We start from the raw sequence: 115,343 nt of genomic DNA, 5'->3' as shown, positions 1-115,343 counted from the left end.
GGGGTCACCCCGAGCATGGCGATGCGGGCCCAGATCGCCGGGGTTTCGAAGGCCAGCGCGGCCACGATGAGCGCTGTCTTGATCAAGCTTCGCGCGGTCGGTCGTTGCAATTCGCTAGCCCCGGATGCGGCGCGCCCCTTCGCGCCGCCGACTGCCATAACGTCACAATCCGGAGATTCCACGCCGTTTACCTTGTGCTGCTCCACATCGGGTCGCGGGGTTCGATTCTCGCCGCTGCGCCCGATCCCCAAATGAGACAGGTCGCCGCCTGCGCTTGGGAAAATTTACAATATCGCAAGGCATTGCGGGCATTGCGGATTTCAGGATTAGGGGGCCAGTAAGGTTTCATTGATGGACATGCCATCGCGGACCATTTCCGACGACCGGGAAGAGGGCGCGGCCGATGAGGGCTCGCGCGGCTTTTTCGGCAAGTTCGGATCGCGGATGTCGCGTCAGCGGGGCGACGCGTCGCCGCCGGTCAATCTGCACACCCGCGACGCGCTGCTGCTTCTCCAGAATTACGAGGAAAGCGGCCGCGGCTGGTTTTGGGCGACAGATGCCAACGGCCGCATCACCTATATCACTGATACTGTTGCAAAGCTGATGGGGCGGTCGGCGAACGAGCTTGTCGGCACCGCCTTCACCGAGCTGTTTTTGCCGGTCGACAGCCACGGCGAACGCCAGCGCACCTTGCCCTTCCTGATGACCAAGCAGTCGAAGTTCGACGAGTTGCCGCTGCGCAGCGCGTTCGAGGGCGACGACCGCTGGTGGGCGATCTCCGGGTCGCCGCATTTCGACGCGAACGGCAGGCTTGGCGGCTGGCGCGGCAGCGGCACCGATATCACCGCGCATCGCCGTTCGGCCGAGGACGCTTCGCGGCTGGCGATGTATGATTCGCTGACCGGCCTCGCTAACCGCTTCAACATCTCGAAAAAGCTCGACACGACGCTCAGCGCCTTTGCGCAGCAGCAACGCAGCTGCGCGATCATGCTGCTCGACCTCGACCGCTTCAAGCAGGTCAACGATACGCTGGGCCACCCCGCGGGAGATGCATTGTTGAAGCAGGTCGCCGAGCGCCTGCTCAAGATCGTCCGCGACAAGGAAATGGTCAGCCGGCTCGGCGGCGACGAGTTCCAGATCATCCTTCCCGATATCGAGGACCGCGGCCGGCTCGGCGACATGGCCTCCGACATCATCAACAGCCTGTCGCAGCCCTATTCGGTCGAGGGCAGCCGCTGCATCATCGGCGTGTCGGTCGGCGTCGCGATCGCGCCCTTCGACGGGCAGACAAGCGACGACCTGGTCCGCAACGCCGACCTCGCGCTTTACGCTGCCAAGGGCAACGGCCGCGGGCGTTTCAGTTTCTATTCCAGCGACCTGCACCAATCGGCCGAAGACCGCCGCGTGCTGGAGGAGGATCTGCGCGACGCGCTTGCGCGCGGCGAGATGGAGCTGTCGTACCAGCCCGTCGTCAACGCCAAGTCGAACACCGTTACCGGCGTCGAGGCGCTTATCCGCTGGACGCACCCTGACCGCGGCGTGATCTCGCCCGGGCTTTTCATCCCGATCGCCGAAGAAGCCAATCTGATCTGGCCGCTCGGCGAATGGGTGCTGCGCAAGGCGTGCGAGGATGCGGTGCGTTGGCCGGGCGACCTGCGCGTTGCGGTCAATGTCTCGCCGATCCAGTTCGCCAATGCCGATTTGCCCAAGGTCGTGGCCAATGCGCTCGCGACGACGGGATTGCCCGCCGACCGGCTGGAGCTCGAGATTACCGAGAGCGTCTTCCTCGCCGATTCGAAGGAAACGGCGCAGATGTTCAAGGCGTTGAAGGGTCTCGGCGTCCGCCTGGCGCTCGACGATTTCGGCACCGGCTATTCGTCGCTCGGCTATCTGCAATCGGCGCCGTTCGACAAGATCAAGATCGACCAGAGCTTCGTGCGCGGCGCGACCGTGCCCGGATCGCGCAACGGCGCGATCATCGCGGCGATCGTCGCGCTGGCAGAGGCGCTGGAGATGGAAACCACCGCCGAAGGGATCGAATCGCTCGATCAGCTCGACCTGATCCGCAAGCTGAACGTCAGCCATGTGCAGGGCTATGTTTACAGCAAGCCCGTGTCCCAGAACGAGCTGATCGAACATGCCGACGCGGGATCGTGGACGATCAAGCCCGCAGGTCCCGCCAAGCAGCGCAACGACCGCTTCTCGCTGTTTCGCAAGGTTGGCGCGGTGCATGGCAACCATCGCTATTCGGTGGTGATCCGTAACCTCTCGGCCACCGGCGCCTTCATCGAGGGCATATTGGACGTGCCCGTCGGCACCCAGTTCGTGATCGATTTCGGCGAGGGCCAGCTGGTGACCGCCACCGTGCGGCGCTCGATGAACCACCAGCAGGGGGTGCAGTTCGAACAGTCGCTGGTCAGCGACGGCAATGGCGGCCTCTGCACGCGCCACCGCGTCTCGCCCTATCTGATCGCCGCGGCGGCGCAGCAGTCGGGATCGCAGATAGCGCTGCCCGCCTTCACGACGACGAGCGACTGGAAGCCCGCCTGACGCGGGAACCGCCGGCGCGTTGATCCGTTCTCTCCTCCGACCAATCTGACGGAGGCTTTCATGGCAGAAACCAAAATCTTCGCGCGGCTCAAGGCCGACCACGACCGCCACCGCGACCTGCTCGACCGGATCGACCAGACGCAGGGCGACAGCGACGAGCGCCGAAATCTGTTCGAGGCGTTCCGCGTCGAGGTGACCGCGCATGCGGCGTCGGAAGAGATGTCGCTCTATGCGACGATGCTCGCCGATCCCGACCTTCGCGACGAAGCGCAGCACAGCGTCGCCGAGCATAAGGAGATCGAGGATTTCCTGACCGAACTCTACGAAATGGACTTCGCCTCGACCGGCTGGCTGACGCGTTTTCGCACCATGAAGGAGCGCTACCTCCACCATATCGACGAGGAGGAGGAAGAGATGTTCCCGGTCGCCGAAAAGGGGCTTTCGGACGCGAAGAAGCGCGAGCTCGTCAAGATCTTCGAGAAGGAAAAGCCGAAAGAGAAAGCGAAGGCGGCTGAGGAAGAGCCGTCGAGCGAGGAAGAGCGGGCGTAGCGCCGAACCTCGACTTTTGGCGCGCGCACGGCCATAGGCGCGCGCCATGACCGACAGATTCGCTTTTCAGGTCGCCGCGACAGACGGCGACGCGCGCACTGGCGTGATCCGCATGGAGCGCGGCGAAATCCGCACCCCTGCCTTTATGCCCGTCGGCACCGCCGCCACGGTCAAGGCGATGCGGCCCGCGGAAGTGCGCGCGACCGGCGCCGACATCATTCTGGGCAACACCTATCACCTGATGTTGCGCCCCGGCGCCGAACGCATGGCGCGGCTCGGCGGCCTCCACAGCTTCATGGGCTGGGACCGGCCGATCCTGACCGACAGCGGCGGCTATCAGGTGATGAGCCTGTCGGCGCTCACGAAGCAGAGCGAGGAGGGCGTCTCGTTCAAGAGCCATCTTGACGGCTCGCGGCACATGCTGACCCCCGAACGCTCGATGGAAATCCAGCGGCTCCTTGGCAGCGACATCGTGATGGCGTTCGACGAATGCCCGCCGAACGGCGTCGACGCCAAACGCGCGGCGGCGAGCATGGAACGGTCGATGCGCTGGGCGGCGCGCAGCCGCGCGGGCTTCGACGCGGGCGAAGACCATGCGGCGCGGTCAGCGCTGTTCGGTATCCAGCAGGGTTCGCTCGACGAGAGGCTGCGCGCGCGCTCGGCCGAGGCGCTGATCGACCTCGGCTTCGACGGCTACGCGATCGGCGGGCTGGCGGTCGGCGAGGGGCAGGAGGCGATGTTCGGGGTGCTCGACTATGCGCCGGGCCAGCTGCCCGCCGACAAGCCGCGCTATCTGATGGGGGTCGGCAAACCCGACGATCTGGTCGGCGCGGTTGCGCGTGGGGTCGATATGTTCGATTGCGTGCTGCCGACGCGCTCGGGGCGCAACGGGCAGGCCTTTACCTGGGACGGCCCGGTCAACATCCGCAATGCGAAACATGCCGAGGATATGGGGCCCCTCGACGCGTCGTGCGACTGCCCCGTCTGTACGACTTGGTCGCGCGCCTATCTCCATCATTTGGTTCGCGCCGGCGAGATGTTGGGCGCCATGCTGATGACGCAGCATAATCTGCATTTCTATCAGGCGTTGATGCAGCGCATGCGCGAGGCGATCGCCGGGGGCGGTTTCGCGGCGTTCCAGTCGGATTTCGCCGACCGCTACAAAAAATGATCAGCTGAGCTTGTTGAGCAGGTCGAGCATCGACTGCGGGATCGTCTCGTCTACCGCGGACTCATAAGCGCGGCGCAGGGCGCCATTCACGTCCTGCCCCTTCCCGGGAAGTTTCTTTTCCGCGTCCTTTCCGGCTGTTTTCGCAGGCGGCGAGCCGGATTCAGACGTCATATTTTTCGCATCCCTTGGACATGGGGCCTTGTGCTAACCGTGCATAAACCAAAGCGCAATGCGCCTTTTGTTCGTTCGATAGGAAACTATTTTGCGCTTGAATCGTTCCCATTGGGTGAAATTATGTCGGAGAGCGGCAGGATTCTTGCCGTGCTTCGCATTTATCCGCGGGTTCCGACTCGCCTGAGGAGGGTTTTCTATGTCATTGGGTCAGGCGATTGCGCCGCATCTTCCCTATCTTCGTCGTTACGGCCGTGCGATTTCGGGAAGCCAGCACAGCGGTGACGCGCTGGTTGCCCGCCTTCTCGAAACCCTCGTCGCCAATCCCGATGCGGTCGATACCGGCCATGATCTGCGCATCCAGCTCTATCGCATGGTCCATGACAATTTCGGTCTTGTCACGGCTGGGGCCGCGAACGCCGAGGAAACGGTCGCGCCGGAAATCGCGATTGCCGACGCACGGCTGCGCCGCATTCCTTCGCTCGCGCGGCAAGCGCTGCTGCTCACCGCTGTCGAGGGTTTCAGTGCCGAAGACGCCGGCCGCATCATCGGCCGCGACGCGGGCGAGGTCGAGAAACTGATCCACGACGCGACCGACGAGATCGACCGCCAGACGCGCGCGCGCATCCTGATCATCGAGGACGAACCGATCATCGCGATGGATATCGAGATGATCGTCCGCGATCTCGGCCACGATGTCGTCGCGGTCGCGACCACGCATGCCGAGGCCGTCGCCGAGGCGCAGAAGCATCAGCCGGGCCTCGTGCTCGCCGATATCCAGCTCGCCGACAACAGCTCGGGGATCGAGGCGGTCCAGGAAATCCTGTCCGCAGTGAAGCTGCCGGTCATCTTCATTACTGCGTTCCCCGAGCGACTGCTGACCGGCGACCGGCCCGAGCCGGCTTTTCTGTTGACCAAGCCCTATCAGCCCGCGACCCTGCGCGCCGCCATCTCGCAGGTGCTGTTCTTCGACGAAAGCACCGTTCCGGCGTAAGCGTCGCCCCCGCGAAGGGTGACGGGAGTCACGCGCCTCCCGTCACGGCCGCTAGCTGCCTTGCTCTACATCGTTGCGTAAACCGACTGCGGCCCCCCGCCTTCGCGGGGGCGACGGTGCCCAATCGCCTTGCCTCGCATCCCGTAGCGCGCGATAGCCAGCCATAATGACGTTCCACCGCCAGTCCGCGCTCGATCGCCTGACCGCCAACGCGCCGTTCCTCGCGCGGCTCGCCGAAATCCATCCCGATGATGTCGCGCTTTTCCTGCGCGACGGGACCGACGCGGCGCTGGCGGCGGTCGTACCGCCTCCCGTCGATGACGACATCATGCGCGCACTACGCCACTGGCGCGGACGGACCGCACTGCTGCTCGCCCTCGGCGACCTGTCGGGCGAGCATGATGTTGCGACGACGACGCGGCTGCTCACGGCGTTTGCCGATCAGGCGTGCGATGCGGCGCTCACGGCGGCCTTTGCCGAACGCGTGCCCGACGAGGCGCCCCGCGGGCTCGCGGTGATCGCGCTCGGCAAGCTCGGCAGCCATGAGCTCAACTATTCGTCGGACATCGACCCGATCCTGATCTTCGATCCCGAGACGCTGCCGCGCCGTTCGCGCGACGATCCCGACGAGGCGGCGGTGCGGATTGCACGCAGGATGGTCGAGATTCTGTCGGCGCGCACCGGCGACGGGCATGTGCTGCGCGTCGACCTGCGCCTCCGCCCGCATCCCGAGGTGACGCCGATCGTGCTGCCCGCAAGCGCGGCGATCTCCTATTATGAATCCGAAGCGCTCGCTTGGGAGCAGGCGGCGTTCATCCGCTCACGCGCGTCGGCAGGGGACCGCGTGCTTGGCGGAAATTTCCTCGCCGCGATCCAGCCCTTCATCTGGCGCCGCAGCCTCGATTTCCGGCAACTCAAGGAAATCGGCGCGATGAGCGATCGCATCCGCGATCATTTCTCGCAAGGCCAGGCCTTCGGCCCCGGCTATGATCTGAAGCGCGGGCGCGGCGGTATCCGCGAGATCGAGTTTTTCGCGCAGGTTCACCAGCTCATCTATGGCGGCCGCGATCCCTCGCTGCGTCCGCCCGCGACGGTCGATGCGCTCGCCGCGCTCGCCAGGGCGGGACGGATCGATGGCGCGGTCGCCGAGCGACTGACCGGCCATTATGCGACTTTGCGGCGGATCGAGCACCGGCTGCAGATGATCGAGGACCAGCAGACGCACTGCCTGCCGACGCAGCCGGCCGCGCTCGACGCGGTCACGCGGCTCGATGGGCTTGCCGACGGGGCTGCCCTGCTTGCTGCGCTTGAGCCGGTCACCGCCGATGTTGCCGCCTGTTACGACCAGCTCGTCGTCGAGCGTGCGACGACCGCCGGTCTGCCGCGCGATGAGGGCGAGCTGGCGGGCGCGCTGGTCGCGGCGGGTTTCGATCCGCCCGACGCCGCGCTCCGCACGATCGCGGAGTGGCGCAGCGGCCAGCTGCGCGCATTGCGCAGTCCGGCGGCGCTCGACGCGCTCGAAACCGTGCTGCCGGGGCTGATGCAGGCGATCGGTGCCGCGCCCGATCCGCAGGCGACGCTGCTGCGCTTCGACAAGCTGGTGGCGGGTCTGCCAAGCGCGATCAATTTCTTCCACCTGCTCGCGGCGCAGCCCGAGCTCGCGAAGATCGCGACACGCATCCTGTCGCTCGCCCCGACGCTCGCCGACGCGCTCGGCGCGCGGGTCGAGCTGATCGAGGGGCTGATCGACAAGCGTGCGTTCGAGGCGCCCGCGACCAAGGCCGAACTTTTGTCCGAATGGGCGCCGGGATTGTCGGGGCTCGATTACGAGCGCCTGCTCGACCGCGTGCGCGACCGCGTCGGCGAGCGGCGCTTCGCATATGGCGTCCAGCTGATCGCGGGGGCGAGCGACCCGATGACGGTCGCGTGCGGCTATTCCGAACTCGCCGAGGCGGCGTTGCAGGTGCTGGCCGATGCCACCGTAGCGGAATTTGTGGCCGCGCATGGACGGGTTCCCGACAGCGAACTGGTCGTGCTTGCGCTCGGGCGCTTCGGCGGGCGCGCGCTGACCCATGCGTCGGACCTCGACCTCATCTATCTCTTCACCGGCGACCATCTGGCCGAGTCCGATGGCCCGCGTCCGCTTGGCGCGACGACCTATTACAATCGCCTGGCGCAGCGCGTGACCGCGGCGATGTCGGCGCCGACTGCGGCGGGCAAGCTGTACGACGTCGACACGCGTCTCCGGCCGCAGGGTGCGCAGGGCCCGCTCGTGGTCACGCTCGACAGCTTCGAGCGCTATCAGCGCGAGGATGCGTGGACGTGGGAGCATATGGCGCTGCTGCGCGCGCGGCCGGTCTATGGATCGTTGGCGGCCACGACCGGGGTCCACCGGATCATCGACGACCTGCTCGCCGCGCCGCGCGAGCCGGTGAAACTGGCCGCGGACGCCGCAGAAATGCGCGACAAGATCGCCGCGCACAAGCCGCCGCAAGGACCGCTCGACGTCAAGGGCGGACCGGGCGGGCTTGTCGATCTCGAATTCGCGATGCAGGTGACCCAGCTGGCCAGCGGCAAATGCCACGACCCCAATATCGGCTCCGCGCTCGCCTGCCTGCGGGTCGAAGGCCTTGCGCCCGCGGAGATCTGCGATGCCCATGGGTTGCTCGGCCGCATGCTCGTCATGCTGCGCCTGACCGCGCCCGACGGCGAGCCCGCGACGGCGGCGGCGCGCCAGCTTGTCGCGAGCGCCTGCGGCGAACCTGGCTGGCCGCAACTGCTTGCCGCGCATGACGCGGCGCGGCAGGACATCGCCGACTGGTGGGCCGCGATTCGTCCGCCGCAGCAGGAGACCAAGCCATGACCCTTTCCATCGGTGATGCCCTACCCGCGGTGACGCTGCTCGACGCCGACGGCGCCGCGATCGACCTTGCGAGCCTGAAAGGCGCGCCGCTCGTCGTCTATTTCTACCCCAAGGCCGACACGCCGGGTTGCACGGTCGAGGCGCAGGATTTTACGCGGCTGGCGCCCGAATTCGCGGAGCTGAACGCGCAGGTGCTCGCGGTATCGCGCGACGCGCCGGCAAAGCTCTGCAAGTTCCGCGACAAATATGGCCTGACCGTCCGCCTGGCCTCCGATGAGGACGGCACGGTGTGCGAGGCGTTCGGTACTTGGGTCGAAAAGCAGAATTACGGCAAGACCTATATGGGGATCGAACGCTCGACCTTCCTGTTCGGCGCGGATGGCAAGCTTGCCAGGGAATGGCGCAAGGTCCGCGTGAAGGGCCATGCCGAGGCCGTGCTGGAGGCCGCGAAGGCCCTGTAATGCAAACGCTGGGTGAAGCTGCGCGCGCGGTTCTGCTGACGCCGGACCCGCACGACAAGCGCCGTGCGGCGCGGGCGTTGGCGCGGGCATGGCGGCGCGGCAAACTCGCGCATCGCTGTGATGTCGCGATGCCCGACCAGCCCGCCTGGCCGGCCAAGCCTGAGCTGCTGTCGCCAGCCCAGATGCCGCGCCGCCGCAAGGGGGGATCGGAGCGTGGCCGGATCGCGATGCTCCACGCGCTCGCGCATATCGAGTTCGTTGCGATCGACCTCGCGATCGATTTGGTGGGGCGTTTCGGCGGCCAATTTCCGCGCGGCTTCGTCGACGACTGGATCGGCGTCGCGGCCGACGAGGCGATGCATTTCGCATTGCTCGACCGGCGATTGCGCCAGCTCGGCAGCTTTTATGGTGAATTGCCGGCGCACGCCGGCCTGTGGGAGGCCGCGCAAGCGACGAACGACGATGCTTTGGCGCGGCTAGCGATCGTCCCGATGGTTTTGGAAGCGCGCGGGCTCGACGTGACGCCGGCGACGGTCGATCGCTTCCGCGCGGCCGGGGACGAGGCGTCGGCGCAAATTTTATCGCGTATTTACAACGACGAAATCCGCCATGTGACCGCGGGCACAGCCTGGTTTAACCAAAAGTGCGATGAAATGGGATTCAACGCCGTCGAAACGTGGCAAAGCCTCGTAAAATCGCGATTTCGCGGTTCGCTGAAGCCTCCATTCAACGACTCGGCGCGCCATCAAGCCGGTTTAACGCAAGACTTCTACGCTGTTATTGCTTGGTAAGGTTTGGGCGGTCATCACCCTTCGCGGGCAGGGAATTATCCCATCCGAGCAAACATCCGGCACCAGCGGCCCCAAAACGGGCACTGGCGACAAGGACTGCGGGGTCGATACGTGCGATACGCTTCATTGGCGCAAAAGTTTCATTTTGGCCTGATTTTTTGCGCAGCAGCGCTGACCGGCATCACCACGCCGGCGGCCCATGCGGCCAACTCGGCAGGCGATGCGAGCATCGTTGTTCCTGACGAACCCGATGACGACGGCTTCAGCGCCGGCATCGGCAACGCGGGCGAAGACACCGAAGCGCGCGCCATTTTCCAGGCCTGGAAGCGTCTCGACACCGGCCTGACAGCGAATATCGGGGTTTCGGTGCCGTCGCGCCGTCCGATCGAGAAAATGTCGCTTTCGTCGTCCTATGGCATGCGCGTCCACCCGGTCACCGGCAAGCTCGCGCGTCACAATGGCATCGACATCCCGGCGCCGCACGGCACCCCCATTTATGCGACCGCCGACGGCATCGTCGGCCGCGCCCAGCGCCTCGGCGGCTATGGCAATTATGTCGAGGTCGAGCATGGCAATGCCATCCAGACCCGCTACGGTCATATGTCGTCGTACATCGTCGCCCCCGGTCAGCAGGTGAAGAAGGGCGACATTCTCGGTTATGTCGGCTCGACGGGCCGCTCGACCGGCAACCACCTTCATTATGAAGTCCGCATCGACGGCGCACCGGTCAATCCGATGCCCTTCTGCCAGTCGGACACGATGGCGATCGCCGCGCTGAAGGGCGAAAAGCTCGCAATGGGCGGTCCCGAATAAACAGACTTTCCTGGGTCGGAGAGGAGGGGCGCTCTACGGTCTAAGGCCGGGGCGCCCTTTTCTTTTGGGCCGATGCTCCCTATCTTGCCGCAATGGCTACCCAGATTTCCGACATCACGTTGTCTCCCGCCGCCGCGGCGCGCGTCCGCTGGATCGCGGATCGCAAGGGCGAGGCCGATGCGGCGCTGCGCCTCGCGGTCGATGGCGGCGGTTGTTCGGGCTTCACCTATCGCTTCGGGCTTGCCGAAAGCATCGACGCCGACGACATCATCGCGGAGACCGACGGCGTGAAGCTGGTCGTGGATCCGGTCAGCATCGACCTCGTGCGCGGCTGCATCGTCGATTTCGTCGATTCGCTCGGCGGATCGTCGTTCAAGGTCGAAAATCCCAACGCGGCTTCGGGCTGCGGCTGCGGGTCCAGCTTCTCGATCTGACGCCTTTCTAAGCGGCTGTCTTGCTGCCATAGGTGCGGCATGAAAATCGCGACCTTCAACATCAACGGAATCAAGGCGCGCCTGCCGCGCCTCGTCGAATGGCTCGAGGAAACGCAGCCCGATGTCGCCTGCTTGCAGGAGCTGAAGTCGAGCGACGAGACGATGCCGACCAAGGAGATCGAGGCGGCGGGATATGGCTTTCTCTACCATGGGCAAAAGGGCTTCAACGGTGTCGCGATCCTCGCGAAGGACGCACAGCCGATCGAAATCCAGCGCGGGCTCGATGGCGAAGCGGAGGACGAACAGTCGCGCTATCTGGAGGCCGACGTCCATGGCGTCCGCGTGGGATGTATCTATCTGCCCAATGGTAACCCGCAGCCGGGGCCGAAATTCGATTATAAGCTGCGCTGGATGGCGCGGCTTCGCCAGCGCGCGAAGACGCTGCTGGCGTCAGAAATCCCGGCGATCCTCACCGGCGACTATAATGTCATCCCGCACGACGACGATGTCTGGGACCCGCGCGCAATGGCGAACGACGCGCTGATGCAGCCCGAATCGCGCGACGCCTGGTTCCGCCTGCTCGGCGACGGCTGGACCGACGCGGTGCGCAGCCGCCATCCCGCGGGCGGCGTCTGGACCTTCTGGGACTATCAGGCGGGCGGTTGGCAGCGCGACCACGGCTTTCGCATCGACCATCTGCTGCTCAGCCCCGCGATGGCCGACCGGTTGGTCGACGCCGGGGTCGACAAGGATCATCGCGGGCGCGAGAAAGCGAGCGATCATGCGCCGACCTGGGCGGTCTTTGCATGAGCCTGCCGTCCGCCACCCGGTTGGCGGACGAACCGCGATCCTATGGGCGAGGCGTCAGGCCAGCGGCTTGTCGTAGATCTGATAGACGCGGTTCACCGTCGCGTTGATCGCGTCGGCGACCGCATTCATGCCCTGATTGTCGTCGAGCACCCACCCGATATCGCCTTCCTCGACGCCATAATCGCGCACCGCGTCGCGGCGGATATATTCGATCATCATGAAAGCGAGCGTGCTCGCCATACGGCTGTTCTGCAGGCTTTTGACGACGCCCATCAGCGGGACGCGCAGCCGCTTGCTCTTGGGCTTCCGCAGCCACCAGAGCAGCCGCGCCCAGTTGAAGGGAAGCAGCGAGCCGTCCATGTCGATCAGCAGTTGATTGATGTTCGGCAGCACGATCATGAAGGCGACCGGCTGGCCGTCGAGTTCGGCAACGCGGATCAGGTCCTCGAAGACGATGTCCTTCAGCTTCTTGCCGACGAACGCGATCTCGCTGTCGGTCAGCGGGACGAAGCCCCAATTGTCCGACCAGGCGTCGTTGAGGATACCCAGAATCAGCTGAGCCTCGGCATCGAACTTCTTCTTGTCGACCTTGCGGATGCGGATGCGCGGATTCTTTTCCCCCGCAGCGACGATGCGGTTCACCAGCGGCGGAAAGCCGTCGCGGACCTCGACGCCATAGTTGAGGAGCTGCTTGGCGGGCTTGTACCCCTCGGCCTCGACCCAGCCGCGATAGAGCGGGCTGTTGTGGCCAAGCATGATCGTCGGCGGCGTCTCGAACCCCTGGATCAACAGACCGGGTTCGTCCCAGATCGAAATCGACAGCGGGCCGAGCGATCGGTGCATGCCCTGACCGCGGAGCCAATCTTCGGCCGCCACGAACAGCGCGTGTGCGACCTCGGCATCCTCGGCCTCGAGCAGGCCCCAATTGCCGGTTCCCGGACCCATGCCCTGCTCGACGGGCTGTTGGAGAGCCAGGTCGTCGATATGCGCCGAGATACGCCCCACCGTGCGGCCATTGCGGCGCGCGAGGAACAGCTGCGCCCTGCCATGTTCGAACCAGGGATTCTTGCCCGGGGTCAGCAGGTCGAAGGCCTCGCCCTTCAGCGGCGGCACCCATGCCGGATCGCCGCGGTTGAGGCGAAAAGCGAGCTCGACAAACTCGCGCTTGTCGGCCTTGCCCTTGACGGGATGGATGGTGATCGGGCCTTCGTTATGGGCGGTCATACTGGTTTCCGGGCTGATGCTGCCTATATAGGTGCGACGCATTAGGGCATTGCTGCGGCGCTGGCGACCCGCATTCGGCCATTTTGCTGCCATGAAATCATGATGAAGAAGCCCGTATGACGACGATCAATCCCCCTGCCGATCGGATCGCGATGCCCCCCGCGGCGACGGCAAAAAGTCCGAAGTCGGCGATCGCCGACGATATGGCGATGATCCGTGCGGCCTCGGAGCTGACGCGCGATCTCGTCAATCCGAGCGCGCGCATCTATTGGACCGATTTCCTCGCCTCGGCCTTCCTCGGCTATGCCGGCGTCGCAGCCGCGATCCTGGCGCCTTCGACGGGCTGGATGCTCGCCGCGGGCGTCGTCGCGGTGCTCGCCCTCTATCGCGCGGGCAGCTTCATTCACGAAATCACGCATATCCGGAAAAATGCGCTGCCCGGCTTCCGCCTTGTGTGGAATATGCTCATCGGCGTGCCGCTGCTCATCCCCTCCTTCATGTACGAGGGCATTCACAGCCTGCATCACAACCGCACCAAATATGGCACGGTCGAGGACCCCGAATATCTGCCGCTCGCGCTGATGAAGCCATGGACGGTGCCTTTGTTCGTGGTCGCCGCGGCGTTCGCGCCGATCGCGCTGATCTTCCGCTATGCGGTGCTGACCCCGCTGTCGTTCCTGATCCCGCCGCTGCGCAAGCTGGTGATGGAGCGCTATTCGGGGCTGATCATCAACCCGATGTTCCGCCGCAAGGCCCCCGAGGGCGATTTCCGCCGCCAGTGGGCGTGGCAGGAAGGCGGGGCGTGGGCCTGGTCGACTTTGCTCGTCGCTGCGGGCGTGTTCGGCTGGGTTCCGCTGCGCGCGCTGCTGATCTTCGGCGGCATCGCCTCGGCCAGCATCGTGCTCAACCAGATCCGCACGCTCGTCGCGCATCTCTGGGAAAATGACGGCGAAGTGCTGACCGTGACCGCGCAGTTCCTCGACAGCGTCAATGTCCCGCCGCCGGGCGCCCTGCCCGAGCTGTGGGCGCCGGTGGGCCTGCGCTATCACGCGCTGCACCATTTGCTGCCCGGCGTGCCCTATCACGCGCTGCCCGAGGCGCACCGCCGTCTGAAGGATGCGCTGCCCAAGGATTCGCAATATCATGGTGCGAATTACAGCGGCCTGCCGGGTCTGGTGGTGAAACTGGTGCAGGGATCGGCGAAGGGCGCCGCCGCCTGATTATTCCTCGGTCCGGATCAGGATCATCTCGCCGATCAGCGCGAAGAGGATGAACGGCCCCCACGCCGCGAGGAAGGGCGAGTAGGCGCCGAGGTCGCCCATCGCGAGCGCGAAATTGTCGGCGACGAAATAAGCGAAGCCCAGCGCCATGCCGAGAATCGCGCGCACGAACAGCTTGCCCGAGCGCGCGAGGCCGAAGGCTGCGACGGCGCCCAGCAGCGGCATCAGGATCGCCGATAGCGGCCCCGAAATCTTGTGCCACAGCACGCCTTTCAGCGCATCGACCGGCCGCCCCGCCGCCTCGAGGTCGGCGATCGCCGCTTGCAGCTTGGGGAAGGGCAGCTCGTCGCCGTCGACCTGCGCCAGGGTGAACTGGTCGGGTCGCACGCCCTTCATCGCGACGATCGTGCCGAGCGGTTCGAGCGCGCCCGAGCGGCGTACGAAACGCCGCGCATTGGTCAGCTCCCAGCCCCCCGAAATCGCCTTCGCGCTGTCGGCCTTCAGCATCGATGAGAGCACGCCCTGCGTCCGCTCATAGACGGTGACGTCGCGCAGGATGAGCACCGGCCCGCCGGTCTCGACCGTCCCGGCGTTGATCAGGTCATCGCCGGCGCGCACCCATATGTTGGTCCGGACCCCGCTATCGGGCGGCACCTTCGCATATTCGACCTTCTGCCAGGCGCTGAGCGCCGCAGTCGATCGCGTCACGATCCGCTCGTTGAAGGCAAAGCTGATCCCCGCCACCAGGAACGCCGCAAGGAACAGCGGCGCGAGCACTTGGTGCGCCGACATGCCCGAGGCTTTCATCGCGATGACTTCGCTGTTCTGATTGAGCGTCGCGAGCGTCAGGATCGTGCCGAGCAGAACCGAAAAGGGCAGGAAGGTCTCGATGATCTGCGGCAGCCGCATCCCGACATAGCGCCACACGTCATTCTCGTTATTCCCCGCCACCGCCAGGATCTTGCCGCTTTCGCCGAGCAGGTCGAGCGTCTGGAGGACGAGCACCAGCGCGAACAGGATCGAGAAGCTGCGGATCAGGAACAGCCGGCCGACATAGACCGCCATCGTCCGCGACGGGAAAAAGGAGAGTTGCTGCATCAGGCGGCCTTCGGCGGGCGCTGGAAGACGCGCATAAGGCCGCGGATGCGCGCGCCCGCCTTGGCCGCGACGCGCTCGAGCGCGCCGATCGGCTGACCGCCCGGCACATAGGCGACGGTGTAGTACATCCAGACCGCCAGCGCGGCGAAGAGCAGGAATGGCACCCATAGCGCCAACAGGGGATCGATCGTCCCGCGCGCGCCGAGATCCTCGGCATATTGGTTGATCTTGTGCTGGGTCACCAGCATCACGATCGACAGGAAGACGCCGAGCGAGGAGGTCGATCGCTTCGGCGGAATCGCGAGCGCGACCGCGATCAACGGAATCAGGAACATCGACATCACCTCAACGATGCGGAAATGGAAGTTCGCGCGCGATTCCAGCCGTGTTTTCAGCGGTTCGCTGGGGTCCTTGCCGGCGACGAACAGTTCGGGGATCGTCATCTCGCGATCCGCGCCGCCGCGCAAGCGGAAGGCCTCGATCTTCGGCAACGGGATCGGCAGGTCGTGATTGTCGAAGGTCAGGACGCGCGGCACCGGGAATTTGGGCGATTCATGGATGAGAACGCCCTGCGACAGGCGCAGGATGATCGTGTTCGGGTCGTCGGTCGCGAGGAATTGTCCACGCGCCGCGGTCGCCGACACGCGCTGGCCGTCCTTGTTGTCGCCGCGCACGAAGATGCCGCGCAGCGATTTGCCGTCGTTATAGCTTTCCTCGATGCGCAGCGTCATGCGGCTGCCCATCTTGGTGAACTCGCCGACCTTGATCGAGGCGCCGAGCGCGCCCGAACGCAGCTCGAACTGCAGCCCCTCATAGGCATAGCGCGCATAGGGCTGGATGAAGCCGACGATCGCGAGATTGAGCGCCGCGAGCGCGATCGCATAGGCAAAGGGAACCCGCAGCAACCGCCCGAAACCCATGCCGACGCCGCGCAGCACGTCGAGTTCGCTGGAGGTTGCAAGCTTGCGAAAAGCCAGCAAAATCCCCAGCATCAGCCCGATCGGGATGCCCAGCGAGAGATATTCGGGGATGAGGTTGGCCAGCATGCGCCACACGACGCTGACCGGGCCGCCCTCGGTCGCGACGAAATCGAACAGGCGCAGCATTTTTTCGAGCACGAGCAGCATCGCCGAGAGGACGAGGGTGCCAAGCATCGGGAAAAAGACCAGCCGCGCGATGTAGCGGTCGATGGCGGGCAATCTATTCAATCTTTCGTCGCCCCATCACCATGATTTGGCCGCAAATGGTTCCGATATCCGATTCAAGGGCAACAGGGATCCATGTCAGCGGGGTTTGCTGGCGTGGCTATAACCACTTGGAGCTATTGCGTCATGTCGAAATTTCTATCGACGTCGCTCTGCGTGGCTCTGCTGGCCGCATCGGTAGCAGCGAACGCAGAGGGGCAGGTTCTCTCGAACGACCTCTCGAAATGCCGGAGCGGGCCATCCACGCTGGTCCAGATCAGCGGCGTGAAGACGGGCACCGGCAAGATCCGGGTTCAGAGCTATCGCGCCAATGCGTCCGAATGGCTGGCCAAGGGGCGCTGGATCACCCGTATCGAGGTGCCCGCGCGCGCGGGTGCGATGACCGTCTGCGTGCCGCTGCCCGAGGCCGGCAGCTATGGCATCGCGGTGCGTCACGACGTCAACGGCAACGGCAAGACCGACCTCAGGTCGGATGGCGGCGGGATGTCGAACAACCCGAGCATCAACATCTTCAATCTCGGCAAGCCGAGCTATACGAAGACGGCGTTCGCGGTCGGCAATTCGCCGAAGACGATCACCATCACGATGAAATATATGTAAGCGGGGATGGCGAGCGTCGCGCTTCTTTCCAATCCACGCTCGACGGGGAACCGTGCCCTGCTGCCGCGGGTGCGGGAATTTTGCGCGGCGCACCCCGACATCTTTCATTATGAGGTCGAGGACGTCGACCAGATCGGCGAGGCGATCCGCACCATCGCGATGGTGTCCCCTCGCGTCATAGCGATCAACGGCGGCGACGGCACCGTGCAGGCCGCGCTGACCGAGCTGTATTCGGGCGGCCATTTCGGCGGCTCGCCGCCGCCGGTGGCCGTGCTGCCCAACGGCAAGACCAACCTGATCGCGCTCGATCTCGGCGCCGAGGGCGATCCGCTTAAGGCGCTCGAACGGGTCGTCGAGCTGGTCCAGACCGGCGCGCTCGAAGAGCATGTGATCGAGCGTCAGCTGATCTCGCTCGACCGCGACGACCATCCGCCCGTGCTCGGCATGTTCCTCGGCGGCGCCTATCTGGCCGATGTCATGCTCTACTGCCGCAACCGCATCTACCCACTCGGTCTGCCGAACGGCGTGTCGCATGTCCTCGCCGCGATCCTCGGCCTGTTCGCGATCATCTTCGGCCTCGGCGGTGGGCGCCTGCCGCCCAAGCCCGAACCGATGACGGTGTCGCTCGTCCGCCAGGGTGAGTTCAAGGGCAAATTCTCGCTGCTGATCGTGACCACGCTCGAGAAATTGCTGCTCAGCATTCGGACGAGCGAGGCGCACGGGACGAACGGCAATATGAAGCTGCTCGCGACGGAGACCAGCGTCGGCGCGCTGTTCCGTATGCTCGGCGCGACTTGGCGCGGGACGCTGGGGCAGAAGCCGCTGGAAGGTGTGCATTTCCAGCAGGGCGACGAAATCCGCATCGAAGGCAAGCGCTCGAACGTCATTCTCGACGGCGAGATTTTCGAGGCGATGAACGGCAAGCCTATCATCCTGACCTCGACCCAGCCGGTGCCGTTCCTGCGCCTCGCGGCCTAAGGCCATGACCGGCCTGTCCGATCTCGTCCGCGAAGAGGTGTCGACGCCGGTCGATCCGCGCGTCACCGCGATGGCGACGGCAATCGCCACGCAATATCCCGGCAGTGCGCGGGCGGTGCTGTTCTACGGCAGTTGCCTTCGCGAAAGTGAACTCGACGGGCTGATGCTCGATTTCTACCTGATCGTCTCGAACTATGGCGACGCGTTCGCGAAGCGCTGGATGGCCGCTGCGAACCGTTTGATTCCGCCCAATGTCTTTCCGTTCCAGCACGACGGGTTGATCGCCAAATATGCGGTGCTCAGCGAAGCCGACTTCGACCGGCTCAACGGCCCCGAGACGCGCAATGTGTCGGTGTGGGCGCGCTTCGCGCAGCCGTCGCGGCTGGTCTGGGCGGTCGACGACACCGCTGCGGACCGCGCGATTGCCGCGGTGTCGCGCGCCGCGCCGGCCTTGCTCGCCGCCGCGGGGCGGGTCGCGGGCGAAGACATGCTCGACTGGTGGCGCCGCGCCTTTTCGCTCACTTACTCGGTCGAGCTGCGCGCCGAACGCACGACGCGCGCGGGGTCGGTCGTCGACGCCGAACCCGATCGCTACCGCCGTTTCGGCGAGGCCGCCGCCGCCCTCATTCCCGACACCGCGCGAAGCGGCGGCTGGGCGCGTCGGCGCGTCGAGGGCAAGCTCCTCAGCATCGCCCGCCTCGCCAAGGCCAGCCTGACCTACGCCGGCGGCATCGATTATCTGGCGTGGAAGATCAATCGCCACGCGGGCACGAAGATCGAGATCAAGCCGTGGCAGCGCCGCTGGCCGCTCGTCGCGGCGTTGACGCTGGTCCCCCGGCTGATGAAGACGGGCGCCATCCGGTAAACTTTACGGGTCATCGCGGCCACTGCCGGGATGGCGACAGTCCTCAGCTCGCGAGCCGCTGGCCCTCGCCGCGCGCATCGCCGGTGCGCCGGATCGCCTGTTCGAGCGCGGTCAGCGTGAAGGGCTTTCGCAGCACGTCATGGTCGCCGAACGCGGCGACCTCGCTCGCGTCGCCGGCATAGCCGGTGACGAACAGGACCGGCAGCTGGGGCCAGCGGCGCTTCAGCTGCGCGACCATTTCGGGACCGGTCAATTGGGGCATCAGCACGTCGGACAGCACCAGGTCAAAGCCGCGGCCCTCGCTCATCCGCTGCTCGACCAGCGCTTCGGCGTTCAGCGGATTGGCGCAGGCGACGGCCCGGTGCCCCAATTCCTCGACGGCATCGACGGTCGCCGCCAGCACCCGCTGATCGTCCTCGACGACAAGGATGTTCAGCACGTCGGTCGATGCGTCGGCCGGCGCTTCGTCGTCGCCAGCGCTTGCCGGAACGGACGTCTGTTCGGGCGCGGCGACGGGCAGCAACATCGCGACGCTCGTCCCTTCGCCCTCGGTCGAATCGATCTGCACCTCGCCGTCCGACTGGCGGCAGAACGCAAAGACCTGGCTCATGCCGAGGCCGGTTCCCTGGCCCGCGGGCTTGGTGGTGTAGAAGGGGTCGAACACGCGTTCTAGCACTTCGGCCGACATGCCGCAGCCGGTGTCGATCATCTGCACCGCGATCCCCGCCGTATTCTCTTCCTCATCGCGCAGCGTCCGGATCGTCAGCGACCCATGGCCCTCCATCGCGTCGCGCGCGTTGACCGCCAGGTTGAGCAGCGCGTTTTCGAACTGCTGACGGTCGATCCAGCACGACAGGTCTTTGGCATTGAGATCGAGCGTCAGTGCGATGCGGTCGCCGATCGTGCGCTCGATCAGTTCGGCGAAGCCAGTGATGCAATCGTCGATTAGCACCATTTCCGGGCGTGCCGGTTCGGAACGCGCGAAAGCGAGCAGGCGGCGGGTCAGGTCAGCGGCGCGGTTGGCCCCGTCCATCGCGTTGCTGAGGTGGCGCTGCGCCTTCTCGGGCGCGGTTACGACGAGTCGCTGCGCGAGCTCCAGCCCGCCGACGACGACCGCGAGCATATTGTTGAAGTCGTGTGCGATGCCGCCGGTCAGCTGGCCGACTGCCTCCATCTTCTGCGCCTGGCGGAGCTGCGCTTCGGCGGCCTCGCGCTCGATCATCTCGCTGCGCAGCGCGATATTCGCCTTTTCGAGTTCGGCGGTGCGTTCCTCGACGGCGGTTTCGAGCTGCATCGCGCGGTCGGCCTCGTACAGCGTCTCCCGGCGGGCGGCGCGGCGCTCGCTTTCGGCGCGAACGAGCGAGATCGTCGCGGCGATCGCGACCACTGCGGCAGCGGCGCCGAGCAGCGAGAAGAGCAATATCGCCTGGTTGAGACTGGCGCGGTCGGCGGACGCAACGCGATTGCGCTCGGCGAGGATCGTTCGCTCGTTGAGGATCAGCCGTGATAACAGCCGGTCGATGCGTATCAGCGCAGCATCGTGCCCCGCGGCATTATATTTGGAGATGGCGGCGACAGTCTGGCGATAATTGGCGCTGAGCGCCGCGTCGCCGAGCTGGGTGCCGCGCTGGTTGAGTTCGCGGGTCAGCTCGTCGACGAGCTTCGCCTGCTCCGCGTTGTCGCGAACGTTGCGCCGGAGCAGGCTCAGATATTGCTGCGACAACCCCCATTGCTGCTGGAAGACGCGGCCATCCTCTTTCTGGAGGCCCACTGCGAAGCGCCCGAGCGCGGCTTCGGCGCGCGCGAGCGCGGCGTCGAGGCTGCGCGTCTGCGATATGACCTCCAGGCTATGCGCCTGCCAGCCCAGCGAGCGGTCGTAATTGTCGTTGGCGCGGCTGAGCAACAGGACGAGCGCGCCGACGATCCCGGTCAGCGCTGCCCCCAATCCGATCATCAGCCAGAAGCGAACACGCTCCCGCCGACCTTCGGTGTCGTAATCCATATCCCTCTCGAACACGCTCGTCTTGTAACGGACTCACGCCGGTCGGCAAAGCTGCGAAGGCGGTCGGACCTGTCCCACGCTTCCATTCGCCGCGAAAAGGAATCCGCTGGTCGGCGCGCAGGCTCTATTCAGCCGATAATTCCAACGCGCTTGCCTGCACGCTCGAAGCGGCCGAGGATTTCGTCGACCTGCTCGCTCGTGTGCTCGGCGCAGAGCGAACAGCGCAGCAGCGTCATGCCCGCAGGTGTCGCCGGCGGACGCGCTAGGTTCACATATAGGCCCTCTTCCAGCAGCGCTTCCCACATCATCGCCCCGCGTTCGAGGTCGGGCATGATCACCGCGATGATCGCCGACTGCGGCTCTTCGGTGCCGAGCGTGAAGCCGCGCGCGCGGAGGCCGGCGTGCAGCGTCTTGCTGTTCTCCCAAAGATGTGCGCGCTTGTTCGACCCGTGCATCAGCTTGCGGATGCTCGTCGCGGCGGTCGCGACGACGCTGGGGGGCAGCGAGGCGGTGAAGACGTAAGGGCGGCAGACGAGCCGCATGATCTCGAACTTCGGATGGTTGGAGACACAGAAACCGCCGACGGTGCCGACGCTCTTGCTGAACGTGCCGATGATGAAATCGACATCGTCGATGACGCCCTGCGCCTCGGCGACCCCGCGGCCATGTTCGCCGATGAAACCCATCGAATGGGCTTCGTCGACCAGCACCATCGCGCCATTTTCCTTCGAGACGCGGATCATCTCCTTCAGCGGTGCGATGTCGCCAAGCATCGAATAAACGCCCTCGAGCACGACGAGCTTGCCCGCTTCGGGCGGCAGGCGCTTCAGCCGCTTTTCGAGCGCCTCGACATCGTTGTGGCGGAAGGCGACGATTTCGGCGTCGCCCATCTTGCAGCCGTCATAAATCGACGCATGGCTGTCGATGTCGAGGATGACATAGTCGCCCTTGCCCGCGATCGTCGAAATGATCCCGAGATTCGCCTGGTATCCGGTCGAAAACACCATGGCATGGTCCATGGCGTAAAATTCCTTGAGCGCGTCTTCGCACTCCTTGTGCCCCTGATAGGTGCCGTTGAGGACGCGACTGCCGGTGGTGCCGGCGCCGAACCTGTCGAGCGCATCCTTGCCCGCGGCGATGACATCCTCGTCGAAGGTCATGCCCATATAATTATAGGTGCCGAGCAGGATCGTCTCGCGCCCGTTGCAGATCGCGACGGTCGGCGAGAGAACCTTTTCCATCACCAGGCTGAACGGATCGGTCACGCCGGTCGCGAGCAGCGCCTCGCGCTGCTGGATCAGCGGGTCGAATTTGCTGAAAAGATCGGTCATATTCGTTTCTTCCGTGTGCCCCGGCGCAAGCCGGGGTCCAGACAGGTTGTGCAAGGTCTCATGGGCCCCGGCTTGCGCCGGGGAATACAAAGCCCTTAGCCCTGCAGCTTTTCGACCGCGCCGACGAGCTGGCCGACCGTTTCGATCTCGGCCTGCATGTTCATGCTGATGATGATGTCGAACGTGTCCTCGACCTCGGCGACGAAGTCCATCACGGTCAGGCTGTCCCATTCGAGATCGCCGGCGAACGTGGTCGCGTCGGTCAGCTCGACGCCCTTCTTGTTGAACGGTTCGATCAGGCCGAAAATCTGGTCGCGCAGGGCGGTGCTCATGTGGTGCGTCCCATAAAGGAATAAGAATGTCGGCGGTCCTGCCGCGAAGGCCTGCGATTGGCAAGCGAATGCGGCGGGAACAGGGCAGCATCTTGCCGCTCGCGGCACTTCATGGCATCCCTGTGGCGGGTCGCTGGCAGGGTATCGGGCAGGGGCAGCTTGGCATGGACAGCGCAGAATCAACGACATCGGCCGACCGGCCGGCGATTTCCTTTCCGCCGAACGCGGTGCACCTGGTCCGCACCAATCAGCAGATCACGATGCAGCTGTCGCAGATGGCCGACCAGAAGGCGTCGATCCTGATGGGCGCGACCTTCGTCGTCTTCACCCTCGCGATCGGGCAGGCGCGTTCGGGCGGCGGGGCGCTCGCGATGCCGCTCAGCATCCTTGCGACTTTTTCCTTCCTGTCCGCCCTGCTGGCGGTATCCGCCGTGCTGCCGCGCGTCGGCAAGGCGCCGCCCGTCGTGTACCGGGACGGCAAGGACCACAGCAACATCCTGTTTTTCGGGCGCTTCGAGCAGATGGACGAGGATGAGTTTATCGCCGCGGTCAAAACGCGGTTGCGCACCGAAGAAGACCTCTATGAGACGATGCTGCGCGACACCTATCAGAATGGCGTCGTGCTGGCGCGGCGCAAATATCGCTATCTGGCCTATGCCTACCGGCTGTTCGTGGTCGGCTTGACGCTGACCTTCGTGGCGTTCGGCGTCGAGATGGCGCTGCTGTGGGCTTGATTGGCTGATCCTCCCTGTCGCGCAGCGATGGGGAGGCGGCGGCGCGAAGCACTGACAGAGAGGCAAATGGCGCGGCCCCTCCACCACGCGCTGCGCGCGGTCCGCTCCCCATGGCTTCGCCACAGGGAGGACTGGAATGCGGCTGTTGCCTTTCTGCCACCCCTCTTGACAAATGAGCTGGCGCCACCCGACCACCCTTGAACGGTCACAATCGCGCGCCTATCCGGGCCGGCTATGCTTCAGCAGGCCACCCCTCTGACTGCGGATCGTCCGCAGACATTCGGCGCGGAGTTTCGCGCGACGCTGGCGCTTGCGGTGCCGCTGGCGGCGGCGAACCTGTTGCAGATGATGGTCCATGCGATCGACGTGATTTTCGTGGCGCGGCTCGGCGATACCGATCTCGCTGCCTCGTCGCTCGGTGTCTCGATCTTCGGCCTGCTGCTCTGGACCGGCACCGGCCTGGTCAGCGCCGCCGCGCCGCTGGTCGCGGCCGAGCTCGGCCGCCGCAAGCACAGCGTGCGCGAGGTGCGGCGCACGGTGCGCATGGCGCTGTGGTTGAGCGCGCTCGTCTCGCTGCTGTTCATGGGCGTCTGCGCCGCGGGTGGGCCGATCATGCGCGCGACCGGGCAGCCCGAAGAGCTGACCACGCGCGCCGCGAGCTTCCTGCTGATCCTGATGCTCGGCATGTTTCCGATGATCGCCGCGGCGGTGCTGCGCATCTTCGTCTCGGCGCTCGGCCGCCCGGCCATCGCCACCGCGATCACCTTCGGCGCGCTGTTCGTCAACGCGCTCGGCAACTGGGCGCTGGTGTTCGGGCACCTCGGCATGCCCGCGCTCGGGCTGCACGGGTCTGCGATTTCCAGCGTCATTACCTCTACGCTGATCCTGCTCGCCTATGTCGTCGTGATCCAGAGCGACCGGCGTCTTCGCCGCTACCGCCTGTTCGGCAATTGGTGGCGCAGCGAATGGAGCCGCTTTGCCGAGATGCTGCGCATCGGCACTCCGATCAGCCTGACGATTCTGGCCGAGGCGGGGCTGTTCACCGGCGCCGCCTTCCTGATGGGCCGCATCGGCGAGGCGGAGCTGGCCGGGCACACGATCGCGCTCCAGGTCGCGGCGCTCGCCTTCCAGATCCCGTTCGGGGTGGCGCAGGCGGCGACGATCCGCGTCGGGCTCGCCTATGGCGCGAAGGATCATCGCGGGATCGGGCGCGCGGGCCACGCCTCGCTGCTGCTCGGTATCGGGTTCATGGCCTTTACCGCGACGCTGATGTGGCTGTTCCCCAGCTTGGTCCTGTCGATCTATGTCGACGTCGATGCCGCGCGCAACGCCGCGCTGGTCGGTTTCGCGATGCAGTTCCTGGTTGTCGCCGCGGCGTTCCAGCTGTTCGACGGCGCGCAGGCGGTGGCGGCGGGCGTGCTGCGCGGCCTGCAGGACACGCGCATCCCGATGGTCATCGCGGTTTGCGGCTACTGGATCGCCGGCTATGGCACCGCGATCTACCTCGGCTTCTGGACGCCGCTGGCTGGCGTCGGCGTGTGGATCGGGCTTGCGGTGGGGTTGATCGTAGTCGCGGCGCTGCTGCTAACGCGCTGGCAGATGCGGGCGAGGCTGGGGCTACTTCCTTCTGTCGTTGCCAGCTAAATTGATCCGCCAGTTGATTGAGGCGCTCCTGATGTCCAGATTTTCGTACCCCATCTGGCCCACGTACCGCGCCGCCGAAAATTTTCCCTTAATCGCCTTGACGCTGTAGCACCCCCCGCCCATATGCCCGCTTGTTAGCACTCCCGCGTAGCGAGTGCTAAAAGCCTATCATCGCATAATGGAGGGAAATCCATGGCTCAATTCCGACCGCTGCACGACCGCGTGCTCGTCCGCCGTATCGAAGCCGAAGAAAAGACGGCTGGTGGCATCATCATCCCCGACACCGCCAAGGAAAAGCCGCAGGAAGGCGAAGTCGTCGCCGTCGGCACCGGCTCGAAGGCCGAAGATGGCAAGGTGACACCGCTCGACGTGAAGTCGGGCGACCGCATCCTGTTCGGCAAATGGTCGGGCACCGAGGTCAAGGTCGACGGCGAAGAGCTGTTGATCATGAAGGAATCGGACATCCTCGGCGTCATCGCCTGAGCGATTTGATCGAATCTCGAGTGAAGTTGCGCAGTTTTCTGCGCCTTTGAAAGGAACAAGCCCATGGCTGCTAAAGACGTCAAATTTTCGCGCGACGCGCGCGAACGCATCCTCCGCGGTGTCGACACCCTCGCCGACGCGGTGAAGGTCACCCTCGGTCCCAAGGGCCGCAACGTCGTCATCGACAAGAGCTTCGGCGCCCCCCGCATCACCAAGGACGGCGTCACCGTCGCCAAGGAAATCGAACTCAAGGACAAGTTCGAGAACATGGGCGCCCAGATGCTGCGCGAAGTCGCATCGAAGGCGAACGACAAGGCCGGCGACGGCACCACCACCGCGACCGTGCTCGCCCAGGCGATCGTGCGCGAAGGCATGAAGTCGGTTGCCGCCGGCATGAACCCGATGGACCTGAAGCGCGGCATTGACCTTGCTGTGAACAAGGTCGTCGAAACGATCAAGGCCCAGTCGAAGCCGGTTTCGGGCACCTCGGAAATCGCCCAGGTCGGCATCATCTCGGCCAATGGCGACAAGGAAGTCGGCGACAAGATCGCTGAAGCGATGGGAAAGGTTGGCAAGGAAGGCGTGATCACCGTCGAGGAAGCCAAGGGCCTCGATTTCGAGCTCGACGTCGTCGAAGGCATGCAGTTCGACCGCGGCTACCTGAGCCCCTATTTCATCACCAACCCCGAAAAGATGCTCGTCGAGCTGTCGGACCCCTACATCCTGATCTTCGAAAAGAAGCTGTCGAACCTCCAGTCGATGCTGCCGATCCTCGAAGCCGTGGTGCAGTCGGGCCGTCCGCTGCTGATCATCGCCGAGGACATCGAAGGCGAAGCGCTCGCGACCCTCGTCGTGAACCGTCTGCGCGGCGGCCTGAAGGTCGCGGCCGTCAAGGCGCCGGGCTTCGGCGATCGCCGCAAGGCGATGCTGCAGGACATCGCGATCCTGACCAAGGGCGAGCTGATCAGCGAAGACCTGGGCATCAAGCTCGAGTCGGTCACGCTGAACATGCTCGGCCAGGCGAAGCGCGTCACGATCGACAAGGACAACACCACCATCGTCGATGGTGCTGGCGACCATGAGGCGATCAAGGCCCGCGTCGAACAGATCCGGGCGCAGATCGAGACGACCACGTCGGATTACGACAAGGAAAAGCTGCAGGAACGTCTGGCGAAGCTCGCCGGCGGTGTTGCGGTCATCAAGGTCGGCGGCGCTTCGGAAGTCGAAGTGAAGGAACGCAAGGATCGCGTCGACGACGCGCTGCACGCGACCCGCGCTGCGGTCGAGGAAGGCATCGTCCCCGGCGGCGGCACCGCGCTGCTGTACGCGACGAAGGCTCTCGAAGGTCTGACCGGCGTCAACGAAGACCAGACCCGCGGCGTCGACATCATCCGTCGCGCGCTGCAGGCTCCGGTGCGCCAGATCGCCGAAAACGCGGGCTTCGACGGCGGTGTCGTCGCGGGCAAGCTGTTCGACCAGAACGACAGCAACTTCGGCTTCAACGCCTCGACCGACGTCTATGAAGACCTGGTCAAGGCCGGCGTCATCGACCCGACCAAGGTCGTGCGCACCGCGCTGCAGGATGCCGCCTCGGTTGCCGGTCTGCTGATCACCACCGAAGCCGGCATTGCCGAAACGCCCGAAGACAAGCCCGCCATGCCCATGGGCGGCGGCGGCATGGGCGGCATGGGCGGCATGGACTTCTAAGTCCACGACCGTTCGGCGCTCAGCCAATGAGAAACGGGGCCGGGGGAGCAATCCTCCGGCCCTTTTCTTTGCGCCCGATACCTGACGAAAGCGGGAGTAACGAAATAGGGCGGACGAGACATTGCCAGTTCACCTTGGGCGGCATAGCTAGGCGCGATGGTCCTGCTCTTCGCTCTCGCCGCCGCGGCCGATCCCGCACCGATCGAACGCTGCGGCTATCGCATCGTCCAGAGCTACCCGCATGACGCGACCAGCTTCACCCAAGGCCTCTTCTGGGACGACGGGCATCTCTACGAGGCCACCGGCCAGTACGGCCAGTCGCGCATCGCGCGGCTCGACCTCAAGACCGGCCGCGCGCTGATCCAGGCGAAGCTGCCGTCGGACCAGTTCGGCGAGGGCATCACGCGCTGGCAGGACCAGATTATCGGCGTCACCTGGCAGAACGGCATCGGCCATCGCTGGTCGATCAAGGATCTGAAGCCGGTGGGCAGCTTCCGCTATGACGGCGAGGGCTGGGGCGTGACGATGGTCGGCGACAGCCTCGTCCTCAGCGACGGCTCGTCAGAGCTGCGTTTCCTCGACCCCGCGACGATGCGGGAGCAGAAGCGCGTGACCGTCCGTTTCGGCGGCCGCCCGCTCGCGATGCTCAACGAGCTCGAGACGATCGACGGACAGGTCTGGGCCAATATCTGGATGACCGACATGATCGTCCGCATCGATCCCGCGACCGGCGCGATCCGCTCCTATATCGACCTATCCGGCCTCAAGGCCGATGCCGGCGCGAAGGGCAGCGACAGCGTGCTCAACGGCATCGCGTGGGACGCGAAAAAGAAGCGCCTCTTCGTCACCGGCAAATATTGGCCCAAACTTTACGAAATCGCGCTTGCCGACTGCCGCTAGGCTTTCAGCGCCGCCTTCATGCGCGCCGCCGCCGCATCATAGACCCGCGCTTTCAGACCGTCGGTGATCGCTTGCGGCGTACGGTCGGGATGGCCGCCGGCGAAGGGCGGGGCGGGGTCATATTCGATCGCCAGCTGGATCGCCTGCGCGACCGCATCGCCCTTGATTCGCGCGATCAGCGTCAGCGCGAAATCGAGCCCGGACGTGACGCCGCCGCTGGTTACGACATGCCCGTCCTCGACGATCCGCGCCGCCTGATGCGTTGCGCCGACGAGTGGCAGCAAATGCGTGTAACCCCAATGCGTCGTCGCCCGCTTGCCTGCGAGCAATCCGGCGCGGCCGAGGAGGAAGGCGCCGGTGCAGACGCTCGTCACCCATTGCGCGTTTTCCGATTGCCGCGCGATGAAGTCGATCGTCGCGGCATCGCCGAGCGCGTCGGTCACGCCGTGTCCCCCGGGAACGCACAGAATGTCGGCTTGCGGGGCCGAGGCGAAATCATGCGTCGGCAGGATCGAAAAGCCGCTGTCGGTCACGATCGGATCAAGCGTCGCCGCCGCGCCGACGAGCTGCGCGCCCGGCATCCGGCTGAGCGCCTGTGCGGGCGCGGTGAAGTCGAGCTGGGTGATGCCCGGAAAGAGCAGGAAAACGATGGTTGTGGGGGCGTCGGTCATGCGGATGGTCCCTCTTCTGTGGTGGATCACCCAGGCGCGCGGCGGTCATCGGCCCCGCTTCCCGATGGAGCTCCATCTTCTGACGCCAGTCGCGGGACGCGGCCCTTCTAATCCAGGCCAGCGGCGAGGGAAAGCTATTTGGCCGCTTCGCGCTTGGCGGGCGCGTCGTCGGAGGAGGGGGCGGTGCCGTCGCGGCTTTCCAGCATTTCGGCCGCATCGTCGAGCGCTTTCGCCTCGCTGACGGTCACGCCGCCCGGGCCGGGCTCGTTTTCGGTGCGGCTGCATCCTGCGACGAGCAGCGCGAGCACAGCGGCGGGCCAGACATATCGCATCATCCACTCCAACGAAAAGGGCTCCATCCGGCAGGATGGAGCCCCTCGATACCAGCCCGAAGGCGAGCCTGCGACTTACTTCTTGTCGTTGGCTTCGGCCTTCTTGGTTTCTTCGGCGATCTTGTCGCCCGCCTTTTCGGCGGCGTCGCCAGCAGCGTTCACGGTGCCTTCGACGGCGTTGCCAGCCTTGTCGGCGGCGCCTTCGACGGCAGCGCCGGCTTCCTTGGCGGCGTCGGCAGTCGCATCGGCAGCATCGGCAGCGCCAGCGGCGGCGGCATCGCCCGCGGCAGCGGCGTCGTCGGCAACTGCGTCAGCGGCTTCCGACGTTTCCTGCTGAGCCTTGTCCGAGCAGGCGGCGAGGCTGAAGGCGGCCGCGGCCATCGAAGCGATAATGATCTTGCGCATGGGTAGTCCTTTCAAATGCCAATGGCCGCAGGGCCATCGTTGCAGATATTTAGTCCGGGATCAGGGGCTTGGCAATGTCGCCCGTAAGCGCCTGCCGAAAAGGAAGAGGGGCCATCGGCGCGTGCCGACGACCCCTCCAAATCCTTCGGCCAAACAAACGGCCGAAACGAAGCTTACTTCTTGGCTTCTTCGACGGCGGCCTTGGCAGCGTCGGTCGCTTCCTTGGCAGCGCCGGCGGCTTCGGCAGCCTTGTCGCCGGCAGCGGCGGTGTCGCCGGCCTTGGCGGCGTCACCAGCAGCAGCAGCGGCGTCGCCAGCAGTTGCGGCGGCGTCGGCAGCGCCTTCGGCGGCCTGCATCGCGCCGTCAGCAGCGCCTTCGACGGTTTCGGCCGGCGCGTCGGTGGTCGCGGCTTCGTCGGCCTTCTTTTCGCCGCAAGCGGCGAGGCTCATCGAGGCGGCCAGGACGAGCGACAAAGTGATCGATTTCTTCATTGGGATACCCCTCTCGGTTGATGATCGATCGGCACAGGAACAGATCGATCCCGAAGATTGCCAATCGCCCGCAGAATTACTCCTTCGCCAAATCGCGCGCAACGCCCTTTTTGGGCCGGCCCCGCGGTTCGTCGCAATTTTGCCGCGGGGAATGAGGGCCGGAGCGGCCGCGCGCGGGCACTGGTTGACTGCATATAAAGAAATCTTTATATCTTAAATCATGAGCGATCTGATCGATATTTTCCGTGCTTTGGCGGATCCGACGCGCCTGCGCGTCGTGGCGCTGTTGCGGGAGATGGAGCTTGCGATCGGCGAACTGGCGGTCGTGCTCGACCAGAGCCAGCCGCGCGTGTCGCGCCACGTCCGCATTCTGGTCGAGGCTGGGATCGTCGAGCGGCGGCGCGAGGGCAGTTGGGTGTTTCTGCGCCTCACCGAAAGCGGCGCGATCGGCGAGGTGATGGGACAGGCAGGGCAATGGCCCTTCTCGCCCCGCGAAGCCTTGATCATCGCTTATGACGCGCAGCGCCTCGCCGCGGTTCGCGACGAGCGCGCCGCGGCGGCCGAACGCTATTTCGCCGAACATGCCGCCGAATGGGACGCGATCCGCTCGCGGCACGTTGCCGAGAGCGAGGTCGAGGCGGCGATGTTGTCGATGCTGACCGGCCGCGGGCTCGGCCATCTGCTCGATATCGGCACCGGCACCGGCCGGATGGCGGAGATTTTTGCGCCGACGGCGCGCCGTATCACAGCGCTCGACCGCAGCCCCGAGATGCTGCGCATCGCGCGGACGAAGCTGGCCGGGCAGGCGGTGCCGATCGACCTGGTACAGGGCGATTTCCTGGCGCTGCCCGTGGGCGACACGAGCATCGACACGATCGTCATCCATCAGGCGCTGCACTTTGCGCACGAACCCGACCGCGTGATCGCCGAGGCCGGGCGGGTCTTGCGCGGCGGCGGTCAGCTGCTGATCGTCGATTTCGCGCCGCACGAGGATGAGGAACTTCGCACGCTCGCCGCGCACGCCCGCCTCGGCTTTTCGGATGCGCAGATCCGCGGCTGGTTCGCCTCCGCGGGGCTGGATCTTGAAAGCATGCAGACGCTCGAAGGCGGCGATCTGGCGGTCAAGCTGTGGCTCGGCCGCCGCCGCGGCAAAGAAGATCAATCCCCCGCGACCGGCAGCGGGCAAGGCAAAAGGCTTGCAGCATGACGTCCAATCTTAACTCGCTTGCCGAGGCGCGCCGGGCGGCCGCCACGCCGCTGTTCGCCAATCTCGAAGGCGATATCGGCGTCAGCTTCGAGTTCTTCCCGCCGAAGAGCGAGAAGATGGAGGCGCAGCTCTGGGATACGTTCCGCACGCTCGAACCGCTGGGCCCGCGCTTCGTCTCGGTGACTTATGGCGCGGGCGGATCGACCCGCGAGCGCACCCACGCGACAGTCGCGCGGATCGCCGCCGAAAGTGCGGTGCCGCCCGCAGCGCATCTGACGTGCGTCGAAGCCTCGCGCGCCGAGATCGACGAGGTTGCGCGGGCCTATTGGGATGCCGGCGTGCGGCACATCGTCGCGCTGCGTGGCGACGTTCCGGGCGGCGAGCCCTATCGCGCGCACCCGAACGGTTATGCCAATGCGATCGAACTGGTCGCGGGGCTCAAGAAGGTCGCGCCGTTCGACATCTCGGTCGCCGCCTATCCCGAAGTGCATCCCGACGCGAGCGGCGCCGAGGCCGATCTCGACAATCTGAAGCGCAAGCTCGACGCCGGGGCGACGCGGGCGATCACGCAATTCTTCTTCTCGCCCGAGGCCTTTCTGCGCTTCCGCGACTCCGCGGCGGCTGCGGGTATCGATGCGCCGATCATCCCCGGCATCCTGCCAGTGTCGAACGTGTCGCAGACGCGGCGCATGGCCGACATGTGCGGCACCGCGATCCCGGCGTGGATGGTGTCGCTGTTCGAGGGGCTCGACGATCTGCCCGCCGCGCGCCAGCTCGTCGCCGCGACCGTCGCGGCCGAAATGAGCCGGCGGCTCTATGCGGGCGGCGTCCGCGACTTCCATTTCTATACGCTCAACCGGGCGGAGCTCAGCTACGCCATCTGCCATCTGCTTGGCCTGCGCCCGCAGGCCGCGCCCGCGACGGAGAAAGCCGCATGACAGCCCATTCGATTCCGGGTGCACGCGAAGCGCTGCAGGCCGCTGCGAAGGAGCGCATCCTGCTCACCGACGGCGGCTGGGGCACGCAGATCCAGCTCAAGAAACTGACCGAGGCCTGTTATGCGGGGAACCTCGGTCTCGGCCACGACCAGAAGGGCAATAACGACATCCTCGCGCTGACGCGCCCCGATGTCGTGACCGCGATCGGCGAATCCTATCTGGCGGCGGGGTCGGACATCGTCTCGACCAATACCTTCAGCGCGAATCGGATCAGCCAGGCCGATTACGGCGCCGAGGCGCTGGTCGCCGACATCAACATCGAAAGCGCGCGGCTGGGACGCGAGACGGCGGTCAAATATGAAGCGCTCGACGGCCGACGCCGCTTCGTGGCGGGCGCAGTGGGACCGACGAACAAGACGCTGTCGCTGTCGCCCGATGTCAATAATCCGGGCTTTCGCGAGATCGATTTCGACGAGCTCAAGGACGTGTATCTGGAACAGGTCGTTGCGCTCGCCGAGGGCGGCGCGGACTTTATCCTGATCGAGACGATCTTCGATACGTTGAACGCCAAAGCCGGGATCGCGGCCACGCTCGAGGCCGAGGCGAAGGTCGGGCGCGAGCTGCCGCTGATGATCTCGATGACGCTGACCGACCTCTCGGGCCGCAACCTGTCCGGGCACACGGTCGAAGCCTTTTGGTACGCTGTCCGTCATGCGAAGCCGCTGACGATCGGGCTCAACTGCTCGTTCGGCGCGTCGCAGCTGCGCCCGCACGTGAAAGTGCTGTCCGAACTCGCCGATGCGCTGGTCATGGTCTATCCGAACGCGGGCCTGCCCAACGAACTCGGCGAATATGACGAGCTTCCGGAGACGACCGCCGAGCTGGTGCGCGAGTGGGCCGAGCATGGTCAGGTCAACATCCTTGGCGGCTGCTGCGGCTCGACCCCGGCCCATATCGCGGCGATGGCGAGGGCGATCGAGGGATTGCCGGCGCGGCAGATCCCGGAGGTGCCGGTGCAAACGCGGCTCGCGGGGCTGGAGCCCTTCACGATGGCGGCATAGTCCCCCTCCCGCTTGCGGGAGGGGTTAGGGGAGGGCCTGTTCCTCTTCGGCACCGCCCGCTGATTTGACAAGCCCTCCCCCGACCCCTCCCGCAAGCGGGAGGGGAGAAGAAGATCGAGATGACCGAGAATACGCCCGCCTCCTCCCGCTTCGTCAACATCGGCGAGCGTACGAACGTCACGGGCTCCGCGGCGTTCAAGAAGCTGATCCTCGCCGACGATTACACCGCGGCGGTCGAGGTCGCGCGCCAGCAGGTCGAGAACGGCGCGCAGGTGATCGACGTCAATATGGACGAAGGCCTGCTCGACGCCGAATATGCGATGACCACCTTCCTGAAGCTCATCGCCGCCGAGCCCGATATCGCGCGCATCCCGGTGATGATCGACAGCTCGAAATGGAGCGTGATCGAGGCGGGCCTCAAATGCGTTCCCGGCAAGCCGATCGTCAATTCGATCAGCATGAAGGAGGGCGAGGAGCCCTTCCTCGAGCACGCGCGCAAATGCATGGCCTATGGCGCCGCGGTCGTCGTGATGGCGTTCGATGAGGTCGGGCAGGCCGACACCAAGGAGCGCAAGATCGAGATTTGCGAGCGCGCCTACAAGCTGCTCACCGGCATCGGTTTCCCGCCCGAAGACATCATCTTCGACCCCAATGTCTTCGCGGTCGCCACCGGCCTTGAAGAGCATGACAATTATGCCGTCGATTTCATCGAAGCGGTGAAGGAGATCCGCCGCCGCTGCCCGCACGTCCACTTCTCGGGCGGCCTCTCGAACCTCAGCTTCGGTTTCCGCGGCAACGAGACGGTGCGCCGCGCCATGCACAGCGTCTTCCTCTATCATGCGATCCCCGCCGGGCTCGACATGGCGATCGTCAACGCGGGCCAGCTCGACGTCTATGACACGATCGACCCCGAACTCAGGCAGGCGGTCGAAGATGTCGTGCTCAACCGCAAGGTCGAAGGCGAGGCCGAAAGCCCGACCGAACGGCTGATCGCGCTCGCCGAACGCTACAAGGGCAGCAATCCGGCACAAGAAAAGGCGGCTGAGGAATGGCGCGGCTGGGATGTCGCGAAGCGGCTCGAACATGCGCTGGTCAAGGGCATCGACGCCTATGTCGTCGACGATACCGAGGAAATGCGCCTGCTGATGCCGCGCCCGATCGAAGTCATCGAGGGGCCGTTGATGGACGGCATGAACGTCGTCGGCGACCTGTTCGGGTCGGGCAAGATGTTCCTGCCGCAAGTCGTGAAATCGGCGCGCGTGATGAAGAAGGCGGTCGCGCATCTGCTGCCCTTCATCGAGGCGTCGAAGGAACCCGGCGCGAAAGGCAAGGGCAAGGTCGTGATGGCGACCGTCAAGGGCGACGTCCACGATATTGGCAAGAATATCGTCGGCGTCGTGCTCCAGTGCAACGGCTTCGAGATCGTCGACCTTGGCGTGATGGTGCCGTGGAGCAAGATCCTCGAAGCCGCGAACGAGAATGACGCCGACATGATCGGCCTCAGCGGCCTGATCACCCCGTCACTCGACGAGATGGTCACCGTCGCCGAGGAAATGCAGCGCGCCGGCATGACGATGCCGCTGCTGATCGGCGGCGCGACGACGTCGAAGGTTCACACCGCGCTGCGCATCGATCCGGCCTATCAGGGGCCGGTGTTGCATGTGCTCGATGCCAGCCGTGCGGTCGGCGTCGCGACGTCGCTGGTCAGCGACACCGGGCGCGAGGCGTTCGTCGGTGGCTACAAGTCCGAATATGAGAATATTCGCGACGTCCGCGCCGGCAAGGGACAGAGCGTGCTGCTCAGTCTCGAAGAGGCGCGCGCAAACTATTACGACGCCTATCTCAGCGACAAGCCCGCGCCGCCGCTACAGCCGGGGCTGCACCGCTTCGACGACTGGTCGCTCGAAGATTTGCGCGAATGCATCGACTGGACGCCTTTCTTCCGCGCGTGGGAACTCCACGGCACCTATCCCTCGATCCTTGAGGATGAGGTCGTGGGCGAGACGGCGGTGGCGCTGAAGGCCGATGCCGATGCGATGCTCGACCGGCTGATCGCGGAGAAATGGTTGACCGCGCGCGGCGTCTGCGCCTTCTGGCCGTGCGCGCGCGACGGCGACAGCGTGACGATCCACCTCGCCGAAGAGGAGCGGCACGTGACGCTCCCCTTCCTCCGCCAGCAGATCAAGAAGAGCCGCGACCGCGCCAATATGTGCCTCGCCGATTTCATCGATCCGGCGGGCGACTGGATCGGCGGCTTCGCCGTCGGCATCCACGGCATCGATCCGCATTCGGACCGCTTCCGCGCCGACAAGGACGATTATTCGGACATCCTGCTGAAGGCGCTCGCCGACCGCTTTGCCGAAGCCTTTGCCGAGCGGCTGCACCAGCATGTCCGCACGACGCTCTGGGGCTATGCCCCCGGCGAGCAGCTCACCAACGAGGCGCTGATCAAGGAAGAATATCGCGGCATCCGCCCGGCACCGGGCTATCCCGCCTGCCCCGACCACAGTTTGAAGCCGATCCTGTTCGATCTGCTCGCCGCCGAGGAGAACGCCGGGCTGGTGCTGACCGAAAGCTTTGCAATGCTGCCGACCGCGGCGGTCAGCGGCTTCTACTTCGGCCACCCCGAAAGCCAGTATTTCGGCGTCGCACGGATCGGCAGCGATCAGCTGGAAGACTATGCGGCGCGCCGCGGTGTTGATCTCGAAACCGCGACGCGCTGGCTGCGCCCCAATTTGGACTGATACCAAAAGCGCGTCATCCCGGATCAAGTCCGGGTAAGGACGGTTTAATGTCTTGCCGTCGTGCCGTTCGAAAAGGGGACAGGCGCGCGGTTAACCAGCTTCACCAACGACTTGCGGCGCGACAATGGCTATGGGCGCTTCATGCTCATGGCAATCCTCCGCCGGCCGTTGCTGCCGCTGCTCGCCCTTCCGCTGCTTCTCGCGCCGGTGCCGCTGCCGGCGCAGACCGGCGGCGCGCCTTACAGTGTCGATGGTCGCGGCTTCGACCGGCTGCAGGAAGCGGTCGATGCGATCGGCGACGGCGAAGGGACGATCACCGTCGCCTCGGGCTATCACCGCGACTGCGCGGTGCAGACCGCCGGCCGCATCGCCTTCGTCGCCGCCGAGCCCGGCCGCGCGATCTTCGACGGGGTGACCTGCGAGGGCAAGGCGACGCTGGTGCTGCGCGGCAACGGCGCGCGCGTCGACGGCATCGTCTTCCAGAATCTGCGCGTCCCCGACGGCAATGGCGCGGGCATCCGCCTCGAGCGCAGCAACCTCGACATCGCGAACAGCATGTTCCGCAACAGCGAGGAAGGCATATTGACCGGCGACGATGCTGCGGCGACGCTGACCATCGACCGCTCGACCTTCACGCGCCTCGGCCGCTGCGATCGCGGGCTCAGCTGTGCGCACAGCGTCTATACGGGCGCCTACGGCCGCGTGATTGTCACCAACACGCGCTTCGAAAAGGGCAGCGGCGGCCATTATCTGAAGACCCGCGCGCCGCGCGTCGAAATCCGCGACAACAGCTTCGACGATACGCAGGGCAGCGCGACCAACTATCTGATCGACTTGCCCGCGGGCTCGACCGGACGGATCGCGAACAATCTGCTGATCCAGGGCCGCAACAAGGAAAATTACGCGGTGCTGATCGCGGTCGCCGCCGAGGCGCGCGACAATCCGTCGCGCGGGCTGGTCATCGAGGGCAATCGCGCGACCGTTCCGCAGGACACCGGCCGCAAGACGATCTTCGTCGCCGACTGGAGCGGCGAGGCGCTCGCGATCGGCGCCAATGATATCGGTCCGGGGCTGACGCGCTTCGAAAAGATTTCCGACTAGGCCTCGCCGCGCGTCTCGATCAGCGAAGCCGCCAGCGCTTCGGCGGGGGTCTTGCCCCCCCACAGCACGAACTGGAACACGGGGTAGAAGCGCTCGCACTCGTCGATCGCGCTTTCGATCAGCGTTTCGGTGAGGTCGAGCGGCAGCTGTGCATCGCTGCCGAGCAGCATGCCGTGGCGGAACAGGATCGTGCCGCTGTTCGACCACAGCTCGAAATGGCCGAGCCAGAGCTGTTCGTTGATCATCGCCAGCGCCTCGTGCGCGACGCTACGCTTGTCCTCGACGACGCGGATGTCGGGGAAGGCGAGCAGCTGGATCACCCCGTCGTCGGGGCGCCACACCGCACGCAGTTCATAGGTCGTCCAGCTGCCCTGCGCCGTCGCCACGATCTCGTCCTCGCCGACCATCTCGTGTGGCCAGTCGTGCGCGGCGAAATAGGACGCGATCATGTCGATCGGCGCCGCTTCCTGGCCGTCATCGTCGTCGTAGATATCGTCACTCATGCGGGTCGCCCTAGCTGTTCTTGAGCAAAGTAGCGAGTCTGCAGGCCCACACATCATCGTCATCCCGGCGAAAGCCGGGATCTCGCGGTCATATCATAACCAAAGACCGAGACCCCGGCCTTCGCCGGGGTGCCGATTATTTCTTGGGCGCTGCTTTGGGCTTGGCGGCTGGTTTCGCGGCCGCCTTGGGCGCCGCCGCGGCAGGCTTTGCCGCGCCTTCCAGCTTGTCGAGCCGGGCCTTCAGCGCTTCGGCTTCGGCGCGCGCTTTGGCGGCCAACTCCTTCACCGCTTCGAATTCCTCGCGGCTGACGAAGTCCATGCGGCCGACGAATTCCTTCGCGCGTTCGCGCATCGCGGCTTCGGCTTCGCGGCCGGCGCCTGCGACGGTTCCGGCGATGCCGTTGATCATCTTGGCCAGATCGTCGAAAATGCGGTTTTCGCTCTGCATTGATACTTCCTTCGTGGGGATAACCCCTTGCCTCGCGATTATATCTGGGTGCTCGCAGCGGCGGGAACAAGGGTTTCGGCGTCGGGATTGCGCTGGTCGATCTGGAAATTGAGGAAAGCCGCGAAACAGAGCCACGCGATATACGGCAGAAGCAACCAGGCCGCCGCCTTGCGGATCGGCGAGAAGGCAAAGAAGGTGGCGACCGTCACCATCAGGATGAAGATGATCAGGTAGAGCGCGCTCGTCACCTGATGCGCGCCGAAGAACAGCGGCGACCAGGCGAAATTGGCGATCAGCTGGACAAAGAACAGCAGCAGCGCAAAGCCGCGCCCCTTTGCCCCGCGCGCGTGAAGCACCATCGCGAGCGACAGGCCCAGGCAGACATAAAGGATCGTCCACGCCACCCCGAATACCCAGCCCGGCGGGACGATGCCCGGCAGGTCGAGCGCGGCGAACCAGCGGTTGGAATAGCCGCTGTTCGACAGCAGCCCGATCGCGGTGCCGATCAGCACGATCGACGGCACGGTGACCATCGCCCAACGCCAATAGGACATGCGTAACTGACCCGGCGTAGCAATCTCGGTCATGCGGTCGTGGTCCCTGAATCTGTGAACATATCTGCGATTCTTCGGGTAACAGATGTTGCGGCTGGATTTTGCGGCGTCAAGCGCTTCGCCGCGTCGCAGCAATCAGGAATTCGACATTGCCTTCGGGGCCGGTGATCGGGCTTTCGACCAGATCGAGCACTTCCCAGCCTTCGCCGGCCAGCCAGCCGCGGACCTGTTCGCATACACGGGCATGGACCGCGCCGTCGCGGACCACGCCCTTTTTGCCGACTTCGTGCCGCTCGGCCTCGAACTGCGGCTTGATCAGCGCGACCATCCGCGCGCCGTCCCTTGCAAAGGCCATCGGCACCGGCAGCACCTTCGACAGCGCGATGAAACTCGCGTCGCAAACGATCAGGTCGACGGGCTCGGGGATATGGTCGTCGGTCAGTATGCGGGCGCTCGTCTGTTCGTGGACGATCACGCGCGGGTCCTGCCGCAGTTTCCACGCGAGCTGGTTGGTGCCCGAATCCACCGCATAGACGCGCGCCGCGCCGCGGCTGAGCAGCACGTCGGTGAACCCGCCAGTGGATGATCCGACGTCGATCGCGACCGCGCCTGCCACGTCCCAGCCGAGATGCGTCAGCGCATGGTCGAGCTTGATCCCGCCGCGCGACACCCACGGATGGTCGCGGCCCTTGACGCTGACCTCGGCATCGTCGGCGATCTGCTGCCCGGCCTTGTCGATCTTGCGGTCGCCGACGAAGGCGAGCCCGGCGAGAATCAGCGCCTGCGCGCGCGTCCGGCTTTCGGCGAGGCCGCGGTCGACGAGCAGCTGGTCGGCGCGCTGCTTCGCCATCAGCCGCCCGCCTTGTCGATGAGCAGGCTCGGGGTCAGAATTTGCGGCAGGATCTCGGGCGTCGCCGCGCCCGGCGCGTACCACAGATAGAGCGGCACGCTGTTCCGGCCATGTTCGGCGAGGGTGCGCGTGATCACGGGATCGCCGTTGGTCCAGTCGCCGACGAGCGTGACGACGCCCTTGTCCACAAAGACGGTCTGCACCGCGTCGCGGTTGATCGCGCCCGCCTCGTTCGCCTTGCACGACAGGCACCAGTCGGCGGTGAAATAGACGAAGACGGGCTTTCCTGATGCCCGCGCCTTCGCGAGCGCCTCGTTAGAAAAGCTCGATCCTGCGCCCGCGACCTGACGCTGGGCGGTCGCCATTTCACTGACCGCTCCGGCGAGGCTGCCGACGAACAACAGGCCCGATGCGAATAGCAGCCACGACCGGCGGTCGCCGCGCTGCATCGATCCATAATGCCAGAAAAGGACGAGGCCTGCCGCAACCGCGGTGAGCGGCCACAGCAGCGCTTCGCCGCTGCCTAGCTGCCGCCAGAGCAGCCAGCCCAGCGACAGGGTGGTGATGCCCATCGGCACCGCCATCCACCTGCGAAATTTGGCCATCCATGGTCCCGGTTTGGGCAGGCGGTTGCGCAGCGCGGGTACGTAACCGATCGCCAGAAAGGGCAGGGCGATGCCGAACCCGAGCCCGCCGAAGATCGGCAGCGCGGCCCAGGCGGGTAGCACCAGCGTCGCGCCGAGCGCTGCGCCGAGCAGGGGCCCGCTGCACGGCGTTGCGACGAAGGCCGCGAGCGCACCGGTCCAGAAGCCCCCCGCCGCACCGCCCTTTTCGGCGAGCATCTGACCCCCGCCGAAGGACGGCAACTCAAACGCGCCGATCAGGTTGAGGGTGATCGCCATCGCGAGCAGCAGGAGCGCAAGAACGCTGACCGGATGCTGGAGCTGGAAGGCCCAGCCGACTTGCTCGCCCGCCGCGCGCAGCGTCAGCAGCACGCCGCCGAGCAGCAGCGCGGTCATCACGGCCCCTGCGGTGTAGGCAAGCGCTTCGACTTTGGCTTCGCGCGCCTCGCCCCCCGATCGCGCGAGACTCAGCGCTTTCAGGCTCAGGATCGGAAAGACGCAGGGCATCAAATTGAGGATCAGCCCGCCAAGGATCGCGCCGCCGAGGGCGGTCCAGAACAGCCCCATGTCGATGCCGCTGCGCCCGGTTGCGATCGTTTCGCCCGCGACGGGAACCGCGCCGGGTTCGAAATCGACCGTCAGCCCGCGTCCGTCGCCGAGTTTTAGCAGCGCGGCGACCGGCCCTGCGGCCTCGCCCTTCGCCTTCGTCTCGACGATGATCCACTCGCCGTTGCGGCTGAATGTCTGGGCCGCGGGATAGTCGGCCAGGTTTCGCGTCTCGAGGAACAGGTGCGGTGCATCCAGCGCGGTGCTCTCGGGCAGCGGGATGCCGAAGCGCACCATGTCGCCCTTGCGTTCCCACGTCCCCGGCCGGTCGAGCGGCTGCGGCAGCTTCGCGCGCCAGGCGTCGAAACGCTCGCGCTCCGCCGCAGCGATCTTGCCGTCGCCGGCCTTCAGCGCGACCGCGATCACCGCCTTTTCGGGAACGCACACCTTGTCGGTACAGGCGAGCCAGCGCGCGATGCCGGTCAGCGTCAGGTCGGTTCCCAGCGCAACGCCCTTGTCGACCCGGACGTCGGCAAGCAGCGCATAGGGATGCTCGTAGACATGGTTCATCATGCCGAACAGGATCAGCGGATCGGGGACGGGATAGCGGAAGGGTTCGACCGTCACGCCCTCGGGCGCATTCCATTCGACCTCAAGCCCGAAACCGGCGTCGCCGCCGTTCGACCAGTATCCGTGCCAGCCCTTTTCGGGCGCCATGGTGAGCGCGATCGCAGTGCTGCCGCCCGGTGCCGGGACAGACGATTCGGCGACCAGTTTCGCTGCGATGTGCGGCGCCTGAGCGCGCGCGGGCGCCAGCGCCAGCGCGAACAGCGCCAAAAGGGCCAACATCGCGCGCGAAACTGTCATGAAAACCTGTCTAGGCAATTCCTGTATCCGCCCGCCGCCGTTCTCGTCTAACGCTTGCCATATAGGCGGGTTTCGACGAGAGGACAGCCCGCGCTGACGATCCCGTTCGGAGACCCCCCGTGAAGATCAAATATCTGACGACCGCCGCCAAGATCTCTCTCGCCGCCATTCTTTCCGTCACCGCCGCCGGCGCGGTGCTGGCCCAGGGTTCGCCTGCACCCGCCGCGAAGGTTACGGCGACAACCCCTGCGCCCAAGCTGGTGGTCGTCATTTCGGTCGATCAGTTCTCCGCCGATCTCTTCGCCGAATATCGCAGCCATTTCACCGGCGGCCTCGCGCGGCTTGCGTCGGGCATCGTCTTCCCGTCGGGCTATCAATCGCATGGTGCGACCGAGACCTGCCCCGGTCATTCGACGATCCTGACCGGCAACCACCCTGCGAACACAGGCATCATCGCGAACAATTATTTCGACCTCTCGGTCGCGCGCGCAGACAAGCGCATCTATTGCGCCGAGGATGAAACCGTCCCCGGCACCAGCTCGGGCAGCGGCAAATATGCCGCATCCGTGAACCATCTGCTGGTGCCGACGCTCGGCGACCTGATGAAGGCGGCGAACCCGAAGGCGCAAGTGGTCTCGGTCGCGGGCAAGGACCGCGCGGCGATCATGATGGGCGGGCGCCAGGCCGACGAGCTGATGTGGCTCGTTCCCACAGGCCTTACCGGCTATCGCGGCACGACGCTGTCGCCGACCGCGCAGCAGGCCAGCGCGGCGATCGCCGCCGCGATCGCGCAGCCGCGCGCCGCGTCGCCGCTGCCCGCCGACTGCACCCCGCGCGACATCGCGATCCCGATCGGCGACAAGGGAGCGACCGTCGGCACCGGCCGCTTCCAGCGCGACGGCGGCGATTTCCGCCGTTTCATGGCCTCGCCCGAAGCCGATGGCGCGGTCCTCGCGGCGGGCGCGGCGCTGCGGACCGCGCGCAAGCTCGGCGAGGGCGATACGGCCGACCTGCTGATCCTCGGTCTGTCGGCGACCGACTATGTCGGCCACGGCACGGGCACCGAAGGCAGCGAGATGTGCATGCAGATGCTCGCGCTCGACCGCGAGCTTGGCGATTTCTTCACGCGGCTCGATGCCACAGGGATCGACTATGTCGTCGCGCTGACCGCCGACCATGGCGGCCATGACCTGCCGGAGCGCAATCGCCAGAACGCCTGGCCCGCCGCCGAGCGCGTCGACAAGGCGCTCGATCCCGACGCGATGGGCAAGGCGGTCGCCGAAAAGCTCGGCCTGCCGCAGCCCTTGCTCTACAGCGACGGTCCGTTCGGGGACATGTATCTGTCGAAGACGCTGACCCCGGCGCAGCGCAAGACCGCGCTTGCCGAGTTCGTGTCGCGCTTCAAGGCGCACCCGCAGGTCGAGGCGGTGGTGCTCGGCGAAGATCTGGCGAAATATCCGATCTCGAAGCGCGCGCCCGACACCTGGACCCTGATGGACAAGCTCCGCGCCTCGTATAATGCGCAGCGCTCGGGCGATTTCATCGTCGTGCTGAAGCCGCGCGTGACGCCGATCGCCGAATCGGGGCTTGGATATGTTGCGACGCACGGATCGGTCTGGGATTACGACCGCCGCGTGCCGATCCTCTTCTGGCGCCGGGGGCTGACCGGATTCGAGCAACCGAATGCCGTGATGACGGTGGACATTCTGCCGACGCTGGCGTCGGTGATCGGCGTCCCGCTCGACGCGAGCAAGATCGACGGCCGCTGCCTTGACCTGCTCTCGGGTCCCGAGAGCAGCTGCCGCTAAGGAAAAGAAAAGAACGATGACGAAGACTCTGGCGACCTTCACCGGCCGCATGCTGCTGGTCGGTTGCGGCAACATGGCGGGCGCGATGCTCGATCGCTGGTTGGCGGCCGGGCTAGACCCGGCGCTGGTCGCGATCGTCGATCCGTTCGCCAAGCCGCGCGAGGGCATCGCCCATTTCGCGGCGCTTGCCGACTGGCTGGCCGCGGAGCAAGGTGCCGAATGGATCATGCTCGGCATGAAGCCGCAGCAGCTCGGCGAGGTCGCCGACGATCTGACGCCGGTGCTCACCGGCGAGACGCACCTGCTGTCGATCCTCGCGGGCGTGTCGCTCGCCGATCTCGCCCTTCGCTTCCCCGCCGCCAAGGCGCAGGTGCGGATCCTGCCGAACCTCGCCGCCCGCATCGGCGCGGGCGTATCGGCCTTCGCCACCCTGGGGGACGTCGATGCGGCGGCCGTCGCCGGCCTGCTCGACCCGCTGGGCACGGTTGTCGCGCTTGCCGACGATTCGACGATGGACCTGATCACCGCCTTCACCGGCAGCGGCCCCGCCTTCGTCTTTCGCCTGATCGAATCCTACGCCGCCGCGGGCGAGCGCCTCGGCCTCTCGTCCGACGACGCGCTCAAGCTGGCGATTGCGACCTTCGGCGGTTCGACCGCGCTGCTGGCGGACAGCGGCGAAAAGCCCGGCGTGCTCGTGGCGCAGGTCGCGAGCAAGGGCGGCACCACGCAGGCCGGCCTCGACGTGCTAGACGAAGGCGGCCAGCTCGCCGCGCTGCTCACCAACGTGCTGCGCGCCGCACGCGACCGCGGCCGCGAGCTTGCCGATATCGCGCGCGGTGACGGGTAGGTCGGACCTTCGGGTCAGGACCTACTAATTACGCGATCGAGGCGTCGAAATGGCGAAGATATTAGGTTCGGGCGGGCGCAGCGGGTAGCATCGCTACCCGCAAGGCCGCACGGACCTAAGATAGAAGCCATTTCGACGTCCCTGCGGGATTTGGCCAATTTTGTCCATGGCCGCGTCGGCGAGCCTTGGAATATGCCTATATGCCTGCGTCTCGCCTCCTAGCCCTGAACAAAATTGGCTCAAACCTCGATCGCGTAATTAGTAGGTCCTGACCCTAGGTCTCGCTCCCCAGCTTGGCGACGCGCGCCCGTTCGCGCGGCGTCATCAGCGCCTCGCTGACCTGCCAGAACCCCGTCACTGCCTGTTGCCCCGCGTGCGTATAGGCCCGGCTCATCGCGTCGCGAAGATGGGTGAAGATCGCGGCCTCGACCGCGCGGCCGCCGGCGGTCAGGCGCAGCTCCTTCTGCCGCCGGTCGCGGCCGCCGGGGCGCGTCGTCAGATAATCGCGCGCTTCCAGCTCCTTCACCACCCGGCCGAGCGATTGTTTGGTGATGCCCAGCAGCGCGAGCAGGTCCGAAATCGTGATCCCCGGCGCGCGCGCGATGAAGTACAGCGCCCGGTAATGCGCGCGTCCCAATTCGTGCTCGGCCAGTCGCGCATCGATCGCGCGCCACAGCGAACCATGGCCGAAAAACAGATATTCGATGCCGCGGCGGACCTCTTCTTCGCGCAAGAAAAGAGCAGAGGCAGCGGGCACTTGTGAAAGAAAATTTTCATCCGGCATAGTCACTACCGTTGCGCCGCGCGCGCTCCTTTGGCAAGAGGCGCGCTCGTTTCATCGCCGAGTCACAAGGGTTTTCGTCATGCTCGCTCCCGCTTTCGCCCGTCTGCCGCACCCCAATCCGACGGCGGACGAGGTACGCGCGGCGGCGATTGCCGATCCGGTGTTCGGGCGCGTCTTCACCGATCATATGGTGTCGATCCGCTATTCGGAGCCGAAAGGCTGGCACGACGCGCAGGTGATGCCGCGCGGCCCGCTGTCGCTCGATCCCGCGACCGCGGTGCTCCATTATGCGCAGGAGATTTTCGAGGGGCTGAAGGCGTATCGGCTCGACGACGGCTCGATGGCGCTGTTCCGCGTCGAGGCCAATGCCGCGCGCTTCAACGCCAGCGCCCGCCGCATGGCGATGGCCGAGCTGCCCGAGGAGATGTTCATCGGCGCGGTGAAGGCCGCGGTGGAGGCCGACGCGCACTGGTTCCCCCCGGTCGAGGGCGGCGCGCTCTACCTGCGTCCCTTCATGTTCGCGAGCGAAGTCTTCCTGGGCGTCAAGCCGGCGTCGGAATATCGGTTCCTCGTCATCACCTCGCCCGTCGGCAATTATTTCAAGTCGGGCGCGCCGGCGATCTCGCTGTGGGTGTCGGAGGATTACACCCGCGCCGCGCCGGGCGGCACCGGCGCCGCCAAATGCGGCGGCAATTACGCCGCCAGCCTGATCGCGCAGCAGGAGGCGACCGCCAAGGGCCACGACCAGGTCGTCTTCCTCGATGCCGCCGAGCATCGCTGGATCGAGGAACTGGGGGGAATGAACATGTTCTTCGTCTTCGATGACGGCAGCCTTGTCACGCCGCCGCTCGGCGGCACGATCCTGCCCGGTATCACGCGCGACGCGATCATCACGCTGGCGCGCGACGCCGGCCTGACGGTGCGCGAGGAGCCTTATGCGATCGATCAGTGGCAGGCCGATGCCCAGAGCGGCAAGCTCACCGAAAGCTTCGCCTGCGGCACCGCCGCCGTCGTGACGTCGGTCGGCAAGGTGACCCGCAGCGAGGCAAGCTTCACCATCGGCGCGGGCGGCCCCGGCCAGGTCACGGCGATGCTGAAGGACAAGCTCGTGAGCATCCAGCGCGGCCTCGCCGCCGATCCGCACGGCTGGGTCACGCGCCTCTAAGCGCTTCCTTGCAATCATCGCGCGCGCGCTATAGAGCGCCCCTCGCACCGGCCGTTGGGGCGTCGCCAAGCGGTAAGGCAGCGGCTTTTGATGCCGCCATGCGCAGGTTCGAATCCTGCCGCCCCAGCCAGCCGGAGCAACCCGGGCGCGCCCAAGGCGCCGGGATCGTTTCCCCTGAAATTGCGAATGACGAAAATTGCGGTGACAGTTTACTTGAACCCCAATTGATCCGTTGCGGAGCCAACCGCCTTGGCCTTCGGCGACCTGCACCGTCGATACACCGGCTACATCAATGCAGGCATGCGGACGACCGGCCATTTATGGCAGGGACGGTTCAACTCGGTTGCGATGGACGAGGCGCATCTCGTCGCCGCCTTTCGCTATGTCGCGCTCAATCCCGTGCGCGCGCGATTGGCGAAGCGGGCGAGGGATTGGAAATGTCGAGCCCTCTTGCCTTATGCGAAGGGGCCAATGATGGCGTCGTCACCGTCGCTCCGGTATTGAGGCGCGTCGGCGATTTTGGGGCATTTTTGGACGAGGCGTTCGATGAAGCCTTCAGCTATGCCGCGCGCCGAAAGGCGGAAAGCATCGGCCGCCCGGTCGGTTCATCGCAATGGCTGGAAGATATCGAGGCGAAGACGGGTATCGCCCTCAGGCCTAGGTAAGAGGGGGCCCAAGCTAAAAGGACAATTGGGGTGGTTGCAGTCGTTCACTGATTCAGCGATGGTGACGAAAAGGAAGTTGCCATGTTCAATCGCATTGCCGCCAATGACGAGAAAATCACCCTTCAAGATGCCCTTGGCCGTGTCGATCGACGGGCCTTTATGACCGCGGTGAACGAAGCGATGGCCGTAGCGCCAGAGGGCAAGACCGTATCGATCAACGTCAGCGTCGATGACGCCGGTGAAGTGACCCTCAAACCCGGGGAATGAACCAGAAGTTCCAGTCGGCGGAATAGCCGAGCGCCGGAAAATCGACATCACCTTCGATTGGCTGCAATTGGCCGTCGGTCAGCTTGTGAATCTCGTAACCGAGCGACCGCATCCACTCCACAAAGTCCGGTACTGTCGTGCCGAAACGATCGTGCAGATGGTTGATCTCGCAAATGATCGTCGGCTGTCCTTCGCGAATAAGACGCTCCGCGCCTTGCAGGGCGGGCAGTTCCAGCCCCTCGATATCGATCTTGATCCAGTCCGGGGCGGGCAAACCCTTCGCCGCCGCATAATCGTCGATCCGCACAATCGGTACGTCACGGTCGCCTTTGTCGCTGACGTGGTTGCTCGACCGCGCTCCCGTAGTCATCCGCACCGTACCGGCCTTTGAGCCGACCGCTACCGCCTGGACTCCATCGGTGGATAGCCCATTCAGCTTAAGGTTTGCGATCAGATCCTCTGGCTGCGGCTCGAACGAAATAATGCGCGCGGCTGGAAAGCGGCGCATGAGCGTAATCGTATAGACCCCGCCGTGCGCGCCGATATCATAGATTACATCCCCATCACGCACCCGGGCGAATAGTGCTCGCCGTGTCTCATTCTCCGCCTCGGGCACGTAATCGATATTCCCGGTACTGCCGAATTGCCGCGGCGAGTAGGTGAACCAGCTATCCTCGAACAGCGCTGCTGCGCCGTCAGGTCCGACGCGATAGGTGGTCTGCACGTCGAACGCGCGATGCAGCCAGCCCAGAGCGCCGATCAAGCCGGCATTGGCGGTACGGACGAAATATTCTCGAAACCTGCTCATGGGCGCAAGGAATGGCATCGTACTTTTGGCCTGTCATGCGAAAATGAATGCCACCGGGAGCCGTCTCAATTTGGCATCAGAATCGGGACGAGTGCCGCAGGGCTATGTCGCATAACGGCGGTAAGATGGGCGCTCTGAGATTTGCAGTCCTACCTATCTCAATGGCCTTAATAAATAGCGTTGAACGCCGCGACTGAAATTGAAATAGCACCCGCGCATCCATGGCAATTTGAAGACCGGGCGGCATGACAAAGAAATCTCAATTGGCGGGAACGTGCGTCTTTTGCGGCGGCTCTGGGGTCACCAACGAATTGCGGTGACAGTTTGCTTTACCCCCAATTCTGTAGCGCCCTGAAAAACCGCTGTCCTACAAAATCAGCGTGCTTTAGCCTCCTCGCCATGCAGCATTCCGTGCCTTTCTTGCGCCTTCCGCTGGCTCCCCGCGCTCGGTCCTGCGGTCGCGGCACGGCTCTTCACCGCTCGGGCCAGACTTGCGCGTGTGCTTCGCCTAAAGCGACAAAGGAGACATTATCCACACGCACGTCCGTATCTTTTGTCGCGTTAAGGCCTCGCCGCAAAAGCCTCGCCGCGGTGGCTCCGTTGGGCTGAACTTCCCCGAACTTTGCCATTCGGCCGCCAAGCGGCAGGTGACGAGCGTCGATATGTCGACCGTGGAGGGCCGGTACGGCACGCTCGCCTATGACACGTTCCGCAACATCACGACCTGTGGCTATGGCAGCTGCTGCACCGCTCGCCTCGGGCAGCAGCTGGTCGAGCCAGCCGGTGACGCCGACCACGACCACCTAGGCCTGGTACGGCGGGGCGGTGCAGGAACTGGTCACGCGCGATCATGACACCGGCTCGGGCAGCAATCCGATCTACACCACCGACCTGCGGCTGGGCGCGTTCCGCGGCGCTGGACGGCCGGGAACGCTGCATCGACCTTTGGGTAGGTTTGATACCTCTTAATAGCGCGACCCGACCCTTGGGATCGCATGCTAGAAATTCACTCTTGCCGGCGAAACAGGGGAGGGGACAGGTGAGCCAAACAGCAGCAGCGGCGACTTCGGCGGTCCGAAGCTCATCAGCCTCGGTGCTCGCCGTTGCGGCTGCCGATCGTGCATCGCCGGACCCCGCGGCTTCTTCTTCGCCCAGCGCGCCGCAGGCGGCATCTGCGCCGATACCGAAGCCGGCGGTTGGATCTCCCGCGCCGTGGTTCAAGGCCCCCGTGCTTGGCGGCAATCCCGATTACACATTCCATACGGTCGCAGGCCGCGTCACGCTCTTGCTCTTCGCCGGTTCAGCGGAACACTCCGCCGTCCAGGCCGTGCGCGACCTCCTCCTCTCCCAGGCCGAGCTGTTCGACGACCGGAGCTGCTGTCTGTTCATTGTCACGCACGACCCGGCCGACGCTGCCCAGGGACGGCTCGCGACGCGTCTGCCCGGCATCCGTGTCATTCTCGACTATGACCGCGCCATCGGCACGGCCTATGGCGCGTGCCGCGAGGGAACCGATGACTGCGAGCCCTATGTCATGGTGCTCGACCGTCAGCTGCGCGTGGCAGGGCGGTTCCTCCTCCCTCGCGCGGCCGAAAGCCTTGATCTGGCAAGAAAGCTGATTGCCGAGGCGACGGCGGACGACTGGGCGCCTGTTCTATCGGTACCCCGCGTCTTGGACGCCGCGACCTGCAAGCGGCTTATCGCGCTCTATGATGCCGACGGCGGCAGCGACTCCGGCTTCATGCGCGAGGTTGACGGAAAGACGGTCCAACTTTTCGATCATGGTCACAAGCGGCGATCGGACTACACGATCCGCGACCAGACGCTTTGCCGGTCGCTGCGGGCGCGGATCGGGCAATGCGTCCGCCCTGCGATCCAGCGGGCCTTCAATTTCGACGCCACTAGGATGGAGCGCTACATCGTCGCCTGCTACGATGCGTCGGTTGGCGGGCATTTTCGCCCGCATCGCGACAACACCACCAAGGGCACCGCCCATCGGCGCTTCGCAGTGACGATCAATCTCAACGATGATTTCGACGGCGGGGAGCTTCGCTTTCCCGAATTCGGATCCCGCACCTATCGCGCCCCGCTGGGCGGCGCCGTCGTGTTCGGGTGCGGCCTGCTGCACGAGGCAACGCCGGTGACGCGCGGCCGCCGATATGCCTTTCTTCCGTTTCTCTACGATGACGAGGCAGCGAGACAGCGCGAGGCGAACAACCAATATCTTGGCGAAGGGGTGGGCGACTATCGGCGGCGTTGATGTCGCTGGCCGCTCCGCCCGCCTGCGACGTTCGATGGGCCGCTATCGAATGTAAAATATGTTCTCGCCGATGTGAAGCATCTCGAAATCACGCAAGCCCATTGCCCGTTGGAACGGGACGCTGGTGTACTGACCCTGCAGCATCCAATCATGCGGTTCAATGATCACCGCGGCCATGGAGTCGATCCAGTCCGTGTTCGCTGAAAAGAGATCGCGCTCAAACCCCTCGATGTCGATCTTGGCGATAAATGGAACGCCGTTCGGCACCTTTCCCACGGCGTCGTCGATGGTTACGATCGGTATGCCGCTCGTTGCGCGCTCGGTCTGCACTGCCCAGCCGAGCCCCTCCGAAATGAGCGATACAAAACCATTCTCCGATCCGATCGCGGCTTCCAGGACGTAGATGTCGGCGAGGTTTGCGACATTCATGCGGAGCACCTCGGCGTTGCCGGGATCCGGTTCAACCGCTACGACGGCCGCCTTCGGATATTGCTGCTTGAACCATATGGTTGCCGCTCCGATGTTTGCGCCGGCATCGACGACTACGGGAACACCGCCCAGCGCGATTATCTCCTCATAACGACCTTGCATGCGGCGAGAAGCTGCGGTGAGCCAAGAAACGTCATAGTCACGCTTGGCAAATACCTGCCGGACGGCGCTAATGTCGCTGTCACCGGCGCGGACGTAGATCGGTCCCCCGGGCGTTCGTACTTTCACTATGCGATTCTTACGTAGGCGTCCAAAATGCCGGAGCAAAATTGTCGGACCAAAATCGGCGACATCCTGCAAATTGTCCCGGACGCGGTTCAGGATGGCCATGGCTCACTCCATCAAAGAATATGCGCAGCAATCGACAATGTCACAGAAAGTCCCGGACGCCTTTTAGTCAAGAAGATAACATGTTTAGGCTGAAAGCCGTCGGACTGGGATTGCCCAACGTTCTCAACGTCACTCGGAAAAAGACGTCCGAGAAAGCTCGATAAGACTGAAGGATGCCGGTCCGACAGGTAAAGTGGCGCTAATTGTGCAAGGCCCTATGGGTTCGCCAACGGCTTCGACACTCGAATAAACCAGAAATTCCAGTCTGCAGAGTGGCCGAGCGACGGCAGCGTGCGGATTGAGCGGCTTGGCGATCGCCGCGGAGCATCGAGAGTTTCGCCATGGTCAACGGGTGCCGCCCTTAGGGTGAGCAGATGATTGCCGCAGTCAGATCGCCGCTACTCGGCCGCGAGGATGTCGGCGAGCTCTGAGTCTGCGGCACGCTCGACGCTGATCACGCTCGTATTCTGCAGATACTGAAGGCGGCGGATCAGCAGGTCGATCGAATAATGTGGGATCATCACGGCATCGTCGCGGTCGCGGTCGTTCTGCTTCTGCTGCCGTATGACCACGCCGTGCTGCGTCGGATAGGCTGTCACCGCCTGAACCGGGTGCACGACAAGATCCGCTTCCGTCCAGTTGAATTCCATGTTCCGTGCCATGCCGACGTCTCCCGACCGAATCGAACGTCAACAGAAATAGGCTACCGCTTCGCCTCGATCAGTCCCCGGTTGCGGACTCATGACATTTTTTGTCGCCGTATGTTTGGGGGTTCGCCGGTGGGCAAACTGCCCATCAAAGTTCGATCGAAATTTTGACGTTCTGAGCCTTGATGCCTGCGAGCGCGGCAATGCCGAGCTTCGCGGCATAAATCATGATGCGAAGCCGATGGGGGTGAGCGAGGCCGGCAGGGATTTCACCGCTCTCCCAGGCCGAGGGGCCGATCACGTCAAACTCGTCGGGCGAGCTGCCCGTATTTTCCCGACCCGCCACGAGCTCCAGTTCCGATATGCCCAGTGCGGAGGCAAGCGTCTGCAAATTGCTGTTTCGCGGCTGCGTTTTGCCGGATTCCCACGCCCAGATTGTGGGCCTGCTCAAGCCTGCGCGCTCGGCGAGCTCGGAGCGGGTCATCCCTCGCTCCTCACGAAAGCGGCGAAGCCGTTGGGACAGTTGTTCGGCCGAATTGCCGACGGGTTCCGATGATGCGCTCATTCCATGCGGCTCCGCAAAGCAGCCGACGTCTCGCGTGCGGACATATATTTTCTCTGTGGCATCCGCGTCCCCTCAAGCGCGCGTTTCCCTGCCAGACGGCTATGCTTAGCGGCAACTTTTGCCGCCAGTCCCCGATGGGGACACGCGCGGTTGCTGTGCGCTAAAAAGCCGTGCCAAAAGAGATCGCAAAGATCTTCGATCGATCGCCCTGCTGCCGCTTGACGGGTTGCGCCACGCTGAAGCGCAGCTTTCCGGGCGCAAGATTGAACGTCATCCCGATGCCGACCGCGGCGCGCGGGGTGGCCGAGTTGCCGATCAACATTTCCCCCGCGGCAAGCTCGGACTTCCTGGCACCGAAGACCGAACCGGCATCGACGAAGACGCTCGGCACCGCGCCGAAGCGTTGAGTGTCGCCGGTCAGCCGGAACGAGAGTTCTGCTCGCCCGACATAATAGGCCTCGCCGCCGATGGCGGTCGCCTTATCCGGCGAAGCCCCGGCAGGAACGACCTTTGGACCAAGGCCCCGCAGATCGAAGCCGCGCATGCTGTTACCGCCGATATAGAAACGGTCGAACAGGGGAACGTCGCGCCCGTCGTAGCCCGATGCGTACCCTCCCTCGAGGCCGAGCGCCAGGTCGATGTTATCGCCCAGCCGCTGATAAAAGGTTGCCGAGGCCCGGTAGCGGACAAACCGCGTGTCTCCACCGAGACCGGCAACATCTTGCGAGACCCTGAGCTGAAATCCACGCCGAGGATCGACCGTGCTGTCGCGCCGATCGAGGCTCAGGGCGACGCTGAGCACCGAACTGCTGGAACGGCCGATCGCGTTGCAGAACACGCTGCCGTGCACACTGATGTCGCACAGGGCATTCTTGCGGCGGATCAGGAAGTCCTCGTCCGAAAAGCGGTAATTGGCTGCGAAGCGCAGCTTTCGGGTCAGGGGCCGGCCAAGATAAACGTTGAGGCCGCGGGCTGTCTGTACGAAGAGGCCGCTATTGACGTTACGGTCGAAGCCCACCGCCTTCGACCGCGAGTAGAAGAATGCCGGAGCAACCGCGAAGCCGCTCCCCGCAAAATTCCTGTCGGAGGCTCCCATTTCCATGAGCGCCTGCACCTTCGAATAGCGGCCGGACAAGGTCAGGTCGCGCCCCGGCGCGCCGATATTCGTTCTTGCCAGCTTTACCGAAGCGACGGGGCCTTCGATCGAAGAATAGCCGCCTGAAACAGCGAGGCCCCCGCGCGAGAGAGTCTGAAGCTTGAGGATATCTCCTTCCGTCGCTTGCCCGGTTCTTGCCGCCGTATCACCCTCGCCATCGATTTCAACTCCGGCAGTTCCAGGTACGCCGACGGGCGTTACCTCGTAATTGGCGGCCGCATATCTCGGAGCATTATCTTCGATCGCCCCGGGACGCAAAGCGGATTGCAGGCCCAGTTGGGATGGCGATGGTCTTGCATTGCGCTTCGCCGACAACGGCGCGCCGATCTCCAGCCCCGCGATCAGGCTTGGCTCGCCGATCGCTGTCGATGTGCCCTGCTCTTGCGCCACAGACACCTGCGCAAGCCTTGAGGGCGCGTCGAACGATGGCGGCTTCGCAGATTTCTGATGGAGTGCCGATATGCGCGGGGGTTTGGCGACCGCAGCGGGTGCGGGGGGCGGCGGCGCGTCGAGAATTGGAGATATGGCGCCCTCGACCAGCGGCACAGCGACCGCGCCGATCTCTCCCGTAAATCCGTTCGGCATCGTCATGCGCGCGGTTGGATCGGCTTCCGGAAGCGCATCGTCGCCCGGGTCCGATGGACCGGCTATCGGCACCGGTGACGGTCGCGCGCCATCTGTCGGCGCGGCATCCGGGTTCGCCCCGGTCAATGGCATGTCGGCGAGCATGCTTCTGGCGTTATCGGTCCAGGCCTCCCGCTGCTGACCGGAGTGCAGGATGGCGGGCGCGCGCGCTTCCATCGCGGCCGCATCAGTTACGGTCACACCCGCCGCGGCGCCAAGCGCAGTTCCCTGCACGGCGTATTGGATTCCCCGGAATAAGAGACCGTATCCGGACACCCCATTCTCCCAAAATCGCGGCGGATCTTGTTCCCCGCGACGTCCCCTCTCTCCATGCGGTCCGGCGATCAGGATTCCCTGAACGATCGGTTGAAGCTGTCGATCATCGGCTGGAAGAACATGCTGAACAGCGAACTCGAGCCCAGATCGATGAAGACTTCCGCCGGCATCCCGGACATCAGCTTGACCGACGGGTAGCGCTTCAGCTGCTCGGGAGAGATTTCCACGATGACCTTGTAATAAATCTGGTTCGCGTCCTTGTCGTAGATCGCGTCGGGGCTGACCTCGCGGACGGTGCCGAAAAGATTGGGAATAACGCGTGCCTTGTAGGGCGTGAGCTTGACCTCAGCTTGGAGGCCCTCGTGGACCACATCGACATCGGTGGGCTTCAGGCGCGCCGACACCACGATCTTCTCCGATGTAGGGACGATATCTAGAACTGGCTGGCCGGAGCCCAGGACGCCGCCCGGCGTGATCAGCCGGAGGTTCGATACCCGCCCGTCAATCGGCGAGACGATCTGCTGACGGCTGCGAATGTCCCGGCTGACCTTCATCTTCTCGCGCGTCTCTGCGATCTTGAGCTGCACTTCGGGTTGCTGCGCCGCCGCCTCCGCCGCCATCTGGCTGCGCAGCGACGCCATTTGGGCGCGCGACTCTCCGATGGTGTTGCGATATCGATCCAGCGCGTTGGTCAGCTTTCCTTGCTCGCCGGTCACAAAGGCGCGTTGGCGCTGAAGCGCGAGGAGGCGCGATTTGCGCTCAAGTCCCTCGTCGACCAGCATATTGACGCCCATCTCTTCATCCGCGAGCAATTTTCCCTGATCGCTCAGCGACGCGATCTGCGCTTCCGAGCTGCGAATGTCCGCATAGGTCTGGCCGATCCGCTGCGTATAGATTTGGGCTTGCTCCGACAGTCCCCGCTGCCGCGAGGCGAATTCCTCGTTCGAGGTCTGGATGATGTCCCGGATTTCGGGATCGCTTGCCTGGGCCGTAAGCTCGACCGGATAAACCGGCGCGCGAAGGCCCCGCCGCTCGGCATCAAGCCGCGCGTCCTGCGCAAGCAGGCCATAGAAGGTCGATCGAAGCGCGGCGTCCGAGGCGTCGCTTTGGGTGGCATCGAGAAGCACGAGTGGCTGGCCCGCACGTACAAACTGCCCTTCCTTGACCAGGAATTCCCGGACGATGCCGCCTTCCAGATGCTGCACCGTGCGGCGCCCGCCCCCGGCAGCTTCAAGATATCCACTGGCGATGGCCGCGCTGTTGAGCGGCGCCGCCCAGGCCCAGACGCTGAAGGCGAGGATGAAGAGCGCGATTGAGACGAACGCGACGCGGAGCGACCCCTTCACCTTCGGCGCTGCGCCAATGTCGCCGGACGGCGCGGGAAGGGCGAGCTGACCGCCGCGCGACAGATTTACGGGTACGTTCACGCGCCCACTCCTGTTTCCCCGACTAGCGGCGGCTTGGGCCGCGGCGCAGCGGCGTCCTGTGGCGGGATCGCCCGGCGGGAACCGGCCATCTGTTCGATCACGGTTCGTGCATCCCCGAACTTTGCAACCTGCCCGCCCATCAGCAGGAGAATCTTGTCGGAGAGTTCGAGCAGGTTCGAGCGGTGCGACACGATGATCGTCGTCATGTTGAGCGCCTTCAGCTTCTTGATCGTGGCCAGAAGTGCGGCATCGCCCCTGGCATCAAGACTGGCGTTGGGTTCGTCCAGAACCACCAGCGGCGGCAAACGAAACAAGGCGCGCGCCAGGCCGACGCGCTGGCGCTGGCCGCCGGAGAGCTGATGTCCCCCATCGGTCAGCATGCGGTCATAGCCGCCGTCGATCTGAAGAATCATGTCATGGCAGTCGGCGAGCTTTGCCGCTGCGATCACGTCCCCGTCGGTCGCATCGGGCAGGAATCGCGCGATATTCTGCCGGATCGTTCCCGGCAGCAGTTCGACATCCTGCGGAAGATATCCGACATTGGGCCCGAAATCGCTCCGCATCCACTCGAACGTATCGGCGCCGTCCAGGCGGACATGGCCGGCGCTCGGCTTCAGCACACCGACGAGAAGGCGCGACAGGGTGGTCTTGCCCGACGCCGACGGACCGACGATCGCGAGCGAAGTTCCCGCGTCGATCTCGAAGCTGACGTTCCGCAGGATCGCGCCCTTCATGCCCGGCGCGGCGTAGGAGAGGGTCTCGACCGATATCCGGCCGGCGGGTTTGGGATACTCCATCTGCGAGACCCGCGCGGGCGGCAGATCGCAGAAGCTCGAAAGGCGCTCGAGGCTCTCGCGGGCCAGCACAAACTGTTTCCAATAGCTCATGGCCGCCTCGATCGGCGCCAGCAGCCGCGCGATCAGAATCGACCCAGCGATCATCGCGCCCCCGGTCAATTGCTGATCCAGCACGAGGAGGGCGCCGACCCCGAGCAGAATGACCTGCACGAGATTGCGGACGAACTTTATCAATGCGAGGATCCGGCTAGACTGGAACTGCGTAGCATCGACCGCATTGGTCTCTGCGATGTAGTTCTCCCGCCAGTGCGAGATGCTGTTCTTCGCCATGCCCATGGCGTCGATGACTTCGCTGTTTCTTACCAGCGATTCTGCATATTGCATGTTGCTCGACGCCAGCTTCTGGGCGTCCTTGATGGCATCGCGCGTCAGCCGCTCGTTATACCAGGTCAGTCCAAAGAGCGTTGCCGCGCCTGTCGCGGATATCAATCCGAACAAGGGGTGCAGCAAAAAGACGATGAGGAGATAGACGGGCACCCAGAGCATATCGACAACACTGAAGACGGTGGGCGTCGAAATGAAATTCTTGACCTGGGCAAGCTCGCGAAGCGCTTCGAGGCGCGTGTTGGGCGCGATCAGGCGCTGCTCGAGGGACCGCTCCAAAAGGTCGGGCGCAAGTCGCTGCGCAAGCCACGTGCCGATACGGTTCGCGACCTGCTGACGAATCCCGTCGAGAATGCCCGCAAGACCGATCACCATTATGATCGCGAGCGCGAGGAAATAGAGCGTATCCTTGCTCTGGCTCGTCAGCACCCGGTCGAATAGCTGCATCATATAAAGCGACATGGCGAGGGCCGCCATGTTGCTGATCGCCGAGAAGAAGATCAGGCGAAGTACGATGGGACGCTGCAACCGCAGGCTGGCGGTCAGTAAATTGTCGCCCTTTGCGATCCGGCGGCCGCCCTGGCGCGCCTCAGACATCCCGGCGATCTCCAATCGAAGGCGCGTCGCCTTGCCGCAGCGGCAGGACGAGCCCCGAAATAAGGCCGGCCAGCTCCATCTGGCGATGGACGCCAAGCTTTGCGCGGACACGTTTCAGATAAGTGCGGGCCGTCTCTTCTGATAGCCCACAACCTTCTGCGGCATTGCCAAGACTGCTCGATTTCAGGAAGTACCCGAGAAACCGCTGCTCGGAGGGAAGAAGGCCAAGTGCCTCCAGAAGCGAACTTGGCGCATCGACCTTACCCGGCCCCATGACGATCACCATGGCGCATCGCGCCACATCGCCGCCCGCACGCGACTTTGCCGATACGACATAAGCAAGCCGCCAGTCGCCGTCGCGACAGTCGAGGCGGAACACCTCTTCGACCGGGAAATGTGCCGTCGCCGCGCGGCGGATCGCCTCGCGCATTCCCTTGGCCTGCGAACTGTTCGCGGGGACGATGCTGCCGTCGGCCCCGCGGATGAGCCAGCGACGCTCGGCAAGGAGCGCGCTCGCCGCGCTGTTCATGAAGAGCGGCTGTCCGTCGGCCGAAAGCAGGGCCATCGACATCGATACGCGGTCGAACATCGCTTCGAGCATCGCGGAACGACGTGACTGACGGGCAAGCTGCGCTATGCGCGTGGCCGACTCCGCCAGAATGGGCGCGACGAGCTGCAGCGACATGGCGTCGCGTTCGGTGAACCGTCCCTCGTCTTCGCGCCGGAAGAACAGCGCGCGGATCACGTCGCAGCCGTGTTTCATCCGGATCGAGATGCCCCAGTCGAACTGGCCTGACAGGTCGCTGGCCTGCGCCGCCGACGGGGCAAGGTCGGTGCGCGAGAACTGGAAGTGATGCACCGGCTGCTCGCCGCTGCGCGCAAGAACAGCATCGACTAGCGCCAAGAGATTCTCGGTCTCGTTCTTCATACCCCGCACATGATCGAAGCCGATGAGGAAGGCGTGGCGCTGCGCATTTCCTGCCGTGACGGTCAGGATGGCGGAGTTCACTCCGAACTGCGAGAGATAGTCGTGCCAGATCTTTCGCGTCCGTGCCCCGAACTGCGAGTCGGCCGGGTCGTTTGCAGGGGGCAGATGTTCATGGGCATCGTTGATGTCGTCTGCGTAGAAAGATCCGCTGCTTGCCCCGTCATAATGCAATGCCAGTTCGATATCAGACGACATGTGGTCCCCCGTGAAACATTTGGCCCGCTGCAAACTGTTGAGTTTGCAGCAGGAGATGCACTCGCGACCATGATGTCAGCCACGCACGTCCAACTGAGGACGAGCGTCGCGCCCCGACCTTGCTTGCTTTTGTTTTGGTCAGAGTAAGTCTCAGCCAGCTTGTCTGGAAAAGACATCGGCTACCGTGACGGGGGTGGCCGACGGAGGCTATCTATTTCGATTCCGCGGATTGAGTCTATTATCCCCTCGGACATATCCGTTCGGATAGTTTCTTGGCGGCCCGCCCGGCATTACGCTGCGCCCCAACGATAAATGGCTCGGCTCTCATTGATTTGAGCCCTTTTCGAAGAGGGGCAGATGCTTAAACAACGGATCTTGCTGGCAGGTGCCAGCTGCGCGGCCTTCGCCGCTACCGCCTTGATTTACGTGCCTTCTCACGCGCAGGCGGTGGCGCCGTCGTCTAGCATGGCGACCCTCGCGCGTACGGTCGTCGACGACAATCCCGACATCCAGGCGCAGCGCAATCAAGTTCGAGTTGCCCAGGCGCGACTCGAGGGCGCCGAGGCTGGCTATATGCCCACGATCGAGGCGAATGGATCGGTACAGCGCCGCGAGATCGACGTCAGGAACGGTACCCGAAACGATTCTAAATACACATCGGGACACGTCGCGGTCGAGGCGCGTCTCCGCTTTTTCGACGGCAACCGCACGTATAACAGCGTCGAGATTGCAAAGGCCGAGCTTGCTGCGACCGAGGCCGGACTCGACGGCACGGTCTCAGACACGTTGCTCGAACTTCTTACAAGCGCTGCCGACGTGCATCTCAACCGCAAAATCCTGCAATTCTCGCAAATGCAGAGCGACGCAATCGGCGACCAGCTGCGCGCCACGTCACGCAAACTCGAATTTTCGGAAGCGACCCAGACCGACGAGGCGCTTGCCCGGGCTCGGCTCGCGACGTCGCAGGCCTCTGTTCTAGCGGCAACGGAGGAACTGAACGTCAGCGGCTTTCGCTTCCGCACCGTCAGCGGCCAGTCGGGCACAACGGCCCCAGCGCTTCCGGCGTTGGAGGAGCTGCCGTCCTCGCTTGCAGAAGCGCAGCGGATTGCGGCTGAAGAAGCGCCGCGCCTTCGGGCCGCGCGTCTCAACGCCATCGCGGGCAAGGCCGGGGCGCAATTTGCCCTGGGTGCACTGTTGCCGCAGCTCGACGCCGTTGGTGGATATGAGTATCTGACTGGCGGGGTGGCGAACCTGTTCACGGGGAAGCTTCCCGATGACCGCTCCTCGGTTTACGGGGGGCTCGAGCTTCGCGTACCGATATTCCTGCCCAAGGATCATGCCGAGATCCGCCGTGCGCGGGCTCTTCGCGATCAGCGCATTGTCCAGATCGAGGGGGCGGAAAGGACCGTTGCCGAAGAGGTCGCGAGCAACTGGGCTCGCTGGCTCTCCGCGAAAAGCACGATCGTCAACGCCGAGACCGCGGTCGCAGCCACCGAGAAGGCCGTGGCCGGACTGAAGACCGAGGCCGTTGGCGGCAACCGGACGCTGACCGAGGTTCTGGACGCGCAGAATTCGCTTCTGTCGGCGCAAGTGACCTTGGAGCGGGCACGTCGGAACGAGTTCGTTGCGCGCGCCGCCGTTCTCGCCTCGATCGGGCGACTCGATGTCGATGCTATTGCCGAGGGACGTTGCTGCGGGTCCGGCGCCGCGCCGCGGCCTGACGGGTCGCCCCTTGGACGGCCGCCCGCCTCCGCGCTCGGCAACCCGAAGCCGCCGGTTATCGCGTCCGCGGTGCGCAGTGAGGACGCGAAGCGCCCTGCTGCGACCCCGCCGACCAACGCTGCCGACAATGGCCGCGCTCCTGCAGAAGATGCGAGCGTGGAAAACGCGTCGCGCCCTGCCGCCTCTCGCCTCGGGCGGCGGATGGACTGATCGCCTCGAGGGGCACGCAGCACTAGCAAATAATCAGCAGACTTTCGCTTTCGCGCGAGCGCGACAGGAAAGCGTGCGGCCGCCGCGGGCGTGGTCCAGCTGACCCGTTTTGGGCCAATTTCAAAAAAGTTAGTCCATGTCCCCATGCAGGAATATCGGCGCCAGACCCCCAGTCATATTCCCTCTCAAGGCCCCGGATTTTCGAGGGCCGGCGGGTGGGGCTTTGATTCAGAAATTGAAGCAGCATCCTTGCGACCAGAATGAAGAGGATAGCGAAAATGCCGAGTGTAACTCCATCCAACGCGCCGACGGCGGCCAAGAATCCGACCTCGCGAGGTCAGGTTCTCGGAACGAACTCCGTCGACTTCATCGATCTGAATGCGATCGTCTCGACCGCCACGCTGCCGTATAACGCGCGTGGGAACGGCGGGAACGACACGGTCTACGGGAACAACCTCGACAACGATCTCTATGGCGATGCAGGTGACGACGCCGTCATCGGCCGCAGCGGGAACGACCGCGTCGACGGCGGTGCAGGCAATGACACGCTGATCGGCGACCAAGCGACCTTCGCAGTCGTTGGGCCCGGCAACGTAGTCTACACGGGCGTCGACAACGGCGGGGCCGACGGCAACGACACCCTGCTCGGCGGCGCCGGCAACGACACCGCATGGGGCGGCGGCGGAAACGATTATATCCGCGGCGACGCCGGCAACGACACCCTCAACGGCCAATCGGGCGACGACCGCGTCGAAGGCAATGCCGGCGACGACGTCATTAACGGCGGCGACGGACAGGACAATCTGTTCGGCGGTACCGAAACCGACGTCGTGAGCGGCGGCAATGGCGACGACTATATCGAAGGCGGCACAAACGCCAACGGTGTAGACCAGCTCTCGGGTGGCGACGGCAATGACGTAATCTTCGGCGACAACGGGACGGGCCGCAAGGCCGATCCGGATTTCGCCTACAACCAGAGCGGCTACAATCCGGGCAATGGCCATGCCGACAATATCTCGGGCGGCGCCGGCGACGACCAAGTCTTCGGACAAGGCGGCAACGACACCATCGCGGGTGACAGCGGCGATGACCTTCTCTGGGGTGATGACGGCAACGACACCATCACCGGCGGCACAGGCTTCGACCAAGTTGATGGCGGCGAAGGCGACGACAACCTTGCCGGTAACGACGGCGATGACGAACTTGACGGCGATGCCGGCAACGACGTGATTCGCGGCGGCGCTGGCTTCGACTTCGTCCAGGGTGGAGCCGACGACGATGACATTGGCGGCGGCGCCGACGATGACACGTTGAACGGCAACGACGGCAACGACCTCGTCCATGGCGACGGCGGCAACGACGTCATTTGGGGCGAGGGCGGCGACGACGCGCTTTACGGTGACGCCGGCGACGACGTCATTCGCGGCAACGGAGATCCGTTCTTCGATCCGCTCGATCCGTCGAACACCGATGCCGACTTCATCTCGGGTGGTGCCGGCGACGATACGCTCAACGGTGACGAAGGCGACGACGTTATCGAAGGAAATGACGGCGATGACGTGATCGGCGGCGACGCTGGGAACGACAACATCTCGGGCGGCGCCGGCAGCGACAACATCCAGGGCAATGACGGCGCTGACGTCGTGTCCGGCGGTGATGACGATGACCTCATCCAGGGCAATGCCGGGGCCGACAACCTGTCGGGCGATGACGGTGACGACACTATCTATGGTGGTGCCGGAAACGACGTCGTGAATGGCAATGACGGCGACGACACGCTCGCAGGCGATGCCGGCAATGACACCATGAACGGCGGCGATGGCGACGACATCATGTATGGTGACACGTTGTTCGAAAACCTGGGCAACCCGGGCGGCGGCAACGACACCATGAGCGGTGGCGACGGCAACGACTATATGAGCGGTGGCTTCGGCAACGACGTGATGAACGGCGATGACGGCGATGACACCATTCGCGGCGACACCGGCAACGACACCATCGACGGTGGACTTGGCGATGACAATCTCGAAGGCGAGTCGGGCAACGACAGCATCACCGGCGGCGAGGGCGACGACCATATGTCGGGTGGCGCAGGCAAGGATCTGTTCAAGTTCGACAGCACCGACTCGTCGCCGGGCTTCGGCAACGACGTCATCGGTGCGCCGTTCAGCCTCGGCTCGGGCCGCGACTTCAACCTCGCGAACCGCGACACGCTCGTCTTTGACGTCGACTCCGGCTTCGATCCGTCGGCCGACATGTTCGTCATTACGGGCGACTGGGACGGCCAGGGCGATGCGCTCGACGTCTTTGTCTTCACCTCGGCCGGCTCGGTCCTGATCGAGGACTTCTGGGAAGGTGCTTCGGCCCCGATCCAGGCGCTCGCTGCGGCAGGTGCATATGACTCGGTTGCCGCGCTCAACGCGTACAGCCAGGGCAATGCGTCCTACGACGCGATTACCTTCGTCTAAAAAGGGTTGCCCGGGACACACCACCTCCCGGGCACACCTTTGCAAGAGAGAGAGCAGGCCCTTGGCCCTGCTCTCTCTTTTTATGTGTCGAGGCGCCGTCTGCAGGGGAGGGCGCAACAATTGGGCGCCGTCGGACCGGCGCCATAGTGTCCCCATCCGGGAATTGGCCAGTTCTCCGTTCGCGGGCACGCTCCATCTTGAGCTGGTGGGTCGCGGTATAATCAGCTCCCTGCCCTATGCAGAAAGGCAGGCGATGTAGAAGTAGATCTCTCGCTTTGGGCCAGTTTGTACAAATTGTCCGTACAATCCACCCCACTCTTCCTGCGGGGAAGGTTCAAGCTTCAGGTCGGCACCCCCTGCTGACCCACCGTGTCCGCCGCCATAGCCCCCTTGGCGGCGGCCGGTGTCGCTCAGTGTTTATGCTGCCGACGCTTCGATGCGATAAGGTGCGACACGCGATCCCATGACCTTCCTCGATCTCACGTTCGCCCTGTTGGCTCTGACCGCCGCCGCGCCGGGACAAGGGCCGGAGTTCGTATTTCCGGTCGATTGCGAGCAGGGCAAGACCTGTCTCATCCAGAAATATTTCGATCATGACCCTGCCGCCGGACGCAGCGACTTTCGCTGCGGCAAATTGACGACGGATGGACATGACGGGACCGATATCCGGGTCCGTACCATGGCGGACCTGCGGCAGGGCGTTCGCGTCTTCGCCGCCAAAGCCGGCACAGTCGTGCGTATTCGCGATGGCGAACCGGACGTCGGTGTCCGTGCAAGGGCTATCGAGGGAGGTAAGGACGCGGGCAATGCGGTGGTCATCGACCATGGCGGGGGCTGGGAAACGCAATATAGCCATCTTCGCCAAGGCAGCCTCAAGGTTCGGCCCGGTCAGAAGGTGACGGCAGGCGAGCCGATCGCCCTGATCGGTCTTTCCGGAAACAGCGAGTATCCGCATCTCCATTTCACCGTTCGGAGCGGCGGGATGGCTCTTGATCCGTTCCTCCCGCTGGGCGGGGCTCCGAATTGCCGTATTGATCCCATCGCTGCGAACCTTTGGGATCATCGAAGCGCATCCCGCCTCGCCTACGCCCCGGCCGGCGTCATCGCGGCCGGGTTGGCGTCCGTCGTACCCCCTCGCGGCGTGACAGAGCGCGATCCGGCACCAGGCCTCGACGATATTCGCGCCCCCATCATCCTGTGGGCAGACGTGTTCGGCGCGCGTGCTGGGGACCAGCAGGAATTCACCATTGTCGCACCCGGGGGCGGCACTCTTCACCGCCAAGTCGATGTCATCGAGGACGGCGGCCTCAGCTGGTTCGCCTACAGCGGCAAGCGTCCCACCGGCGAGGGGTGGGCAAAAGGACGCTATACGGGTCGGTATCGATTGCTTCGCGGCGATCGCGTTGTTGGAGACATGGAGGTCATCGCTGTCCTGCGATAGAGATCGAAAGGCCGAAAACACCGATATACAGGTCACTCAATCGCAAAATAGCAAGGGTAACTTCGTCTCTCGTTCAATCTTAAGGTGACCTTTACGGAACAGATTCTCATAATGTAACACTCTATAGATAATCAGTTAAATTATTTTCATTAAGTTTACTAATATTTAACCCAAAAGATAATGATTTCATACAAAAGTATAGTGCCAGTCACCGGAAATTGCCATTGCAGAATCACGGGCACAGGACTGTATTTGCCGTAACAGTGAGAGGGCACGGGCACAGGTCGCCAAAGTAGAACCTGGCACAATCACAGCTGCGGATAACCCGGTTCCTGACCGTCATCGGTCCGGGTGAAACGCGCTTGTCGCCTACTTTGTTGGTTTCCCAACAAGGCAAGCGTCTCGCGCTGGTGAGTGCGTGTTCAAGGGGGCTAACTGAGCAATGGAGCTAGGTCGGGATCGGAAGCATTTCGAGGGCGCTGATGCTGCTAATGCCCGGCAAGCAGCGCCAGACGTAGCAGCGGCGACGCCTCTCATGCTCCTTGCGGCACGCGCGCAGCGGATAATCCCTGTCGACGGTGTGATCCAGTTGCCCTCCGGTACCCGCCTCGATGCGATCAGGCTTTCGGGCAACGATCTGCTTGTGACGCTCCCAGACGGTCAGGTGTTGATCATCGTCGATGGCGCGCTCCATATTCCGCAGATCAAGATCGGCACGATCAATATTCCGGCTCCCACCGTCGCCGCTCTGATCGCCGGTCAGGAACCCGAACCAGCCGCGGGGGCGCCGCAAAGCTCGGGGGGCAATTTCGAACAGACGCCCGGCGACATCGGCAATGCCTTCGGCCTTGGCGACCTGCTTCCTTCGACCGACTTTGCATTGGCTGCTGTCGACGACAGCGAACTCATTCCCGACGCCATCGACAACAAGCCGGCGATTCTGATCACTACCCCCGATCAGCCGGCTGGGGCTGCCTCCGCCACGGCCACCGTGGCGGAGGCAGCGCTTCCCGCGCGGGGGACCGAGCCCGCCGGCTCCGACCAAGTCTCCGAAGCAGAGACGATCAGCGGCACCATCGAAATCCGTTCGATAGACGGCCCAAGCACAGTGTCCATCGGCGGGACTGCCGTCACGGTCGTCGGCCAGACGATTGCGACGCCGCTGGGGCTTATCACCGTCACCAGCATTGCGCCGAGTGCGATCGGTTACAGCTATACGCTCACCGACAACACCACCGCTGCTGATGCCAAAGATATTGTGGAGATCATTGTCACCGACCGCGATGGCGATGTGGCGACCGCAACGCTAACGCTCAACATCTCCGATGACACGCCGACAGCGCGCGCCGATATCGACGATGTTTTGCCCGGAACCTACACGCCGCAAACGGGGAATGTGATCTCTGGTGCGGGAACTGCTACAAGCGCCGCCGGAGCGGATACACCGGGCGCCGACGGCGCGCTTGTGACCGGGATCGCCGCGGGCGAGGGGAGTGTCTTCTCGCCGCCCGGCGCGCCGATCGCCGGACAATATGGCCGACTGCTGATCACGGCCGACGGCACATATATCTATCTCCGCAATTCCGGCACGCCGGGCGGCGTGTCGGACGTCTTCACCTATCGGCTGACCGACGGTGACGGAGACACGGCGACCGCGACGCTCACGATCCGGATCGGGGATAGCGCCGTCAGCATTGTCGCGCCCGTTCCGGGCGAGGACGGGACCCGGGTCGAGGAGGCCGGACTTTCGGAACGCGACGACGGCGGGGCGCCTGGCTCGCGGTCTGGCGACAGTTCCGACGTCACGACAGGCGTCATCGCGTTCAAGGCTCCCGACGGTCCGGCGAAGATAACCATCGAGGGCGTCGAAATCACGGATGAGGGACAGACGATCGAGCTCGAGAGGGGTATGCTCTATGTCATCTCGATCAACCCGGATTCGATCGAATATGCCTTCGTGCTCGCGACCAACTCTATCGGGCCGGCGACCCAGCCGATAAATGTGACCGTGACCGACCGCGATGGGGATAGCGCGAGCACGCGCTTCGTCATCGACATAAACGACGATGCACCCGTCGCGACCGCGGACATCGACCGCGTCCCCGCGGGAAGCTTCGCCGCGGCGACGGGCAACGTGATCACCGACGCCGAAAATGACGGAGGCGCCGATCTCACGGGCGCGGACGGCGCAGTGGTGACTCTGGTCACCGGGGCTTCGGGCAGCGGGATCGCAGGCGTTCCGATCGCGGGTCTTTATGGCGTGCTTACGCTGCTGGCCGACGGCAGTTACAGCTATGTCCGCAACGCCGGCTCGGCGGGCGGCGTCAACGACGTTTTCACCTATCAACTCACAGACGGCGATGGCGACACGGCGAGCGCAACGCTAACCATCGCGATCGGCGACGGCGGCGTGACGCTTCGCCTGCCGAACGGCTCGGACGACGGGCGGAGCGTTGCCGAAGCAGGGCTTGCCGTTGGTTCGTACCCGGCGAGCGGCACAGCGACCACGTCGGGCGCGATCAGTTACACCGTCGTCGACGGACTTGGAAAGATCACGATCGGCGGGGTCGAAGTTACCGCCATCGGGCAGCTTATTGCGGGCAATTTCGGAACGCTGACGATTACCGGCATTTCCGCCGGAAGTATCACGTACAGCTATACTCTCACCGATCCGGCAAGCAGCGACGACGCGGCCGAGACTTTCGCCGTGGTGGTAACCGACCTTGATGGCGACCGCGCTATCGGCACCCTCAGTATCGCGATCGTCGATGACGTGCCGACTGCGGTTGACGAAGAGGACTTTCTGGAGACGAGCGGCGCGGGAAGAGCCGACGGAAATGTGCTGACCGGCGCAGGCGGAAGCGATGCCAACGCCAGCGACGGGAGCGCCGATACCGCCGGGGCCGACGGGGCGAGCGTCACCGCCGTGACCTTCGAAGGCGCCAGTGGCGAAGTCGACGGTCTGACAGCGGGCGCCTATGGAACGCTCGAACTGGAGTCGGACGGCCGCTACGTCTATGTCGTCGACCCCGACAATATAGATGTTCAGGGTCTCGACAGCGACGACGTCCTCGTCGAGACATTCACCTATACCATCACCGATGGTGACGGCGATCAGGCCACCGCCACGCTGACCCTAACCATCCGCGGGCGCGATGACGGCGTCGCCATAACCGGCCTTTCGGCTGCCGGCGGCGAACTGACTGTTTCCGAAGCCAATCTGCCCGGCGGTACGGTCGAAGACTTGTCCGCACTCATCCAGAGCGGCAGTTTCGATTTCAGCGCGGTAGATGGCGCTGCATCGATCAAAATCGGCGGCCAGACGCTGTTCGACGGCAGTGACATCGTGCCGGGCCTTACGATTGTCACCAACCTCGGCATCCTGACTATCACCGGCTTCGACGGCGTATATGATTCAAGCGGCGAACTTGTCGCCGGGACGGTGAGCTACAGCTACGAACTCACCGCCAACAGCCTCCTTCACACCGGCGCCGCCAATACCGCGCTCCGCGACAGCTTCGTGGTGACCATTACCGATAGCGACGGTTCGGCGGCAACATCGAGCCTCGACGTCACCATTGTCGACGATGCGCCGATCGCGCATCCAGAACCCTCGATCACGGTCGCCGAAGACGCGCCAGCCATCACCGGAGACCTCCTCGAGAATGACAGTGGCGGGGCCGATGGCGCCGTGGTCACCTCGGTGACGATCGGGAGTGTCACGATCGCAATAGCTGCCGCCGGCACCACGGAATATACCAATTCCGCAGGAACCTACAGTTTCGAGGCGAGCGGCGCGTGGAGCTTCAATCCGGCCGTCCAGACGAGCGTTTTTCCTGTCCACGCCGACTTTACCTATACGATCACCGACGGGGACGGCGATACATCATCCGCCGTCCAGCAAATCCGCGTCGCTGACGGTGCGGGGCCGACGGCAAGCGCGCCCATCACCCTCACCGTAGACGATCAGCATCTCGAGAGCGGCTCGTCGCCCTCATCTCAGCCCGTTTCGGCGAGCGGTACGATCCATTTCGCGCAGGGCTCCGATGCGATCGTTTCGATCGGGTTCGGCGATTTGGCGGGTCTCGATGGAGGCCTCAGCTGGGAACTGGAATCTGAGACCCGCATCATCGGCCTGGATGCCGATCTCAACCCGGTGGTCGTCCTCGAACTCGGCGTGAGCGGAAACGGCGCGACCGTAACCGCGACGCTCGTTCAGAATTACGGATTGCATCCCGACGTGACGCGCGATGATTTGGCCGATCTTGGCTCGATCGCGGTCGTAGCACTTGATGCCGATGGCGACGCAGCTTCGGGCATTGTCCATGTCGCGGTCTCGGACGATGTGCCCCAGATCACCGCCGCCGGATCAGCGGCCGGGCTGCTCACTGTCGACGAAACGAGCCTCGGAACCGACGCCACCGCGGACATCAGGACACTCTTCAATCTTGTGTTGGGTGCCGACCAGGCAGGGGGCCGCATCGATTACCGCTTCGACGTGACCACTGCCTCGGGCCTCACCGATGTCGCGACGGGATCAAAGATCATCCTCCAGGCCAACGGCAATGTCGTCGAAGGCCGACTGCTCGACGTGCCCTCGACGATAGCCTTCCGGCTCACCGTTGCGCCTGATGGAACCGCGACCCTCGACCAGATGCGCGCGATCAAACATGCCGATACGACGAACCCCGATGACAGTGTGTCCCTCGCGTCGACGGTCATTCGTTTGACGGCGACCGTGGTCGATGGCGACGGTGACAGCGCCTCGGCGACGATTTCGATGGGCAATGCCCTCGTATTCCGCGACGACGGCCCGATCATCGACGCGGCGAGCGCAGACACCAACAGCATCCAGCTCACGACCGCCGATGGCAACACCCGCGGCGCTGCGTTCGATACTGCAACCGCAAATTTTGCCGGCGCCTTTTCGATCGCGAGCGCAAGCTTTGGCGCCGACGGCCCCGCCAGCGGTGGGCAGGTCAGCTGGTCTTACTCGCTTGCAATGGCCACGGCGGACGCGACCACCGCCCTGACCAGCAACGGCGTGCCGGTCACGCTCGCTCTCGTCTCCGGAGAGATACTGGGGAGCGCGGGCGGCACGCCAATCTTTTCGATTTCGGTCAATTCCGCCACGGGCATAGTCACGCTCAAGCAGTTCGCCGAGATCGATCATCCCCTTCCGGGCGTCGCCGGCAGTTACGCATCCCAATTTATCGAGCTCGCGACTGGGCTCGTCGAGCTTCGCGGCATGGCGACGATCACGGATCGCGACGGGGACCGGCAATCGGACACCGCGGTCCTCGATCTTGGGGGCAATATCCGCTTCGCCGACGACGGACCCTCGGTATCGGCAGGAGGTACGGCGCCCACTCTCGTGGTGGACGAGAGCGATCTCTCGGCCAATGCAGTGGTCGATCTCTCGGGACTGTTTGCAGTCTCAACGGATTTCGGGGCCGACGGGCCAGGGACCGCCCAATATATGCTCGGCGTCAAGGCGGGGGCGAGCGGACTTGTCGATGCCCGGTCGGGCGAGGCCGTCATCCTCTCGATCGAAGGCGGGGTCGTATATGGCCGAACCGCGTCACATGAGGTATTCCGGATCTCGGTCGCCGGCGGCGGCATCGTCACCTTTGACCAATCGCGCGCCGTCATCCACGCGCCGGATGCCGGCCCCGACCAGACGCTTTTCCTCTCGGGCAGCAATCTGATCACGCTGACGGCGCTCATGACCGACGGCGACGGCGACACCGCCGCGGCGACAGCCGACATCACCGGCCATTTCGCAATCCGCGATGACGCGCCGCTTGCCGTCGATGATGAGGATAATGTGGCGCGCGATGGGCAGAGCTTTGCCGATGGCAATGTGCTGACTGGGATCGGCGGCAGCGATGACAACGGAATGGACGGCGCGGCCGACCGGAGCGGCGCCGATGGTCAACTCAAGGTCGTGGGCGTCGAATTCGCAGGCGCTTCCGGAACGATCGGGACCGCATTCGCCGGCGAATATGGCGAGATCATTATCGAAGCTGACGGGAACTACCGGTATCAACTCGACGCGGGGGATCCGGCGGTAATCGCGCTCGGCGCGGACGAGACTCTCACCGAAACCTTCTTCTATATCGTGAGCGATGCCGACGGCGACACATCGAAAGCGGCCATCCGTATCATCATAACCGGGGCCAATGATTTTCCGATCGCGCGTGCGGACACCAACTGGGTTCTCGACGGAGCGAGTGGCTCCGATCCCAAGGCAATCGGCAACGTCCTCCAGGACATCATCCATAGCAGCGCGCCGATAGGCCTGTTCGCCGATGTCGCCGACAACGACCCTGATCTCGAACCGATCACCGTAACCTCGGCGGGCACTTACGCAGGGATCTATGGAACGCTCGTGATCGCCGCCGACGGCAGTTACACCTACACACTCGACGAGGACCGGGCGGCGGTTAACGCGCTGGACACCGGACAGACCCTTGTCGACAGCTTCGCCTATACCATCAGCGACGGAACGCTCTCGGTTTCCTCGTCGCTATCCATCACCATCTTCGGAACCAACGATGCGCCGATGATCGGAACCACGATCGCCCGCGTCTCCGAAGAGGGACTTGCGGGCGGCAACCCGGATGCCTTGCCGAACCCGACGCTCGATACGACGAATAATGTGGTGGCGGCAGGTGTGCTCACCATTGCCGATGCCGACGCGGGGGAGACGCTGACCGTCGCCCTCGGCAGCCCCGGACCTGTCTTGAACTCCGGCGGCGTGCCCGTGACCTGGGGCGGCGTTGGCACAGGAACGCTGATTGGGTCGGCGGGCGGCGTCGAGGTCATCCGCATCACGATCGCACCGAATGGCGCCTACAACGTCACGCTTTCGAAGCCCGTCGACCATTCGGCGTCGGGGACCGAGGATATCAAGAGCTTCTTCGTCCCCGTCTCGGTGTTCGACGGCAGCGTAACCACCACCAACGTCGGCGCGATCGAGGTCGTCATCGAAGATGACGCGCCGACCGCGGCTGGCGAGACCGGCACCTCTGCGCAGCCCGCACAGGACGTGAACACCCTCTTCATCCTTGATTTCAGCGACAGTATCGACAGCGTCGAACTCGACACGATGATCGGCGCTGTACAAGGCGCACTCACGCAGCTCGACGCCGCCGGCACTGGGGCAATGACGATCCGCTTCGTTATCTTCTCCTCGGGTGCATTCGCATCGCCAACATTCGCAAGCGCCGCCGACGCAAACGCCTATCTTGACGGGCTCAACCCGCTTGCGGGCGGCGAACGGCCCTCGGCCGAGCAAATCGGCCTTAACACCAACTACAGCGGTGCGATTCAGACCGCACTTGCGAACTTTTCGGCGATTCCCGGCGCGAGCAACCAGGTTTTTTTCCTCAGCGATGGGAACCCCAATCAGCAGGTCCAGTTCGCCGGCATTCCGCCCATGGTCGTCAACTCACTGACGCCGGTCGTCGCGAGTGCGTGGAACAGCTTTATCGATGGCAATGGCGTCAACGTCACCGCTATCGGCATCGACAACAACCCCCTTCAGCCGCTCAACATACAGCGTTTACGCGATATCGACGTCAATGATGCGCCCGGAAACAACCCGATTCTGGTGGACGATTTCCAGGACCTGGTATCGACATTGCTGTCGGTGATCGTCCCGTCGGCGGTGACCGGCGACCTGGATGCCAACGACGCCTTCGGCGGCGACGGGGGCCGCATCCTGTCGATCGCCGTGGGCGGGACGACCTATATCTGGGACGGCACGTCGAGCATTGCGGTTTCGACCGGCGGGTCGATCGCAGGATCGACGTTGAACGCCGTCGCAACGCCGATGGGCGGCACCCTTACGCTCAACTTCGCGACCGGCCAATATCTCTACCAGCCGCCGACCCCGATCACCGTCACCGCGACCGAGACTTTTTCCTACGTCCTCACCGATCGTGACGGCGATACCGCCAGCGCCAATCTCTCGATCACGATCACCGCGCTGGCACCACCGATCGTTATCGATCTCGATGGCGACGGCGTCGAGTTTGTTTCGAGCGCGGCCAACGTCGCCTTCGACTATGACGGCGACGGCGTTGCCGAGACAACGGCCTGGGCGGGCCGCGACGACGGCCTTCTCGCTATCGACAAGAATGGCAACGCCAAAATCGACAATGGTTCCGAGCTGGTGTTCGGCAAGCCCGGTGTCAGCGACCTCGAAGGCCTTGCCCGGTCTTACGACAGCAACGGCGACGGCAAGCTCGACGCTGCCGACAAGGATTTCGCAAAGTTCGGCATCTGGCAGGATGCGAACTGTAATGGCGTAACCGATCCGGGCGAGTATCGCTCGCTCGTCGACGCGCAGATCGTGAGCATCTCGCTCGTCTCCGACAACAGGAGCTACACCGCCGCCAATGGCGAGGTTCAGGTGAGGGGCGAAGCCACCTACACACGCGCTGACGGCAGTACCGGAAAACTTGCCGACGCCGCCTTCGCGACCAATTTTGCCGCCGAGCAGCAGCGCACGGCACCGGGATCGACCGGTCTTTCGGCTGCGATGCTCGCCGCCGGCCTCGTCGCCGCGGCGCCCCTTGCGGCGCAGCCTACGACCGCCCCGCTCGTCGATGCCGCGCCGCCGCTGGTTACTGCGATCGCGCCGGAAGCAGCGGGAGGGGCGGCAACGTCCGCGGAGCGGGCTGGCATGGTCCATGAGTTTTGGACGGGCCCTGAGACTGTAAAGATCGGCAAACCGGAAGACGATGCCGTGCACCGCAGCGAAGACCCGCCGCAAAGCGAACTCGCGCTGACGGCCGATATGGCCGAGGGCGCGAGGCCCTATGGCGAGCTGCCGGGCGAAGCCGAAACAGGGGGCTCGCAAGATTCGCTGCACGATGCCGCACCTGTGGACGGCGGAGGGCTCGTCCAGCAGGTCCTGCCCGAGGGCGCCACTCCGGACCCAGCCGCCGCAACGCCAGGCACCCTGGATGCACACGCAGCATCCGATCAGGCGCCAACGGCGAGCATTTCCGATCTTGTGACGGCGGCGCTCGAAGGCCCGTCTGTCGATCTTGGCGCAATGCTTGGCAGTTCGGGTGAGGCAGCACCGCCGCCTGCTGCGATGCTGTCCGACGCGGGCAGCTGGATGGGCGAGAGCAGCGCGCTGCTTGGTCAAACATTCGTGATGGGTACGGCCGAACAGCACGCGGCAGTGCAGCTCGAACAGGCTGCTGCTGCAGGCCAGGCATGAGCGCGGGACGCGCCGGAGGAGATCAAATGGGGGGAAGAATGATGCCGAGAAAGCGTATTGCCATCCTGCTGCTGACAGCCGCCGTGATTGCATTGAACGCGCGGCCCGCGCAGGCGCAGCGTCTGGAACTCAAGTCGGCGGTCGAAACCGCCATGCAGACCAATCCCGAGATCAATCAGGCGGGCGAGAACCGTAGCGCGATCGAGTTCGAACGCGAGCAGGCGCAGCGCCTTTTCTATCCGCGCATCTCGGTCGAAGGCTCGGTTGGCGTACGCCGTCTCGAGAATGCCACCCGCCGCTCGCTCGACATCGCCAACAACGAACTTTTTCCCGCCGAGGCCGCGGTGCGGATGGATTTTACCCTGTTCGATGGCGGCGTAAAGAGGCAGGAAGTGAAGCGCCAGGCAGCGCGCACCGACGGCGCGGCCTTTCGCGTCGAAGAACGGTCCCAATTCATCGCGCTTCAGGTGACGCGCCAGTATCTCGACTATCTTCTCCAGCAGCGCATCGTGGCGGCTTCCGAGGACAATATCGGTTTCCACGACAAGCTCGTCACCGATCTGCGCGAGGGCGTCTCGAAGGGCTCTCTCAGCATCGCCGACCAGCAACAGGCCGAGGAACGCCAGCAGGCGGCGCGCTCACGGCTCACCGAGGCGAACCTCGACCTCCTCAACACCTCCGCATCCTTCCGTACTCTGACGGGTCTTGATCTGGTTGACGGCGGGATGCTTCCTCCCTCGCTCGCCAATGCCATCCCGGGGACGCTCGAAGAAGCACTTGATCGCGCCCGCGAGCGCAACCCGCGCGTGCGCGAGGCGCGGGCCGACCTCGACGCCGCCCATGCGGTCGTCTCGAAGGCGAAGGCGGAGCTCATGCCGACCGTGTCGCTGGAGGGCAGCGCTCGCATCGGCGACGACATCGACGGATTTCGTGGCGAAACCAACGATCTTGAGGCCGGCGTCGTGATGCGCTGGGACGTCTTCAACGGCGGCGCGAAGCGCTCGAAGGTGCAGGAGATGTACCGCCGCGAGCAGGAAGCCCGCTTTCGCGTCGACCAGATGATCCTCGAGGCCGAAGAAGATGTCCGCGTTGCCTGGAACACCTGGGATGCGCAGGGCAAGCTCGTCAAGGAACTCGAAGAGCAGAGCAAGGTCTCTGACGAGTTGCTCCGCTCGTACCAGGCGCAGTTCAACGTCGGGCGCCGCTCGCTCCTCGACGTGCTCGATGCGCAAAACACCCGCTACAACGTCCAGGTCCGCACCGAGACGGCCAAATTCGCGCAGTTCTATGCCGAGTTCAAACTGCTCGCCGCGCTGAACGACCTTCTCTACGCAATGGAAGTGGCGCCGCCCAAGGCCGCGACCGCCGACGCGCGCGAACGCTTCGAGGTCAAGCCGACCCCTGCCGTGAACCCGGAAGCGCTCAGGGACCCAGCATGAATTTTCCTGCCCACATTGGCGGTAGGCGTCGGGTTCCGCAGCCTGCGCCGAGCGTTGACCTACTGGGTGCGGCGCCTGCGCACGGCGATCAACTCCTCGGCGCCGTCGCCCGGATCGCCGAGATGTTCGAGCGGCCCTTTTCGGAACCGCGGATCAAGAAGGGGATCGCGCTCGACGAGAACGGCTTGCTCCCCCTCGATCAGCTTGACCACGCGCTCGAGGCCGTCGGTCTTCGCTGTCAACTGGTGCGCCGTTCGCTCGCGAACTGGAAGGCCGAAGACGTGCCGGCCATCCTTTTCCTTGCCGGCGACCGTCCCATCGTCGTGACAGCGATTGAGGATGATAAATGCGTCGTGCGTCTGCCGGCGGGCAGCAGCGACATCCGACTTGATCGGGCGCATCTTGAGGCGGCCTATTCGGGCAGCGGGGTTATTGTGCGCCACGATCCTGGAAGCGAAGCGGCGCGCGAGCGGCCTTGGGACGCCGCGCCGCGACGTCACTGGTTCTGGAGCGAGGTTCGCAAGGAACGGGACCAATATGCCTGGGTCATGCTCGCCTCGCTGCTAATCAACCTCGTCGCCTTCGCCATGCCGCTCTTCACGATGAATGTTTACGACCGCATCATCCCCAACAAGGCTGCGTCAAGCCTTTGGGTTCTGGCACTCGGCGCGATCTTTGCAATCGCGGTTGAATATTCGCTTCGCCTCGCTCGCACCGGCCTTATTGACGAGGTCGGCCGCAGCATCGATGCGCGCCTTTCCCAGCGTCTCCTCGACAAGGTGCTCAACCTTCCGCTCGCGACCCAGCGCGGCAGTACCGGCGCGCTCGCGCGCCGCGTCACCGAATATGAGCAGGTCCGCGACTTCTTTGCCTCGACGACGATCGTGCTCATCACCGATATCCTGTTCCTCTTCGTGTTCGTCGGCTTGATCGCCGTGATCGGCGGCTGGCTCGCCATCGTTCCCGTGATCGCGGCCGGCGTTATGCTGGTGCTGGGATGGCGTCTCCAACGCCGCATGAGCGAAGCGGTGACCGATGCGCAGGTCGATGCAAGCCTGCTCCAGACGACGCTCATCGAGTCGATCGGCAGCCTCGAGACGGTCAAGGCCTGCCGTGCCGAGGGCCGCATGCTCGGCAAGTGGCGCCGGCTGACGGCGTCCAATGCTTATACGCAGGAAGAAATGCGCCGACTGACGGCGACGGCTGTCAACCTTGCGACCCTGTGTCAGCAGGGTACGAGCGTCGCGTTGATCATGGGCGGCTTCTATCTGTTCAATGCGGGCCTCATTTCCATGGGCGCGATCATTGCGGTCGTAATGCTCGCAAGCCGCTCGCTGGCGCCTGTCGGGCAGCTGGCCTTTTTGATGACACGCGGGCGCCAGGCCTTTGTCACCCTGTACAGCCTCCAGCTGTTGATGGATCAGGAAGACGAACGCGAGATGGGCGCGCAGTCGATCGCGCCCGAAGTGCGCGAAGGTGCGCTGCAACTCGACGACGTTTCCTTCTCTTATCCGGGGACCGATCGGGAATCGCTCGGCGGGCTGAATCTGGTCATTGCGCCGGGCGAGCGGGTCGGCCTCATCGGCCGCGTCGCCTCGGGCAAATCCACGCTCGGACGCCTGCTTTGCGGTCTCTATGAGCCGGGCTCGGGAAGCTACCGCATCGACGGCCTCGAAAGCCGGCAGTTTGATCCGCACGATCTGCGCTCGACACTTCGCTTTGTAGGCCAGGATGCGGAGCTGTTCAGTGGCACCGTGCGCGAGAACCTCCTCGTCGGGCGCGCGGAAGCGAGCGACGCAGAGGTCATCGACGCGGTCAAGCGGTCGGGGGCCGATATCTTCCTCGGCCGCGACGCGACGGGGTTCGACTTTCACATCGGAGAGCGCGGCTCGCGCCTTTCGGGTGGCCAGCGAAGCTTCCTCGTCTTGGCGCGCGCGCTGATGGCGCCCGCTCGTCTCCTTTTTCTCGATGAGCCGACGGGGGCGATGGACAGCCAGACCGAGCAGATCTTTGTCGAGCGGCTCCGCACCGCCATCCCGCCGCAAACGACGCTCGTCGTTGCGACGCATCGCATGGCGGTGTTGGAACTGGTCGATCGTCTCATCGTCATGGACAATGGCCGGATCGTTGCTGACGGCCCGCGCGACGAGATACTTGCCCAGCGGACGCCGGCATGACGGGTGCCACCATCCGCCGTTACGGCCCGCCGCCCCAAACCGACGATCGCCGCACGATCCTGTGGCTCGTCGGCATCGCTATGCTTGTCTCGCTTCTGACTTCCGAAACAATCTGGGGTCAGGTGCTGAGCTTCCTCGGCGCCGAAGAGAATGATTATTCCGAGCAGCAGGGCTCCGCTGCCTTCGTCCCCGACGCCGAAATGAAGAAGCTCATCGAACTCACCGGCGACAATTCGGCGGTCCCGGCCTATGCGCCCGAAAAGGCGGTGGCGCTGAATGAGGCAATCCCATTTGCGCAGGCGCCGATCGTCTCGGCGCGGCCGTTCCATCCCGTCGGTGTGGGGGAGGTGGCGCGCATGACGGCGCTTAAATGCCTGACCCAGGCCGTCTATTATGAAGCGGGGTTCGAGCCGATGGCGGGACGCCGCGCCGTCGCGCAGGTCGTGCTCAACCGCGCCGCGCATCCCGCCTTCCCAAAGTCGGTCTGCGGCGTCGTGTATCAGGGCGTGAACCGCCCGGTCTGCCAGTTCAGCTTTACGTGCGACGGATCGCTCAAACGCGCGCCGAACCCGCGAGCTTGGAAAGAGGCCGAAGACGTCGCCGCGGCGGCGCTTGGTGGCTATGTCGAGCCGTCGGTCGGCTATTCGACCCACTATCACGCCAATTATGTGTCGCCCTACTGGGCGCCCAAGCTGGTGAAGATCACGCAAATCGGCGCGCATATTTTCTATCGCTGGCCGGGCCGCTGGGGCATGCCGGGGGCTTTCTCCGGCCATTACAGCGGAAGGGAAGCGATCCCTGCGATCCTGCCGCGCGGCGCCGTGGTGCAGCCGGGGGTGGGCGGCGAGGGCGGCCTCATCAAGGCCTCGCTGGGGCAAGGCGGCGCTGCCTCGCTGCAGGATCGGCGCGCCGAGAATGACACAGGCGGGCGTATCGATCCCGCGAAGGGGTGGGAGCTTGCCCTGCCGCCCATCGAGGAAACGAGCCGATCGGCGCGGATGATGGCGCAGCAGCAGTCCGGAGAATATGACACCAGCAGTGCAGGAAATGGCATATGATAAGAACGCGCCCTTATGCGGGGACACGCCGGGTCATCCTGACGGCAGGAGTCGGGATATTCGTTTTTACGAGCTGGGCGAGCTTTGCGAAGGTGGAGGAGGTCACGCGCGGGCAGGGACGGGTGATTCCGTCCAGCAAGGCGCAGATCGTCCAGTCCTCCGAACCGGCGACGATCCTCGATATCGTCGTTCGCGCCGGCCAGCCAGTTCGTAAGGGCCAACTCCTCGTTCGCCTCGACGATACCGAATCCTCGTCGGCGATCGGACAGATCGAGGCGGAGAACCGCTCGCTCGCCGCGCGCGCCGCGCGCCTCGGCCGGGAGGGAAGCGGGGTCGCCGGCGCAGACTGCGCGGCCAATGGCGGCAAGACGCTCGCCGAGTGCAATCAGGAAGCCGCGCTGCAATCGGCGCGCGCCGCGACGCAGAGGAGCCGCAAGCTTGCGCTGCAGTCCGCTGTCGAGCAGCGCCGGCGCGACTTCAGCGAAGCGAAGGCGACGATCGCCTCGCTCCGGTCGAGCCTTTCGCTCGCCGACAATCAGGTTGCGATGCTCGAGCCGCTCGCCGCAAAGTCGATTGTCCCACAGACCGAACTGCTGACCGCGAAGCGCGAGGCCACCGAAATCCGGGGCAAGCTCGCCGCCGCCGAGCAGAGCGCGTCCCGCGCGGCCGCCGCGATCAGCGAGGCCGAGGCGCAGCTTTCCGAGGCCGGCAATCAGTTCAGGCAGGAGGCGCTGGATGAGCGCAACCAGTTGATGGCGAAAATGGCGGTCAACTCGGAATCTCTGCGTGGCGCGGCTGGTCGCCGCGAGCGCAGCGAAATCCGCTCGCCTGCGACCGGTATCGTCAATGACGTCCAGGTCACGACCAAGGGCGGCTTCGTTCAGGCTGGGCAAAAGATCATGCAGGTGGTTCCGGTCGGCGACAAGCTGTTGGTCGAGGCACGCGTCGCGCCGCGCGACATCGCCTTCATCAAGGTCGGCGACCGCGCCAATGTGAAGGTCACCGCCTATGATTTTGCGATCTATGGTGGGCTTTCGGGCCGCGTGGCCCAGATCTCGGCCGACAGCATCTATGACGAGGCTAGCAAGGAAGCCTATTTCAACGTGGTCGTCGAGACCGACAAGGCCTTTCTAACCAGCGGACCGCGGCGTCTTCCGATCACGCCCGGAATGATCTGCGATGTCGAAGTGATCACTGGCAAGAAGAGCGTTCTAAGCTATCTCTTCAAACCGTTCCTCCGCGCCCGTTCCGAAGCGTTCACCGAGCGCTGAAGGGGAGGGGCGCGCGCCTCCGCGCTCCAATACCTGAACGGCGAGCCACAGGTCGGCGTGCCTCTTCGAATGGTGGGAATGCGGTCAGGTCAGTCGTTCGGCAGCTTTGCCCATAAGCGCTTTGGCAGGTGAAAGACGGCAGCTCCCGCACAGCGCAAGCGCTCAGCGCATCCTTCCGACCCTCGGCGAGGGAACGGGCATTGCACCCGATCCCTTTTGCGTCAAGCGGCGCGCACGGTCATCGGCGACAGCCGCGAAAGCGCGCGCGCCGGCCGCATCTCCCGCAAGTTGAGCTGCACCGGCTCACCTAAACCATTCTTGACTCCCCATGTCGCAGCCTGGGTGCGGTTCTCAACACCCAGCTTGCGCAGGATCGCCTTCACATGGACTTTGACCGTGGCTTCGCTGATGTTCAGCTGCCGGGCGATCACCTTGTTGGCCATGCCGGCCATGATGCTCTCGAGGATTTCTATCTCTCTGTCGGAGAGGCCGGCAACCGACGCGCTCCGCTTCCAGTCCCCGGCCGATGCCGCAGGGATCCAGTTCGTGAGGTTCGTCACGATCTGCGACGGAAACACCTTTTCGCCCATCGACACGAGGCGGATCGATTCCGCCAGCGGTGCGCACGATATTTCTTTGATGATGACGCCATCCGCGCCGAGCTGAAACGCCTCGACGACCTCTTCAAAACTATATTGGTCTAACAGCAGAGCGATCCGCGCCTGTCTGCGCCTGGCGGAAATCTCACGGCACGCGCTACGACCACTGCCGCTTGCGCCATCGATTACGATGACATGATCGGGCCTGTCGTTCCGAATTTGCCCCTGCGCATCCAAAAGGCCGGATACGTCCGAAACAGACGCTTCGACAACGAAGCTCTCACTCGAAAGTATCTGCCGTAGTCCCTCTCGTGCGATCTCGTTTTTAGCGAGCATCGAAATATATATAACTTGCGACATTAACGCCTCCCCTGAGTTCTCAGTCAAGGCAACCCTTCAAGACTTTGAGGTTCGATCGACGGCGACCTCTCGCCGATCCTCCTTTCTGGCTGTTAAGTGATGTTAAAATCCCACTCTCGAAAACCGATTACAGGAATAAAGGTTATACAAGCAGCTAAGGGAATCCACGCACAATTTTCCGATTACCCCTTAAGAGGTATAGCATGATTCCGCAGCGAAAACCGGCGGTGCCTCCCTTGAACGCGGCCTTTCTCATTAAATCTCTCTGATTCAAGATGTTGTTTGCCTTCTGGTCCGGCAAAAAGGAGAAGACCTGCCTATTCCTTTGGATTCGCTCACTCACCGTGAAATGACGAGAATGTGACAAACCGGTGGCGTGTTAAGGAAACTTGTTAAATCTTGCGTTGCTTTTGGTAGCGATCGGCGCTGAGATGGCCTTTCCGAGTCGCGGCCAAAACGCAACCAATCTGGCTGTTTCTTTACACCATATTTTTGGTCTATCGTTGGGTCCCGAAGGGTGGCCGCGAGATTTGCAATACCTTTCCGCTGATCGCTGCAGGGCCGTGGTCCGTGCCTATTCTTGCAAAACTGGTGCGATCCGCATCCACCTCGGCTCTTCGTTCGACTGGTGTCCCACGAGGACGGCTTAAACCTCCGTCGTTGGAGGCTTTGTCCGACGTCGCTCGCGAAATTGCTGCGATAGAGAGAGTGGGCCGCTCTTCAACGTAGCCGTGTATCCATCGGCGCCCCTCGCTGAAGGAGAGGATCGGCCTCGCGGTGCTCGGCGGCGAAGCATCGTATACCCGGTCGGTCATGTTATCTAGCGCGACCCATGCAGTCCCGGAGCGGACAAGAAGCAGGGCGTGATCAGCGTTCAACGCGAGATCGCGGAGCAGCATCAGCTTCATCCGCTCTCCTTGAACGCCGACAGAACGGAGGAGCTGCAGCTTCAGGATCGCAAAATCTTCGCAGTCGCCGCTTCCGCGCGCGAGCGTTTCTGAAGCGCTCGACCAGCTATCGTTCGTCCCGTCGATGCGGTCGTCGCTACGGTACGCGATGCGGTGATTGACGAACAGATTGATGCGAGCGAGCAACTCGGCTTCGCTTGCGTCGCTCCCGACTTGGGCCTTTTTTAGCACTGCCCGCATGAGGCGGCGTGATGCGGGTCGGCGCACCCTGTCCCAGCTGTCGTCAAAGCTCGTGCGCTCGATGGGGATGGCAGCCGTGCCGAATTCAAGGTCGTTGCCCCTGCCAATTTCCGGTTCGAACCCGCGGCAGCCGAGGCCACCCGCAAATCGATTATCGCCGGCGCGAGGTGCGGTTGCCGGTGCGGCATCGGCAGGACCTGGCTCCAGCCCTTCCTGGATATTGCGCGTCCGTTCGAGCGCCGAAAATGCCGCGGCGGCGGGTCTCGCCGCTATCGCCCTCTCCATGAGGGCGGGCCGCACGGCTTTGCGGCAATCATCCGCCAGAAAGGCAGCCGATTTCCGGTTTGCCACGATGCTTGGGTCGCCCGGTGCTGCATCAGCAGCAAGCGTCGCCGCCGGCGCTGCCAACGCGGCGGCGGCGAGCAACCGGATGAAACCAAGGCGAATTGGCCGTGTCACAAGGAGTGACAATGCCACCAAAAGATTAAGGCTTCCCTTGCCCGCGCCCGGCGACGCCGTATGCAATCGTTCGGTATTCTGCCACAGCCGGAGAGTGATCGGGACCGCTTTTTTGGTCTCGCCGTAGAGCACGCCGTTAGGCGACAATGGCGAGGTCGCCGTATGACGTCGGGCCACTAAGCAAAAGGCCATCCGTCTGAAGCCGGCAAACTTCGGTGCCTTGACGGGGTGCCCGTCGAGGCAATTCAACGGCCCCGGATTTGTTAACACCGGGTGTCAAAAATGATCCGACGCCGCCATCTTGCAGCGGTTGCATTTCCACGTGAATTTCATGGCGATATGATTTGGGTGAGGCCCGCCATCCGCGAGAAAATTTGGGTTGCGAGCATGGAAAGCCTGTGTAACTTAACAAAAACGTCGTCGACAACACAGATTTGCCGGCCATCCTGGAGGCGAACGGATTCTGTGAGTGAGGCATTTGTGGTTTGTTCGGCCGTGCCTATCGCAAGTGCCCGTTTCCCCAAACGCCCCGCGAAAAAATCATCGCAGCAAATCTACAGGTTAAAGGTATGATTCTCGCGGACTTCGACATACTCCGAGTTAACAAGACCAGCGGCGTTGCCTTTCTCGAAGTCGCATCGCGAGCGTGGATCGAAAAGAAGACGCTTCTCATTGCTGATACAGAACCTCTTGGCGCTTCCTCGAAAGCGTCGGCTAGGGTGGAATCTGGTGGAGGCTGGTGGCGCGGCGATTTCAACGAAGATGCTTCGGAGAATATCGCACAGATTAGCGTTACGTCGGGTACCACCGGTATGCCAAAGCTTGTCGCTATTTCTCGGCGGGCGATATCCGATACGGTCGGCAGACTGCAACATCACATGGAGATGGATGCTTCGATTCGCGAATATGTAGCGGTTCCGGTGACTTTTAGCTTTGGTCTTGCTCGCGCCCGAGCGGTCGCAGCATCGGGCGGACAAGTGTATCTTCCGAGCAACGGTTTCCGACCCGACGAAATAGCAAAAATGCTTGAGAGAAACGAAATTAATGCGCTCTCGGCTGTGCCCACGATGCTTCGGAGTGTTTTGGCCAATCCTCAACTGATCGGACGGGCAGGCCGGAAACTGCGGTGGCTAGAAATCGGAAGTCAGTATCTGGCTGCATCAGAAAAACGAAAGATTCGGGAGTTGTTTCCCGAGGCCGTCATCATGCAGCATTACGGGCTGACCGAGGCTTCGCGATCGACCTTTCTGCGAATCGACCTGGCGAACGATGACGAACTCGAGACCGTCGGCCGCCCAGTCGATGATGGTGGCGTTCGAATAGCTCCCGGAGGTGAGATCGAGGTGCGCGGACCGCATCTCGCGAGCGGTCTTATAGAGAATGGCGTCATCAGGCCTTTTGCAGACCCTTGCGGTTGGCTGCGCACGAACGATCTTGGGCAACTGCATGGCGACTGGCTGGAGTATAAGGGTCGCGTCGATGACGTGGCGAACGTGGGTGGCGTCAAGGTTTCGGCCGAAGTGGTCGAAAAGTCGATCAGGGAGCGCGTGCCGGCGGACGTCGAGTTCGCCGTTTGCGTCATCCCGGATAAACTTCGTGGAGAGAAGCTAGCGATAGCGTTTGCGGGACCGGGGCGTGGGGCTTTTCCTAGCGCCATCCGCGAGGTGGCAAGAGCCAACGGCCTGAAGCAGGTTGATATTGTCGAGCATGATGTTGACGCTTTGCCGCGTACCGACACCGGCAAAGTGATAAGATCCCGGCTCGCAGATATAATAGTGGGCCGCCAAATCGGCCAAGCCGCAGATCCCGCTTTCGTGACTTTCGATCGAATGTCGGCAAGGGAGGCCGAAATCGCCACTATTTGGGCTGAGGCGCTGGGTATCGAAGCGGTCGGTCGTCACGATAGTTTCTACGATTTGGGCGGAGACTCGCTATCGGCCATTGGTGTCATCATCAAGGCGGAGCAGCTTGGCCTGCCGCCCTATGCCATACAGGGTATGTTCAGCGGAGAAACCATCGCGGAGATCGCCGCTGCGATCGACCAAGAAGAGCCGCCAGCAACCGCTCGAGACCTTCGGTCGATCCGAGCGGACGCCCTCAATGCCCTTCGCGGCGTTTTTGCTCTTTTGATCATATTGTCTCACTGGGGACCATTTTTCGTCGAGCGCGCCGGAACGGCTGGAGCTCTGGCGTGGTCCTATTTGTCACCGGCGCTCCGGATTGGCACCCCCGGTTTTGCGATGATCTATGGGATGGGCCTTGGCCTGTTCTTCATGGCCCAACTCGGCCAAAACGACGCGCAGGTCAGGCGCCGAATGTGGGGGAATACACAAATCCTCCTTGCAGGCGTCGCTATGATTGGCGCCGCACAGGCTTGGCGCCTGCATATTACTGGGGAGGGGTTTGGCCCGGTCTGGCCGGAGCAGCTGTTTTATCAGGTATTGCTGTTCTATCTCATTATGGTGCCGACGTCGCTTTTTTGGCTTCGGCGGATCGTCATGGCTAACGACCCGTTGTTTGCAAGTCTCGTCCTGGCGATCGGCTCGTACGCGACGTATCTGTTGTGCTCAGCTGTTCTGCCCGAAAATTCATACACCGGTTGGTCAAGTTTGGGCTGGCACATGCTCGTTGCCCCTTACGCTTACCCCCGGCTTCTTGGGGCCACTGCGCTTGGACTTGCTGCGGCAATCTGGCTCCAGCGCGATACGCAGGCCCAAAGTATGATATCAAGGGCAGCGAAAGCGGGGTCAATTCTGGTCGGCCTTGGTTGGGTGATGGTAAGTTCGACGGACGGCGGCTGGCTGGATAACGCCGGCGAATTGGTTGCGATCCCAGCCTTCGCCGGAGCAACGTTGCTGCTCTACGCCGGTGCTTTGCGGATTTCGGCGTTAGGGCGACAAGCTCTCGCGATGCAGGTCGCGGTGGTGTGCGGTATGCTCGCCTTCCCGCTCTTCATCGGTCACGGTTTGGTGGCGCCGATAAAAGATAGTCTCAAGGCTTCGGGGCTCCCGACGGTCGTCGCAATGGCCCTGCCGATCACGGTCTTCCTCGCCGTGGTGCTTTGGTTCGGCCTGAAGCTTTACCGCGCGATGTTCTCAGCCAAGCACCCCATCTGAGCTTTTCGCATTGTGGGCCAACATTGTGATGGTTCGGGCGCAGGGATGACGCCAGGGGTCCCACATTCTTAGCGCCGTCGGGCGCGCGGGCCCTTCGGCCGTTTCGTCGACTTTACCGCCCAAATGGCGCCGACCACGACGAGGCCGATGCCTGTATTCTCCAGGATGTGATTCAGCTTCAGCGCGACAAAGGTCAGCGAGAGCATGGCGTCCATGTGATGAAATGAAGCCGCGCGCGCCACGACGAATGCGGCGGTGAGCACGATACCGATCGTTGCAACGATGACAGGTTTTCCGGATTTTCGGCTCCAGTAAACCAATGCCGCCGTAAGAGCTAAAGAGCTTGCCGCAATGAGCTCGATAAACCACTTCTGATACATCCGCCGATCGCCGTACCAGTCGTTCTGAAACGCGACCTCGCGTCCAATTGCCACGACCAGACCTTGCAAGTCGAGCTGCTTGTTGATGCCGAGCGCAAGCATTGAAAGAGACACGAACAGCCAGAAGTTCGCGTTTCTCCAGTCGACCCGGGTAGCCCAGATCGCCCAGCACAAGGCGGCGAGATAATTGAGGACAGTAAGCCAACCCCAAATCGTCGGGTCACCAATCTGGGGGGACCAGCCATAGATCAAAGCGACGACGGCTCGGGCTTTTGGGTGGCGCGCGCCGTCGCACCTTGGGCAATCCTGAAATTCGCCTGCAATCTGGCAAGTCTCACCGCCGCCTTCCGGCTGCGAAGCTCCGAGGCGATGAGGCCGATGTTTATCAAAAGCAGAGCCTGGATCGCAAAACTGTGAACGGCGAACTCGTAGGAGTTATGCGCCATATTGGCTATGAGGCCGACGGTGCAACCCAGCAGGATTTCGCCTCCAGGATGCTTCCGATCCCGAAATGACAGAAGCAACGCCATCACCATCGGCACAACCAAAATCAGAATGAAGGCGAATTCTCCAAGCCAGCCCGTTTCGGCACGGGCGAGCAAATAGGCATTATGGACGGGAACGGATCGATCCGCCCGCTGCCAGGGAATGCCAGCCCGGTCGGCGTAGCCGTCACGGTTCGATACGAACACGAACTGGTTCGCTCCCACCCCGAAGGGATGATTGTCGGCCATGCTCCTTGCCGACTGTTCGAACTTGACGCGTTCCTCATCCGCCACCAGCAGCGACCCGCCCTGAAACCGGTTATTCAACGTGGCGAGAGCCAATGGCGTCGCGCCCATGAAGGCGACCGCGCCCAACATGACCAGCGTAAACTTGCGAGGAGTTGGCCGCCGCGCGAGCGACAATAGCGCCAACACTGCAATGCTGGCAAACACGATGCCGACGGTCGCGCGGGAACCCGAGAACGCCGTGCTTATCAAAGCGGCTCCAATTCCTGTAACGATGATCTTACTTCGATCGCCGCCGAGGGCGGCAGCCACGAGCGGTAAGACCGCAAGTTCCAGTGCCAACCCAAGGATATTCTGGTGACCGAATGTGCCCGCAGCCTGGGTTGCTCCGCTCAGTTTCTGTGAGATGGAATAGCCGGCCTGATACATAAGCCCGAGCGCGAAGCCGGTCAGGATGGCAGACCTTATGCGCGGCTTGTCTCCTTCGCCGCCCACAGCGGCAAAAACTATCAGCAGCGACGCAAACTGCCACCAGGCAAAAACTGTGGCAAACCAGACGGTGGTCGAAAAAATCGATATCAGAAGCGCCAAACCATATAGGCCGAAAAGACCCCAAAAGGGAAGCTTTCCGTTCATCCGAGGCCGCGTAGCGATGAGGGCGATTGCGATCATCACAAGAAGAGATACGCTAAGACCTCGCGAGGTCCCGTTCCACGACGGCCAACCATATATAAATCCGACGAATGGAAGGTTCGTCAGCATCGGCAACGTGCCGATAGCCACATAGGCCCAAGACCTGCGATGCGGAAAGCGTTTCAGCAGGGCCATGAATATCGGAAAGCTCAAAAGGATCAGGGCGGCAAGAACATACGTCATGGCTCAGTCTTCCCCCCCCCCTTTGGCCCATCGATCGGAGTGGGCTCGTTTGATCGCTAATTGCCAAAATTTCAATCCGCTATGGTTAAGGCGTCGCGTTGGTCCTGTTAGTCGAGATATCGGGTAACCGGCCGAAGGTGGGGAAAATAACCGAGAGCCCTGCGAACCGCGATCGGACCGCAGAGTCCGATAGTGAAGAGAGTAACGATATAGACGGTGAAGGGCAGGTGATAATCCGCCGTGAGGCGCAGAGCCGCCAACTTCGCCACGCCCAGAAAAATCGTATTCAGAAGATATATGGCCATGGAATATCGGCCCAGCGTTAAGAATATCGAGTCACCCTGCCAGAGGCGCTGCCGAAACAAACCGTGGATTGCCGGAATCGAAGCCAAGCCGCAAAGCAGAAGTCCAAGAGGCTTGTCAAAATAATGTATCACTATAAATATAAATATAGCCATGAAAATTAAGTTTAATCTTGAGAAGATTGGTAGAATTATTTTCGCATTGACGGCGCAAAGCGCCCCTACCCCAAAGAATATATAATAACTAGCAATCCGGTTTAGATAGAATTCTTCCGGAAGTTGCGAAAGCCAGCCGACGAATCCTATAAGCAATATGACGGAAATCCGCCTTTTCCCGATTTTCCATACAACTGGCGTTATAATAGTATATATAAAAAGTACGAGTAGATACCAGATGGAGGCGGAGGGGTTGTCTTGCGTGTTCCTGACCACTTTCGACAGCCCTTCGCTCAGAGAGCCAACTGGATCCACGACGCCACCCAGATTGCTTGCTGCATATTTACCAAGAACGACTAGGAAGCCAAAGACTAGGAAGGGGACGAGAAGGCGGTTCGACCGCGAGAGTGCCTGCCTCAGCGGCGCGTTCAGGAATCGGTCGGGGCCGTTTACATAGAAGAAGACAAAGCCGCTGAAATACATGAACAGCGGCATGTGAAAGCTGTATATCGTGGATATCGATATCAGAAACCAGAGGGGGGAACTCCCTAGCGTAGCGCTCGCAAGATGACCCCAGACGACCAGTGCGATTGCAAAACCCTTTGCCCGATCGATATCGAGCAATCGATCTGTCCTGATCTTCGCCTCACCGTAATTGTCTTCAGTGCTGGTCAATGGCTAGCTTTCCCCGGTCGATTTAATGAGCGCTTGCGGCGCGGGCGTCCGACCCCATGCGATTTGTCTCGTCCTGAATTTGGTGCGTCAGATCACTCAGTGCCGCAAGCGCCATCTAACACGCGCGCGACGATGACCGGCACTTCATCGAGATTGAGCTACTCATACCGCTCGGCTGTCCGGTGTGATGAAGCGTCGACTGAAAACAATTGACGTTAACACTGCCGATTCAATTTTGTTACGAAATCGCTGTGATCTGTAGGCCGGGCATGTCCCCAACAGGGATCATTGGCGGTCCCAAAACGGGAATAGTCCTCATTTTCAATGCCTTAAAAATCGTTAAAAATTTGTAATTATGATTCGCCCTTTTATGCCATCTAATCTAAGAATCTCTAATTCCGTAACAAAACAGCGAGTCGCGCGGATTTTGAGGTCGCCTTTTTGGAGGTAGAACGATGCGAAGCTTTTTAAAGATTGTCGCTGCGGCGGTAGCCGCCGTCGCAATTCCGGCAAGCGCCAATGCGGCCATTCTGCTGGGATCTGTGACACCCGGTACCAATCCTTATTCAGGTCCGACCCCGACCTATGATTTCGAAACGGCGACGCCGCAGGCGACAGGGGGCCTGATCACCAACACGTCGGTGTCGGGTGTCAGTGCACAACCGTTCGGAAGTTCGGGGTTTTTCTGGACCGTCGGCCCTAGCGACGGCACTCCAGGAATTTTGGACCTGACCTCGTTCGGAGACATCTTTAACGTCAGCTTTTTGTGGGGTTCGGTCGACGCGTATAATACCATTGAATTTCTCGATGCGGCCAATAATGTTCTGGCGAGCTTCAATGGTTCGAACATCTTCAACCCAGCGAACGGCAATCAGACCGATCCGAATTTGAACCCTCTCGTTAGGTTTAATGTTACGGGTGGCGAAGTTACTTCGTTGGCGCGTCTTCGTCTGAGTTCGACCAGCAACGCTTTCGAGACGGACAATTTCACGATCAATGCCGTTCCGGAGCCGGCGACATGGGCGCTTATGCTCCTCGGCTTTGGCCTTGTTGGTTTCGGGATGCGGCGCCGTCACAAATTTGCGCCGCCGGCATTCGCGTAATCCTCCGGCATTTGCCGTTGGGGAGCAATTGAGGCAGCCGTTCTTTGGCTGCCTTTTTTGTTTTTGTTTGCGGCCCGTGCTTCGGCGTGACCGGGACAGAACAACCACGAGGGGCGCGCTCCCTACGCTTCGCGCTTGCCATTTAGGCGTGATGCGCCGCCCCCGCAGGTCCCGAGCCTTCAAGCGAACCGCCGGCGCAGAAGGCTCGAGCAGTCTAAATCCAGCCACGTTCGTGTCAAAATGAGACAATTGCTGCGTTTCGCCGAATGCTCTGCTTCCGATTGGTTAACTATCGTTTACCTCGATGTAAATTTCCGTTACGCCCGCTAACGAGTCGTTATGCGGTGGGCACACTTGTCGATCGGGACGCGACAAAAAAAAGGGGCCATTGATTATGCGTAGTCTTATTGCTGCAGCTGCAGCTATCGCGTTGCTTCCCGCCACCGCCAATGCCGCCGGCTTCGTCAACGGCAGCTTTGAGTCCGGCATTCCCGCCGGCTCGTTCACCACAGTGGGCGGGGGCAATTCGGCCGCAATCACCGGTTGGACCGTCACCGGCAACAGTGTCGACTATATTGGCAGCTACTGGACCGCGCAGAACCTGTCGCGCAGCATCGATCTGAACGGCAATGGCCAAGGTGGCATCCAGCAGACCTTCGATACCGTTGCCAACACGCTGTACAATGTCAGCTTCTGGTTGGCCGGCAATCCCGATGGAGCCCCGATTACCAAGACGGTTCTCGTCGGGGCGACCGGTGCCGATAGCGCCACTTACAGTTTCAACTTTACCGGATTCAACAAGGCCAACATGGGGTGGACGAACTTCACCTACAGCTTCGTTGCTCAAGGTGCTTCGACGACCTTGTCCTTCGCTTCACAGGATGCGGGCTCCTACGGCGCGGCTCTCGACAATGTTTCCGTGACGGCTGCGGTGCCTGAGCCGGGAACATGGGCGATGGTGATCTTGGGCTTTGCCGTGATCGGTGGCGCGATGCGCCGCCGCCGCGCCCAGCGCTCGGAGGGGCGGCTGGTTCGCGCCTGATTCAGTCGGGATGTGAGCGAACAAGGAAAGGTCGGTTAAGTTCATCCGATCCGGTCTTACACGACGCAACTCGGCGTTCCGGCGCCCAATAGGGAAAGACTAGACCAATGAAACGCTCTCTCATTCTTGCCGCGGCCGCTCTTTCGGCTGTCGGTGCCCCGGCTGCAAGCCACGCCGCAACCGTTGTTACCGTCAATGCGCAGGGAAATAGCTCGTCGGGCGGTTCCGGCGCCGTCACTGGCTTTGTTTTCAATGCGGGAGATGTCTTCTCTACGACGGTTGCGCTAACCGACCTCTGGAGCGCAGGCGCGCTTCCCCGCTGGTCGAATGCGAACGGTTTGATCGGCGATCTATTCGCCACGGGCTCCGATGAATCCGGCGAGCTGGCGGGAACGCAGATCGGCGTCAACTTCGGCACGTGGACGCAGGATGGGTTCACCGCTCCCTATGGCGCTCTCGTGGGCAAGATCGGCAATACTTACAAGTTGCTCGGCACTTCGTTCAACGGCCCGGCGTGGGATACGGGGGCGCTTCAGCTGTTCTACTGGGATAGCAACAGCGGCGACAACCGGAACGCGGTAGATGTCGCGATTGCTGCAGTGCCGGAGCCGGCGACCTGGGCGATGATGATGTTCGGTTTCGCATTGGCCGGGTTCGCGATGCGCCGGCGCGCGTACCGGGATGTGAAAACGACCGTACGGTTCGTCTGAAACTTTCTGAACGCTTTTGAAAAGCCCCCGCCCTCGGGGCGGGGGCTTTTGTTTGCCGCGGTTTTGTGCGTTCGGCCGGCCGTGGCGCAAACGACGCTGACTTTGGCAGGTAATGTCCCGCAAATAACCCGTTAGGGCGATACAAGCCGATATCGGCGAAACGCACGAGTGGCCCGTATTCGGGCGCTGAACGCACCTTTGGCAGCTGTGCCTTTGCGCGGCCGAAAAAGGGGTTTCATTGTCTAGCAGCTCGTCCCTGGCGCTCGCGAGATCGCTCCTATCCGCTATTTTGCTGCAGTCGCTGTCTTCTTCTTCTCCGGCGCAGGTGCGAAGCCCGGCTGATAGCTGATTTCAGCGGCCGCCCGCGCCTGCTTCAACTTTTGCTGCAGCGTGTCGCCCAGTTGCTTGTTCTGGATCGCCTGCACGGCAAAGGGGCGCGCCTCGCTGCCCACGAGGGGCGTCGGCTTTTCACCCGTGATCACGCCCACGGTGACCATGCCATTTTCAGGCACGATGAAAGGCTCGCCAGCGGGAAGCGACTTGATCTGCTGAAGGCGCTGCGCGCCGACCTGAGCGGAGTCCATCTGAGCGGTGGCGCGGACGAATTTGATACCCAGGCTGTTAAGCCGCGCTGCAACGGCGTCCATCGAGTGGTCGTCCTCAAGGGCCTTCAGTTGCGACATGTCCTTGGGAAAGGGAAACTGAATACGATCAAGCGAGTAGAGCTTGCGGTCGGCGAACATCACCGGATTCTCGGCAATATATTTATCAACTTGGGCTTGGTCGGGAACGCGCAGAGCGCGCTGCGACTTCTGTCCCATGATCTGAACCAAAAGCGCGTCCCGCAGCTGACGCTCGCGCAGCAAATATTCCGGACTTTTGTCGAGATCTTCCTCTCGGGCCGTCTGGGCGAGGATACGGCGATCGAGAATGCGCTGGAGTGCTGCCTGCTGGATGGCCTTCTTGTCGACACCTTCGGGGATCGAGACGCTTCCGAGCTCGGCGTTGATTTCCTGCAGCGTGATCTCGTCGCCGTTTACGACGGCGGCGACCTGCCCCGTCGGCTCTTTGTCGCAAGCCGCAAGCGCGAAAAGGGAAAGCGCGATCGCCGCCATAGGTATACGAGACATACTCAAAGTCCTTTTGAATGGCTGGTCCCCAGGAGCAGCTGTTGAAGCTTGATGTTCGAATTCTGAATGAAGTCACGCGTGAAGTTGTCGAGGAGCGACTCCGCCTCTGCACTTCCGATGCCCAGCGTCGAGACACGCATCATCATGCCGTCGGGAATTTCGCCGGCAAGGTTCGCGCGAATGACCGCGAAGCGCTGCTCGCTCCACCGGCGGGGGAATGCATTGCCAAGGCGCGTGAAATATTGAACCTGCTCCAACCGCTCCGGACTGGTGGCGGTGAAAAAGTTTGCGGGGATCACTTGGGTGCCGACCTTCACGTCGACCGGACGTGTTTCGCTGAGATCGAACCCGCCCACCGGGTAGCAGACTTCGGGGCGGTGCACCTGCAGCACGCCGTCCTGCGAGTTGTTGTAGGCGAGCAGCAACATCACCGGCGGTAGATCCGCTGATGAATACACGCGGGTGACGAGATTGTCGTAAAGGCGGTCCCGCATGCTATCTGGCGGCGGAAGAACGATCCCCGCCTGGGAAACGCTGCTCCAACCAGCAAACTTGTCCGGGATCCATTTCTCGAATGTCGCCTCAGGGACAACAGGATTTGCGATCGCCGGCTGGCGCAAAAGCGCGACGCCCGAAGCGCAGGCAAGGACGCCGCCGATCAGCGCGTTGCGCCGTGAAATGCTGACGCTCGTCGGTTTTGTCGATGGATCAGACATTTACACCACCTGCTTTATTTCTCATCGCGCGATCCCAGATCGGCTTGAGCACGATGTCGATCCCAAAGATCGTCAGCAGCGCAATGCCGAACATGACGAGACCAGCAAAATTATGCAGAAATCCTTGCGCGGCTGCTTCGCCAGCATGGTAGGTTAGAAGGATCAGAATGAGTACACGAAAAAAGTTGGCGATGAGCGCAACCGGAATGATGAACAGCACGAGCAGGAGCGCGTAGCGCCACTCTGCTTGATGCCGCATGTAGATGTAGAAGAGCGAGATTGCGGCGAGGGATATGATCGAATTTATCCCCGAGCAGGCGGCGGCGACAAGCAGCTCGTACTGGCCGATATAGATGCGGACGCCTTCGCCTCCTATGGGATAGCCGAAGAGCTGAAGAAAGCCGACGGCTGCATTGGATAGCCACATCTTCATCGGGACGGTCGCGGCGGCCACAAAAGTCTCCGGCGGCGGAAAGATAAACGCGAGGTAGAAGAGCGGAAACCAAAGCGCCTTGATCGCGCGCGCTCCAATAAGGCTATAAAGTACCACCAGCAGAGTCGTATACATCACATACCCCTCGATCTCCACGATCTGGGTTATGCGCGCGAATATGAAAAGGGGGACGATCACCGCGAGCGATGCCCACACGAGCCTTGTATTCGGTCGCTCTGGGAGGTGTCGCGCCTCGTCCCATTGACGATGCAAGAGCCACAAACCGGTCGCAAGAACGATCGGGCCGTGGGCGCCGGCTTCGCCCGACCAGGACTCGCGAATAACAAATATCATCGTCGGGACGATGTAGAGAGCGAGGCCGATCGCCAGGATCACCGTGCCGATTGAAGGCTTCTTACGAACGAAGCGGCCGGACGCCGGCATTTCCGTTCGATCAACCAGCGTGGCCATCAATCCTCCAGCGTCTTCAGACATAAGCCAGCGATAGAGTAAACCCTCGGCGCTGCCAATGCCCGCAAGTGCCTGAAAAGGAAACGTGCCAACGAGGAACAGCGGCGGGGCAAGTCATTTCTGCTGATGTGACTTCGACGGAAGGGAGCCGGCATGTGCCACCGCCTGCTCATCGAACTCAAGATTTGCTCTCCTCCCGATTTGGGAACGCGATCACTCGCCCACGCCATGAGAGCGGCGTGGCAGGCAAGCCCGCGAAAGGCGGTCCCAATTCTGGATTATTATTTGCTTGGAACGCTAATTACGGGGCTATACCGAGGAGAATATGAGGATCTTCGACTATTTCGACCGCATCAGGATCATCAATTTGCCAGCGCGTACCGACCGTCGGCGGGCTATGGATCGTGAATTGATCGGCGCCGGCCTCGCAAGGCATCCGCGCATCGCCTATTTCGATGCAATTCGCCCCGACGATGCAGGATCCTTCACGTCAATCGGCGCTCGAGGTTGCTATGAGAGCCAGAAGATTCTGCTGAAGCAAGCGGCGGACGCTGGTGAGTCAATCTTGATCCTCGAGGATGATTGCTTCTTCTACCCGGGGATTGAGAAGGTCAGTGTGGCTGACGGGTGGGACATCTTCTACGGCGGCTATACCGCGCAAACCCCCGAAGACCTCCAGCGCAGCGATATTCAGGGCTCGCATATGATGGGGTTTACGGCAAATGGCGCTCGACTGGTATCGGGCTATCTCGAGAAGCTTGAGCCGGAAGGCGTCCACCCCCCGATTGACGCCGCCTATGTTTGGTTCCGCCGCGCTTATCCCCACGTACCTACCCTGTTCGCGCTGCCGCAGATGGCGGGACAGCGGCCGTCAAGAAGCGACGTGGCGACATTGGCGTGGTACGACCGGGTGCCGCTCATTCGACAGGGCGCAAATCTCCTGCGCGGGTTGCGGTGAGTGCTTCTCCACCTTGTTCGGAGAATGGCCAACAGAATGATGGCGGTAATTTCGGCACGCCGAAATCGCGGCGTCAGGAGGAGCCGTTCAGCGTCCTGCGCGGTTTAAGGCGTCATGACCGCGCTGCGCATTCAGGCGAGGGCCTGAGGTAGAGAGACGATGATCAAGGCAGACACCCGTGCCTATAGTCCGCGCTACAGGTTCCTCGTCTGGTCCCTCGTGCTCGGCGCTTTCGCGCTGGCGGGAGGAGGCGCATGGTGGGCGTTGACCCATGGGCAGCCGCCCCCACGGCGCACGCCGACGGTCGCAGCAATGGCCCCGCCGCCGATCGAGCCCCAACTCTACAAGCCACTAGCCCCCGACGATGCGCTAGCAGAGAATGCGACACTTCCGTTTTCTACAGCGCCTGTCGAGCGCGCGGCGCCAGTCATTATACCGCTTGGGTCGGCCGACGCCGTCGGCCGCCGGTCTGCGATCGACTGCCTTACCGCCGCGATTTATTATGAAGCAGCGCAGGAGTCCGGTCAGGGAAAGCGCGGCGTGGCCCAGGTCATTTTGAATCGGGCCCGTCATCCGGCCTTCCCAAGTTCAATCTGCGGCGTCGTCTATCAGGGGGCCGAGCGGCGGACCGGATGTCAGTTTACCTTCACCTGCGACGGGAGCCTTGGGCGCCGGCCGTCTCGGGAAGGTTGGAATTCGGCGCGAGCAATAGCCCTCGCCGCCTTGTCAGGCGTCGTCGAACCAAGTGTCGGGATGGCGACGCATTATCATGCCGACTATGTCGTGCCCTATTGGGCGCGGTCGCTCGCCAAGATCACCCAGGTCGGACATCATATTTTCTATCGCTGGCCTGGCGGGTGGGGACGGCGCACCGCGTTCACTCAGTCCATCAGCCAAGAGCAGTTGCTCGCCGACCAGCCGCAGCTCAATCTGGGTGAGCCAATACCCGACCCCGCCGTGATGGTCCCAAGCCAGAATATCGGGCCCATGTCACCCCGTCTGGTCGCCGACGAGACGGCGGGGCGCATGTCCATCGAAACAGCGCTTCCCGCCGCCGGTTCGAAAGCCGTGGTTGCTGCGGACGAGAACCCGGCCAAGCTTGCTGCCGATGAGGCGAGGGGCACCTTGAAGTCGGAGTAGGCTAGCCGCGGGGCGGGCGATTTGGGGTGGGCAAAAGGATCGCGGCCACGGATGTTGCCGGGCTCGGAATAGCGGCAGACGAGAATTTCCTCTGCGCCCAAATTGCTGAGCCCGCAGCCGACTTCCTGTGAACTGGCCCAAATGAGCTGCGTGTAGTGCGAGACGTCCTGCGGGCGACCCGTGCTGCTGTTTGCGGGAAATGTTCCGTTTACGAAGAACTTCTTTTCTTCGATCCACAGATTGACCATCGACTCGGGACGGAACGCGCCGGGGGTGCCGCCCCAGATGTTTTCGCCCTCAAGCGGCTTTCCGGGAACATTCGGCGAATGCTCGAAACGTCCCGTCGCCGACAGATGATCGGCCCAGGCCTGGGCGCCCTCCGCGAGATCGACATTCCACTTAAGTTGCGGAACGCCCGCCAAGACACGCTCTCGGTTATGACTTTCAAGCAACCGATAGTCGAGGTCACCAAGTCGCGACTGCACGCCCGTGAGCAAAAACGCGGACGCGACTACAAAGCTGACCTTGCACGCTGTTTTTCCAGAAACTCGCATGGCAAATCCCCAAGTCTTGGGGCGTGCCTTAGTGCAGCGGTTGCTAAGACCGCGTGAGAAGTTAAGGTTAAGAGGCCTTAACTAATGAATGTTGCGACAAACTGTCGGGCAACAGTGGGGTCGGAATTGAACACGCCGACCTCGTCTCCCGGTTTTGCTACAGCAAAAAGCAGGCGGGCGAACTCGATTGGCAGGCCGACGCAGCCATGCGTTGCATGCCTGCTTGACATCGGACTGCCGTGCAGCGCGACACCCGTCTTGGTGATGAACATCGCGTAGGGCATCGGAGCGTCGTAGGCGCGTGAATGATAATCGCGGTGTTTCGAAAGAATCGGAAATCGGCCGGTCGGGGTGGCCATGCCGTCCGCTCCATATACGACGACCGCTGTGCCGATTTCATGCCCGCCGCGTAGAACCGAGATCATCTGTCGCCGCAGATCGACCCAGACGACGATCTTGCCTGTCGGCACATCTTTGTCATTCCATTCGAATTCACCGTGCCGCAGCGGCTTGTCGGCCTTGAGGAGCGACTTGGTGCCCGCTGGCAGAAGTTGGGCGCGGTGCGCGGCATCGGCTTCGGCAGGTGTCAGATAGTCGCGATCGGGCGAAATGGCAGGCACGATTGCAGTTGAGCGGTCGAGGCTCTTCTCCCGCAACGGACCAGCGGAGCTTTGTATGGCGAGGACGGCGACTGTGATCGAACAGGCAGCGACGGCTGCACTGCAGGCCACCCACTTTCGCATCACGCGACGCTCGGTGCGCTCGACCATTTGCGCCGACGGCGGAGTGACGCGCCGCAAAGGGCGAAACCCACGATCATCATGACCCATGTTCCCGGCTCCGGGACAGCGCCGACCGGGTCCGTCGGGTTGGTGGGGTTGGTTGGGTTAGTGGGATCGACCGGATTTGCGGGATCAGTGGGACCGGTTGGTCCGCCGGGTGTTGCGGACGGAATTACCGTGCTGATCCCGCCGGGGAATCCGCCCCCGGGCACGCCGCCGCCACCCGCTACGTCACCAAAATCGCCGAAATCGCTCGGAAACACGTTTCCAAGCGCAAGCGGGCCTATCGGCACGCCTGTCAACGACTGAACAGCCTCTTCCGGAGGCGTATCGAAAATCTTGCCAAGCGCGCGCTCTTCGGCTTCAGCGGGTTTGGCCCGCGGGGCGGTGGCAAGCAACTTACCACCAGGCTTGCCCTTCGCGCGCTTGATTTTCGTCTTGATGAGATCGGTCTCGCCGCGCTCACCCGGCGATCGGCCGATGAAGCGACTGATCGCTTCCGACGTCTGCGCCATCAGGGATCCGCTATCGCCGTTGAAAGCCGGGAGGGTCACCGACGCCAACACCAGCAGCATCAAGGCTATAACGCCGGCAGCGAAGCGCGACCGCAATTTAAGATATGTTACGAATCCCGACATCCAAGCTGAATATCTTAATTTGGCGGTAAGAGAAACTCTCTTTGTGACGTAGCTGGCGTCCCACTCTGGAATGGTTTTAACCATGTAAATCTGATGTTTGAGTTCGATCAGTTCGCCCTCGGACAGATGTCTCGCACGGTTACGAAAACTTAGGCTACCGCGTTCGACGGGAAAATCCCGAGATTCGAGTGGGTTCTTATCGCTATCCGGACGGACGGCTCCATCTCGGCATTAATGGACAGGGAGGCTCCCGGCGACGGTTGCTGCAAATAACGCAGGAGGCAGCCGGGGCTTCCACCGCGGCGAGATGGGGGCGGGGCGAGAGTAAATCTCAACGCACATGTCATCGCGCAATTGCTCTAACGGTTAAATCCGCTATTGCTCGGAGCGATGCAACTAGCCGCTTTTGCCTCTCGCTACTGGCCGTTCGCAAATGGCTCGGGGCGGATTCTGGACAGGTTCGGTCGCGACATCGACCTTGGTTCCGGCGAACGTCTGGCAAGAACCAGCGACGATTTTGACATCCATGTGCGCGCAGATGATCTGATTGGTCGACACATTCTCCTCTCGGGCAAATTCGACCGTTCGGTCGTTCAAATCCTCCTCGATGCTGCCAGAGCGGGCGATGTCATGGTCGATATCGGCGCCAACGTCGGATATGTCTCGGCATGTTTTTTGAAGCTTGTAGAGCGGTCGAGCGTCGTTTGCGTTGAGCCGCAGCCAGGCATCGTCGAATTGCTTGAGAAAAATATGCAGCCGTTCGGCACGCGGGCGCAAATCCATCGCGTGGCGCTCTCTGACCGGGAAGCAGACCTGCGCTTTCGGATCGACGAGACTAACCGCGGGGCATCGAAAATCTGTGATGATGGTGATCTGCTTGTACCGGCGATCGATGCCGCTCTCTTTTTTGCTAAGCTCGAGCGAGTGGATCTCATCAAGATTGACGTGGAGGGGCACGAAGAGCCGATTTTTCGCGCGATCGGTCCGCAACTCGAGCGACTGAAACCGCGCGCGATCCTGTTCGAGGATCAAGGCACGGGGGCAGGAGGGGTGATCGGCGATCTCCTGAAGGCGCGCGGCTATGCGATTTTCGGGATTGAGAAGCGCCTGACCCGCACTTCGCTAGCGCCCGTCAACTCGCCGGCCGATTGCCGGTTCAACGACTATATCGCGTGCTTGGGAACTTGATCCGATCGAGGCTGGAAGCGGTCGGCCTTGACCCTAACCGGTTCTAAACGCTTCGCCATTATCTCGGCTTTGGGTGTCGCAGGTCCATCGGGCTGCCTTACCACGCGTGCGAGGTAGGCCACCCCTGCGGCGCCAGAATGGAATTGTGAATGAGACTGCTTTTCGCCTTGCCCGGATTTCACCGATATGATCGCGGTGCCGAAGTTGCGCTTCTTTCGGTCGCCGAGGAACTCGCAAGGTTGGGGCATGCTGTTACGGTTGCAGGCTCCGGCCCGGCCCGCCCCGGGGCGTCCTATGCATATAGGCGTGTATCGTCCGTCCGCCGAGAGCGGTTCGAGAAATATCCCTTCTTCCCGCCGCTTCGCAGTGAGACCGCATGGGAAGACATGACGTTTGCGGCGAACCTGCTCCGTGCCTACCGCCCGGCAGATTTTGACGCCGTGATCACCTGTTCCTTTCCCTTTACGCATTGGGCGCTGCGGCGCCCCGCGAACGCATCGCCGCTGCAAATTTTCGTGACTCAGAACGGCGATTGGCCGGCTTATGCCGATAATTCGGAGTACCGCACGTTCTGGTGTGACGGTCTGGTTTGTACGAACCCCGATTACTTCGAGCGAAACTCGGCTCGGTGGTCGTGCACGGTCATCCCGAATGGCGTGGATCTGGGGCGCTTCCACACTGGAGCCGACGAGCGGGAGCGTCTCGGCCTGCCGACGGACAAGCCGATTGTTCTCATGGTTAGCGCGCTCATACCGACAAAGCGCGTCGAGGACGGAATAAAAGCCTTATCTCGCATGGATGGCGCACATCTGGTCGTTGCGGGCGACGGGCCCCTACGCAGTGATGCCGAGGCCATGGCGGCAAATCTGCTCCCTGGGCGATACCGACGGATAAGCCTGCCGGCGACCGAGATGCCCGCGCTCTATCGCTCGGCAGATGCGTTTCTCCATCTCTCTTTGCTTGAATCCTTTGGCAATGTCTTTCTGGAAGCCTGGGCTAGCGGGCTGCCCATCGTCGGCCATGATACCGAGAGGCTGCGGTGGATATTGGCCGACAATTCGGCCTTTCTTTGCGACACCGAAGACGAAGGCGCGCTTGGTCGCTCGCTCACCGGGGCGGTTGCGGCGGGGCGGCAACGAAATGGGGTTGCGCACGGCATAGATCGCTTCGCGTGGCCAAATGTCGCCATGCAGTACCAGCAATTTATCGAAAGCTTGCTGCAAAGCCGTTGATCAGTCGTTCGCACGGTGCAGCCAATTGCCCATCTCGCTGCTTGGCCTGACCGTTTCGCATATGTACAAGGCAGCATAGTGGTGGAGGGGGCTCACAATGCGCGTGTTGAGAAGCATTCGCTCGCTGCTTGGCCGTTGCGGCGCAACCTATTCTAGTGATGGGAAGAAAAGGCTTAATTTTCCCCCTTTGCTGACAATCTCAGCCCCGCTTTTGCGCAATTTGGAGCGGTTTGGAGCGATTTGTTTCGCTCTCGGCACCGATTTGATATTCATCACTCCATATCGGTGGGCACAACGTTGAGGTCCCACATCGCCATTCTGGATGGATGGCGCGCTTTAAGCATCATATTGGTGTTATCAGCGCATTGGTTGCCTGTTGGCTCCCACGCCCTCCAACTGAATGATGCGATAGGCGCTTCGGGCATGGCGTTGTTCTTTTGCCTTTCGGGATTCCTGATCACAAACTTTTTGCACAGCGACAGCAGAGTCGGTGTTTTTATGATCAAACGGGTTGCGCGGATCGTTCCGCTCGCTTGGGCCGCGATGTTGATCTTGATCATCGTAAATCGATCCAGCGGCGCGGAGGCCATCGCGAACCTGCTCTTCATATCGAACTTGCCTCCCGCGACATTGTTGCCGGGCGGCGAGCATTTGTGGAGCCTGTGTGTCGAGATGCAGTTTTATCTGCTCGCGGCGGTCGCAGTGGCGCTCGCCGGGAGCAGAGCGCTATATCTGATTCCCCTAGCGTGCTTCGCAATTACAGCGCTCAGGATTTCCAACGATGAAGTGATCAGCATCGTCACTTGGTACCGTATCGATGAGATTCTCGCCGGGGGGGTGATTGCGCTGGTCTGGATCAACGGTTGGGGCAAGGCCTTGTTAACCCGGCTACCGGCGTGGACGCCAATCTTGTTCCTGATCGCGCTTCCTGTGGTCAGCCTGCCGGCGCTGGGCCCTGCGTCATATTTACGCCCTTATATCGCGATGCTTGCAGTCGGATTGTCCCTCTATCGTTTTCCGGAGAAGGCACGAGAGCTTTGGACGGGGAAGGCCGCGGCTTACGTGGCCGAAATCAGCTACGCCATATACGTGATCCACGGCATGCTGACCGCAACGCCGCTCGGCGGAGCCGGAGAAAGTAAGTTTGTCAAATACGCCCTAAGGCCGCCGCTTTTGTTCGCGACGTTGCTGTTCGCCCACCTCTCGACCCGCTATTATGAGCGTCTTTTCACGCGCCTTGCGGGCCGCTTTATCGCGTCGCGAACATCTTCCTAGCCCAGGACAAGCGGCTTTGCGCCGCGGACGTTGAGTTATGGGTTCCCTAGTGATCGGAAGTAAGCAATGGTTTTACCAAGCCCTTCGCGCAGCGCGATGCCAGGTTCCCAATCAAGCTCTTTCCGCGCGAGCGCGATGTCGGGTTTCCGCTGAGTCGGATCGTCGGAGGGAAGCGGCAGCTGGATGAGCTTCGAACGAGCTCCGGTAAGCTCGATCACCAGTTCCGCGAGTTCGCGAATTGTGAACTCGACAGGATTGCCGAGATTGACCGGACCCGTAAATCCGTCACGCGAGTCCATAAGTCGGAGCAGCGCTTCGACCAGATCGTCGACATAACAGAAGCTGCGCGTCTGTGAGCCGTCGCCATAGATCGTGATATCCTCGCCGCGCAGGGCTTGCATGACGAAATTCGATACCACGCGGCCATCGGCAGGATGCATTCGCGGCCCGTAGGTGTTGAAGATACGGGCGACCTTGATGTCGATGCCGTGCTGACGATTGTAATCGAAAAACAACGTCTCCGCGCAGCGTTTGCCCTCGTCATAGCAGCTGCGAAGCCCGATTGGATTGACATTACCCCAATATGCCTCGGTTTGAGGGTGCTGCGTCGGATCGCCATAGACCTCGCTGGTCGAGGCCTGCAGGATCGGCGCTTTAATCCGCTTCGCGAGACCAAGCATGTTGATGGAGCCGATTACCGAGACCTTAGTCGTCTGAACCGGGTCGTGCTGATAATGGATCGGCGAGGCGGGGCAGGCGAGATTGAAGATCGCGTCGACCTCGACAAACAGCGGGTGACAAATGTCGTGACGAAGGAACTCGAAGCGCGGATGTCCTAGCAGATGCGCGATATTGGCTTTTGCGCCGGTGAACAGATTGTCCACGCAAAGTACTTCGTCGCCTTGCTCGATCAGGCGATCTATGAGGTGCGAGCCTACGAAGCCTGCGCCGCCCGTCACGAGTACTCTGCGAGCCATAGAATATTCGCGCGGCATTGAAATCATTCCCCTATTGACGCGCTCTCTCTAAACAGGCGCCAGGAAATTGCATAGGCCCGAGTGGTGAGGGTCGCACTTTGAGACAAAAGGATGCGCAAAGCTTGCCGTGCGGCGCGTATAAGCTACACGCGGGGCAGCATGCTGGAACTCCTTGCCTGGCTAATCGCGGCTCCATTCGCTTTCGCGCTGTCCTACCTGGCGCTCGAACTGGCCGCGGGTCTTGCGCCCCTCCGATTTTCGCCGGGCGAAGGGCCTGCTGCGGCTTTTGCCATCGTCATTCCCGCACATAATGAAGCGGCGGGCATTGCGGCCACCGTGGCATCTCTACGCGCCACGTCCCCTGCCGCGCGCATATTGGTCGTTGCCGACAATTGCAGCGATGACACGGCAGCCCTTGCGCGTGCGGCGGGTGCTGAAGTTGTGGAGCGTCACGATTGCGAACGTCGCGGCAAAGGCTTCGCACTCGCTTTTGGGCGCGACCATCTTTCGCTCGCTCCGCCCGAGGCTGTTCTCGTCCTCGACGCCGATTGTCGGATCACCGCCGAGGGCGCGGGACGTCTGACGGCGCGGGCCGTCGTTTCGGGCGCGCCGGTTCAGGCCGCGAATCTTCTCGTTGCTCCAGCCAACTCCTCACCACTGGTGGGACTCTCGAACTTTGCGATGCTCATCAAAAATCTGGTGCGGGCGCGGGGCCTGATGAGGATCGGGGGAGGGGCCCTGCTCTTCGGGACGGGCATGGCGTTTCCGTGGATCCTCTTCAGGCGCATCCCGCTCGCGACGTCCAATATGGTAGAAGATCTCGATCTGGGCTTGGAACTTGCACGCGACGGGATCAAGGTGATCCTTGACGATGCGGTGCTGGTGACAAGCCCTGCCGCCGGGCTCAATGCCGGCCGGGGACAACGTAGCCGGTGGGAACACGGGTTTCTCGAGACGGCATCCCGTCAAGCAGGGCCGTTGCTGGCGACCGCGATCAGACGTAGGTCGCGGCATTTGGCGGCGCTTGGCGCCCACCTCTTAATTCCCCCTCTCGCTCTTCTGATTGGCTTGGTCGTTCCGGCGATCGCAGCGGTCGGGCTACTTATATTGCCGACGGGAAGCTATTCGCCCCTGATCGTCCTACTGGCTCCGCTTACGCTCGTGATGCTCTTGCTTTTCGTGGCGTGGGGGCGGGAGGCGCGTGAAATGTTAACGTTGGCCGACCTCATTCGCGCACCACTCTATATTGTCTGGAAGATACCGATTTATCTCGCCTTTTTCAGGCGTCGTCAGACGGAATGGAACCGAACCGAGCGCGATCCGAACTAAGTTTTTTCCAACGGCGCCATATGCCGAATATCCGCGGCCCTTCGACAAGATATCGGCGCCCCAGACGCCGCGGTTCTGAGACGAGCCGGAACAACCACTCCAGCCCTGCACGCTGCAACCACCGCGGTGCACGCTGTTTCGCCCCGGTCAGAAATTCGAGGGACGCCCCGATACACAGTCCGACGCCGCCGGCCCGGCCACCTGCCCCTATCTCGGCGCAGACAATTTCGCTCTGAGGGGCGCCGATCGCGAAGAATACGACGTTGGCGCGCGACGCTTCCACGAAAGCGGCGATTTGTTCGCGCGCCATCTTATCGGTGCGGACGCCCATGGGCGGTACGTGGAAGTGCCAATGGAAGCGGGGGTAGCGCGCCTCGAGTTCCCCGTGCAACTCGATGTCGCCGCCAATCACCGCAACGTCGCAATCCGGAAGATGCTCGGCGAGCAGGGCGCGCGTCAGATCGCTTCCTGGCACAGCGGGAAGATCGATCCCTGACCATGAGGCGAGACGCGAGAGAATGCGGCTGTCGCATATGCACAGCGCCGCTGCCTCATAGGCTTTGTTGAGAGCGGGGTCGCCGATACGCTGGAGCCGGACGATATGATCGACATTCGGCGTGACAACGAACGAGAAGGTCGGCGCCTGCGCAAGCTTGATGATCGACCGTAGAACCTCTGCCGATTCCCACGGGTCAAATTGAAGTCCGAGGAAATCGGTTCTTTCGCCGGCTGTCGGGGTCATCGGGTGACTATACGTCCGAAGAGGCCGTTAGGCGGCGGCTGACCGGGAAGCAGGTCAATTCCATAACTTCTCGCCGCGTCGGCAAGTCCGCGCTGCGCATCGGACGCGCAATTCGACCCGGTGCGCGCGCAGACGCCGGCGTAAATCCTCCATCCGCTCATGAGCGCAGGCGCATCATGGGTTAAGCGCCGAGCGACTGCCACGGCCTCCCGCTTCCGGCCATTGGCTTCGAGCCAAGCGACCGCTGCGCCCGCAATCCTGGAATTCTGGGGGTTGGCGTCTATACCCTGGCGCCACATGCGTTCGGCATTCTCCAAATCGCCCCGCCTCGTATAGCTCGTCGCGGCAAGCTGCCAGGCCCAGGTCTCCGTCGGGCACTGGCTAGCGGCTTCCTGCGCCGACCGCAAAGCACCTTGAAGGTTATTCGCATTCAGCCGCACCTCGGCCCTGACGGTCAGAGCCAGGCAGTGGCTCTTGTCTTCCTCCAGCACCGTGTTGGCGAGCGCCAGCGCCTTGTCCCATCTTTTTTGCTTCAGCGCCAAGCCGGCGTCGAGGGCAACCCGGTCGGCGCCCGTCACGGTCGACATGGCTGTTTGAGCCTGCGCGAGAAATCCCCTCTCAAGATAGTAGGACGCCAGCGCCCGGCGCGCCGTCGTCGATCCCTGCGCCGCGATTTTCCCAAGATCCGCTTGTGACGGACCCTGCGGGCTATACTCCTGCCACAGGTCGAGGATGATCGGAACTTGGCTTCTTGAAAATTTCGGATCAGACAGGAGCGCCGCTGTGATCGCAAGGCCTTCGGCGGCCCGTCCATCCTTGAAGGCAAAATTTGCCTCGTCGATGCGAACCGCGTCATTGTTTGGCGCCAAGCTGCGCAGCTTGGCGAATTCGGCGCGCATCCCATCGGCATCGTTGAGGGCCCGATACAGTTCCAGCCGCGTCATGGCGACGCCGACGGTCGCCGGCCGCACCGACGTGAATTTATCCAGGACCTCAAGCGCGATCCGAGACTGCCCTTTTCTGAAAATGGCGCGAGACTTCAGAATTGCACCGCCTTCGTTGGACGGGTCGAGGGACAGGATCTTGTCTGCATATCCGTTCGCCTCATCAAATCGGCTGCGGACGATCGAATGAAGCCCGCGCGTCAGCAGCGCGCTGGTGTCGTCCGGGGCGAGCGACAGGATTGTTTCCGTCGCATCGAGGGACTCTCGTAGATGGCCCGTCTGCAGCCCCAATTGGGACACCGCCTGCAGTGCTTCCATGTTACTGCGATCGAGCGCCAAAGCGTTGCTGTAGGCGTCATAGGCTTGTGGCACGGCGTCTACCGCAAACTCGATCCGCGCACTCAGAATATGATATTGAGGCTCATCATCCTGCTCGGCGATCGCCTCTTTGATGGCCATTCTCGCTTCGGCGAACCGGCGTTGTTCGAACAGGCTCTGCGCGCGAGTAGCATCCGCCGCCGCCGCCGCTTCGGACCGCGAACAGCCTGCCAACAGGGGCGGCGCCAAAAGCGCGGCCGCGAAGGCAAACCTAACCGCCGACAAGGCAGCGCGGGCCCGAATTTCATGTTTTAGGTTAACAATGTAGCCAAAGACCATGGCGCGTCTTATAATGTTGCATGATCTTATGTCGACCGCTCACTCCGAGCGCTGCAGGGTGGCTATCCGAATGATGAGATTACTGATTACGGTCGGATTGGCCATGACGCTTGCTGCGCCGAGCCTAGCCTCTGCTCAAACCGCGGCCGCTGACGAGCGTTCGGCCGACGCCGCAGAAGCGCCCGTCCCGGCTCCGCCGCTCGTCGCTCCGCCGCCGAGCACCGTTCGCGCCACCGCCTATCGCATCAACGCTGGCGACGAACTGGAAATCTATGTTTGGGGCGAGGAACGCCTGCAGCGGAAGGTAAAAGTCCTTCCCGATGGCACGATTGCTTTTCCGCTCGTCGGAAAGATCGTTGCCCAAGGCTATATGCCGAGCGAGGTCGAGACGCTGATCACGCTCGGTTTGCGCGACCAATATCGGGGGCAGGTGCCGCAAGTCACCGTCTCGGTCGTCCAACCGGCGGGACTTCAGTTTTCGGTTATGGGGCGCGTAAAGTCGCCGGGGACCTTCACGCCCGGTCGTTACATCAACGTGCTCGAGGCGCTGAGCATGGCGGGCGGCCCCAGCGAGTTTGCAAATCTTGACAATGTGGTGATCATTCGCAAGGCGGGTGACGAATTGAGAACGGTGCGCGTGCGCCTTGCTCCGCTGTTCAAAATGGGCGCAGACGCGAACGACATCGCGCGTGCCAATATTCTTCGGATCGAAACAGGTGATACTGTGATCGTTCCTTGAGGCGGTGGGGGAATTTTTCATGAGGAAGTTCGCATCCTCGACGCTCTTGCTGGCTGCTTCCGGCTTTCCAGCGGCGGCCTTTGCACAGGCGCCGCAAGTCACGGTTGATGTCTCCGTCGGAGGCTCGGTTTCCACCAACCCGTTCCTTTATGTCGACAAGGAAACGGCGGGTGCCGCAAATCTCAACGTTCGGCCACTCATCCTGTGGCAGGATGAGGTGGGCCAGACCGCGATCGATGGCGAAATCCGCGTCGCGCAATATACAAACCGCTATGGCAACGATCTTTCGGGGCGGATCGGCGTCTCCAGCAATCGCCAACTCGACGAGAAAACGACCCTCAGCCTTTCGTCCTCGTTTCAGTCGCTGCGATCGGCCCTCCAGGACAATTTCTTTCTGCCCTCTGAGAATCCGCTGACCCCGCCGGATGATCCGATCCCCGTAATCCCTCCGGTCGACACGACGATCGCCGGCATTCGGAGCCGCACCCAATCGGCGAGCGGTTCGGTCGATGTCTCGCACGCGATCGATGAGGTCAGTTCGGTCAACGCCGGCGCTTCGATCACAGGGTCGTTTTTCGACAACGGCGTCGGATTTGATTACCGCAATCTTTCAGCGCAGGTCGGATACGAGCGCAAACTGAACGAGCGTATGTCGCTGACCGCCGCCGTTCAGGCCGGCACGGTAAATTATCTTGGCCGGAATACAGGGGACAGCAGGATCATCAGTCCCCAACTAGGTTTGCGGCAGCAACTCACCTCGCGGCTGACGTTCGTTGCCAGCGCAGGTATTTCTTACGTCATAACCGACATTGGAACAGCGTCTGACGCCAAGCGGACGTCGTTTTCGGGAAGTGTCGGACTTTGCAATCGTGGGCCGGGCCAGAATCTGTGCATCAGCGCAAGCAGAAGCTCCCAGCCGACGGCGCTTGGCGGCGTTTCCTCGGTTACCGCAGTGGCAGCCAACTATGATCTGGTTCTCACCGAGAAGGATCGGATATCCTTTGCCGGTCGGTACGGTAAGACGAACCAGGGCACCAATGTCGTTCTGCCTTTGCAAACTGTGATCAGCGAGGTCGTGGGCGTGAGCGCAACTTACAGCCGCAAGTTGAATGACCGGATGACCTTCACTGTGTCGCCCAGCTACACCAGAATCTTTGGCGATACGCAGCGTTCGAGATCCAACGCTTCGATCATGGCTGGCGTAACGGTTCGCTTCGGAAAGCTCGGCTGATGGATCCGATGGACGTGCTTGAAGAAGGAACGGGCGGCGGGAACTTTCTCGGTCAGCTTCCTTCGATTTTGTGGCAACGCAAATGGTGGATCATCGTCCCGACGGTCGTCGGCGCGATTGCTGCGCTGGCGGCGGCGCTGCTTATTCCCCCGAGCTACCGCTCGAATGCCATCATGCTCGTGGAATCGCCTCAGCTTCCCGAGGATGTCATCGGCATCGACACTCGCAACGACGTGATCGATCGCCGCATCGCCGCGATTCAGCAGCAGGTGACCGCCCGGCCCGACCTCATCGAACTGATCGAGCGCCACGGACTCTATACCAGCGAGCGCAAACGCAAGCCGCTGTCCGAGATTGTCGAGAAAATGCGCAAATCGATCAGTCTCGCGCCGACTGAAGTGGTCGCCCAGACAAACCGCCCCGACCAGCGGACGATCGCATTCGAACTCGCGTTTGAATATTCCCAGCCGGCGCAAACTCAGGCAGTCGCCCAAGACCTTATGGACCGTATCCTGCAGCTCGACGCCCGCGGGAATGCGGAGCAGGCGACGAATACCGTCCAGTTCCTCAGCGATCAGGCCACTGGCCTTGAGCAGCAAATTGGAACACTGCAGGATCAGATCGCGGCCGTGACGTCGCAGAATGGCGGCGTGCTGACCAGCGGCGGAATGATGATCAGCGGCGGCGCCGGCGGTTATGACGTGCAGATCGCAGCACTGCAGCGCGACAATCAGTCCCTGATCCTTCAGCGCAACAACGCCCAGACCAGCGACACGCGCGATCCGATCGTTGTCGGCGCGGAACAGAGGTTGGCGTCGGCGCGAGCAGTCTATGCGGAAACGCATCCTGATGTGATCATCGCCAAGCAGGCCTTGGCGGAGGCCAAACGCCTTGCAAAGGACAACACGCAAAAGCTGCCTCTGGAATCGATCGACGAGCAGATCGCCTTCAACAATTCGCAGATCGCGAGCCTCCGCGCCGCGAAGGCGCAGGAAAACGCTCAGGTCAGCTCGCGCCTTGCGGCTCAGGCACGCGCGCCGCTGGTGCAGCAGCAGTTGGGTGAACTGCAGCAGCGTCTTTCCGCGCTCAACACCCAGTATGAGCAGGTCCAAAAGCAGCTGATGGCGGCGCGCTCGGGCGTAAGGGCTGAAGATGAGCAACTGGCCGAGCGTCTCTCGGTCGTCGAGCCGCCTGTGATCCCCGACAAGCCGAGCTGGCCCAATCGTTTGCTGCTTGCGGCGATCGGCCTCGGCGGAGGCTTAGGCTTGGGTTTCCTGCTTGCGTTCGCGGTTGAACTTCTCCTGCGTCCAATTCGGGATCCGGCGGCACTGAAATCAATCCTCGGCGCCTCGCCACTAGGCATCATCCCGGTGATCGAACTCACTCGCGTCCCCATTCGCGGTTGGCGGAGATTCGTCCCGCTCCGACGATCCTGACGTCCGATTTCTAAGGTACGATAATGGCCGACGCCGACCCGACCACTCTGAATAGCCGCGACACACTGCGTTTGGCAGACTTGCCTGTCTTTACGCCAGAGAAGTCGAGAATCAGCTCGCACAAGCTCGTCGGCTTCGACAGCCGCGATATTCGCGCACGCCCCTTCAATTTGCTGCGCACCAGCTTGGCAAAGAAGACGAAGGAAAAGGGGTTTCGCCTCGTTGGAACCACATCGGCGACGCCAGCCGCCGGGAAGTCTTATCTTTCGCTGAATCTTGCCAGCTCGCTCGCCCGCGTGACCGAACAACCGGTCTTTCTCGTCGACCTCGATATACGGCGCGCCTCGCTTGCTGAGGAAATTGGTTTGGTAACCGAGCAGGGGATCGAGAGCTTTCTCGAGGGCGAGGTCGTGGACTTGACGCAGGTCGGCGTCAGGATCGAGGGCACCCAGCTCGGATTGTTCCCCGCCGTCCGGCGCAAGCGCAACACCGCGGAACTGCTTGCTGGCGAGCGATTTGCAGAAATGATCGAGATATTTCGAAACAGGTGCGAAGCGGCAATTATCCTGTTCGATCTTCCTCCCGCCTTTGCTAACGACGACGCCATGATAAGCCTTGAGCATCTCGATGGGTATCTGCTCGTCGTCGATAGCGGCCGGACCACGCGCAAGCACGTGCAGGATGTTCTCGCTATGCTTCATCCGACACCCTGTATCGGTTCGGTCCTCAATCGCTACGAGGGGGGCTTTGCCGATAGCTACGGCTATGGTTACGGCACCGGCCATTATGGGAAATATTATGAGGCAACGGACGATGCGGCCGACGGCACGGATTAGCGTCACACTGCGGCTCAAATGTCGGCGGCCCACTGCCGCCATTTCATAAGGCTAAGGCGTTGTCGTCCGGAAATCCCCGCATCGCGATCTGCGTAATCGCACGGAACGAAGGGGACACGATCGGCCTTCTGCTTCATCAGCTTGCCGTGCAGACGCTGCTTTCGCGCGGTCATACAGGCGATTTGCTGATCGTGAGCAACGGCTCGAACGACGGTACCGCAGCCATCGCCGAAAGCGCCGCAGCGAAAGCTTTCGAGAATTCAGCCGTTCGGTGGACGATTCACGATACGCCAGAGGGCGGAAAAGCGCGGTCGTGGAACCTCGCGGTTCATGAGCTTCTCGATCCCGCGTGCGATATCGTGATCTTTCTCGACGCCGACATCCAGTTCCGCCACGAGAACGTCCTCAGCGAGCTTGCAGCGCGGCTCCTTGGCGACAGCCAACTGATCGCAGTGTCAGGTTTTCCCGTAAAGGATATCGCCAAGAAAGCGCGGAAGACCGCCATAGACTGGTTTTCCTTGAAAGTTTCCAGTCAGACACCCGCACCTCATGCAATCAACGGATCCCTCTATGCCGCACGAATGCGGGAGTTGCGGAAAATATGGCTGCCCGTGCCGACGCCGGGAGAGGACGGGGTGCTGTCGGCGATGATCCACACAAATGGTTTCACGGAGCCGGCGCGGCTGGAAAGAATAGCGCGCATGCCGGAGCCCACCCATTATTTCGAGGCGCACAGCGTCGCCGGTTTCTTCCGGCACGAGCGCCGGATGACCCTTGGCACCACCATAAACGGATGGATCTTCGAGCATCTCTGGGCGGGGAAACACGAGCGCCACGTCGGCGCGTATATTCAGCAGCTCAACTTAGATGATCCCGAATGGATTGACCGGCTCGTCGCGGCAAACGTCCGCGGCAAGGCGTGGGCCTTGCCCTCGCGAATGCTGACCTGGCGACTGCACAATCTCCGGGGTGTGGGGGTGGGCAGGGCCCTTGCCCGCGCGCCCTTCTCGATCGGCGCAACCTTGCTCAACATCTGGCCCAGCGTCGAGGCGAACCGGCTTTTGAAAAAAAGAGGCGCCGCCAGATACTGGTAGCCACGCGGATCTATCAGGACGCCGCCTCGAACAGGCGCGCCATGCGAGCAGCTGAAACGTCACTCCGAAAGTCTGCTTTCACCCGGTCTCGCCCTGCCTCGCCCATTTGGTGCCAAGAAGCGCGGGCGTCGAGGGCATCGCCAATCCGGTGATCGAGCTGCTGCCAATCTGACGGCGGGAACAGCCAACCGGTCTGCCCATCTTCGACAAGTTCGGGGATGCCGGCAACGCAACTCGCGATTACAGGCCGACCGAGCGCCAGCGCTTCAATCAGGACGACCGGCAATCCCTCCATCAGGCTGGGCAGGATCAGGATGTCCGCATTGGAGATTTCGGCGAGGGTCGCGTCTTCGGGAAGGGGGCCAGTAAATTGGATACGGTCCATCAAGTTCAGCGCAGCTGCCGCGGCGCGAATGGACCGCGACGAAGGTCCTCCACCAACGATGGTCAGCGAGAAATCCTGCCCTTGATCCCGGAGACGCGCCAATGCGGTCAGAAGGCCGTGATAGCCCTTTTCCGGCGAAAGGCGGCCTACGCTGATGAATTTCACCGGGTCGTCGGTTCGCGCTGGCGCCATCTTGTTCCCAGGCAGAATCGAAAGATCGATGCCGCAGCGAACGATGTGCATTTTGCCCCACTGGTCGGCGTCGACGAGACGCATCGCCTGCGCCCGCATGAAATAGGACGCACAGGCGACAAAAGCTGCGCGTTCGATCTTCTCACCCAGAAGCGGGCCCGCCGGATAATCTGTCTCGGAAATGCCATGGAGCGTAACGCTCCACGGTATGCCGGCCAGACCCGCGGCGAGCATGCCCACGGTTGCGCCGCTGTTCGCGAAATGATTGTGAAGGTGGCGGACCCCTTGCCGGTGCAGAAGGCGCGCCAAAAGAACAGCCTCCAGAAAATGAAACTGGGACCAGATCAAAGGTCGGATCCCGCTTACCCGATGCCTAAGCGACAGCCGCCAGCATGAGAGCAACTTTAACGGTTGCCGGAACAGCGCCGACAAAAGCGCCGCCAGATAGTGATGAGCCGGGCGGCCCAGAATATTCTGAGCGCCGTCCATCTGTGAGCCCGGTTGAATGCTGAAGGGCAGGACATCGATACCTAGCGCTCGTAGCGCCGAGACCTCGCGTCGAACGAAGGTGTGCGATGCGGCGTGATAATCGCTGACGAGGTAGGCAATGCTCATGTCCGGATTGTCATACTCGGTGTGCCCCGCTCGGCGTCGCCCGATCGCGGCCTGCCCTTGGCATCGCACGGGGCGCCAACCGCTTGCGTCGTTCTTCAACCATTCACTTGGATCCCTTCGCGAGCCCAGTCGCTGATGCTGCCCGTCAGCCCAACCGCGTAAGCCGCCTCCCGGAATAGCAGGATCAGCAAGAAGAACGACACGGTTAGCATAAGGTCCTGCCGAATGAAGCTAAGGCCAGCTCCTCTTTTGCGCCAAGTCACCACGATGTACCGCGCTGCTTCTGCAACGACAAATGCTCCCATGGCCGCATTCAGGCCGTAGCGGGGAAGAAGGATAGGCAGCCCTGCGAGGATGATGAAAAACTTCACGCAGTTTCCGAACGCGACACCCGATGGCTTCCCGAGCCCCATCATCATTGCGTCAGCCATGGATGCAAGGATGGCGAACCAGGTCCCGACAAGCAGGACAGTCAGAAAGAAGCCGGCGTCATGATAGCGCGCATCGTAAACGAGGTAGATGAACTGATCCGCGAGCGCGACCGCCAGAGCAAGGCCAGTCGCTACCAAGCCCAGCAAAGCAAGACGCATCGGATTGATGGTCGATTGCAATTCCTGGCCGCGCAGGCCGGTCGCGGAAATCTTTGGGAAGATCAGGAAGTTTCCCATCCGCTGGAACAACTCGGTAAACGCGTCGGCGAATGTTCGCGCGATGCCGTATACGCCAAGCAGTGCAAGGGGGATAAGGTCCGCGAGATACAATCGGTCGAAATACATGGCGAGAAAGTACACGAGGGATGAGAGGAACACCCACTTGCCGAAGTGGACAATCGATCGAACCGCCTCCTTTTCCCACCGCAAGTGATGCATGCGCCAGTCGATGAGGAAGAAGCTTGCGACCATCGGGACGAACGCGCCGATCAGAAGCGCTAGGATGAGTGCCCAAATCGAAGGCATCAAAAATGCGAGAAGCAGCTGTACACCGCTTCCGAAGATTGCGGTTGCAAGATCGAAGAGCGCGAGTTTGCGTATTTCAAGCCGTTTTTGAAGCAGGAACCGCGCCGGTGAAGTGAGGCCGGATAGGAAGAAGATGGGCGCGGCGGCCGGAATGAGCACGAGGAGTTCGGGCTCGCCATAGGCATGGGCAATCGGAATGGTCAGCGCCAGTGCAAGCAGCGACAGGAGCGCTCCACGCACAATCTGGACGGTCCAGGCGGTGTTGAAGAAGGCTGGGTCGTTGCCGCGCGGGTTGTTGACGATACTTTGCCCGACGCCGACATCGGTAAGCAGCTCACCTCCGGTTCGGAGAGTGTTGATCAACAGCATGGTGCCCAAAAGCGCCGGGGCAAGGAGCCACGCCAGAACGACGTTTGAAGCAAGTCGAATGATCTGCTGGGCCACATATGTTGCGGTGATCCACCCGACCGCATTGAAATGTCCGAACCAGGCGCTCGGCATGGATAAGCCGCGGCGCATCAGCACGCGGCCAGGAATGCTGACGGACTAATGCGCCACCGCAAGTTCGATTGAAACATATCTGACGAGGTCGCCCTGGATGGTTCGCGCTCAGTAGGCATTCTTGTGAATGACCACCCGCACCGTCTTCAACAGGATCATGATATCGCTCAACAGCGACCAGTTCGACAGATACTCAAGATCGCAACGGACGCGCAAATCCAAATCTTCGACCCGTTCGGTCGCCCCCCGATAGCCGCGGATCTGCGCAAGCCCAGTAATTCCGGGCTTCAAGGCATGCCGAAGCCAATATTGCCTCGAAGCATGCCAGAACAGCTCGTCGCCGGCGGTGGATCCAAGCGCGTGGGGCCGCGGCCCAACCATGCTCATCTCGCCGCGAAGGACGTTGAAAAGCTGAGGAAGCTCGTCGAGGCTGGTCCGCCGTATGAAGCGGCCGACACCCGTGACCCGGGCGTCATCGCGGCCCGCGGATTGTGTGCCTTCGGCATCGCCACTCTCTTGGCGCATAGAACGAAACTTGAAGATCTTGAACTGCCGGTTGCCCTGTCCCACGCGCCATTGGCGAAAAAATACAGGACCCGGCGACTCGAGCTTTATGGCTGCGGCCACAAGAAGAAGCACCGGTGATAGCAGGATGATGCCGGCGCTCGCGGTCAAAAGATCGAGGAGGCGCTTCTGAAGCCGGTTGATCAGATCGAGGGGGCCGCGCGACAGCACGATTGTGTCCCGCTGATCATACCGCCCGAGCGCCACGGCTCCGTGCAGCAGGTCGCGGTCGAGCAATATCTCACCGCCGACATCATGGCCCCGCAAGAAGACAGACCATGAGGAGCGATGCTCGAAGCGTGACGCAATGACGACGCGGTCAAAGGGCGCGATCAGCCGGGACAAAGCATCAATCAGGTCGGGCCGGTCGAGGTCGGGCCAAAGTCCAAGGGCTTCGACATCGACGACGACCGCCGGGCCCTCGGGTTCCGCCTCAAGGCCGTCGAGGAGAAGCACCGTTGCGACAACGGAGTCCCCCAGCATCGCCTTGACGAGGAGTGTCAAACGGCGTTCAAAAGGGACCCCCGATCGGCGTCGAAGAGGGACCCCCTTTTCGGATAATATGATGCTGGTTTGTTGAAGATGGCCTTGCGCTGC

At 62.8% G+C, this 115,343-nt stretch carries 96 protein-coding genes, 1 tRNA gene, 1 pseudogene and 1 riboswitch (1 of these 99 running past the window's edge); of the genes and pseudogenes, 55 read left to right on the top strand and 43 right to left on the bottom strand.

Features of this window, described 5'->3' with window-relative positions:
- On the bottom strand, nucleotides 1–86 hold the 5' portion of the coding sequence (locus ATE67_RS16090) for a sulfatase-like hydrolase/transferase (protein ID WP_197411972.1). Its footprint begins 1,579 nt before the window's first position; 86 of the gene's 1,665 nt are visible here — the first part of the coding sequence; its start codon is at nucleotides 84–86; its stop codon lies beyond the left edge, outside the window.
- Nucleotides 87–357: 271 nt separating this feature from the next.
- On the opposite strand from ATE67_RS16090, the gene ATE67_RS16085 reads away from it, so the two are divergent.
- Genes ATE67_RS16085 through tgt form a run of 3 tightly spaced genes read left to right on the top strand, consistent with a single transcriptional unit; the run spans nucleotide 358 to nucleotide 4,270 of the window.
- Nucleotides 358–2,550, top strand: a complete 2,193-nt coding sequence (locus ATE67_RS16085; RefSeq protein WP_231728196.1) for an EAL domain-containing protein — start codon at nucleotides 358–360, stop codon at nucleotides 2,548–2,550.
- A 60-nt stretch (nucleotides 2,551–2,610) separates the two neighbouring features.
- A complete protein-coding gene (locus ATE67_RS16080; RefSeq protein ID WP_058817686.1) occupies nucleotides 2,611–3,099 on the top strand; it encodes a hemerythrin domain-containing protein in 489 nt (162 codons plus the stop codon).
- A 46-nt stretch (nucleotides 3,100–3,145) separates the two neighbouring features.
- A complete protein-coding gene (tgt, locus tag ATE67_RS16075; RefSeq protein ID WP_058817685.1) occupies nucleotides 3,146–4,270 on the top strand; it encodes a tRNA guanosine(34) transglycosylase Tgt in 1,125 nt (374 codons plus the stop codon).
- Here tgt and ATE67_RS21475 read toward each other — a convergent pair whose 3' ends face one another.
- On the bottom strand, nucleotides 4,271–4,441 hold the full coding sequence (locus ATE67_RS21475; RefSeq protein WP_156417068.1) for a NepR family anti-sigma factor: 171 nt from the start codon (nucleotides 4,439–4,441) through the stop codon (nucleotides 4,271–4,273).
- Between the two features lie 199 nt (nucleotides 4,442–4,640).
- Here ATE67_RS21475 and ATE67_RS16070 point away from each other — a divergent pair, with 199 nt between their 5' ends.
- The 7 genes from ATE67_RS16070 (at nucleotide 4,641) to xth (ending at nucleotide 11,607) form a co-directional block, all read left to right on the top strand.
- A complete protein-coding gene (locus ATE67_RS16070) occupies nucleotides 4,641–5,435 on the top strand; it encodes a response regulator (RefSeq protein ID WP_058817684.1) in 795 nt (264 codons plus the stop codon).
- A gap of 166 nt (nucleotides 5,436–5,601) precedes the next feature.
- Nucleotides 5,602–8,298: a bifunctional [glutamine synthetase] adenylyltransferase/[glutamine synthetase]-adenylyl-L-tyrosine phosphorylase gene (locus ATE67_RS16065; protein ID WP_058817683.1), complete on the top strand. Its 2,697-nt coding sequence runs from the start codon at nucleotides 5,602–5,604 to the stop codon at nucleotides 8,296–8,298.
- A complete protein-coding gene (gene bcp, locus ATE67_RS16060; RefSeq protein ID WP_058817682.1) occupies nucleotides 8,295–8,759 on the top strand; it encodes a thioredoxin-dependent thiol peroxidase in 465 nt (154 codons plus the stop codon). Before ATE67_RS16065 ends, bcp begins: the two co-directional genes overlap by 4 nt.
- Complete coding sequence (locus tag ATE67_RS16055; protein WP_058817681.1) at nucleotides 8,759–9,550, top strand: ferritin-like domain-containing protein; 792 nt, start codon at nucleotides 8,759–8,761, stop codon at nucleotides 9,548–9,550. Before bcp ends, ATE67_RS16055 begins: the two co-directional genes overlap by 1 nt.
- 126 nt (nucleotides 9,551–9,676) lie before the next feature.
- Entirely contained in the window at nucleotides 9,677–10,363 is a 687-nt protein-coding gene (locus ATE67_RS16050; RefSeq protein ID WP_231728195.1) for a M23 family metallopeptidase, read from the top strand.
- Nucleotides 10,364–10,455: 92 nt separating this feature from the next.
- Complete coding sequence (gene erpA / locus ATE67_RS16045) at nucleotides 10,456–10,797, top strand: iron-sulfur cluster insertion protein ErpA (protein ID WP_058817680.1); 342 nt, start codon at nucleotides 10,456–10,458, stop codon at nucleotides 10,795–10,797.
- A 39-nt stretch (nucleotides 10,798–10,836) separates the two neighbouring features.
- On the top strand, nucleotides 10,837–11,607 hold the full coding sequence (gene xth / locus ATE67_RS16040; protein WP_058817679.1) for an exodeoxyribonuclease III: 771 nt from the start codon (nucleotides 10,837–10,839) through the stop codon (nucleotides 11,605–11,607).
- Between the two features lie 54 nt (nucleotides 11,608–11,661).
- On the opposite strand, the gene ATE67_RS16035 is transcribed toward xth, so the two are convergent.
- Nucleotides 11,662–12,831: a hypothetical protein gene (locus ATE67_RS16035; RefSeq protein ID WP_058817678.1), complete on the bottom strand. Its 1,170-nt coding sequence runs from the start codon at nucleotides 12,829–12,831 to the stop codon at nucleotides 11,662–11,664.
- 116 nt (nucleotides 12,832–12,947) lie between these two features.
- Here ATE67_RS16035 and ATE67_RS16030 point away from each other — a divergent pair, with 116 nt between their 5' ends.
- A complete protein-coding gene (locus ATE67_RS16030) occupies nucleotides 12,948–14,051 on the top strand; it encodes a fatty acid desaturase family protein (protein ID WP_058817677.1) in 1,104 nt (367 codons plus the stop codon).
- On the opposite strand, the gene lptG is transcribed toward ATE67_RS16030, so the two are convergent.
- Both lptG and lptF read right to left on the bottom strand, forming a co-directional pair.
- Nucleotides 14,052–15,149 (bottom strand): LPS export ABC transporter permease LptG, encoded by a 1,098-nt coding sequence (lptG, locus tag ATE67_RS16025; protein WP_058817676.1) that lies wholly within the window; start codon nucleotides 15,147–15,149, stop codon nucleotides 14,052–14,054.
- Complete coding sequence (gene lptF, locus ATE67_RS16020) at nucleotides 15,149–16,357, bottom strand: LPS export ABC transporter permease LptF (RefSeq protein WP_082660438.1); 1,209 nt, start codon at nucleotides 16,355–16,357, stop codon at nucleotides 15,149–15,151. The genes lptG and lptF overlap by 1 nt, the downstream gene beginning before the upstream one ends.
- A gap of 123 nt (nucleotides 16,358–16,480) precedes the next feature.
- Here lptF and ATE67_RS16015 point away from each other — a divergent pair, with 123 nt between their 5' ends.
- The 3 genes from ATE67_RS16015 to ATE67_RS16005 are packed head-to-tail and all read left to right on the top strand — an operon-like array spanning nucleotide 16,481 to nucleotide 18,797.
- Nucleotides 16,481–16,954, top strand: a complete 474-nt coding sequence (locus tag ATE67_RS16015) for a DUF2141 domain-containing protein (RefSeq protein WP_058817675.1) — start codon at nucleotides 16,481–16,483, stop codon at nucleotides 16,952–16,954.
- Between the two features lie 6 nt (nucleotides 16,955–16,960).
- Nucleotides 16,961–17,932, top strand: coding sequence for a diacylglycerol/lipid kinase family protein (locus ATE67_RS16010; protein ID WP_058817674.1), 972 nt, complete (start codon nucleotides 16,961–16,963; stop codon nucleotides 17,930–17,932).
- A 4-nt stretch (nucleotides 17,933–17,936) separates the two neighbouring features.
- Complete coding sequence (locus ATE67_RS16005; protein ID WP_058817673.1) at nucleotides 17,937–18,797, top strand: hypothetical protein; 861 nt, start codon at nucleotides 17,937–17,939, stop codon at nucleotides 18,795–18,797.
- A 43-nt stretch (nucleotides 18,798–18,840) separates the two neighbouring features.
- On the opposite strand, the gene ATE67_RS16000 is transcribed toward ATE67_RS16005, so the two are convergent.
- The 3 genes from ATE67_RS16000 to ATE67_RS15990 form a co-directional block, all read right to left on the bottom strand.
- Nucleotides 18,841–20,814, bottom strand: a complete 1,974-nt coding sequence (locus ATE67_RS16000; RefSeq protein ID WP_058817672.1) for an ATP-binding protein — start codon at nucleotides 20,812–20,814, stop codon at nucleotides 18,841–18,843.
- A gap of 113 nt (nucleotides 20,815–20,927) precedes the next feature.
- On the bottom strand, nucleotides 20,928–22,130 hold the full coding sequence (gene spt, locus ATE67_RS15995; protein ID WP_058817671.1) for a serine palmitoyltransferase: 1,203 nt from the start codon (nucleotides 22,128–22,130) through the stop codon (nucleotides 20,928–20,930).
- Nucleotides 22,131–22,225: 95 nt separating this feature from the next.
- Nucleotides 22,226–22,462 (bottom strand): acyl carrier protein, encoded by a 237-nt coding sequence (locus ATE67_RS15990; protein ID WP_058817670.1) that lies wholly within the window; start codon nucleotides 22,460–22,462, stop codon nucleotides 22,226–22,228.
- A 164-nt stretch (nucleotides 22,463–22,626) separates the two neighbouring features.
- Between ATE67_RS15990 and ATE67_RS15985 the strand changes: the two genes are divergently transcribed.
- The 5 genes from ATE67_RS15985 to ATE67_RS15965 all read left to right on the top strand — a co-directional run bounded on the left by ATE67_RS15985 (nucleotide 22,627) and on the right by ATE67_RS15965 (nucleotide 27,930).
- Nucleotides 22,627–23,196: a Pycsar system effector family protein gene (locus ATE67_RS15985; RefSeq protein ID WP_058817778.1), complete on the top strand. Its 570-nt coding sequence runs from the start codon at nucleotides 22,627–22,629 to the stop codon at nucleotides 23,194–23,196.
- A gap of 234 nt (nucleotides 23,197–23,430) precedes the next feature.
- Nucleotides 23,431–24,840, top strand: a complete 1,410-nt coding sequence (locus ATE67_RS15980) for an MATE family efflux transporter (protein WP_058817669.1) — start codon at nucleotides 23,431–23,433, stop codon at nucleotides 24,838–24,840.
- A 192-nt stretch (nucleotides 24,841–25,032) separates the two neighbouring features.
- Nucleotides 25,033–25,323, top strand: a complete 291-nt coding sequence (gene groES / locus ATE67_RS15975; protein WP_058817668.1) for a co-chaperone GroES — start codon at nucleotides 25,033–25,035, stop codon at nucleotides 25,321–25,323.
- A 63-nt stretch (nucleotides 25,324–25,386) separates the two neighbouring features.
- A complete protein-coding gene (gene groL, locus ATE67_RS15970) occupies nucleotides 25,387–27,030 on the top strand; it encodes a chaperonin GroEL (protein ID WP_058817667.1) in 1,644 nt (547 codons plus the stop codon).
- 156 nt (nucleotides 27,031–27,186) lie between these two features.
- Complete coding sequence (locus ATE67_RS15965; RefSeq protein WP_058817666.1) at nucleotides 27,187–27,930, top strand: glutaminyl-peptide cyclotransferase; 744 nt, start codon at nucleotides 27,187–27,189, stop codon at nucleotides 27,928–27,930.
- Here ATE67_RS15965 and ATE67_RS15960 read toward each other — a convergent pair.
- The 4 genes from ATE67_RS15960 to ATE67_RS15945 form a co-directional block, all read right to left on the bottom strand.
- Nucleotides 27,927–28,601 (bottom strand): DJ-1/PfpI family protein, encoded by a 675-nt coding sequence (locus tag ATE67_RS15960; RefSeq protein ID WP_058817665.1) that lies wholly within the window; start codon nucleotides 28,599–28,601, stop codon nucleotides 27,927–27,929. The two genes, ATE67_RS15965 and ATE67_RS15960, sit on opposite strands and share 4 nt — an antisense overlap.
- A 21-nt stretch (nucleotides 28,602–28,622) precedes the next feature.
- Nucleotides 28,623–28,704: riboswitch (ZMP/ZTP riboswitch) on the bottom strand.
- Nucleotides 28,705–28,735: 31 nt separating this feature from the next.
- The gene (locus ATE67_RS15955; protein ID WP_058817664.1) at nucleotides 28,736–28,936 is read right to left on the bottom strand and encodes a hypothetical protein; all 201 of its coding nucleotides are present in this window, start codon (nucleotides 28,934–28,936) and stop codon (nucleotides 28,736–28,738) included.
- 72 nt (nucleotides 28,937–29,008) lie between these two features.
- Complete coding sequence (locus tag ATE67_RS15950; protein WP_058817663.1) at nucleotides 29,009–29,338, bottom strand: hypothetical protein; 330 nt, start codon at nucleotides 29,336–29,338, stop codon at nucleotides 29,009–29,011.
- Nucleotides 29,339–29,511: 173 nt separating this feature from the next.
- On the bottom strand, nucleotides 29,512–29,829 hold the full coding sequence (locus ATE67_RS15945; protein WP_058817661.1) for a hypothetical protein: 318 nt from the start codon (nucleotides 29,827–29,829) through the stop codon (nucleotides 29,512–29,514).
- A 220-nt stretch (nucleotides 29,830–30,049) separates the two neighbouring features.
- Here ATE67_RS15945 and ATE67_RS15940 point away from each other — a divergent pair, with 220 nt between their 5' ends.
- The 5 genes from ATE67_RS15940 to ATE67_RS15920 all read left to right on the top strand — a co-directional run bounded on the left by ATE67_RS15940 (nucleotide 30,050) and on the right by ATE67_RS15920 (nucleotide 36,880).
- Entirely contained in the window at nucleotides 30,050–31,036 is a 987-nt protein-coding gene (locus tag ATE67_RS15940) for an ArsR/SmtB family transcription factor (RefSeq protein ID WP_058817659.1), read from the top strand.
- Entirely contained in the window at nucleotides 31,033–31,974 is a 942-nt protein-coding gene (metF, locus tag ATE67_RS15935; RefSeq protein WP_058817658.1) for a methylenetetrahydrofolate reductase, read from the top strand. The genes ATE67_RS15940 and metF overlap by 4 nt, the downstream gene beginning before the upstream one ends.
- On the top strand, nucleotides 31,971–33,035 hold the full coding sequence (locus ATE67_RS15930; protein WP_058817656.1) for a homocysteine S-methyltransferase family protein: 1,065 nt from the start codon (nucleotides 31,971–31,973) through the stop codon (nucleotides 33,033–33,035). Before metF ends, ATE67_RS15930 begins: the two co-directional genes overlap by 4 nt.
- Nucleotides 33,036–33,154: 119 nt before the next feature.
- Nucleotides 33,155–35,779, top strand: a complete 2,625-nt coding sequence (metH, locus tag ATE67_RS15925) for a methionine synthase (RefSeq protein WP_058817654.1) — start codon at nucleotides 33,155–33,157, stop codon at nucleotides 35,777–35,779.
- Nucleotides 35,780–35,920: 141 nt separating this feature from the next.
- Entirely contained in the window at nucleotides 35,921–36,880 is a 960-nt protein-coding gene (locus ATE67_RS15920; protein ID WP_058817777.1) for a right-handed parallel beta-helix repeat-containing protein, read from the top strand.
- Here the strand turns inward: ATE67_RS15920 and ATE67_RS15915 are convergent.
- From ATE67_RS15915 to ATE67_RS15895, 5 genes are all read right to left on the bottom strand, one after another.
- Entirely contained in the window at nucleotides 36,877–37,383 is a 507-nt protein-coding gene (locus tag ATE67_RS15915) for a YbjN domain-containing protein (RefSeq protein ID WP_058817652.1), read from the bottom strand. The genes ATE67_RS15920 and ATE67_RS15915 overlap by 4 nt on opposite strands.
- A gap of 136 nt (nucleotides 37,384–37,519) precedes the next feature.
- Nucleotides 37,520–37,831, bottom strand: coding sequence for an accessory factor UbiK family protein (locus ATE67_RS15910; RefSeq protein WP_058817651.1), 312 nt, complete (start codon nucleotides 37,829–37,831; stop codon nucleotides 37,520–37,522).
- A 38-nt stretch (nucleotides 37,832–37,869) separates the two neighbouring features.
- A complete protein-coding gene (locus ATE67_RS15905; protein WP_058817776.1) occupies nucleotides 37,870–38,418 on the bottom strand; it encodes a TspO/MBR family protein in 549 nt (182 codons plus the stop codon).
- A gap of 76 nt (nucleotides 38,419–38,494) precedes the next feature.
- Nucleotides 38,495–39,235: a TlyA family RNA methyltransferase gene (locus ATE67_RS15900; protein ID WP_058817649.1), complete on the bottom strand. Its 741-nt coding sequence runs from the start codon at nucleotides 39,233–39,235 to the stop codon at nucleotides 38,495–38,497.
- Complete coding sequence (locus ATE67_RS15895; RefSeq protein ID WP_231728194.1) at nucleotides 39,235–41,253, bottom strand: protein-disulfide reductase DsbD family protein; 2,019 nt, start codon at nucleotides 41,251–41,253, stop codon at nucleotides 39,235–39,237. Before ATE67_RS15895 ends, ATE67_RS15900 begins: the two co-directional genes overlap by 1 nt.
- 137 nt (nucleotides 41,254–41,390) lie before the next feature.
- Here ATE67_RS15895 and ATE67_RS15890 point away from each other — a divergent pair, with 137 nt between their 5' ends.
- The gene (locus tag ATE67_RS15890) at nucleotides 41,391–43,079 is read left to right on the top strand and encodes an alkaline phosphatase family protein (protein WP_231728193.1); all 1,689 of its coding nucleotides are present in this window, start codon (nucleotides 41,391–41,393) and stop codon (nucleotides 43,077–43,079) included.
- Between the two features lie 16 nt (nucleotides 43,080–43,095).
- Nucleotides 43,096–43,926: a pyrroline-5-carboxylate reductase family protein gene (locus ATE67_RS15885; RefSeq protein WP_058817647.1), complete on the top strand. Its 831-nt coding sequence runs from the start codon at nucleotides 43,096–43,098 to the stop codon at nucleotides 43,924–43,926.
- A gap of 274 nt (nucleotides 43,927–44,200) precedes the next feature.
- Here the strand turns inward: ATE67_RS15885 and ATE67_RS15880 are convergent, their stop codons facing one another.
- Nucleotides 44,201–44,710: a MarR family winged helix-turn-helix transcriptional regulator gene (locus tag ATE67_RS15880; protein WP_058817646.1), complete on the bottom strand. Its 510-nt coding sequence runs from the start codon at nucleotides 44,708–44,710 to the stop codon at nucleotides 44,201–44,203.
- A 79-nt stretch (nucleotides 44,711–44,789) separates the two neighbouring features.
- Here ATE67_RS15880 and ATE67_RS15875 point away from each other — a divergent pair, with 79 nt between their 5' ends.
- The 5 genes from ATE67_RS15875 (at nucleotide 44,790) to ATE67_RS15860 (ending at nucleotide 46,807) form a co-directional block, all read left to right on the top strand.
- Nucleotides 44,790–45,875, top strand: coding sequence for a branched-chain amino acid aminotransferase (locus tag ATE67_RS15875; protein WP_058817645.1), 1,086 nt, complete (start codon nucleotides 44,790–44,792; stop codon nucleotides 45,873–45,875).
- Nucleotides 45,876–45,930: 55 nt separating this feature from the next.
- Nucleotides 45,931–46,005: transfer RNA gene (locus tag ATE67_RS15870), tRNA-Gln, on the top strand.
- Between the two features lie 119 nt (nucleotides 46,006–46,124).
- On the top strand, nucleotides 46,125–46,379 hold the full coding sequence (locus ATE67_RS21730; RefSeq protein WP_058817644.1) for a hypothetical protein: 255 nt from the start codon (nucleotides 46,125–46,127) through the stop codon (nucleotides 46,377–46,379).
- A gap of 26 nt (nucleotides 46,380–46,405) precedes the next feature.
- Nucleotides 46,406–46,540, top strand: a complete 135-nt coding sequence (locus ATE67_RS22030; protein WP_269433465.1) for a hypothetical protein — start codon at nucleotides 46,406–46,408, stop codon at nucleotides 46,538–46,540.
- An 81-nt stretch (nucleotides 46,541–46,621) separates the two neighbouring features.
- A complete protein-coding gene (locus ATE67_RS15860; RefSeq protein WP_058817643.1) occupies nucleotides 46,622–46,807 on the top strand; it encodes a hypothetical protein in 186 nt (61 codons plus the stop codon).
- Here ATE67_RS15860 and ATE67_RS15855 read toward each other — a convergent pair.
- Nucleotides 46,791–47,615 carry an FkbM family methyltransferase gene (locus ATE67_RS15855; protein WP_058817642.1) on the bottom strand — a complete coding sequence of 275 codons (825 nt, stop codon included), beginning with the start codon at nucleotides 47,613–47,615 and terminating at the stop codon, nucleotides 46,791–46,793. The genes ATE67_RS15860 and ATE67_RS15855 overlap by 17 nt on opposite strands.
- Nucleotides 47,616–48,942: 1,327 nt before the next feature.
- On the opposite strand from ATE67_RS15855, the gene ATE67_RS15850 reads away from it, so the two are divergent.
- Entirely contained in the window at nucleotides 48,943–49,875 is a 933-nt protein-coding gene (locus ATE67_RS15850; RefSeq protein ID WP_331458774.1) for a 2OG-Fe(II) oxygenase, read from the top strand.
- 42 nt (nucleotides 49,876–49,917) lie between these two features.
- On the opposite strand, the gene ATE67_RS15845 is transcribed toward ATE67_RS15850, so the two are convergent.
- From ATE67_RS15845 to ATE67_RS15815, 7 genes are all read right to left on the bottom strand, one after another.
- Complete coding sequence (locus ATE67_RS15845) at nucleotides 49,918–50,694, bottom strand: FkbM family methyltransferase (RefSeq protein ID WP_082660435.1); 777 nt, start codon at nucleotides 50,692–50,694, stop codon at nucleotides 49,918–49,920.
- 398 nt (nucleotides 50,695–51,092) lie between these two features.
- On the bottom strand, nucleotides 51,093–51,356 hold the full coding sequence (locus ATE67_RS15840; protein WP_156417066.1) for a hypothetical protein: 264 nt from the start codon (nucleotides 51,354–51,356) through the stop codon (nucleotides 51,093–51,095).
- Between the two features lie 133 nt (nucleotides 51,357–51,489).
- Nucleotides 51,490–51,906 (bottom strand): helix-turn-helix domain-containing protein, encoded by a 417-nt coding sequence (locus tag ATE67_RS15835; RefSeq protein ID WP_082660434.1) that lies wholly within the window; start codon nucleotides 51,904–51,906, stop codon nucleotides 51,490–51,492.
- A 160-nt stretch (nucleotides 51,907–52,066) separates the two neighbouring features.
- On the bottom strand, nucleotides 52,067–53,962 hold the full coding sequence (locus ATE67_RS15830; RefSeq protein WP_156417065.1) for a BamA/OMP85 family outer membrane protein: 1,896 nt from the start codon (nucleotides 53,960–53,962) through the stop codon (nucleotides 52,067–52,069).
- A gap of 68 nt (nucleotides 53,963–54,030) precedes the next feature.
- Complete coding sequence (locus tag ATE67_RS15825) at nucleotides 54,031–55,389, bottom strand: HlyD family type I secretion periplasmic adaptor subunit (protein ID WP_058817637.1); 1,359 nt, start codon at nucleotides 55,387–55,389, stop codon at nucleotides 54,031–54,033.
- Complete coding sequence (locus tag ATE67_RS15820) at nucleotides 55,386–57,167, bottom strand: type I secretion system permease/ATPase (RefSeq protein ID WP_156417064.1); 1,782 nt, start codon at nucleotides 57,165–57,167, stop codon at nucleotides 55,386–55,388. The genes ATE67_RS15825 and ATE67_RS15820 overlap by 4 nt, the downstream gene beginning before the upstream one ends.
- Nucleotides 57,160–58,350, bottom strand: coding sequence for a helix-turn-helix transcriptional regulator (locus ATE67_RS15815; protein WP_058817635.1), 1,191 nt, complete (start codon nucleotides 58,348–58,350; stop codon nucleotides 57,160–57,162). The genes ATE67_RS15820 and ATE67_RS15815 overlap by 8 nt, the downstream gene beginning before the upstream one ends.
- Nucleotides 58,351–58,815: 465 nt before the next feature.
- Here ATE67_RS15815 and ATE67_RS15810 point away from each other — a divergent pair, with 465 nt between their 5' ends.
- The 8 genes from ATE67_RS15810 to ATE67_RS15775 all read left to right on the top strand — a co-directional run bounded on the left by ATE67_RS15810 (nucleotide 58,816) and on the right by ATE67_RS15775 (nucleotide 79,374).
- The gene (locus ATE67_RS15810) at nucleotides 58,816–60,282 is read left to right on the top strand and encodes a TolC family protein (protein WP_058817634.1); all 1,467 of its coding nucleotides are present in this window, start codon (nucleotides 58,816–58,818) and stop codon (nucleotides 60,280–60,282) included.
- A 278-nt stretch (nucleotides 60,283–60,560) separates the two neighbouring features.
- On the top strand, nucleotides 60,561–62,750 hold the full coding sequence (locus ATE67_RS21465; protein WP_058817633.1) for a calcium-binding protein: 2,190 nt from the start codon (nucleotides 60,561–60,563) through the stop codon (nucleotides 62,748–62,750).
- Between the two features lie 463 nt (nucleotides 62,751–63,213).
- A complete protein-coding gene (locus tag ATE67_RS15800) occupies nucleotides 63,214–64,191 on the top strand; it encodes a M23 family metallopeptidase (RefSeq protein WP_058817632.1) in 978 nt (325 codons plus the stop codon).
- 535 nt (nucleotides 64,192–64,726) lie between these two features.
- On the top strand, nucleotides 64,727–73,429 hold the full coding sequence (locus ATE67_RS15795; protein WP_058817631.1) for a DUF5801 repeats-in-toxin domain-containing protein: 8,703 nt from the start codon (nucleotides 64,727–64,729) through the stop codon (nucleotides 73,427–73,429).
- 41 nt (nucleotides 73,430–73,470) lie between these two features.
- Nucleotides 73,471–74,868, top strand: a complete 1,398-nt coding sequence (locus tag ATE67_RS15790; protein ID WP_156417078.1) for a TolC family outer membrane protein — start codon at nucleotides 73,471–73,473, stop codon at nucleotides 74,866–74,868.
- Nucleotides 74,865–77,045 (top strand): type I secretion system permease/ATPase, encoded by a 2,181-nt coding sequence (locus tag ATE67_RS15785; RefSeq protein ID WP_058817629.1) that lies wholly within the window; start codon nucleotides 74,865–74,867, stop codon nucleotides 77,043–77,045. Before ATE67_RS15790 ends, ATE67_RS15785 begins: the two co-directional genes overlap by 4 nt.
- Entirely contained in the window at nucleotides 77,042–78,103 is a 1,062-nt protein-coding gene (locus ATE67_RS15780; RefSeq protein WP_058817628.1) for a cell wall hydrolase, read from the top strand. Before ATE67_RS15785 ends, ATE67_RS15780 begins: the two co-directional genes overlap by 4 nt.
- Entirely contained in the window at nucleotides 78,100–79,374 is a 1,275-nt protein-coding gene (locus ATE67_RS15775; RefSeq protein WP_058817627.1) for an HlyD family type I secretion periplasmic adaptor subunit, read from the top strand. The genes ATE67_RS15780 and ATE67_RS15775 overlap by 4 nt, the downstream gene beginning before the upstream one ends.
- Nucleotides 79,375–79,595: 221 nt before the next feature.
- Here the strand turns inward: ATE67_RS15775 and ATE67_RS15770 are convergent, their stop codons facing one another.
- Both ATE67_RS15770 and ATE67_RS15765 read right to left on the bottom strand, forming a co-directional pair.
- Nucleotides 79,596–80,309 (bottom strand): LuxR C-terminal-related transcriptional regulator, encoded by a 714-nt coding sequence (locus ATE67_RS15770; RefSeq protein WP_197411971.1) that lies wholly within the window; start codon nucleotides 80,307–80,309, stop codon nucleotides 79,596–79,598.
- A gap of 521 nt (nucleotides 80,310–80,830) precedes the next feature.
- Entirely contained in the window at nucleotides 80,831–82,189 is a 1,359-nt protein-coding gene (locus tag ATE67_RS15765) for a transglutaminase-like cysteine peptidase (protein ID WP_156417061.1), read from the bottom strand.
- A gap of 236 nt (nucleotides 82,190–82,425) precedes the next feature.
- Between ATE67_RS15765 and ATE67_RS15760 the strand changes: the two genes are divergently transcribed.
- The gene (locus tag ATE67_RS15760; RefSeq protein ID WP_156417060.1) at nucleotides 82,426–85,056 is read left to right on the top strand and encodes an AMP-binding protein; all 2,631 of its coding nucleotides are present in this window, start codon (nucleotides 82,426–82,428) and stop codon (nucleotides 85,054–85,056) included.
- A gap of 68 nt (nucleotides 85,057–85,124) precedes the next feature.
- Here ATE67_RS15760 and ATE67_RS15755 read toward each other — a convergent pair whose 3' ends face one another.
- From ATE67_RS15755 to ATE67_RS15745, 3 genes are all read right to left on the bottom strand, one after another.
- Nucleotides 85,125–85,688, bottom strand: coding sequence for a hypothetical protein (locus ATE67_RS15755; protein WP_156417059.1), 564 nt, complete (start codon nucleotides 85,686–85,688; stop codon nucleotides 85,125–85,127).
- Nucleotides 85,685–87,043: an O-antigen ligase family protein gene (locus ATE67_RS15750; RefSeq protein WP_058817622.1), complete on the bottom strand. Its 1,359-nt coding sequence runs from the start codon at nucleotides 87,041–87,043 to the stop codon at nucleotides 85,685–85,687. The genes ATE67_RS15755 and ATE67_RS15750 overlap by 4 nt, the downstream gene beginning before the upstream one ends.
- Before the next feature lie 107 nt (nucleotides 87,044–87,150).
- A complete protein-coding gene (locus tag ATE67_RS15745; RefSeq protein ID WP_058817621.1) occupies nucleotides 87,151–88,176 on the bottom strand; it encodes an acyltransferase family protein in 1,026 nt (341 codons plus the stop codon).
- A 455-nt stretch (nucleotides 88,177–88,631) separates the two neighbouring features.
- Here ATE67_RS15745 and ATE67_RS15740 point away from each other — a divergent pair, with 455 nt between their 5' ends.
- The 3 genes from ATE67_RS15740 to ATE67_RS15730 all read left to right on the top strand — a co-directional run bounded on the left by ATE67_RS15740 (nucleotide 88,632) and on the right by ATE67_RS15730 (nucleotide 91,031).
- On the top strand, nucleotides 88,632–89,279 hold the full coding sequence (locus ATE67_RS15740) for an Npun_F0296 family exosortase-dependent surface protein (protein ID WP_058817620.1): 648 nt from the start codon (nucleotides 88,632–88,634) through the stop codon (nucleotides 89,277–89,279).
- 394 nt (nucleotides 89,280–89,673) lie between these two features.
- Entirely contained in the window at nucleotides 89,674–90,321 is a 648-nt protein-coding gene (locus tag ATE67_RS21905; RefSeq protein WP_082660430.1) for a choice-of-anchor C family PEP-CTERM protein, read from the top strand.
- Nucleotides 90,322–90,428: 107 nt separating this feature from the next.
- Nucleotides 90,429–91,031 (top strand): PEPxxWA-CTERM sorting domain-containing protein, encoded by a 603-nt coding sequence (locus ATE67_RS15730; RefSeq protein WP_082660429.1) that lies wholly within the window; start codon nucleotides 90,429–90,431, stop codon nucleotides 91,029–91,031.
- A gap of 284 nt (nucleotides 91,032–91,315) precedes the next feature.
- Here the strand turns inward: ATE67_RS15730 and ATE67_RS15725 are convergent, their stop codons facing one another.
- From ATE67_RS15725 to xrtV, 3 genes are read right to left on the bottom strand one after another with little or no spacing between them, the layout of a single operon-like run.
- Nucleotides 91,316–92,146, bottom strand: a complete 831-nt coding sequence (locus ATE67_RS15725) for an EpsD family peptidyl-prolyl cis-trans isomerase (RefSeq protein WP_082660428.1) — start codon at nucleotides 92,144–92,146, stop codon at nucleotides 91,316–91,318.
- Between the two features lie 17 nt (nucleotides 92,147–92,163).
- A complete protein-coding gene (epsI, locus tag ATE67_RS15720; protein ID WP_058817618.1) occupies nucleotides 92,164–92,877 on the bottom strand; it encodes an exosortase-associated protein EpsI, V-type in 714 nt (237 codons plus the stop codon).
- Nucleotides 92,870–93,781, bottom strand: coding sequence for an exosortase V (gene xrtV, locus ATE67_RS15715; RefSeq protein WP_082660427.1), 912 nt, complete (start codon nucleotides 93,779–93,781; stop codon nucleotides 92,870–92,872). Before xrtV ends, epsI begins: the two co-directional genes overlap by 8 nt.
- 325 nt (nucleotides 93,782–94,106) lie before the next feature.
- Between xrtV and ATE67_RS15710 the strand changes: the two genes are divergently transcribed.
- Nucleotides 94,107–94,739: a hypothetical protein gene (locus ATE67_RS15710; RefSeq protein ID WP_058817617.1), complete on the top strand. Its 633-nt coding sequence runs from the start codon at nucleotides 94,107–94,109 to the stop codon at nucleotides 94,737–94,739.
- Nucleotides 94,740–94,898: 159 nt separating this feature from the next.
- Nucleotides 94,899–95,570, top strand: a pseudogene (locus ATE67_RS21900) (cell wall hydrolase); the annotation flags it as partial.
- Between the two features lie 50 nt (nucleotides 95,571–95,620).
- Here the strand turns inward: ATE67_RS21900 and ATE67_RS21895 are convergent.
- The 3 genes from ATE67_RS21895 to ATE67_RS15695 all read right to left on the bottom strand — a co-directional run bounded on the left by ATE67_RS21895 (nucleotide 95,621) and on the right by ATE67_RS15695 (nucleotide 97,790).
- Nucleotides 95,621–96,433, bottom strand: coding sequence for a CAP domain-containing protein (locus ATE67_RS21895; protein ID WP_082660426.1), 813 nt, complete (start codon nucleotides 96,431–96,433; stop codon nucleotides 95,621–95,623).
- Nucleotides 96,434–96,510: 77 nt separating this feature from the next.
- Nucleotides 96,511–97,203, bottom strand: a complete 693-nt coding sequence (locus tag ATE67_RS15700; RefSeq protein ID WP_197411970.1) for a L,D-transpeptidase family protein — start codon at nucleotides 97,201–97,203, stop codon at nucleotides 96,511–96,513.
- Nucleotides 97,176–97,790 carry a PEPxxWA-CTERM sorting domain-containing protein gene (locus tag ATE67_RS15695; protein WP_058817615.1) on the bottom strand — a complete coding sequence of 205 codons (615 nt, stop codon included), beginning with the start codon at nucleotides 97,788–97,790 and terminating at the stop codon, nucleotides 97,176–97,178. The genes ATE67_RS15700 and ATE67_RS15695 overlap by 28 nt, the downstream gene beginning before the upstream one ends.
- A gap of 453 nt (nucleotides 97,791–98,243) precedes the next feature.
- On the opposite strand from ATE67_RS15695, the gene ATE67_RS21115 reads away from it, so the two are divergent.
- The 3 genes from ATE67_RS21115 (at nucleotide 98,244) to ATE67_RS15680 (ending at nucleotide 101,548) form a co-directional block, all read left to right on the top strand.
- Nucleotides 98,244–99,041, top strand: coding sequence for an FkbM family methyltransferase (locus ATE67_RS21115; RefSeq protein WP_082660425.1), 798 nt, complete (start codon nucleotides 98,244–98,246; stop codon nucleotides 99,039–99,041).
- A 149-nt stretch (nucleotides 99,042–99,190) separates the two neighbouring features.
- The gene (locus tag ATE67_RS15685; RefSeq protein ID WP_058817613.1) at nucleotides 99,191–100,273 is read left to right on the top strand and encodes a glycosyltransferase family 4 protein; all 1,083 of its coding nucleotides are present in this window, start codon (nucleotides 99,191–99,193) and stop codon (nucleotides 100,271–100,273) included.
- 285 nt (nucleotides 100,274–100,558) lie between these two features.
- Complete coding sequence (locus tag ATE67_RS15680) at nucleotides 100,559–101,548, top strand: acyltransferase family protein (protein WP_331458773.1); 990 nt, start codon at nucleotides 100,559–100,561, stop codon at nucleotides 101,546–101,548.
- Between the two features lie 35 nt (nucleotides 101,549–101,583).
- Here ATE67_RS15680 and ATE67_RS15675 read toward each other — a convergent pair whose 3' ends face one another.
- Nucleotides 101,584–102,543, bottom strand: a complete 960-nt coding sequence (locus ATE67_RS15675; RefSeq protein ID WP_082660423.1) for a UDP-glucuronic acid decarboxylase family protein — start codon at nucleotides 102,541–102,543, stop codon at nucleotides 101,584–101,586.
- A 141-nt stretch (nucleotides 102,544–102,684) separates the two neighbouring features.
- Here ATE67_RS15675 and ATE67_RS21110 point away from each other — a divergent pair, with 141 nt between their 5' ends.
- The gene (locus ATE67_RS21110; protein WP_082660422.1) at nucleotides 102,685–103,854 is read left to right on the top strand and encodes a glycosyltransferase family 2 protein; all 1,170 of its coding nucleotides are present in this window, start codon (nucleotides 102,685–102,687) and stop codon (nucleotides 103,852–103,854) included.
- On the opposite strand, the gene ATE67_RS21105 is transcribed toward ATE67_RS21110, so the two are convergent.
- Both ATE67_RS21105 and ATE67_RS15665 read right to left on the bottom strand, forming a co-directional pair.
- The gene (locus tag ATE67_RS21105) at nucleotides 103,805–104,596 is read right to left on the bottom strand and encodes a WecB/TagA/CpsF family glycosyltransferase (RefSeq protein ID WP_082660421.1); all 792 of its coding nucleotides are present in this window, start codon (nucleotides 104,594–104,596) and stop codon (nucleotides 103,805–103,807) included. The two genes, ATE67_RS21110 and ATE67_RS21105, sit on opposite strands and share 50 nt — an antisense overlap.
- Nucleotides 104,593–106,197 carry a tetratricopeptide repeat protein gene (locus tag ATE67_RS15665; RefSeq protein WP_058817610.1) on the bottom strand — a complete coding sequence of 535 codons (1,605 nt, stop codon included), beginning with the start codon at nucleotides 106,195–106,197 and terminating at the stop codon, nucleotides 104,593–104,595. The genes ATE67_RS21105 and ATE67_RS15665 overlap by 4 nt, the downstream gene beginning before the upstream one ends.
- Before the next feature lie 28 nt (nucleotides 106,198–106,225).
- On the opposite strand from ATE67_RS15665, the gene ATE67_RS15660 reads away from it, so the two are divergent.
- The 5 genes from ATE67_RS15660 to ATE67_RS15640 are packed head-to-tail and all read left to right on the top strand — an operon-like array spanning nucleotide 106,226 to nucleotide 111,533.
- Nucleotides 106,226–106,936 carry a polysaccharide biosynthesis/export family protein gene (locus ATE67_RS15660; protein ID WP_231728192.1) on the top strand — a complete coding sequence of 237 codons (711 nt, stop codon included), beginning with the start codon at nucleotides 106,226–106,228 and terminating at the stop codon, nucleotides 106,934–106,936.
- Between the two features lie 19 nt (nucleotides 106,937–106,955).
- Nucleotides 106,956–108,167, top strand: coding sequence for a hypothetical protein (locus ATE67_RS15655; protein ID WP_058817608.1), 1,212 nt, complete (start codon nucleotides 106,956–106,958; stop codon nucleotides 108,165–108,167).
- Nucleotides 108,167–109,603, top strand: coding sequence for a GumC family protein (locus ATE67_RS15650; RefSeq protein WP_082660420.1), 1,437 nt, complete (start codon nucleotides 108,167–108,169; stop codon nucleotides 109,601–109,603). Before ATE67_RS15655 ends, ATE67_RS15650 begins: the two co-directional genes overlap by 1 nt.
- Before the next feature lie 23 nt (nucleotides 109,604–109,626).
- The gene (locus ATE67_RS15645; protein WP_058817606.1) at nucleotides 109,627–110,439 is read left to right on the top strand and encodes a CpsD/CapB family tyrosine-protein kinase; all 813 of its coding nucleotides are present in this window, start codon (nucleotides 109,627–109,629) and stop codon (nucleotides 110,437–110,439) included.
- 59 nt (nucleotides 110,440–110,498) lie between these two features.
- Nucleotides 110,499–111,533: a glycosyltransferase family 2 protein gene (locus tag ATE67_RS15640; protein ID WP_058817605.1), complete on the top strand. Its 1,035-nt coding sequence runs from the start codon at nucleotides 110,499–110,501 to the stop codon at nucleotides 111,531–111,533.
- Nucleotides 111,534–111,546: 13 nt separating this feature from the next.
- Here the strand turns inward: ATE67_RS15640 and ATE67_RS15635 are convergent, their stop codons facing one another.
- The 3 genes from ATE67_RS15635 to ATE67_RS15625 form a co-directional block, all read right to left on the bottom strand.
- Nucleotides 111,547–112,725, bottom strand: a complete 1,179-nt coding sequence (locus tag ATE67_RS15635) for a glycosyltransferase (RefSeq protein ID WP_058817604.1) — start codon at nucleotides 112,723–112,725, stop codon at nucleotides 111,547–111,549.
- Between the two features lie 95 nt (nucleotides 112,726–112,820).
- Complete coding sequence (locus ATE67_RS15630; protein ID WP_058817603.1) at nucleotides 112,821–114,200, bottom strand: oligosaccharide flippase family protein; 1,380 nt, start codon at nucleotides 114,198–114,200, stop codon at nucleotides 112,821–112,823.
- A gap of 90 nt (nucleotides 114,201–114,290) precedes the next feature.
- The coding region (locus ATE67_RS15625) for an exopolysaccharide biosynthesis polyprenyl glycosylphosphotransferase (RefSeq protein WP_231728191.1) at nucleotides 114,291–115,343 on the bottom strand (1,053 nt) is incomplete at its 5' end.

Origin of the sequence: Sphingopyxis sp. H050 (assembly GCF_001468265.1) — a bacterium.
Taxonomy (GTDB): domain Bacteria; phylum Pseudomonadota; class Alphaproteobacteria; order Sphingomonadales; family Sphingomonadaceae; genus Sphingopyxis.
The sequence above is the reverse complement of the archived record's forward strand: the minus strand, read 5'-3'. Positions and strand labels throughout refer to the sequence as shown.

What these genes read in the sequence shown, in the direction of transcription:
- ATE67_RS16085 (WP_231728196.1), top strand. Translation starts at nt 358, where the DNA reads ATGCCATCGCGGACCATTTCCGACGACCGGGAAGAGGGCGCGGCCGAT.
- ATE67_RS16080 (WP_058817686.1), top strand. Translation starts at nt 2,611, where the DNA reads ATGGCAGAAACCAAAATCTTCGCGCGGCTCAAGGCCGACCACGACCGC.
- tgt (WP_058817685.1), top strand. Translation starts at nt 3,146, where the DNA reads ATGACCGACAGATTCGCTTTTCAGGTCGCCGCGACAGACGGCGACGCG.
- ATE67_RS21475 (WP_156417068.1), bottom strand. Translation starts at nt 4,441, where the DNA reads ATGACGTCTGAATCCGGCTCGCCGCCTGCGAAAACAGCCGGAAAGGAC.
- ATE67_RS16070 (WP_058817684.1), top strand. Translation starts at nt 4,641, where the DNA reads ATGTCATTGGGTCAGGCGATTGCGCCGCATCTTCCCTATCTTCGTCGT.
- ATE67_RS16065 (WP_058817683.1), top strand. Translation starts at nt 5,602, where the DNA reads ATGACGTTCCACCGCCAGTCCGCGCTCGATCGCCTGACCGCCAACGCG.
- bcp (WP_058817682.1), top strand. Translation starts at nt 8,295, where the DNA reads ATGACCCTTTCCATCGGTGATGCCCTACCCGCGGTGACGCTGCTCGAC.
- ATE67_RS16055 (WP_058817681.1), top strand. Translation starts at nt 8,759, where the DNA reads ATGCAAACGCTGGGTGAAGCTGCGCGCGCGGTTCTGCTGACGCCGGAC.
- erpA (WP_058817680.1), top strand. Translation starts at nt 10,456, where the DNA reads ATGGCTACCCAGATTTCCGACATCACGTTGTCTCCCGCCGCCGCGGCG.
- xth (WP_058817679.1), top strand. Translation starts at nt 10,837, where the DNA reads ATGAAAATCGCGACCTTCAACATCAACGGAATCAAGGCGCGCCTGCCG.
- ATE67_RS16035 (WP_058817678.1), bottom strand. Translation starts at nt 12,831, where the DNA reads ATGACCGCCCATAACGAAGGCCCGATCACCATCCATCCCGTCAAGGGC.
- ATE67_RS16030 (WP_058817677.1), top strand. Translation starts at nt 12,948, where the DNA reads ATGACGACGATCAATCCCCCTGCCGATCGGATCGCGATGCCCCCCGCG.
- lptG (WP_058817676.1), bottom strand. Translation starts at nt 15,149, where the DNA reads ATGCAGCAACTCTCCTTTTTCCCGTCGCGGACGATGGCGGTCTATGTC.
- ATE67_RS16015 (WP_058817675.1), top strand. Translation starts at nt 16,481, where the DNA reads ATGTCGAAATTTCTATCGACGTCGCTCTGCGTGGCTCTGCTGGCCGCA.
- ATE67_RS16010 (WP_058817674.1), top strand. Translation starts at nt 16,961, where the DNA reads ATGGCGAGCGTCGCGCTTCTTTCCAATCCACGCTCGACGGGGAACCGT.
- ATE67_RS16005 (WP_058817673.1), top strand. Translation starts at nt 17,937, where the DNA reads ATGACCGGCCTGTCCGATCTCGTCCGCGAAGAGGTGTCGACGCCGGTC.
- spt (WP_058817671.1), bottom strand. Translation starts at nt 22,130, where the DNA reads ATGACCGATCTTTTCAGCAAATTCGACCCGCTGATCCAGCAGCGCGAG.
- ATE67_RS15990 (WP_058817670.1), bottom strand. Translation starts at nt 22,462, where the DNA reads ATGAGCACCGCCCTGCGCGACCAGATTTTCGGCCTGATCGAACCGTTC.
- ATE67_RS15985 (WP_058817778.1), top strand. Translation starts at nt 22,627, where the DNA reads ATGGACAGCGCAGAATCAACGACATCGGCCGACCGGCCGGCGATTTCC.
- ATE67_RS15980 (WP_058817669.1), top strand. Translation starts at nt 23,431, where the DNA reads ATGCTTCAGCAGGCCACCCCTCTGACTGCGGATCGTCCGCAGACATTC.
- groES (WP_058817668.1), top strand. Translation starts at nt 25,033, where the DNA reads ATGGCTCAATTCCGACCGCTGCACGACCGCGTGCTCGTCCGCCGTATC.
- groL (WP_058817667.1), top strand. Translation starts at nt 25,387, where the DNA reads ATGGCTGCTAAAGACGTCAAATTTTCGCGCGACGCGCGCGAACGCATC.
- ATE67_RS15965 (WP_058817666.1), top strand. Translation starts at nt 27,187, where the DNA reads ATGGTCCTGCTCTTCGCTCTCGCCGCCGCGGCCGATCCCGCACCGATC.
- ATE67_RS15960 (WP_058817665.1), bottom strand. Translation starts at nt 28,601, where the DNA reads ATGACCGACGCCCCCACAACCATCGTTTTCCTGCTCTTTCCGGGCATC.
- ATE67_RS15955 (WP_058817664.1), bottom strand. Translation starts at nt 28,936, where the DNA reads ATGATGCGATATGTCTGGCCCGCCGCTGTGCTCGCGCTGCTCGTCGCA.
- ATE67_RS15950 (WP_058817663.1), bottom strand. Translation starts at nt 29,338, where the DNA reads ATGCGCAAGATCATTATCGCTTCGATGGCCGCGGCCGCCTTCAGCCTC.
- ATE67_RS15945 (WP_058817661.1), bottom strand. Translation starts at nt 29,829, where the DNA reads ATGAAGAAATCGATCACTTTGTCGCTCGTCCTGGCCGCCTCGATGAGC.
- ATE67_RS15940 (WP_058817659.1), top strand. Translation starts at nt 30,050, where the DNA reads ATGAGCGATCTGATCGATATTTTCCGTGCTTTGGCGGATCCGACGCGC.
- metF (WP_058817658.1), top strand. Translation starts at nt 31,033, where the DNA reads ATGACGTCCAATCTTAACTCGCTTGCCGAGGCGCGCCGGGCGGCCGCC.
- ATE67_RS15930 (WP_058817656.1), top strand. Translation starts at nt 31,971, where the DNA reads ATGACAGCCCATTCGATTCCGGGTGCACGCGAAGCGCTGCAGGCCGCT.
- metH (WP_058817654.1), top strand. Translation starts at nt 33,155, where the DNA reads ATGACCGAGAATACGCCCGCCTCCTCCCGCTTCGTCAACATCGGCGAG.
- ATE67_RS15920 (WP_058817777.1), top strand. Translation starts at nt 35,921, where the DNA reads ATGCTCATGGCAATCCTCCGCCGGCCGTTGCTGCCGCTGCTCGCCCTT.
- ATE67_RS15915 (WP_058817652.1), bottom strand. Translation starts at nt 37,383, where the DNA reads ATGAGTGACGATATCTACGACGACGATGACGGCCAGGAAGCGGCGCCG.
- ATE67_RS15910 (WP_058817651.1), bottom strand. Translation starts at nt 37,831, where the DNA reads ATGCAGAGCGAAAACCGCATTTTCGACGATCTGGCCAAGATGATCAAC.
- ATE67_RS15905 (WP_058817776.1), bottom strand. Translation starts at nt 38,418, where the DNA reads ATGACCGAGATTGCTACGCCGGGTCAGTTACGCATGTCCTATTGGCGT.
- ATE67_RS15900 (WP_058817649.1), bottom strand. Translation starts at nt 39,235, where the DNA reads ATGGCGAAGCAGCGCGCCGACCAGCTGCTCGTCGACCGCGGCCTCGCC.
- ATE67_RS15895 (WP_231728194.1), bottom strand. Translation starts at nt 41,253, where the DNA reads ATGTTGGCCCTTTTGGCGCTGTTCGCGCTGGCGCTGGCGCCCGCGCGC.
- ATE67_RS15885 (WP_058817647.1), top strand. Translation starts at nt 43,096, where the DNA reads ATGACGAAGACTCTGGCGACCTTCACCGGCCGCATGCTGCTGGTCGGT.
- ATE67_RS15880 (WP_058817646.1), bottom strand. Translation starts at nt 44,710, where the DNA reads ATGCCGGATGAAAATTTTCTTTCACAAGTGCCCGCTGCCTCTGCTCTT.
- ATE67_RS15875 (WP_058817645.1), top strand. Translation starts at nt 44,790, where the DNA reads ATGCTCGCTCCCGCTTTCGCCCGTCTGCCGCACCCCAATCCGACGGCG.
- ATE67_RS15860 (WP_058817643.1), top strand. Translation starts at nt 46,622, where the DNA reads ATGTTCAATCGCATTGCCGCCAATGACGAGAAAATCACCCTTCAAGAT.
- ATE67_RS15855 (WP_058817642.1), bottom strand. Translation starts at nt 47,615, where the DNA reads ATGAGCAGGTTTCGAGAATATTTCGTCCGTACCGCCAATGCCGGCTTG.
- ATE67_RS15845 (WP_082660435.1), bottom strand. Translation starts at nt 50,694, where the DNA reads ATGGCCATCCTGAACCGCGTCCGGGACAATTTGCAGGATGTCGCCGAT.
- ATE67_RS15840 (WP_156417066.1), bottom strand. Translation starts at nt 51,356, where the DNA reads ATGGCACGGAACATGGAATTCAACTGGACGGAAGCGGATCTTGTCGTG.
- ATE67_RS15835 (WP_082660434.1), bottom strand. Translation starts at nt 51,906, where the DNA reads ATGAGCGCATCATCGGAACCCGTCGGCAATTCGGCCGAACAACTGTCC.
- ATE67_RS15820 (WP_156417064.1), bottom strand. Translation starts at nt 57,167, where the DNA reads ATGTCTGAGGCGCGCCAGGGCGGCCGCCGGATCGCAAAGGGCGACAAT.
- ATE67_RS15815 (WP_058817635.1), bottom strand. Translation starts at nt 58,350, where the DNA reads ATGTCGTCTGATATCGAACTGGCATTGCATTATGACGGGGCAAGCAGC.
- ATE67_RS15810 (WP_058817634.1), top strand. Translation starts at nt 58,816, where the DNA reads ATGGCGACCCTCGCGCGTACGGTCGTCGACGACAATCCCGACATCCAG.
- ATE67_RS21465 (WP_058817633.1), top strand. Translation starts at nt 60,561, where the DNA reads ATGCCGAGTGTAACTCCATCCAACGCGCCGACGGCGGCCAAGAATCCG.
- ATE67_RS15800 (WP_058817632.1), top strand. Translation starts at nt 63,214, where the DNA reads ATGACCTTCCTCGATCTCACGTTCGCCCTGTTGGCTCTGACCGCCGCC.
- ATE67_RS15795 (WP_058817631.1), top strand. Translation starts at nt 64,727, where the DNA reads ATGCTCCTTGCGGCACGCGCGCAGCGGATAATCCCTGTCGACGGTGTG.
- ATE67_RS15790 (WP_156417078.1), top strand. Translation starts at nt 73,471, where the DNA reads ATGCCGAGAAAGCGTATTGCCATCCTGCTGCTGACAGCCGCCGTGATT.
- ATE67_RS15785 (WP_058817629.1), top strand. Translation starts at nt 74,865, where the DNA reads ATGAATTTTCCTGCCCACATTGGCGGTAGGCGTCGGGTTCCGCAGCCT.
- ATE67_RS15780 (WP_058817628.1), top strand. Translation starts at nt 77,042, where the DNA reads ATGACGGGTGCCACCATCCGCCGTTACGGCCCGCCGCCCCAAACCGAC.
- ATE67_RS15775 (WP_058817627.1), top strand. Translation starts at nt 78,100, where the DNA reads ATGATAAGAACGCGCCCTTATGCGGGGACACGCCGGGTCATCCTGACG.
- ATE67_RS15770 (WP_197411971.1), bottom strand. Translation starts at nt 80,309, where the DNA reads ATGCTCGCTAAAAACGAGATCGCACGAGAGGGACTACGGCAGATACTT.
- ATE67_RS15750 (WP_058817622.1), bottom strand. Translation starts at nt 87,043, where the DNA reads ATGACGTATGTTCTTGCCGCCCTGATCCTTTTGAGCTTTCCGATATTC.
- ATE67_RS15740 (WP_058817620.1), top strand. Translation starts at nt 88,632, where the DNA reads ATGCGAAGCTTTTTAAAGATTGTCGCTGCGGCGGTAGCCGCCGTCGCA.
- ATE67_RS21905 (WP_082660430.1), top strand. Translation starts at nt 89,674, where the DNA reads ATGCGTAGTCTTATTGCTGCAGCTGCAGCTATCGCGTTGCTTCCCGCC.
- ATE67_RS15730 (WP_082660429.1), top strand. Translation starts at nt 90,429, where the DNA reads ATGAAACGCTCTCTCATTCTTGCCGCGGCCGCTCTTTCGGCTGTCGGT.
- ATE67_RS15725 (WP_082660428.1), bottom strand. Translation starts at nt 92,146, where the DNA reads ATGGCGGCGATCGCGCTTTCCCTTTTCGCGCTTGCGGCTTGCGACAAA.
- epsI (WP_058817618.1), bottom strand. Translation starts at nt 92,877, where the DNA reads ATGTCTGATCCATCGACAAAACCGACGAGCGTCAGCATTTCACGGCGC.
- xrtV (WP_082660427.1), bottom strand. Translation starts at nt 93,781, where the DNA reads ATGGCCACGCTGGTTGATCGAACGGAAATGCCGGCGTCCGGCCGCTTC.
- ATE67_RS15710 (WP_058817617.1), top strand. Translation starts at nt 94,107, where the DNA reads ATGAGGATCTTCGACTATTTCGACCGCATCAGGATCATCAATTTGCCA.
- ATE67_RS21895 (WP_082660426.1), bottom strand. Translation starts at nt 96,433, where the DNA reads ATGCGAGTTTCTGGAAAAACAGCGTGCAAGGTCAGCTTTGTAGTCGCG.
- ATE67_RS15700 (WP_197411970.1), bottom strand. Translation starts at nt 97,203, where the DNA reads ATGGTCGAGCGCACCGAGCGTCGCGTGATGCGAAAGTGGGTGGCCTGC.
- ATE67_RS15695 (WP_058817615.1), bottom strand. Translation starts at nt 97,790, where the DNA reads ATGCTGCTGGTGTTGGCGTCGGTGACCCTCCCGGCTTTCAACGGCGAT.
- ATE67_RS21115 (WP_082660425.1), top strand. Translation starts at nt 98,244, where the DNA reads ATGCAACTAGCCGCTTTTGCCTCTCGCTACTGGCCGTTCGCAAATGGC.
- ATE67_RS15685 (WP_058817613.1), top strand. Translation starts at nt 99,191, where the DNA reads ATGAGACTGCTTTTCGCCTTGCCCGGATTTCACCGATATGATCGCGGT.
- ATE67_RS15675 (WP_082660423.1), bottom strand. Translation starts at nt 102,543, where the DNA reads ATGCCGCGCGAATATTCTATGGCTCGCAGAGTACTCGTGACGGGCGGC.
- ATE67_RS21110 (WP_082660422.1), top strand. Translation starts at nt 102,685, where the DNA reads ATGCTGGAACTCCTTGCCTGGCTAATCGCGGCTCCATTCGCTTTCGCG.
- ATE67_RS21105 (WP_082660421.1), bottom strand. Translation starts at nt 104,596, where the DNA reads ATGACCCCGACAGCCGGCGAAAGAACCGATTTCCTCGGACTTCAATTT.
- ATE67_RS15665 (WP_058817610.1), bottom strand. Translation starts at nt 106,197, where the DNA reads ATGGTCTTTGGCTACATTGTTAACCTAAAACATGAAATTCGGGCCCGC.
- ATE67_RS15660 (WP_231728192.1), top strand. Translation starts at nt 106,226, where the DNA reads ATGTCGACCGCTCACTCCGAGCGCTGCAGGGTGGCTATCCGAATGATG.
- ATE67_RS15655 (WP_058817608.1), top strand. Translation starts at nt 106,956, where the DNA reads ATGAGGAAGTTCGCATCCTCGACGCTCTTGCTGGCTGCTTCCGGCTTT.
- ATE67_RS15650 (WP_082660420.1), top strand. Translation starts at nt 108,167, where the DNA reads ATGGATCCGATGGACGTGCTTGAAGAAGGAACGGGCGGCGGGAACTTT.
- ATE67_RS15645 (WP_058817606.1), top strand. Translation starts at nt 109,627, where the DNA reads ATGGCCGACGCCGACCCGACCACTCTGAATAGCCGCGACACACTGCGT.
- ATE67_RS15635 (WP_058817604.1), bottom strand. Translation starts at nt 112,725, where the DNA reads ATGAGCATTGCCTACCTCGTCAGCGATTATCACGCCGCATCGCACACC.
- ATE67_RS15630 (WP_058817603.1), bottom strand. Translation starts at nt 114,200, where the DNA reads ATGCGCCGCGGCTTATCCATGCCGAGCGCCTGGTTCGGACATTTCAAT.